At 74.3% G+C, this 94,576-nt stretch carries 78 protein-coding genes and 3 pseudogenes (1 of these 81 running past the window's edge); 36 read left to right on the forward strand and 45 right to left on the reverse strand.

Features of this window, described 5'->3' with window-relative positions:
* From AB0O19_RS26120 to AB0O19_RS26130, 3 genes are all read left to right on the forward strand, one after another.
* Positions 1–9, forward strand: the 3' portion of a protein-coding gene (locus tag AB0O19_RS26120; protein WP_363622855.1) for a phytanoyl-CoA dioxygenase family protein. It extends 780 nt beyond the left edge of the window; the window shows 9 of its 789 coding nt (coding positions 781–789); the start codon falls outside the window, past its left edge; the stop codon is at positions 7–9.
* Positions 6–965, forward strand: a complete 960-nt coding sequence (locus AB0O19_RS26125; RefSeq protein WP_363622857.1) for an AraC family transcriptional regulator — start codon at positions 6–8, stop codon at positions 963–965. Before AB0O19_RS26120 ends, AB0O19_RS26125 begins: the two co-directional genes overlap by 4 nt.
* A gap of 167 nt (positions 966–1,132) precedes the next feature.
* Positions 1,133–2,305 (forward strand): MFS transporter, encoded by a 1,173-nt coding sequence (locus AB0O19_RS26130; RefSeq protein WP_363622983.1) that lies wholly within the window; start codon positions 1,133–1,135, stop codon positions 2,303–2,305.
* Here the strand turns inward: AB0O19_RS26130 and AB0O19_RS26135 are convergent.
* The 4 genes from AB0O19_RS26135 to AB0O19_RS26150 form a co-directional block, all read right to left on the reverse strand.
* The gene (locus tag AB0O19_RS26135) at positions 2,272–4,311 is read right to left on the reverse strand and encodes a heavy metal translocating P-type ATPase (protein WP_363622859.1); all 2,040 of its coding nucleotides are present in this window, start codon (positions 4,309–4,311) and stop codon (positions 2,272–2,274) included. The two genes, AB0O19_RS26130 and AB0O19_RS26135, sit on opposite strands and share 34 nt — an antisense overlap.
* 134 nt (positions 4,312–4,445) lie before the next feature.
* Positions 4,446–5,807 carry an MFS transporter gene (locus AB0O19_RS26140; protein WP_363622861.1) on the reverse strand — a complete coding sequence of 454 codons (1,362 nt, stop codon included), beginning with the start codon at positions 5,805–5,807 and terminating at the stop codon, positions 4,446–4,448.
* Positions 5,808–5,944: 137 nt separating this feature from the next.
* Positions 5,945–6,313: a metalloregulator ArsR/SmtB family transcription factor gene (locus AB0O19_RS26145; protein WP_363622863.1), complete on the reverse strand. Its 369-nt coding sequence runs from the start codon at positions 6,311–6,313 to the stop codon at positions 5,945–5,947.
* Between the two features lie 101 nt (positions 6,314–6,414).
* Entirely contained in the window at positions 6,415–6,696 is a 282-nt protein-coding gene (locus tag AB0O19_RS26150) for a hypothetical protein (protein WP_363622865.1), read from the reverse strand.
* Positions 6,697–7,202: 506 nt separating this feature from the next.
* On the opposite strand from AB0O19_RS26150, the gene AB0O19_RS26155 reads away from it, so the two are divergent.
* Positions 7,203–7,820, forward strand: coding sequence for a TetR/AcrR family transcriptional regulator C-terminal ligand-binding domain-containing protein (locus tag AB0O19_RS26155; RefSeq protein WP_363589205.1), 618 nt, complete (start codon positions 7,203–7,205; stop codon positions 7,818–7,820).
* A gap of 88 nt (positions 7,821–7,908) precedes the next feature.
* On the opposite strand, the gene AB0O19_RS26160 is transcribed toward AB0O19_RS26155, so the two are convergent.
* From AB0O19_RS26160 to AB0O19_RS26170, 3 genes are all read right to left on the reverse strand, one after another.
* Positions 7,909–8,721, reverse strand: a complete 813-nt coding sequence (locus AB0O19_RS26160) for a slipin family protein (RefSeq protein ID WP_363622866.1) — start codon at positions 8,719–8,721, stop codon at positions 7,909–7,911.
* A gap of 234 nt (positions 8,722–8,955) precedes the next feature.
* Complete coding sequence (locus AB0O19_RS26165; protein ID WP_363622868.1) at positions 8,956–10,404, reverse strand: SufS family cysteine desulfurase; 1,449 nt, start codon at positions 10,402–10,404, stop codon at positions 8,956–8,958.
* Entirely contained in the window at positions 10,391–11,809 is a 1,419-nt protein-coding gene (locus AB0O19_RS26170) for a family 2B encapsulin nanocompartment shell protein (protein WP_363622870.1), read from the reverse strand. Before AB0O19_RS26170 ends, AB0O19_RS26165 begins: the two co-directional genes overlap by 14 nt.
* A gap of 448 nt (positions 11,810–12,257) precedes the next feature.
* Here AB0O19_RS26170 and AB0O19_RS26175 point away from each other — a divergent pair, with 448 nt between their 5' ends.
* From AB0O19_RS26175 to lanL, 3 genes are all read left to right on the forward strand, one after another.
* A complete protein-coding gene (locus tag AB0O19_RS26175) occupies positions 12,258–12,920 on the forward strand; it encodes a pyridoxamine 5'-phosphate oxidase family protein (protein ID WP_363622872.1) in 663 nt (220 codons plus the stop codon).
* A gap of 223 nt (positions 12,921–13,143) precedes the next feature.
* Positions 13,144–13,311: an SflA family class IV lanthipeptide gene (locus AB0O19_RS26180; RefSeq protein WP_363622874.1), complete on the forward strand. Its 168-nt coding sequence runs from the start codon at positions 13,144–13,146 to the stop codon at positions 13,309–13,311.
* A 38-nt stretch (positions 13,312–13,349) separates the two neighbouring features.
* Complete coding sequence (gene lanL / locus AB0O19_RS26185; protein WP_363622876.1) at positions 13,350–15,890, forward strand: class IV lanthionine synthetase LanL; 2,541 nt, start codon at positions 13,350–13,352, stop codon at positions 15,888–15,890.
* 88 nt (positions 15,891–15,978) lie between these two features.
* Here lanL and AB0O19_RS26190 read toward each other — a convergent pair whose 3' ends face one another.
* Entirely contained in the window at positions 15,979–16,821 is an 843-nt protein-coding gene (locus tag AB0O19_RS26190) for an alpha/beta hydrolase (RefSeq protein ID WP_363622878.1), read from the reverse strand.
* Positions 16,822–16,914: 93 nt separating this feature from the next.
* Between AB0O19_RS26190 and AB0O19_RS26195 the strand changes: the two are divergent.
* Positions 16,915–17,079, forward strand: a pseudogene (locus tag AB0O19_RS26195) (helix-turn-helix domain-containing protein); the annotation flags it as partial.
* A gap of 402 nt (positions 17,080–17,481) precedes the next feature.
* On the opposite strand, the gene AB0O19_RS26200 reads toward AB0O19_RS26195, so the two are convergent.
* Positions 17,482–17,841 carry a zinc ribbon domain-containing protein YjdM gene (locus AB0O19_RS26200; RefSeq protein WP_063345891.1) on the reverse strand — a complete coding sequence of 120 codons (360 nt, stop codon included), beginning with the start codon at positions 17,839–17,841 and terminating at the stop codon, positions 17,482–17,484.
* 288 nt (positions 17,842–18,129) lie between these two features.
* Here AB0O19_RS26200 and AB0O19_RS26205 point away from each other — a divergent pair, with 288 nt between their 5' ends.
* Entirely contained in the window at positions 18,130–19,368 is a 1,239-nt protein-coding gene (locus AB0O19_RS26205) for a styrene monooxygenase/indole monooxygenase family protein (protein ID WP_363622880.1), read from the forward strand.
* Positions 19,369–19,443: 75 nt separating this feature from the next.
* Here AB0O19_RS26205 and AB0O19_RS26210 read toward each other — a convergent pair whose 3' ends face one another.
* From AB0O19_RS26210 to AB0O19_RS26220, 3 genes are read right to left on the reverse strand one after another with little or no spacing between them, the layout of a single operon-like run.
* Positions 19,444–20,472, reverse strand: coding sequence for a hypothetical protein (locus AB0O19_RS26210; RefSeq protein ID WP_363622882.1), 1,029 nt, complete (start codon positions 20,470–20,472; stop codon positions 19,444–19,446).
* Positions 20,469–21,725, reverse strand: coding sequence for a CHAT domain-containing protein (locus tag AB0O19_RS26215; protein ID WP_363622884.1), 1,257 nt, complete (start codon positions 21,723–21,725; stop codon positions 20,469–20,471). The genes AB0O19_RS26210 and AB0O19_RS26215 overlap by 4 nt, the downstream gene beginning before the upstream one ends.
* A 4-nt stretch (positions 21,726–21,729) precedes the next feature.
* Complete coding sequence (locus tag AB0O19_RS26220) at positions 21,730–28,455, reverse strand: tetratricopeptide repeat protein (RefSeq protein ID WP_363622885.1); 6,726 nt, start codon at positions 28,453–28,455, stop codon at positions 21,730–21,732.
* A 137-nt stretch (positions 28,456–28,592) separates the two neighbouring features.
* On the opposite strand from AB0O19_RS26220, the gene AB0O19_RS26225 reads away from it, so the two are divergent.
* Positions 28,593–29,153 (forward strand): putative glycolipid-binding domain-containing protein, encoded by a 561-nt coding sequence (locus AB0O19_RS26225; protein ID WP_363622887.1) that lies wholly within the window; start codon positions 28,593–28,595, stop codon positions 29,151–29,153.
* A 13-nt stretch (positions 29,154–29,166) separates the two neighbouring features.
* Here the strand turns inward: AB0O19_RS26225 and AB0O19_RS26230 are convergent, their stop codons facing one another.
* Positions 29,167–29,910: an SOS response-associated peptidase gene (locus AB0O19_RS26230; protein WP_363622889.1), complete on the reverse strand. Its 744-nt coding sequence runs from the start codon at positions 29,908–29,910 to the stop codon at positions 29,167–29,169.
* Between the two features lie 37 nt (positions 29,911–29,947).
* Complete coding sequence (locus AB0O19_RS26235) at positions 29,948–30,691, reverse strand: helix-turn-helix transcriptional regulator (protein WP_363622891.1); 744 nt, start codon at positions 30,689–30,691, stop codon at positions 29,948–29,950.
* Positions 30,692–30,720: 29 nt separating this feature from the next.
* On the opposite strand from AB0O19_RS26235, the gene AB0O19_RS26240 reads away from it, so the two are divergent.
* Positions 30,721–30,870 carry a hypothetical protein gene (locus AB0O19_RS26240; RefSeq protein ID WP_363622989.1) on the forward strand — a complete coding sequence of 50 codons (150 nt, stop codon included), beginning with the start codon at positions 30,721–30,723 and terminating at the stop codon, positions 30,868–30,870.
* Positions 30,871–30,907: 37 nt separating this feature from the next.
* Positions 30,908–32,080, forward strand: coding sequence for an MFS transporter (locus AB0O19_RS26245; protein WP_363622985.1), 1,173 nt, complete (start codon positions 30,908–30,910; stop codon positions 32,078–32,080).
* Here AB0O19_RS26245 and AB0O19_RS26250 read toward each other — a convergent pair.
* Positions 32,070–32,915, reverse strand: coding sequence for a PaaX family transcriptional regulator C-terminal domain-containing protein (locus tag AB0O19_RS26250; protein WP_363622893.1), 846 nt, complete (start codon positions 32,913–32,915; stop codon positions 32,070–32,072). The two genes, AB0O19_RS26245 and AB0O19_RS26250, sit on opposite strands and share 11 nt — an antisense overlap.
* 67 nt (positions 32,916–32,982) lie before the next feature.
* On the opposite strand from AB0O19_RS26250, the gene AB0O19_RS26255 reads away from it, so the two are divergent.
* Together AB0O19_RS26255 and AB0O19_RS26260 are read left to right on the forward strand one after the other, a co-directional pair.
* Positions 32,983–33,282, forward strand: coding sequence for a hypothetical protein (locus AB0O19_RS26255; RefSeq protein WP_363622895.1), 300 nt, complete (start codon positions 32,983–32,985; stop codon positions 33,280–33,282).
* A 51-nt stretch (positions 33,283–33,333) separates the two neighbouring features.
* Positions 33,334–34,545: a saccharopine dehydrogenase NADP-binding domain-containing protein gene (locus AB0O19_RS26260; protein WP_363622897.1), complete on the forward strand. Its 1,212-nt coding sequence runs from the start codon at positions 33,334–33,336 to the stop codon at positions 34,543–34,545.
* A 49-nt stretch (positions 34,546–34,594) separates the two neighbouring features.
* Here the strand turns inward: AB0O19_RS26260 and AB0O19_RS26265 are convergent, their stop codons facing one another.
* The 4 genes from AB0O19_RS26265 to AB0O19_RS26280 all read right to left on the reverse strand — a co-directional run bounded on the left by AB0O19_RS26265 (position 34,595) and on the right by AB0O19_RS26280 (position 40,609).
* Positions 34,595–36,670, reverse strand: coding sequence for a hypothetical protein (locus tag AB0O19_RS26265; RefSeq protein ID WP_363622899.1), 2,076 nt, complete (start codon positions 36,668–36,670; stop codon positions 34,595–34,597).
* A gap of 103 nt (positions 36,671–36,773) precedes the next feature.
* Positions 36,774–39,197, reverse strand: coding sequence for an RICIN domain-containing protein (locus tag AB0O19_RS26270; protein WP_363622901.1), 2,424 nt, complete (start codon positions 39,195–39,197; stop codon positions 36,774–36,776).
* A 237-nt stretch (positions 39,198–39,434) separates the two neighbouring features.
* Positions 39,435–40,184, reverse strand: coding sequence for a sulfite exporter TauE/SafE family protein (locus tag AB0O19_RS26275; RefSeq protein WP_363622903.1), 750 nt, complete (start codon positions 40,182–40,184; stop codon positions 39,435–39,437).
* Positions 40,181–40,609, reverse strand: a complete 429-nt coding sequence (locus AB0O19_RS26280) for a rhodanese-like domain-containing protein (RefSeq protein ID WP_363622905.1) — start codon at positions 40,607–40,609, stop codon at positions 40,181–40,183. Before AB0O19_RS26280 ends, AB0O19_RS26275 begins: the two co-directional genes overlap by 4 nt.
* 726 nt (positions 40,610–41,335) lie before the next feature.
* Here AB0O19_RS26280 and AB0O19_RS26285 point away from each other — a divergent pair.
* A complete protein-coding gene (locus tag AB0O19_RS26285) occupies positions 41,336–41,893 on the forward strand; it encodes a rhodanese-like domain-containing protein (protein WP_363622907.1) in 558 nt (185 codons plus the stop codon).
* Positions 41,894–41,945: 52 nt separating this feature from the next.
* On the opposite strand, the gene AB0O19_RS26290 is transcribed toward AB0O19_RS26285, so the two are convergent.
* The gene (locus AB0O19_RS26290; protein ID WP_363622909.1) at positions 41,946–42,575 is read right to left on the reverse strand and encodes an HNH endonuclease signature motif containing protein; all 630 of its coding nucleotides are present in this window, start codon (positions 42,573–42,575) and stop codon (positions 41,946–41,948) included.
* 233 nt (positions 42,576–42,808) lie between these two features.
* Between AB0O19_RS26290 and AB0O19_RS26295 the strand changes: the two genes are divergently transcribed.
* Positions 42,809–43,279, forward strand: coding sequence for a hypothetical protein (locus AB0O19_RS26295; RefSeq protein WP_363622911.1), 471 nt, complete (start codon positions 42,809–42,811; stop codon positions 43,277–43,279).
* Positions 43,280–44,459: 1,180 nt separating this feature from the next.
* Here AB0O19_RS26295 and AB0O19_RS26300 read toward each other — a convergent pair.
* The 3 genes and pseudogenes from AB0O19_RS26300 to AB0O19_RS26310 form a co-directional block, all read right to left on the reverse strand.
* Positions 44,460–44,770: pseudogene (locus AB0O19_RS26300) on the reverse strand (ribonuclease BN); the annotation flags it as partial.
* Between the two features lie 264 nt (positions 44,771–45,034).
* Positions 45,035–45,634 (reverse strand): cation transporter, encoded by a 600-nt coding sequence (locus AB0O19_RS26305; RefSeq protein ID WP_363622913.1) that lies wholly within the window; start codon positions 45,632–45,634, stop codon positions 45,035–45,037.
* Positions 45,635–45,761: 127 nt separating this feature from the next.
* Entirely contained in the window at positions 45,762–46,427 is a 666-nt protein-coding gene (locus tag AB0O19_RS26310; RefSeq protein WP_363622915.1) for a helix-turn-helix domain-containing protein, read from the reverse strand.
* A 110-nt stretch (positions 46,428–46,537) separates the two neighbouring features.
* On the opposite strand from AB0O19_RS26310, the gene AB0O19_RS26315 reads away from it, so the two are divergent.
* Positions 46,538–46,966 carry a nuclear transport factor 2 family protein gene (locus tag AB0O19_RS26315; protein WP_363622917.1) on the forward strand — a complete coding sequence of 143 codons (429 nt, stop codon included), beginning with the start codon at positions 46,538–46,540 and terminating at the stop codon, positions 46,964–46,966.
* Entirely contained in the window at positions 46,963–47,811 is an 849-nt protein-coding gene (locus tag AB0O19_RS26320) for an NAD(P)H-binding protein (RefSeq protein WP_363622919.1), read from the forward strand. The genes AB0O19_RS26315 and AB0O19_RS26320 overlap by 4 nt, the downstream gene beginning before the upstream one ends.
* Positions 47,812–48,001: 190 nt before the next feature.
* Here AB0O19_RS26320 and AB0O19_RS26325 read toward each other — a convergent pair whose 3' ends face one another.
* Entirely contained in the window at positions 48,002–48,649 is a 648-nt protein-coding gene (locus tag AB0O19_RS26325) for a TetR family transcriptional regulator (protein WP_363622921.1), read from the reverse strand.
* Positions 48,650–48,758: 109 nt separating this feature from the next.
* Here AB0O19_RS26325 and AB0O19_RS26330 point away from each other — a divergent pair, with 109 nt between their 5' ends.
* The 4 genes from AB0O19_RS26330 to AB0O19_RS26345 all read left to right on the forward strand — a co-directional run bounded on the left by AB0O19_RS26330 (position 48,759) and on the right by AB0O19_RS26345 (position 53,160).
* A complete protein-coding gene (locus tag AB0O19_RS26330) occupies positions 48,759–49,286 on the forward strand; it encodes an HXXEE domain-containing protein (RefSeq protein WP_363622923.1) in 528 nt (175 codons plus the stop codon).
* Positions 49,287–49,491: 205 nt separating this feature from the next.
* Positions 49,492–51,273, forward strand: a complete 1,782-nt coding sequence (locus AB0O19_RS26335) for an endo-1,4-beta-xylanase (RefSeq protein ID WP_363622925.1) — start codon at positions 49,492–49,494, stop codon at positions 51,271–51,273.
* 37 nt (positions 51,274–51,310) lie between these two features.
* Positions 51,311–52,495, forward strand: coding sequence for a histidine kinase (locus AB0O19_RS26340; RefSeq protein ID WP_363622926.1), 1,185 nt, complete (start codon positions 51,311–51,313; stop codon positions 52,493–52,495).
* Complete coding sequence (locus AB0O19_RS26345) at positions 52,492–53,160, forward strand: response regulator transcription factor (protein WP_363622928.1); 669 nt, start codon at positions 52,492–52,494, stop codon at positions 53,158–53,160. Before AB0O19_RS26340 ends, AB0O19_RS26345 begins: the two co-directional genes overlap by 4 nt.
* Positions 53,161–53,287: 127 nt before the next feature.
* Here the strand turns inward: AB0O19_RS26345 and AB0O19_RS26350 are convergent, their stop codons facing one another.
* Positions 53,288–53,725 (reverse strand): aquaporin, encoded by a 438-nt coding sequence (locus AB0O19_RS26350; RefSeq protein WP_363622930.1) that lies wholly within the window; start codon positions 53,723–53,725, stop codon positions 53,288–53,290.
* A gap of 390 nt (positions 53,726–54,115) precedes the next feature.
* Between AB0O19_RS26350 and AB0O19_RS26355 the strand changes: the two genes are divergently transcribed.
* On the forward strand, positions 54,116–54,319 hold the full coding sequence (locus AB0O19_RS26355) for a cold-shock protein (protein WP_363622932.1): 204 nt from the start codon (positions 54,116–54,118) through the stop codon (positions 54,317–54,319).
* Between the two features lie 426 nt (positions 54,320–54,745).
* Here the strand turns inward: AB0O19_RS26355 and AB0O19_RS26360 are convergent, their stop codons facing one another.
* On the reverse strand, positions 54,746–55,288 hold the full coding sequence (locus tag AB0O19_RS26360; protein WP_363622934.1) for a CGNR zinc finger domain-containing protein: 543 nt from the start codon (positions 55,286–55,288) through the stop codon (positions 54,746–54,748).
* Positions 55,289–55,364: 76 nt separating this feature from the next.
* Between AB0O19_RS26360 and AB0O19_RS26365 the strand changes: the two genes are divergently transcribed.
* Positions 55,365–56,960, forward strand: coding sequence for an FAD-dependent monooxygenase (locus AB0O19_RS26365; RefSeq protein ID WP_363622936.1), 1,596 nt, complete (start codon positions 55,365–55,367; stop codon positions 56,958–56,960).
* A 138-nt stretch (positions 56,961–57,098) separates the two neighbouring features.
* On the opposite strand, the gene AB0O19_RS26370 is transcribed toward AB0O19_RS26365, so the two are convergent.
* From AB0O19_RS26370 to AB0O19_RS26385, 4 genes are all read right to left on the reverse strand, one after another.
* Positions 57,099–57,575: an SRPBCC family protein gene (locus AB0O19_RS26370; RefSeq protein ID WP_363622938.1), complete on the reverse strand. Its 477-nt coding sequence runs from the start codon at positions 57,573–57,575 to the stop codon at positions 57,099–57,101.
* Between the two features lie 28 nt (positions 57,576–57,603).
* Positions 57,604–59,910 carry a condensation domain-containing protein gene (locus AB0O19_RS26375; protein ID WP_363622940.1) on the reverse strand — a complete coding sequence of 769 codons (2,307 nt, stop codon included), beginning with the start codon at positions 59,908–59,910 and terminating at the stop codon, positions 57,604–57,606.
* 62 nt (positions 59,911–59,972) lie between these two features.
* Positions 59,973–60,761 carry an SDR family NAD(P)-dependent oxidoreductase gene (locus tag AB0O19_RS26380; RefSeq protein WP_363586376.1) on the reverse strand — a complete coding sequence of 263 codons (789 nt, stop codon included), beginning with the start codon at positions 60,759–60,761 and terminating at the stop codon, positions 59,973–59,975.
* A gap of 91 nt (positions 60,762–60,852) precedes the next feature.
* On the reverse strand, positions 60,853–61,671 hold the full coding sequence (locus AB0O19_RS26385) for an AfsR/SARP family transcriptional regulator (RefSeq protein ID WP_363586377.1): 819 nt from the start codon (positions 61,669–61,671) through the stop codon (positions 60,853–60,855).
* A gap of 286 nt (positions 61,672–61,957) precedes the next feature.
* On the opposite strand from AB0O19_RS26385, the gene AB0O19_RS26390 reads away from it, so the two are divergent.
* Positions 61,958–62,485: an NUDIX hydrolase family protein gene (locus AB0O19_RS26390; protein ID WP_350884975.1), complete on the forward strand. Its 528-nt coding sequence runs from the start codon at positions 61,958–61,960 to the stop codon at positions 62,483–62,485.
* Positions 62,486–62,551: 66 nt separating this feature from the next.
* Here AB0O19_RS26390 and AB0O19_RS26395 read toward each other — a convergent pair whose 3' ends face one another.
* From AB0O19_RS26395 to AB0O19_RS26415, 5 genes are all read right to left on the reverse strand, one after another.
* The gene (locus AB0O19_RS26395; protein ID WP_363622987.1) at positions 62,552–64,261 is read right to left on the reverse strand and encodes an ABC transporter ATP-binding protein; all 1,710 of its coding nucleotides are present in this window, start codon (positions 64,259–64,261) and stop codon (positions 62,552–62,554) included.
* 11 nt (positions 64,262–64,272) lie between these two features.
* Positions 64,273–65,262, reverse strand: a complete 990-nt coding sequence (locus tag AB0O19_RS26400; RefSeq protein ID WP_363622942.1) for an ABC transporter permease — start codon at positions 65,260–65,262, stop codon at positions 64,273–64,275.
* Positions 65,259–66,332 (reverse strand): ABC transporter permease, encoded by a 1,074-nt coding sequence (locus tag AB0O19_RS26405; RefSeq protein WP_363622944.1) that lies wholly within the window; start codon positions 66,330–66,332, stop codon positions 65,259–65,261. The genes AB0O19_RS26400 and AB0O19_RS26405 overlap by 4 nt, the downstream gene beginning before the upstream one ends.
* A 32-nt stretch (positions 66,333–66,364) precedes the next feature.
* Positions 66,365–68,083, reverse strand: a complete 1,719-nt coding sequence (locus AB0O19_RS26410) for an ABC transporter substrate-binding protein (RefSeq protein WP_363622946.1) — start codon at positions 68,081–68,083, stop codon at positions 66,365–66,367.
* A 144-nt stretch (positions 68,084–68,227) separates the two neighbouring features.
* Complete coding sequence (locus AB0O19_RS26415) at positions 68,228–68,320, reverse strand: Ms4533A family Cys-rich leader peptide (RefSeq protein ID WP_317620150.1); 93 nt, start codon at positions 68,318–68,320, stop codon at positions 68,228–68,230.
* 350 nt (positions 68,321–68,670) lie between these two features.
* Here AB0O19_RS26415 and AB0O19_RS26420 point away from each other — a divergent pair, with 350 nt between their 5' ends.
* Together AB0O19_RS26420 and dhaL are read left to right on the forward strand one after the other, a co-directional pair.
* Positions 68,671–69,708 (forward strand): dihydroxyacetone kinase subunit DhaK, encoded by a 1,038-nt coding sequence (locus AB0O19_RS26420; protein WP_063345848.1) that lies wholly within the window; start codon positions 68,671–68,673, stop codon positions 69,706–69,708.
* Positions 69,705–70,328 (forward strand): annotated as a pseudogene (gene dhaL / locus AB0O19_RS26425) (dihydroxyacetone kinase subunit DhaL); the annotation flags it as partial. The gene AB0O19_RS26420 and the pseudogene dhaL, both read left to right, overlap by 4 nt.
* Before the next feature lie 250 nt (positions 70,329–70,578).
* Here the strand turns inward: dhaL and AB0O19_RS26430 are convergent.
* Both AB0O19_RS26430 and AB0O19_RS26435 read right to left on the reverse strand, forming a co-directional pair.
* A complete protein-coding gene (locus AB0O19_RS26430; RefSeq protein ID WP_363622948.1) occupies positions 70,579–71,271 on the reverse strand; it encodes an HAD family phosphatase in 693 nt (230 codons plus the stop codon).
* A 249-nt stretch (positions 71,272–71,520) separates the two neighbouring features.
* Positions 71,521–72,462, reverse strand: a complete 942-nt coding sequence (locus AB0O19_RS26435) for a ScbA/BarX family gamma-butyrolactone biosynthesis protein (protein WP_363622949.1) — start codon at positions 72,460–72,462, stop codon at positions 71,521–71,523.
* Between the two features lie 114 nt (positions 72,463–72,576).
* Between AB0O19_RS26435 and AB0O19_RS26440 the strand changes: the two genes are divergently transcribed.
* Both AB0O19_RS26440 and AB0O19_RS26445 read left to right on the forward strand, forming a co-directional pair.
* Complete coding sequence (locus tag AB0O19_RS26440; RefSeq protein ID WP_363586384.1) at positions 72,577–73,236, forward strand: ScbR family autoregulator-binding transcription factor; 660 nt, start codon at positions 72,577–72,579, stop codon at positions 73,234–73,236.
* Between the two features lie 113 nt (positions 73,237–73,349).
* Complete coding sequence (locus AB0O19_RS26445; protein ID WP_363622951.1) at positions 73,350–74,087, forward strand: MgtC/SapB family protein; 738 nt, start codon at positions 73,350–73,352, stop codon at positions 74,085–74,087.
* A 25-nt stretch (positions 74,088–74,112) separates the two neighbouring features.
* Here AB0O19_RS26445 and AB0O19_RS26450 read toward each other — a convergent pair whose 3' ends face one another.
* The 5 genes from AB0O19_RS26450 to gcvPA form a co-directional block, all read right to left on the reverse strand.
* Entirely contained in the window at positions 74,113–74,766 is a 654-nt protein-coding gene (locus tag AB0O19_RS26450; RefSeq protein WP_350884929.1) for a GntR family transcriptional regulator, read from the reverse strand.
* Positions 74,767–74,815: 49 nt separating this feature from the next.
* Complete coding sequence (locus tag AB0O19_RS26455; protein WP_363622953.1) at positions 74,816–75,562, reverse strand: glucose 1-dehydrogenase; 747 nt, start codon at positions 75,560–75,562, stop codon at positions 74,816–74,818.
* A gap of 59 nt (positions 75,563–75,621) precedes the next feature.
* A complete protein-coding gene (locus AB0O19_RS26460) occupies positions 75,622–76,770 on the reverse strand; it encodes an NAD(+)/NADH kinase (RefSeq protein WP_363622955.1) in 1,149 nt (382 codons plus the stop codon).
* A gap of 83 nt (positions 76,771–76,853) precedes the next feature.
* Positions 76,854–78,452 (reverse strand): aminomethyl-transferring glycine dehydrogenase subunit GcvPB, encoded by a 1,599-nt coding sequence (gcvPB, locus tag AB0O19_RS26465; RefSeq protein WP_363622957.1) that lies wholly within the window; start codon positions 78,450–78,452, stop codon positions 76,854–76,856.
* Positions 78,449–79,807 carry an aminomethyl-transferring glycine dehydrogenase subunit GcvPA gene (gene gcvPA / locus AB0O19_RS26470; RefSeq protein WP_363622959.1) on the reverse strand — a complete coding sequence of 453 codons (1,359 nt, stop codon included), beginning with the start codon at positions 79,805–79,807 and terminating at the stop codon, positions 78,449–78,451. The genes gcvPB and gcvPA overlap by 4 nt, the downstream gene beginning before the upstream one ends.
* Before the next feature lie 96 nt (positions 79,808–79,903).
* On the opposite strand from gcvPA, the gene AB0O19_RS26475 reads away from it, so the two are divergent.
* From AB0O19_RS26475 to AB0O19_RS26505, 7 genes are all read left to right on the forward strand, one after another.
* Positions 79,904–81,310 (forward strand): sugar ABC transporter substrate-binding protein, encoded by a 1,407-nt coding sequence (locus AB0O19_RS26475; RefSeq protein ID WP_363622961.1) that lies wholly within the window; start codon positions 79,904–79,906, stop codon positions 81,308–81,310.
* Positions 81,311–81,321: 11 nt separating this feature from the next.
* Complete coding sequence (locus AB0O19_RS26480) at positions 81,322–82,254, forward strand: sugar ABC transporter permease (RefSeq protein ID WP_363622963.1); 933 nt, start codon at positions 81,322–81,324, stop codon at positions 82,252–82,254.
* Positions 82,251–83,141 (forward strand): carbohydrate ABC transporter permease, encoded by an 891-nt coding sequence (locus AB0O19_RS26485; RefSeq protein WP_363622965.1) that lies wholly within the window; start codon positions 82,251–82,253, stop codon positions 83,139–83,141. Before AB0O19_RS26480 ends, AB0O19_RS26485 begins: the two co-directional genes overlap by 4 nt.
* An 8-nt stretch (positions 83,142–83,149) precedes the next feature.
* A complete protein-coding gene (locus tag AB0O19_RS26490; RefSeq protein ID WP_363622967.1) occupies positions 83,150–85,264 on the forward strand; it encodes a beta-galactosidase in 2,115 nt (704 codons plus the stop codon).
* A complete protein-coding gene (locus tag AB0O19_RS26495; RefSeq protein WP_363622969.1) occupies positions 85,261–87,468 on the forward strand; it encodes a trehalase family glycosidase in 2,208 nt (735 codons plus the stop codon). Before AB0O19_RS26490 ends, AB0O19_RS26495 begins: the two co-directional genes overlap by 4 nt.
* Before the next feature lie 42 nt (positions 87,469–87,510).
* Positions 87,511–88,221: a ribonuclease H gene (locus AB0O19_RS26500; RefSeq protein ID WP_363622971.1), complete on the forward strand. Its 711-nt coding sequence runs from the start codon at positions 87,511–87,513 to the stop codon at positions 88,219–88,221.
* A 165-nt stretch (positions 88,222–88,386) separates the two neighbouring features.
* Complete coding sequence (locus AB0O19_RS26505; RefSeq protein WP_363622973.1) at positions 88,387–89,940, forward strand: alpha/beta fold hydrolase; 1,554 nt, start codon at positions 88,387–88,389, stop codon at positions 89,938–89,940.
* A 52-nt stretch (positions 89,941–89,992) separates the two neighbouring features.
* Here AB0O19_RS26505 and AB0O19_RS26510 read toward each other — a convergent pair whose 3' ends face one another.
* The 3 genes from AB0O19_RS26510 to AB0O19_RS26520 all read right to left on the reverse strand — a co-directional run bounded on the left by AB0O19_RS26510 (position 89,993) and on the right by AB0O19_RS26520 (position 93,927).
* On the reverse strand, positions 89,993–91,102 hold the full coding sequence (locus tag AB0O19_RS26510; protein ID WP_363622975.1) for a Rieske 2Fe-2S domain-containing protein: 1,110 nt from the start codon (positions 91,100–91,102) through the stop codon (positions 89,993–89,995).
* Between the two features lie 355 nt (positions 91,103–91,457).
* Complete coding sequence (locus tag AB0O19_RS26515; protein ID WP_363622977.1) at positions 91,458–92,987, reverse strand: MFS transporter; 1,530 nt, start codon at positions 92,985–92,987, stop codon at positions 91,458–91,460.
* Between the two features lie 163 nt (positions 92,988–93,150).
* Complete coding sequence (locus tag AB0O19_RS26520) at positions 93,151–93,927, reverse strand: hypothetical protein (RefSeq protein WP_363622979.1); 777 nt, start codon at positions 93,925–93,927, stop codon at positions 93,151–93,153.
* Positions 93,928–94,576 lie beyond the last annotated feature (649 nt).

Genomic DNA, 94,576 nt, shown 5'->3' on the forward strand with positions numbered 1-94,576 from the left:
CCGAGATGACCGAACTGGCCCGGGCGGGCGCCGCCCTGCCCCTGCTCAACTCCGTGCGGCTGGGCACCACCCTCGCCGGACGACGGGTCGAGTTCGTGGACTGGGGGTTCTACCCGCCCGAGCCATGGCGCAACTACTGGCACAGCCACTCCTACTTCGAGTTCTGCTACGCCTACGCCGGGCGCGGGACGTTCCGGCTCGGCGCGCTGGAGCACCCGGTCGGAGCCGGCGAGCTGTTCCTGGCCCGCCCCGGCGAGGTCCACGAGATCACCACCGACGCCCGGGACCCGCTCGGCATCGTCTTCTGGTCCTGGACGATGGTCCCCGAACGCGGTCCGCGCGGGGCCGCCGGGCCCGGCTCCCCGGAGACCGCCGCCCTGCTCGACGCCGTCGCGGCCGGCCCGCGCCAGGTCGTCCCGGCCGCCGGAACCCCGCTTCCCCGGCTGTTGGCGACACTCGCCGAAGAGGCCGCGGCTCCGGGGCCGGCCAGCCCCGACCTGCTGGCCGCCCTCGGCCCCGCACTGGTCCTCACCTGCGCCCGCGTCGTCGCCGGCCTGCCCGACGCCCCGCGCCCGACGCCCGTGCCGGGTGGGCGCGCGGCGGCGGTCGCCGCGCGGATGACCCGCTACCTGGACGACAACTTCGACCGCCCGGTACGGGTACGGGACGTCGCCACCCAGGTCCACCTGAGCGAGCGCCACGCAGCACGGCTCTTCCAGCAGGAGACCGGGTGCACGATCATCGCCTACCTGACCCGCCGACGGCTGGACGTCGCCGCGCAGCGCCTGGCCGATCCCGCGCTGCGCCCGCTGTCCGTCGCGGCCGTCGCCCGCTCCTGCGGCTATGCGGACACCCGGCACTTCAGCACCGCGTTCCGGCGCCACTGGGGAGCGCTCCCGACGCAGGTGCGGGCCGGGGGCGGCACCACCCACGGCCTGTCCGCGGACCGCGGCGCGATCCGGTAGCCGGTAGCCGACCACGCCGGGGCCGACCACGCCGGGGCCGGGCGTGGCCGGGGCCGGGCGTCGGTTCTTGGGCGGATCGGCCTAGTCGGCCCCGCGAGCCGTGGCTGCGACGGCGACGGCCGCCCTACCGTGGGCGAATGACCGATCATCAGACCGCGCGGCCCGCGATGGGCCGGGCGGGCTACCTCGGGGCGGCCGCCGGCTTCGCCGTCTGCATGGCGGGCACCACCCTGCCCACCCCGCTGTACGGGCTGTACCAGGAGCAGATCGGCTTCTCCGAACTGATGGTGACGGTCGTCTTCGCCATCTACGCCTTCGGCGTCATCGGCGTCCTGCTGCTCGTCGGCAACGTCTCCGACTCCGTCGGACGCCGGCCCGTCCTGCTCTGCGGACTGGCGCTCGCGGCGTGCAGCGCCGTCGCCTTCCTGGCCGAAGGCGGCCTCCCGCTGCTGGCCCTGGGCCGCCTGCTGTCCGGCCTGTCCGCAGGCCTGTTCACCGGCACCGCCACCGCGTACGTCCTGGAGCTCGCCCCACCCGGACACCAGGCCCGCGCGGGCTTCGTCGCGACCGCCGCCAACATCGGCGGCCTGGGCTGCGGACCGGTGCTGTCGGGACTGCTCGCCGAGTACACGCCCCACCCCCTGACCCTGCCGTTCGCCGTGCACCTGGTGCTGCTCGCCGCCTCCTTCACCGTCACGTGGCTCCTGCCGGAGACCGTCACCGGAGCCCGCCCGCTGCGCACCGCCCGGCCGCGCCGGCCGTCCCTGCCGCCGGAGGTCCGCGGGGTGTTCGTCCCGGCCGGCCTCGCCGCGTTCGCGGGCTTCTCCCTGCTGGGCGTCTTCACCTCCGTCAGCCCGGCCTTCCTCGCCCAGCGGCTGGGCGTCCACAGCCCGGCCGTCGTCGGTCTGATCGTCTGCACGGCCTTCTTCGCCTCCACCCTCGGCCAGCTCGTGGTGCCCCGGCTCGGCACCGCCCGGGCGATCCCGATCGGCTGCCTGGTGCTCATCGCCGGGCTGGCCCTGATGGCGGGCTCCCTCGCCTGGACGGCCCTGCCCCTGCTGGTGCTCAGCGCCCTGGTGGGCGGCGCCGGCCAGGGCATGGGCCTGCGCGGAGCCGTCGGCGAGATCGCCGCCGCGGCTCCCGCCGAGCACCGCGGCGGCGCCCTGTCGGCGCTCTTCGTGGTCGCCTACTTCGGCATCTCGATCCCGGTGATCGGCATCGGCCTGCTCACCGCACCGATCGGCCTGGCCCGCGCCGGCCTGGTCTTCACCGCCTGCATGGCCCTGCTCGCCGCCGCCTCCGGCGCCTACCTGCTGCGTCGGGCCCGCGCCGGCTCCTGAACCGGCCGCGGCCCGGTGGCGCCCGCGCGCTTCCACGCGCTCTCGCGCAGCAGCCGCAGGCCGTTGAGGCCGACGATGACGGTCGAGCCCTCGTGGCCGAGGACGCCGAGCGGCAGGGGCAGGGTGGCGACCAGGTCCCACACGACCAGCCCGGAGATGAACACCGAGGCGATCACCAGGTTCTGGACGACCAGCCGCCGGGCCGCCCGGGACAGCGCGATCACCGTGGGGACGGTCGCGAGTTCGTCGCGGACGACGACCGCGTCGGCGGTCTCCAGCGCCAGGTCGGAGCCCGCCCGGCCCATCGCGATGCCGGTGTGGGCGGCGGCGAGGGCGGGGGCGTCGTTGACGCCGTCGCCGATCACCAGGACCTTGCGCCCGGCCCGCTCCTGCTCCTGGACGGCGGCGACCTTGTCCTGGGGGAGCAGCCCGGCGCGGACGTCGGTGATGCCGACCTCGGCGGCGAGGCGGGCGGCGGCGCGCGGGTTGTCGCCGGTCACCAGCACCGGGGCGGCGCCGGTCAGGGCCGCCAGGGCGGTGACGGTGGCGGCGGCGTCGGGGCGCAGGCGGTCGGCGATGCCGAGCACGCCGACCGGGACGCCGTCGCGCTGGACCAGGACGGCGGTGCGCCCGTCGCGCTCCAGCTCCTCGGCGACGGCAGCGGCGGTGGCGGTGGCCTCCGCCTCGGCGGAGGGCGCGTCGGCGGCGCCGTCGAGGAGCCGGGCGGGGGCGCCGACCGCGATGACGGCGCCGGAGACGGTGGCGGTCACCCCGATGCCGGGGGTGGAGGCGAAGCCCTCGGCGACCGGCAGGTCGAGGCCGCGTCGGCGGGCGGCGTCGACCACCGCGCGGGCCAGCGGGTGCTCGCTGGGGTGCTCGGCGGCGCCCGCCAGGGCCAGCAGTTCGTCCTCGTCCAGGCCGCTGCCGGTGAGGGGGAGCAGGTCGGTGATCCGGGGGGTGCCCTCGGTGAGGGTGCCGGTCTTGTCCAGAGCCACCGCGTCGACCTGCCCGAGCCGCTCCATCACGACGGCGGACTTCACCAGGACGCCGTGGCGGCCGGCGTTGGCGATCGCGGACAGCAGCGGCGGCATGGTGGCCAGCACCACCGCGCAGGGCGAGGCGACGATCATGAAGGTCATCGCCCGCAGCAGCGAGCCGGTCACGGCGGCCCCGAAGGCCAGCGGGACCAGGAAGACGGCGAGGGTCGCGAAGACCATGCCCAGGGAGTAGCGCTGCTCGACCCTCTCGATGAACAGCTGGGTGGGGGCCTTGGTCTCCGAGGCCTCCTCGACCATGGCGACGATCCGGGCGATCACCGAATCGGAGGCGTCGCGCTCGACCTTCACGCGCAGGGCGCCGGTGCCGTTCAGGGTGCCGGCGAAGACCTCGTCGCCCTGCTGCTTGGCGGCCGGCAGCGGCTCGCCGGTGATGGTGGCCTGGTCGATCTCGCTCGCGCCGTCCAGGACGCGGCCGTCGGCGCCGACGCGCTCGCCGGGGCGGATCAGGATGGTGTCGCCGACCACCAGGTCCTCGGTGGCGACGGTCTCCTCGCCGCCGTCGTCCAGCAGGCGGGTGGCGGTGGTGGGGGCGAGGTCGAGCAGGCCGCGTACCGAGTCCTGGGTGCGGGCGGTGGCCAGCGCCTCCAGCGCGCCCGAGGTGGCGAAGATGACGATCAGCAGCGCGCCGTCCATCACCTGCCCGATCGAGGCCGCGCCGATCGCGGCGACGATCATCAGCAGGTCGACGTCGAGGGTCTTCTCGCGCAGCGCCCGGAGGCCGGCCCAGCCGGGCTCCCAGCCGCCGGTGACGTAGGCGATCGCGTACAGCGGCCCCCAGGCCCAGGCCGGGGCGCCGGTCAGCTGGAGCGGCAGGGCGGTCAGGAAGGCGACGGTCGCGGCGGCGGCCCAGCGGGCCTCGGCCAGCGCGAAGACGCGCGTACGGCGCTTGGGAGCGGCGCCGCCGCGCGGGGCTGCGGCGGCTGGGCGCTCGGTGAGGGTTGCGGACATGGCTGTGGTGTTCCTCCACGCGGGCAGGACGGGGCGACGCGTCGACCATACAGGAATACATGAACAGCTCTTCATTTATTCCCGCTGGATTGACCCTCCCGGGTGATGCGGCTGGCGCCCCCGCCGGGCACGCCCTAGTTGGCCCGCGCGGCGAGGCCCTGCGGCCAGTGGCGGTGGTACTGGTCGATGACGTAGTCGTGGCCGTGGAGCCAGCCGTCCGCGGCCGGGTGGGCGTCGGTGAGGTGGGGGTGGCCCGGGGGCAGGTCGGCGTGGACGTGGTCGAGCCTGGCGGGGTCGCGGGCGGGCCAGATCGCGGTGGCGGCGGTGGCGGCGAGCAGGGCGATGGCGCCGAGGGCGACGGCCGTCACCGGGAGGCCGGCGCCGGCGGCGAGCCAGCCGGCGAGGGGGTAGGTGAGCAGCCAGCAGCTGTGCGAGAGGGAGAACTGCGCGGCGAAGGCGGCGGGCAGGTCCGCGTCGGCGGCGGAGCGGCGGATCAGGCGCCCGCCCGGCGTGAGGACGGCGGAACAGGCGGCGCCGATCGCGGCCCAGGACGCCAGCAGCGCGGCCCAGGACCAGCCGCCCGGGGCCGCGGCGGTGACGGCGGCGACGGCGGCCAGGACGGCGGGGAGAGCGAAGGCGGCCGGGAGCATGACGGCGCGGTCGGAGAGCCGTCGCAGGAGCCGGGGCAGGAGCAGGGCGGTCAGCATGGAGCCGGCACCGTAGGCGCCCAGGGCGAGCGAGACCGCGCCCGCCGGGCGGTGGAAGTGCTCGCGGACCGCGACGACGGTGTCGACGAAGACGATCGCCCCGGCGGCGGCGACCGCGAGGTCGAGGGCGAGCAGGGCCCGCAGGCGCGGGGTGGCCCAGAACAGGCGGGCGCCGAAGGCGGCCTTGGCGTGGACGCCGCCGGTCCGCTCGACGGGGGCGGGCTTGGGCAGGGCGACGAAGACGACCAGGGTGGCGGAGGCGAGGAAGCCGGCGGTGGTGCCGGTGAACAGCCAGGTGTACGGGACCAGGGCGAGCAGGCCCGCGGCGAGCGCGGGGCTGAACAGGGACTCCAGGTCGTAGGCGAGGCGGGACATCGACAGTGCCTGGGTGTAGTCCCGTTCGGCCGGCAGGACCTCGGGGATGGTGGCCTGGAAGGCCGGCGTGAAGGCGGCCGAGGCGGCCTGGAGCAGGAAGACCAGGACGTAGATCTGCCAGGCCTGGCTGACGAACGGCAGGGCGAGCGCGACGGCGGCGCGGGTGAGGTCCATCGCCACCAGCAGCGTTCGGCGCGGAACGCGGTCGGCGAGGGCTCCGACCGCCGGTGCGACGGCCACGTAGGCGACCATCTTGACGGCCAGCGCGGTGCCGAGGACCGCCGAGGCGTCGACGCCGGCGATGTCGTAGGCGAGCAGGCTCAGCGCCACGGTGGCCAGGCCCGTGCCCACCAGGGCGATGACCTGGGCTGCGAACAGGTGGCGGTAGGTGCGGTTGCGCAGGGTGGACAGCATCGGCCCCGTCCCGGTCGGCGGCGTGGTGAGGCGGCACTATCGTAGCCAACACGTGCATACGTGTGCACGTGTTGGCTACGATAGTGCGGCTCTCGCCGCCGTTACGGGCTGCGGGGGTGGGTCGGTCGTGCGGCGGGTCAGTCGTGCGGCGGCAGGGAGCCGATCTGGTGGTCGGCGACGTTCAGCGCCTCGTCGACCAGCCGCCGGAGGTGCCCGTGGCGCAGCGAGTAGACGACGCGGCGCCCGTCCCTGCGCGTGGTGACCAGGCCCGCGAGGCGGAGTTTCGCGAGGTGCTGGCTGACGGAGGTGCGCGGGGCTCCGCACGCCTCGATGAGGGAGGTGACGTCGGCCTCGCCCGCGCCGAGCCGGTGCAGCAGCGCGAGCCGGGTGCGGTCCGCGAGCAGGGCGAGGACGGACGCGGCGACGTCCAGCCGCTCGCTGCTGCCCTGCCCCTGCCCCTGTTCCTGCGAGCCGTGTGCAGCTGCCAGGTCGGTGCTTGTGCTCATGGGCTCATCGTAGATCGGCGTGCGTCCGATGCGTGCACGCGTGCGCACGTGACGGCTCCGCGCTGTCGGGGCCGCCGGGGCGGGCCCGGCTCCCGGGGTGTTCAGCGACCGGGGCCCCAGCGGGCTTCGAGCCGGCGGGCGCCGTCGGGGGTGGTGACGGCCCGCCAGCTGGCCCGCATCCGCACCGTGCGGCGGGCGGCGCCGGCGCCCCTGGAGGCGGTCGGGGCGCCCACGGCCTGGAGCACGGAATTGTCCAGGGGGCTGTCGGCGAGCCTGCGCACGATCGCGGACAGGGTCGCGGCGACCGAGCCGCGCGCCGGTGCGGATGCGGGCCAGCTGGCGGGGAGGGGCTGGCGGCGGTGGAAGGCGCCGAGAACGGCCACGGGGACCTCACCTTCGTTGACGTATCGTCCGACGCGGCGGATCGATCGGGTGTGGGCGGCTGACGGCGTGTCTTGCGGATGCTCCGGAGGGAGGTGACGGGGCACCGGGCCCGCGTCAGCCGGGCGGGGGCGAGTCCGAGCCTAGGCCGCGGACCCCCGGGGGGCGGGCGATCCTGACGCCCCCTTGACTGCGCGGGCGTCGTCACTGACGGTGTCCTGACGGCGGCCCCGCGTATCGACGGCCTCCGGCCCGGACGCGATCGCGCTCCGGCGGGCGGCGCGTCGGGCAGGCGGCAGCGTCGCGCGGGCGAGGGGAGGGAGAGCCATGGCAGGCCGGTCAGACGGCGCCGGCGCGGTCCGCGACGGCCGGGGGGCGAACGATTGGGACGGGACGGGTTCGTTCACTAACATCGACAGTGGCCCTGGATATAGGGAACACATCCGTTCATTGCGGACAGCCGGTGAACGGGCGTGTCGAGAGGTGGAACCGAAGAAGGTGCGCAGCCATGCCCGCTGAACCCGCAGTCGCGCGCGGACCGGCGACGGGCGCCCCGCTCCGCAGGCGCGGCGAGGCGCTGGAGAACGCCATCTTCGAGGCCGCCCTCCAGCAGCTCACCGCCGACGGCTACGCCCGGCTCACCATGGAGGGCGTCGCCGCGGCCGCGCAGACCGGCAAGGCCGCGCTCTACCGGCGCTGGCCCTCCAAGGAGGAACTGGTCAAGGACGCGCTGCGCGCCTGCCTGCCCCCGGCCGGCCCGCCGCCCGACACCGGCGGCCTGCGCGGGGACCTGCTGGAGGTGGTGACCAGGCTGCGCGCGGCGATGCTGAGCGAACCCGGGGCCGCCGTGCGGGCCATCATGGGCGAGCTGGACCGGCACCGGGCCCACACCTTCCTGGCGATCGTGCTGGAGCGGGTGGTGGAGCCCACCGCCGCGCTGATCGCCGAGGTGCTCGCCCGCGGCGCCACCCGGGGCGAGGTCCGCCCCGGGTCCGTCACCCCCCTGGTCACCGACGTCGTCCCGGCGCTGATGCTGTACCGGATCAAGATGTGCGGCGGCGCGCCGGCGCAGCTCGACCCGGCGGAGATCGTCGACGAGGTGCTGCTGCCGATCGTCCGTCCGTGACGGACGGTCAGGCCGATGGCTGATGGCTGATGGCCGACGGCCGGTCCGGGGTGGGCCCCGGACCGGCCGTGGTCGTACGGGCGGGCCGTCAGCCGGCGTCGGACGGCGCCTGGGCCGGGACGGCGGGCGCCGGCGCGGAGCCCGCCTCGGCGGCCCGGGCGGCGGAGGCCTCGAAGAAGCGCAGCAGCTCCACCGGGAACGGAAGCACCAGCGTCGAGTTCTTCTCCGCCGCGACCTCGACCACCGTCTGCAGCAGCCGCAGCTGCATCGCCGCCGGGGTCTCGGACATCGTGACGGCGGCCTCGGCGAGCTTGGCGGCGGCCTGGAACTCGCCGTCCGCGGTGATGATCCGGGCCCGGCGCTCGCGGTCGGCCTCCGCCTGGCGGGCCATCGAGCGCTTCATCGAGTCGGGCAGGCTGACGTCCTTGATCTCCACCCGGTCGATGTGCACGCCCCACCCGGTGGCCGGGCTCTCCAGCATGACCTCCAGCCCCTGGTGCAGGTTCTCCCGGCCGGAGAGCAGGTCGTCCAGCTCGCTCTTGCCGATGATCGAGCGCAGCGAGGTCTGGGCGACCTGAAGCATCGCGAAGGAGTAGTTCTGGACGTCCACCGTGGCCTTGACCGGCTCGACGACGCGGAAGTACAGCACGGCGTCGACGCTGACGGAGACGTTGTCCTTGGTGATGCCCTCCTGGGCGGGCACCGGCATGGTGACGACCTGGACGTTGACCTTGCGCATCCGGTCGACCACCGGCACCAGCAGGGTGAGGCCCGGCTGGCGGACCTGCTCGCGCACCCGGCCGAGCCGGAACACCACGCCGCGCTCGTACTGCTGCACCACCCGCACGCCGGTGATCAGCCAGAACAGCGCCAGCACGACGACGAGAACGACAATTGCCACGTTCGTCCGACCTTCCCCGTAGCGGCGCAGCCCGGGCCGGGTCCGGAACGGGCCCTGTCGCGCGGGTGCGAGCCGCGCAGGACAGTATGCGCCCCGGCCGCGGGGATCGACAGCCGCGTGCACCGGGGATCCTGACGGACCGTCCGCTCCGCCGGTCGGGCCGTTCGGCGACGCCGCGGACGGCGGGCGGGTGGGCACCCTTCTCGGTGCCCACCCGCCCGCCGCCGCCCCGGCCTACCCCGCCGAGGCCGCCTGGACGCCCTGGAGGGCGGACACCAGGGCGTCGACGTCCTGCACGGTGTTGTACAGGGCCAGCGAGGCCCGCACCGCGCTCTGCAGGCCGAAGGCGGCGAGCGCCGGCTGCGCGCAGTGGTGCCCGGCGCGCACCGCGATGCCCTGCTGGTCGAGCGCCCCGGCCAGGGCCATCGGGTCGGTGCCGGCGAGCAGGAAGGTCAGCACCCCGATCTTCCCCGGCGCGTCGCCGATCAGGCGCAGCCCGGGGACGCTCGCCAGCGCGCCCATGGCGTACGCGGTGAGCTGCTCCTCGTACGCGGTGGCGGCCTGGCGGTCCAGCCCGGCCAGGTACCGCAGCGCCGCCCGCAGGCCGGCCACCCCGCCGATGTGGCCGGTGCCCGCCTCCAGCCGGTGCGGTACGGGCGCGTAGGAGGTCTCCTCGAAACCCACCGAGTCGATCATGTTGCCGCCGCCCTGCCACGGGGGCATGGCCTCCAGCAGCTCGCGCTTGCCGAAGAGCACGCCGATGCCGGTCGGGGCGAAGATCTTGTGCCCCGAGAAGGCGTAGAAGTCGGCGTCCAGCGCGGTGACGTCCACCGGGAAGTGGCTCACCGCCTGTGCGCCGTCCACCAGGACCTTGGCGCCGTACCGGTGCGCCAGCGCGGTCATCTCGGCCACCGGCGGGACCGTCCCCAGCACGTTCGAGGCGTGTGTGAGCGCGACGAGCTTCGTCCGCGACCCGAGCAGGTCCCGGTAGGCGTCCTGGTCGAGCTGCCCGTCGGGGAGCAGCGGGATCGGCCGGATCCGGGCCCGGCGCTCCTTGGCGATCAGCTGCCAGGGCACCAGGTTGGAGTGGTGCTCGGCCGCCGAGACCAGGATCTCGTCGCCCACGCCGAGGTTGGCGCGGCCCCAGGACTGTGCCACCAGGTTGACGGCCTCGGTGGTGCCCCGGACGAAGACGATCTCGCCGGCGTCCTGGGTGCCGAGCAGCTTGGCGGCCTCCTCGCGGCCCTCCTCGTAGACCTGGGTCGCCTGCTTGGCGAGGGTGTGTGCACCGCGGTGGACGTTGGAGGTGCCCATCGAGTAGTGCTCGGCGACCGCCTCGGCCACCTGGCGCGGCTTGAGGGTGGTGGCCCCGTTGTCGAGCCAGACCAGCGGGTGGCCGTTCACCTCCCGGTGCAGCTGGGGGAAGTCCCGCCGGACGGCCTCGACGTCGAACCCGCCCGGCGGTGCGGAGGGCGGGGTGGCGGGGTCGGCCTGGGCCGCCCGGGCCGGCTGCTGCGGCAGCCAGTACCGCGGACCGCCCGCCGCGTGGGCGAGCGCTGCGGGCAGCGGGACCGGGCCGGGTACCAGGCCGCTTCCCGGGCCCGTCGAGGAGCCGGTGTCGAGCGGCGGTCGGCCCATTCCGGTGACCCCGGTGCCGCGCCCGAATCCGTCAGGAGTAGTCATGGTAGTTCGACACCTCGACGTTCTGGAGCACCGCGATGGCGTCGTCCACCAGCGCGGCGGCCGAGAAGTAGCTGGTGACCAGGTACGAGGTGATGGCCTGCCGGTCCACGCCCATCGCCCGCACCGAGAGGCCCGGCTCCACCTCGTCCGGGACCTTCGACGGGCGCAGGCCCACCACGCCCTGACGGTCCTCGCCGACCCGCATCAGCAGGATGTTCGTGGTGCCGGGCGCCGAGGTGGCCGAGCCCTTCAGGTCGAGCTTGTCGGAGGGCAGCAGCGGGACGCCGCGCCAGGTCAGGAACGGACTGCCGAAGAGTTCCACGATCTGCGGCGGCACCCCGCGCCGGGTGCACTCGCGCCCGAACGCGGCGATCGCCCGCGGGTGGGCGAGGAAGAACGCCGGCTGCTTCCAGACCCGGGCCAGCAGCTCGTCCATGTCGTCCGGGGTCGGCGCGCCCTTGCGGGTGCGCACGCGCTGGTTGGGCGCGACGCTGTTGAGCAGCCCGTACTCGGGGTGGTTGAGCATCTCCCACTCCTGGCGCTCGCGCAGCGCCTCGGTGGTCAGCCGCAGTTGGGCCTGGACCTGGTCGATCGAGGAGTTGTAGACGTCCGCGACCCGGGTGTGCACCTTGAGGACGGTTTGCGCGATGCTCAACTCGTACTCGCGGGGGGCCTCTTCGTAGTCCACGAAGGTCTCCGGCAGGTACGGCTCGCCGGAGTGGCCCGAGGTGAGGTCGATCGGGTGCTCGCGGTCGGCGGGCTCCCGGCGGTCGTTGCCGAAGGCGTCCAGCTGAGCGCGCAACGACGGCTCACGGTCGGCGAGTTCGAGGAGCATCCGGCGGTCGAGGGAGAGCACGGTACACGCGCTGACCGCCTTGACCCGGTAGGGCATCGGGGTGCCGTCGACCCAGGCGGTGGCGTCGAAGAAGTCGCCGTCGCCGAGGACGGCGATCAGGGCGTCCGAACCGTACTCCCCGGTGGCGCGCTGCTCGGCTCGCCCGAACGCGATGAGGTGCAGCTGCTCGGCGGGGGCACCGGCGTCGACGATCAGCTCGCCGGGCGCCACCTCGCGCTCGACGAAGCCGTTGGCGAGGGCGGTGAGCAGCGGGCTGTCCACCTGGCTGAGGAAGGGCAGCTCGCGCAGGTCCTCGGCGATCACCCGGGAGGCGCCGTCGCCGTTGACGTAGGTGCTGATCTGCCCGTCGCCGAGGATGAAGCCCCGGCGGCGGTTGACCCGGTAGACCCCGGCCTCCAGGTCCACCCAGGGCAGGGCGCGCAGCAGGTAGCGGGGGGTGATCCCGAGCATCTGCGGTGCGGTCTTGGTGGTGGTGGCCAGGTTCCGGGCGGCTGAGGTGCTGAGACTCTGCCTGCTCTGCTGACTCTGCTGGACGGTCTCGGTCGTCATGGCTGGCCCCTGTTCTGGTCGGGAGAACTGAGTTGGCGTCAAGTTCGTTGCGGAGGCGGGGATTCGGCCTCGGCCGACCCGCCGCGACGATTGTTCCGGCCGCACCGAGGGGGCGTGAGCGTGTTCGATGAGGGGCCGTGAGGACCGGTGCACACCATCGGGTGGGTACCGTCGCCAAACTCACCCGATCGTATGAATTTATCTATAAGCAGATGTGAGATGTTCGAAAGTTGATCTTGGAGCTGGCCGGGTCGGGGCCCGTGTCCTCGGCCCGCCACCGGTCCCGGCCCGCGTCGAACATCCCGGCCGGGGCCGACACGCACGGCGCCCCGCCGTTCCTCGACTTGGCGCACGCCGGGCGCTTGGATGGATCCGGCCTGGTCACCGCCCGGACACGACCCCGGGACACGACCCCGGGCACCCGCCGGCAAGCCGAGGAGCCACCACCGTGAACGACACCCCTGACGCCGTCGACCGGGCCGAACCCGCCGCCGTGGCCGGCCGGATCGCCGAGCGGCGCGAACAACTCGGCCTCAGCGAGGACGACCTCGCCCACCAGGCGGCCATGGCCCCCCGCTACCTCCACTACCTGCTCGAAGCCGGACCGGCCTTCGACCCCGGCGGCTTCGTCCGGATCGCCGCCGCACTCGGCCTCAGCCGCGGCGAACTGCTCGAAGGCCGCGCCGACGCCCCGCCCGGCCAGGGCGGCCCCGGCCCGCACCCGCGGCTGCTCGGCCTCACCGAACCCGAGTGCTGGGAGCTGATCGGCACCCACGGCGTCGGCCGCATCGCCCTGCCGCTCCAGCCGGGCCCGGTCGTCGTCCCCGTCAACTACGTCGTCGACGACGCCGCCATCGCCTACCGCACCACCGGGCGCGGCGCCCCGGCCGAGGGCACCGCGCTCTCCTTCCAGATCGACCACATCGACGAATACCTCGGCCGGGGCTGGAGCGTCCTCCTCCTCGGTACCGCGCACCACGTGCACGACCCCGCCGCCCTGCACCACCTGGCCGGCCTCCCCGGCGCCATCCCCTGGGCCGGCGGCGACCGGACCTGCTGGATCCGGATCAGCCCGGACGAGATCACCGGCCGCCGCCTGGTGAGCGACTGAACGGTCCGTTCCGGTCGCCGGGAATCGCGGTGCTGAGCGGCCGAGTTGGCGGTGTCGTACCCCTGTCGCGGACCGGTCGGCGTGGCTAGCATGAGGCGCCAACCGCAAGGAACACCGGCCCAGGCCCCCTCTTGCGGGTCACGTCGGATCAGCGTGCCCAGGTGTCCCGCGCGCCCGGCGTGACCCGAGAGAGCAGGTCCAACCCCCAAGGGAGGAACCACCCATGAGCGCAGTGGTGACCGAGATCCGCGACGCAGGCCTGCTGGACATCGACGAGGACGCCATCGTCTTCGAGGACGAGCACGACGCGGACCTCACCCCGGTCGCGTGTCTCGCCGACCCGTGGGTCACCTACGTTCCGACGCGCTTCGACTGCGCCGTGGACTGCTGACCCGTACCGAGGAAGCGGACCGGGGGAGGGGCGGAGCGATGACCACACCACCCGACCCCGGCTCCGCCGAGGCACTGCGGCGCCGGGTCGCCGACCTGGCGGCCGCCGCGCCCGGCCCGCGCCGCCCGTTGCACACCGACGGGCAGTGGTGGTACCTCCAGGACCCGCGGATGCCGGCGCGCGCCCACGGCTGGAAGCTCCACCTGTCCGCCCGGCAGGGCCAACTCCCGCAGCTGCTGGACGCGGTGGTCCCGATCCTGCTGCGCCGCACCTGCGACGCGAAGTTCGCGGCGGGTGCGGCCGTGCTGCGGGAGCTCAACAGCGGGCTGCGCGGCCCCGCGGCCGTGGGCAAGGCCGTCACGGTCTACCCGGACGAGGCGGATCTCGTCGCGCTGGGAACGGAGTTGGCCCGGGCGCTGGCCGGCTGGGCCGGGCCCCGGGTGGTGAGCGACCGCCGGCTCCGGCCGGACGCGCCGGTCTACTACCGCTACGGACTGTTCCGGGTCACGGACGACGGCGCCGACTACGGCATGACCGGCCCGGACGGGTCGGTCTTCCCCGGCCTGGCCGAAGCCCGCTACCGCCAACCGCCCTGGGCGAGCGACCCGTTCACGCCCGTCGCCGCCGCCCGGCCGCCGACCACCCGGGTCGGCGAGGGCCGGTACCGGATCACCGCCGGGATCACCCGCTCGCCGAACGGCCACGTCTACCGCGCGGTCGAACTCGCCACCGGGCACGAGGTGGTGGTCAAACAGGCCCGTGCCCACGTCGGCGAGGACGGCGCGGGCACCGACGCGCGCGGCCGGCTCCGGCACGAACGCCGGGTGCTCACCGCCCTGGCCGGGGTGCCCGGGGTGCCGCCGCTGGTCGACTACTTCCGGCACGGCGCCGACGAGTACCTGGTCAGCGGCGCGTGCGGGCCGCGCGACCTGCGGCGCGACGTCCTCGCCGCGGGCCCGTACGACCCCGGGCCGGGCACCGGCGGGCGCGACTGGTGGGGCCTGGCGTGCGGACTGCTGCGGATCCTGGACGCGGTGCACGCGCGCGGCGTGGTGGTCTGCGACCTGAAACCCGCGAACGTGGTGCTCGACGCCGCCGGCCGCTGCTCGCTGGTCGACTTCGGCGTCAGCGCCCTCGACGGCGCCCGACCGCCCGGGGCCACGGCGGGCTACGGGCTGCCCGGCGCCACCGGGACCGACCCCACCGAGGACTACTACGCGCTGGGCACCACGCTGCACCACGCCCTCACCGGCCTCGACCCGGTGGTGATCGACCCCGACCCGGCGACCAACCGCGACCGCACCCTGGCCTGTCTGCGCGCGGCCCTCCCCGGCCCTTCGGACTCGGCGGATTCCGCGGTGGCCCTGGTCGCGGGCCTGGTGAGCCCGGACGGGGACCGGCGCTCGGCCGCCGCCGCCGGCCTGCGGGAGGGGAGGCCGCCCGGCCGCCCCCCGGCACGGCGCTCGGCCGGGCCGCGCCGGGCCCCGCTCGACGAGGCCGTCGACCACACCGTCGGCACCTGCGTGCGGATGGCCCGCGAGCTGGTCGCCACCGACCCGCGCGCCGGCGAACCCCGCACCCTGCTGTCGCTCTACGACGGGGCCGCGGGCCTCGGCCTCGAACTGCTGGAGCACGCGGACCGCCCCGACGCCCGGGCCGCCGCCACCGCCCTGGCCGACTGGACGGCCGGCCACCCGGCGCTGGAACGCCTCGACGGCTCGCTCTACCAGGGCCGGGCGGGCGCCGACCTGTTCCTCGCACGGGCCGCCGCCACCCTCGGTACGGAGCCGCCCGGCACGAAGTCCCCGTACCACCGCCACCACGAGCCCGCCGGGGACGACCAGATCGCCGGGGCGGCCGGGATCGGCACCGCCCACCTGCTGCGCGCCGCCCTCGGCCGGGACACCGACCGGCACCTCGCGGCGGCCGCCGCGTGCGCCACGGCACTGACCGCCCGGCCCCTCGACGATCCCGGCGAGGAGCCCAACCCCGGCACCGCCGCCCTCGCCGAGGGTTTCGCGCACGGCCGCGCGGGCATCGCCCACTTCCTCCTCGCCCGGCCCGACGAGGCGTCCCGCCGGACCGCCCGCCGCATCGTCGACGGACTCGCCGCCGACCTCCCCCGCCTCAGCGCGGCCGCCCTGCGGCCCGGGGCGACCCGCCGCTACCTCTCCTGGTGCCGGGGCCTGGCCGGCCTCGGCACGGTCCTCGTCCAGGCCGGAATCCGGTACGGCGACGACGCCCTCCTCGCCCTGGCCGCCGACGCGGCCGACACCTGCCGGACGCTCGCCCCGCGCACCGCCCTGGTGGTCCGCTGCTGCGGCCTGGCCGGAGTCGGCGACCTCCTCGTGGACCTCGCCGCGGCCACCGGCGACCCCCGCCACTGGCACGCGGCGGAGCAACTGGCAGCCCTGCTCCTCACCCGCGCCGGCGGGCCGGCGGGCCGCCCGGTCTTCCCCGGCGGCGACCCGACCGCCGAGTCCCGCGCCTGGGCGGTCGGGACACCCGGAGTGCTGACGTTCCTGCGCCGGCTGTCCCGTCGCGGCGGCCCGGTGCCCGGACTGCTGCCGCCGGGGTGAACCGGCCGAGGTCGGCGATCGGGCCGGCGATCGGGTCGGACGGGCGGACGCTCTGCGGCCGGTCGACCGAGGCCCGGTGGCCCACCGCTCAGCCGCGGTCGAGGAGTTCGCGGATCCGGGCGGCGACCACGTCGGGCCGCTCGCCCTGGATGAAGTGGCCGGCGGCGACGGTCTCGTAGCGGCCGTCGGGGAGGGTTTCGGTCCAGCGGCGCTGGTGTTCCTGGAGGGCGGGGTGGGTGCGTTCGCCGCCTCGGCGGGGGCGGTCGGCGGACAGCAGGACGGTCGGGCAGACGGGGGGTGCCGGGGGATCGGCGCGCAGCCGGGGGACGGCGGCCGCGACGGCGCGGAACTCGCGGCGGGTCTGGGCGAGGCCGGCCGGGACGAAGTCCTCGGCGAGCATGGTCTCGTAGGTGTCGGTGGGGAAGACCCGGCGGGCGGTGCCGCTGAGCAGACGGGCCACCAGGCGGCTGCGGACCAGGGGTTGGCCGATGGCGAGTGTGCGGTCGACGCGGCGGGCGATCTGGTCGATGGTGTCGAAGGCGGGCGCGGTCTCCGGTGTGGTGTCGACCATCAGGATGCCGCGCAGCCGGGGCGCGAGGCGCTGGTACGCGAGGCGGGCGACCAGGCCGCCCATGCTGTGGGCGACCAGGACGAACCGGCCGGGGGCGACGGCCTCGGCGAGGGCGACCAGGTCGGCCGCCAAGTCGTCGAGGTCGAGGGGGGCGTCGGTGCGGGCGCTGCGGCCGAAGCCGGCGCGGTCGTAGGCGACCAGCCGGGCACGGTCCGCGAGCAGGGGCAGGACCGGGTCCCAGGAGACGCGGCCGAGGCCCTGGCCCGACTCGAAGAGCACGACGTCCGTGCCGTGTCCGGACTCCTCGACGTAGAGCGATCGCCCGTTGACGGTGATGGCCCGCCCGTTCGTCTGGCGCATGGTGCTTCCCCCCTGGGAACCGGCACCCGGGTCGTCTCCCGGGCGCACTGTTTTCATCTTTGATAATGATAGCGACTGTGAAATCGTGGGGCAATGGACCTCGACGCGGTAGACCTCCTCCTCCACCCGGTGCGCCTGCGCGTGGTGCACGCTCTCGCCGGCGGGCAGGTGCTCACCACGTCGCAGCTGTGCGAGCGGCTGTCCGGCGTGTCGAAGGTGACGGTGTACCGGCACGTCGCGCTGCTCGCCGAGGCCGGCTTCCTGGAGGTCGCCGAGGAGCGCCGGGTGCGCGGCGCCGTCGAGCGGCACTACCGGTTGCGCGAGGACCGACCGGTCGTGGACGCCGCCGCGGCCGCCACGATGACGCGGGAGGACCACCGCCGGGGCTTCGCCGCCGCGATGGCCGTCCTGATCGCCGAGTTCAACGCCTACCTCGACCGCGAGGACGCCGACCCGGCCGCCCAGGGAGTGGCCTACCGGCAGGGCACGTTCTGGCTCGACCCGGCGGAACTCGCGGAGTTCAGCGGCGAGTTGCGTGCCGTCCTGGAGCCCCGGCTGGCGAACGGGCCGGGGCCGGGCCGCGAGCCGTACCTGCTCAGCCCGATCCTCTTCCCCGCCGCGCCGCCGGCCGCCGCCGTTTCGCGCCGGGCGCGGGCCCGGTCAGGCCTTCTTGACCACGCTCGACTTGAGCTGCATCGCGCCGAACCCCTCGATCCGGCAGTCGATGTCGTGGCCGTCGACGCCGTCGACCAGACGGATGTTGCGGACCTTGGTGCCCGCCTTGATGCCGGAGACGCTGCCCTTGACCTTGAGCGCCTTGACGACGGTCACGGTGTCGCCGTCGCTGAGCACGTTGCCGACCGCGTCCCGGATCACCCGCTCGCCCGGACCGGCCGGTTCGGCGGCGCCGCCTGCCGCGGGCATCCACTCGTGGCCGCACTCCGGGCAGACCATGAGGGCGTTCATCTCATAGGTGTACTCGCTGGAGCACGACGGGCACGGGGGGAGGTGGTCGCTCATGCGCGCGGGCTGTCCTCTCGGGTCGGGCCGGGGGTCGGCGGCTCGCCAGCATGTATGAAGTTGAAGAATTTTTCAAATCGCTTGTTCGACGGCATCCGACCGCGGACGGTGACGTTCCCGGCCGGGCGTGCGCGGGCCGTGGACGCGGGTGCCCGATGACTGGTATCCAGGCCACTGGCAGCGCGACTGGCGGCCGACCGGTGCCCACCTCCCCCCGCGGGCTCACCAGCCCACGGACGGAAGGGTGTTGAGGCCGGGCCAGGACGTACAACCAGGAAAGCGGAGACGATGCGCAGAGTTCTGATCGTCGGCGCGGGGCAGGCCGGCCTCCAGCTGGCCCTGGGGCTCCAGGCCCACGGCTACGACGTGACGGTGATGACCGACCGCGACGCGGACGCGGTCAGGAGCGGCCGGGTGCTGTCCACCCAGTGCATGTTCGACGCCGCGCTGCGGACCGAACGCGACCTCGGCCTGGACCTCTGGGCGGACACCGCACCCCGGATCGAGGGCGTCGGAGTCTCCGTCGCCGGGCCGGAGTCCGCGCGGTTGATCGACTGGGTCGGGCGCCTGGACGCGCCCGCGCAGTCCGTCGACCAGCGGCTGAAGATGCCCGTCTGGCTGGAGACCTTCGCCGGGCGCGGCGGCCGGGTCGTGGTCCGCCCGGTGACCGTCGGCGACCTCGAACACCTCTCCGGCTCCTACGACCTGGTCCTGGTCGCGGCCGGAAAGGGCGACCTGGCCGCGATGTTCGAGCGCGACCACGAGCGCTCCCGCTACGACCGGCCGCAGCGCGCGCTGGCCGCCAGCTACGTGTACGGGCTCGGCCCGCGCCCCGAGCACGACTTCCCCGCCGTCCGCTGCAACGTGGTGCCCGGCGTCGGCGAACTGTTCGTCATGCCGGCGCTGACCGCGGCCGGCCCGTGCGACATCCTGCTCTGGGAGGCCGCCCCGGGCGGCCCGGCGGACGCCTTCGACGGGGTCCGCGACCCGGCCGAACACCTGCGGGTGACGCTCGACCTGATGAAGGCCTTCACTCCTTGGGAGTATGACCGCGCCCGGGCCGGAATCGAACTCACCGACACCGGCGCCACCCTAGCCGGGCGCTTCACCCCCGCCGTCCGCCACCCGGTCGGCGAACTGCCCGGCGGCGGAGCGGCGCTGGGCGTCGCGGACGTCGTCGTCCTCAACGACCCGATCACCGGCCAGGGCTCCAACAACGCCGCCCGGTGCGCGGCCGGCTACCTCGACGCGATCCTCGCGCACGGCGACAAGCCGTTCGACCGCGACTTCATGCGGGCCGCCTTCGACCGCTTCTGGCAGACCGTCCGCCCCGGCACCGTCTGGAGCAACGCGATGCTCGCGCCGCCGCCCGAGCACGTCCTGCACCTGCTCGGCGCCGCCGGTCAACTCCCGCCCGTCGCAGACCGGTTCGCCAACGCCTTCAACGACCCGGCCGACCTGGAGCAGTGGTTCCTCGACCCCGCGAAGGCGGCCGCCTACCTGGAGTCGTTCACCCCGCGGGACTGACCGGCGCGGACTGACCCGCGCGGTGGCTGGCGTGGATCGGCCGGGGTACCCGAGCGGGACGACGGGCCCGTCCGGTCAGCGTGAGTGGGCGGCGAGGCTGAGCAGCAGGTGGGCGGATTCGGGGTGGTGGAAGTCGGAGTGGGCGCCCGCCGGGTTGAGGCGGGTGGCCAGGCCGCCGCGGTAGACCCGGGCGGCGTCGATGTTGACGATCGGGTGGTCCAACTCGGCGTGCGGGTACGGGGAGGCGGTCGGGCGCAGCCGGGTGCTGAACTGGGGGACGGGGGCGACGCCGGTGCCGGAGTGGCCGATGCCCGGGCGGCCCTCGGCGCGCAGGTGCCAGAAGCCGGTGGCGCGGTCCCAGCGGGAGTGGGTGAGCACCAGCGGGCCGCGCAGCGGGGCGCCGGGCCGGCCGGGGCCGAGGAACAGCCGGGGGAAGAGGTGGGTGAAGGCGTCGCGGGGCGCGGCCATCTGGAAGATCAGCGCGCTGTCGACGGTGAACGGCCGGGTGGGGTCGCCCGGCCGGCTCCAGCCCAGCACCGGTGGCCCGGCGGGCCGGTCGGCCGCGTACTGGACGGCCTCGCAGAGGAAGCGGCCGCCGAAGGAGTGGCCGACCAGGTGCAGGTACTGGCCGTTGCGGTTGGCCAGGACGCGGGGCGCGGCCGGGTCGCCGCGGTCGGCGTCCAGGTAACCGAGCAGGTGGCCCAGGACGCGCCCGGCCTGCCCCTGGGCGCTCATGGCGTGCGCCCGGGCCCGGATCCGGCGGTACCCGGCCGGCGACGGCAGGCTGGAGGACGGCCAGCGCACCACCACGCACCACGGGCGGAACCCCCTGGTCAGCCCGGGGTAGGAGGTCGGCGCGGACCGGTGCAGGGCGGCGGCCTCGGTGAGCAGGGCGGCGGCCGAGCGGTCGGCGGCGGCGGGGCTGGTCTGCCAACCGTGGACGTAGACGTAGACGTCGGTCGCCCGCGGGGGGATGCGCAGGTGCCGGGCGAGGTGTTGGGCGATCCGGGCCTCGGGCACCGGCGTGCGGGTGCCGGGGACGAGCAGCCGGCCCTCCTCGTCCAGGTCGACGGTGGCGGTGGCGATGGGCGGGGGCGCCGTCACGGGGTCAGCTCCAGGATGCTGTCGAGGCCGCAGTGCAGGGAGTAGGTGAGCGCCAGCGGGTTGCGGTACTCGCGGGCGAACCACCGGACCAACTGCTGGGTGATCTCGCCCGCCGTGGACTCCCCGGTCAGGTAGAGGTCGAGGAAGGCGAAGGCGTACTCGGCGGCGAAGACCTGCGGGATCTCGATCTGCGGGCCGAGCACGCCGTTGGCGCCGAGGTCGACCAGTGCCCGGCCGAGGTGCTCCAGTTCGGCGGCCGTGGACTGCCCGGTGTGGCAGGCGTTCAGCAGCACGAACGGCCGGAACATGGCGTCCGGCGCCTCGGCGTGCCGGCGGCGGTGGCGGCGCACCAGGTCGGCGTCGATCTGGCGGTCGTCGGAGAGCCGGACGGCGAGCTGCTCGTACGGGGAGTCGCCGGCGACGAACTGGCCGTGGCACCAGAAGTACATGACGTCCTCGTCCAACACGGCGGAGGACAGCGCCTTGAGCAGCGGTTCGGACTCGGTGCGCACGGTCAGCTGGGAGCGGTCCTCCAGCAGTTTGCGGACCTCGGGGGCCCGGCCGACGTCGGTGAGCTGGTCGTCGGTGTTGAGGCTGGTGACGGGCCTGGTGCGGGCCGGGTACGGCGGCTGGATCGGCGGGTAGCCGGCGCCGGTCTGCTCGACCTGGTGGCGGTGGCCGAGGAAGTCCGCCCACGGGTCGGCGTGGCCGCCGTCGACGGCGAGCATCGGCCAGGGCAGGTGGAGGTCGGAGTCGAAGCTGATCCGCAGCGAGCCGCTCTCGGTGAGCGTCCGGGTGAGGTAGTCGCGGAAGACGGTGAGTTCGCGGTCCGGCCCGTCGAGCATCACCTCCAGGAAGTACCGTCCCTCCTCGGCCAGTTCGGCGACCTGCCGCTCGGCGACGCCGGCCAGCCGATTGAAGTCGACGGCCTGGGCGAAGGGGTAGACGCCGATCGGCTCCGGGTCGTACTGGACCAGGCGGTCGCGCCAGATGGTCCGCAGTCGGGAGGCCCGGGCGAGCAGGGCGGGGGCGGACACCTTCAGCTCCGCGCGGTGGGGGCGGGACCAGGGCGTGCGCTCGCCGGGCCGGAAGGCGGAGACGAGCAGGTCGTCGCGGTGGCGGCGCAGCGAGACCACGAGGTCCAGCGGGGCCGGCTCCTTGGCCTGCGGGGCGTCCGGCGCCTGTTGCCGGGGGAGCCGGGTGAAGTCGGCGGAGGGGTTCTGGCGGATCTCGACGAGGAGGTCCCGGGCCACGCGATTACTCCTCGTCCTGGGCGATGTGGGTGACGGTGGGGACTTGGGTGATGGTGGGGACTTTGCCGACTTGGCCGACTTGGGGGACGTGCGTGACGTGCGTGACGTGCGTGACGTGCGGGACGTGCGGGACGTGCGGGACGTGCGGGACGTCGACGACGGTGGACAGGTCCTGGAGCACGGAGCCGTGCCCCCGGTCGTAGACGGTGATCCGGACGGTGTGCGGCCCCGGCACGGACGGGGTCAGCGCGAAGCGGGCGGGCTCCCCGGCCGGGCTGTAGTCGGCGACGGGTGGATCGAGCACGGCGTCCGAGGCGGCGACGGCCACCAGGCGCAGGCCCGGCAGCTCGCCGGGGTCGGCCCGCGGCACCTCGGGTTCCAACCGCAGCTCCAGCCGCACGGTGGCCCCCACCGCCGGCTCGTCGAGCAGGGTGAGCCGGGGCCGCCAGGCCGTCCTCGGTACCGCGGGCGCCGGGGAGCGGCGCCGCGACCCGCGCGAGCACCGGATCAGCGCGGCCGGCTCGGACGGTTCCGGCCCGAGCTCCGCGCGGACGGGTGCGGCCGGCAGCGACTCCGGCCCGCCGCCGTCGAGTGGGGCGGGCGACTGCGCTGCGCCGCCGTCGAGTCGGGCCAGGGCCGTCCGGCTCTCCACCGCCAGCGGATGGCCGGGGCCCATCAGGGTCCGGCGCGCGGTGTGGACGGCCACCAGCAGGTCCCGGGCGGCGTCCCGGCGCCCGCTCGCGGCGAGCGCGGCGGCCAGGCCGACGGCCAGGGTGGGGAACACCGGGAGCAGCCCGGGGCGCAGGGTGCCGAGGCTGACGGCGACGTCGTCGGCGTGCCGGTGTCCGGTCACCAGTGCCCCGGTCGGGAGCCGGTCGGCGACGATGCCCTCGTACACCCGCACCGCCCCGACGGCGTCTCCGGCCCGCAGCCGCGCGTGGGCGAGGCTCTGGCGGATGCTCAGGGTGAGGGAGTTGCGCGGGCCGTGGCTCGCGGCGCACTCCTCGGCGAGTTCCTCCAGCCGGACGACGGCGCGCAGCGGCCGCGGGCCGCAGGCCAGCAGCAGCGCGTGGGCCTCGCGGGCGGCGAGGGTGGCGTCGTCGGTGCTGCCGAGGGCGTCGTCCGCGCAGGCGGCGAGGGTGGCGGCCAGGCGCACCGCCGCCTCGTGCTCCCCGTTGAGGTGGCGGGCGACGGCGAGGACGCACCCGGAGCGGACGAGGCCGGGCAGGGCGGGGCCGGCGGGTCGGGTCCAGTCCGCCGTCAGGGGTGACAGTTCGGCGATCGCGCCCTCGTGGTCCCCGGCGAGCAGCAGGGCCTGGGCGAGGCCGTACCGCACGGCGTGGGCGAGCAGGTGTTCCGGGCCGAGGGCCGATTCGGCGGCGGCCAGCGCCTTCCGGTAGCAGTCGGCGCCCTCCGCGTACCGGCCGGCCTCGACGAGGTTGAGCGCGATGCTGTCCCGGTCGTCGAGGGAGTCGAGGGCATCGATGGTGTCGAGGGCGCCGGGGTGTTCGGCACCGAGGATCCGGGTGCGGTCGGCCAGCAGGGCGCGGTAGAGCGCGTCGGCGCGGTCGTGCTCCCAGCGGCGGCGGTGGGCGTGGGCGAGGTCGGTGCACGCGGTGAGGGTGTCGGGGTGGTCCTGGCCGTGTACGCGCTCGTGGTCGGCGAGCAGCATCAGCCGTTCGACGATCTCCTGCCGCTGCCGGCCGGCGCGGGCGTGGACGGAGGCGAGGCCGGAGCGCTCGCCGAGGGTGTCCGGGTGGTCCGCGCCCTGGACCCGGGTCCGGTGGGCGATCAGCTCGGTGAACAGGGCTGTGGCGCGGTCGAGTTCGCCGGTGGCGAGGACGGCCTCGGCGAGTTGGGAGAGCTGGAGGAGGGTGTCCGGGTGGTCGGGGCCGTGGATGCGCGCACGGTCGGCGGCCAGCGCCTCCCGTTCGGCCTCGGCCTGGTGCAGGAGGCCCGCGAGCCGGCGGTCCTGGGCGAGGCTGCCGCGACAGGCGAGGGTGTCGGGGTGGTCCGGGCCCTGGAGCCGGATCCGGTCCCGCAGCAGCGCCTCGTCGAGTTCCGTCGCGGGGCGGTGGTCGCCGCCCGACCGGTACGTCCAGGCCAGCAGGAACCGGGCGCCGAGGGCGTCGGGGTGGTCGGGCCCGAGCACCCGCTCGGTGTCGGCGACCAGGGGCACGGCGAGGTCGAGCGCGCGTTGGAGGTCGTAGCCCGCGCGGTACGAGGAGGCCTGCCACCAGCGGGCATTGAGGGTGTCGGGGTGGTCGGCGCCGAGCACCCGGGCCCGGTCGGCGGCGACGGCGCCGAAGGCCTCGGCCGCGCGGCGCTGGTCGTCCGCGTCGCGGTGGGCGGCGGCCTGCCACCACCGGGTGGTGAGCGTGTCCGGGTGGTCCGGGCCCTGCGCCCGCTCCTGGTCGGCCAGCAGCGCCGTGTACAGCTCGGCGGCGGCGGGGTGGTCGCCCGCCGCCACCACCGACCGCGCGAGGCCGAGCCGCGCGTCGAGGGTGTCGGGGTGGTCCGGTCCGAGCGCCCGCTCGTAGTCGGCGACCAGGGCCCGGAACAGGTCCACCGAGCGGTCGTGCTCGGCCGTCTCGCGGCAGGTCCGGGCCAGGCCGAGCCGGGTGTCCAGGGTGTCGGGGTGGTCGGCGCCCAGGACCCGGGCCAGGTCCGCGACCAGTGCCTCGTACAGCTCCAGGGCGCGGTCGAGTTCGCCGACCTCGTGGTGGCCCGCCGCCTGCGAGCGCCGGGTGCCGAGGGTGTCGGGGTGGTCGGGGCCCTGGATCCGGGTGCGGTCGGCCACCAGCGCGGAGTGCAGCTCTGCGGCGCGGCGGTGGTCGCCCGCCTCGGCGTGCGCCCAGGCCAGGGAGCCGCGGGCGTCCAGGGCCAGCGGGTGGTCGGCGCCGTGGATCCGGGTGCGGTCGGCGGCCAGGGCCTCGTAGCGGGCGATGGCGTGGCGGTGGTCGTTCGCGGTGGAGGTGGCCCAGGCCAGTCCGGCGCGCGTGGCCAGCGTCTCGGGGTGGTCGGCACCGCGGATCCGGGTGTCGTCGGCCACCAGCGCGTCGAACAGTTCCACCGCACGGCGGTGGTGGCCGGCCCGCTGGTGACCGTTCGCCTGCCACCAGCGGGCGGTGAGGGTCTGGGGGTGGTCGGCGCCCAGGATCCGGCCGCGATCGGCCGCCAGTGCTTCGTACAGCTCCACCGCGCGGCGGTGCTCGCCGGCCCGCTGGCAGTCGTGTGCCAGCCACCAGCGGGCATTGAGGGTGTCCGGGTGGTCGGGGCCCTGGATCCGGGCCCGGTCCGCGACGAGCTCCTGGTGGAGCTCCAGCGCCCGGCGGTGCCGGCCGGCGGCGGTGAGCGCCTGCGCCAGCACCAGACGGGTGCCCAGGGTGTCGGGGTGTTCCGGTCCGTGGACGCGGGCTTGGTCGGCCACCAGGGTTTCGGACAGCGTGACGGCCCGCCGGTGGTCGCCCGCCTCCCGGCAGCTGTCGGCGTGCCACCGGCGGGTGTTGAGCGTCTCCGGGTGGTCGGGGCCCTGGAGCCGGGCGCGGTCGGCCGCCAGTGCTTCGTACAGTTCCGCCGCGTGCCGGTGCTCCCCGGCGTCCCCGTGCGCGGAGGCGAGCCACCACCGGGTGCTGAGGGTGCGGGGGTGCTCCTCGCCGTACAGCCGGACGCAGTCGGCGACCAGTTCCGCGTACAGCTCCATGGCGCGCGGGTGGTCGCCGCTCTCGTCGTGGGTCCGCGCCAGCTGGAGGCGGGCGCTGAGGGTGGTGGGATGCCCGGCGCCGAGCACCAGGGTCAGGTCGGCCAGCACCCGTTCGCGCTCGACGAGCGCCTCCCGGATCCGTCCCGCGCTCTGGAGGGCGTAGGCCAGGCCGGTGCGGGCGTTGAGGGTCTGCGGGTGGTCGGGGCCGTGGACCCGGTCGTAGTCGGCCACCAGCTGTTCGCGCAGCTCCACGGCCCGCCGGTGGTGCTCCGCCGCGCCGTGCAGCCAGGCCTGCCAGCCGCGGGTGTGGAGGACGGCGGGGTGGTCGGCGCCGAGCACCCGCAGCCGGTCGGCGACGAGTCGGTCGCACAGCTCCGCCGCGTGTCGGTGGTCGCCGGCGTCGCCGAAGGCCCGGGCCAGGCTCAGCCGAGCCTCGAAGGTCTCGTAGTGGTCGGGGCCGTGGACCCGCTCGCGGTCGGCGAGGAGCCGCTGGCATTCGGCGAGCGCCGTGCGGGGGCGCCCGGCGAGCAGCAGGGTGCGGGTGAGGTTGGACCGTTCGTCCAGGGTGTCCGGGTGGTCCGGGCCCTGGACGCGGGCGCGGTGGGTCACCAGGTCCTCGAACTCGGCCAGTTCACGGCCGGTCCGGCCCGCGACGCGCAGCGCGTAGGCGAGGTCGCTGCGCTCCTCCAGCGTGCCGGGGTGGTCCGGCCCCTGGGCGCGGGCGCGGTCGCGGACCAGCGCCCGGTGTTCGTCCACCGCCGTCCGGAGCTGGCCCGCCTCGCGGTGGGCGTGGGCGAGACCGCTGCGCGCGTCCAGCGTGTGGGGGTGGTCGGGCCCGAGGACGCGGGTGTAGTCGCCGACCAGATCGGTGAACCGGGTGACCGCCGAGGTCGGGTGCCCGGCCTCGCAGTGGGCCGTCGCCAGCCGGCCGCGCGCGAAGAGGGTCTGCGGGTGGTCCGGCCCCTGGACCCGGACGTGGTCGGCGACCAGCGCCTCGTACCCGGCGACCGCGGCCCGGTGGTCTCCCGCGACGACGTGGGCGGCCGCGAGCCAGTCGCGGCTGGTGAGGGTGTCGGGGTGGTCGGCGCCGAGCACCCGGGCCCGGTCGGCCACCGCCTGCTCGTACAGGGTGATGGCCAACCGGTGCTGACCGGCGGTGAGTTGGGCGTACGCGAGCCCGTTGCGGTGGGCCAGGATGTCCGGGTGGTCGGGGTCGTCCAGGACCCGGCCGGCGTCGGCCAGCAGCCGCTCGAACTCCGCCACCGCCGCCTGGTGTTGACCGGCCACCTGGAGGGCGTAGGCCAGGCCCGCGCGGCTGGTGAGGGTCTCCCGGCTGTCGGCGCCGAGCACCCGGGCCCGGTCGGCCACCACCGCGCGGAACTCCTCGACGGCGCACCGGTGTTCACCCGCCTTGCGGTAGGCGTGGGCGAGGGTGCTGCGGTCGGCGAGGGTGGCCGGGTGGTCGTGGCCCTGGAGGCGGGTGCGGTCGGCCACCACCGCCCGGCAGAGCGCGACGGCGCGGGCCGGGTCGCCGGCCCGGGTGTGGAGTTCGGCGAGCCGGCCCCGGGTGGCCAGGGTGTCGGGGTGGTCGGAGCCCAGCAGGCGGGTCTGGCCGTCGGCCATCGCGGTGACCAGCGGGATGGCGAACACCCGCTGGGCCCGGTCGGTCAGCTCGCCGGCGGCCAGCCGGTACAGCGCGACGGTCTGCGGGGTGGGCTGCTCGGACGGGCCGCCGGCGGCCAGCTCGCGGATGTGCGGCAGCAGCGCCCGGCGCAGCCGGGGCCCGGCGGTCGGCCAGAGCCGGGCGGCGGCCTCGGCGAGCTGCTGTTCGGCGCGCCGGCGCAGCGGGCGGGCGCCGTCGGAACGGCGCAGCACGCCCTGGAGCAGGCGGTGCACGGTGACGGTCTCGCCGAGGGTGATCAGGTTGTAGTCGGCGAGCAGCCGCAGAGCGGAGTCGACCTCGGCCGGGCGGCGCGCGCCGAAGGGCGTCAGGGTTTCGCGCGGCAGTGCCTCGGGGGCGTACCAGGCGAGCGTGCGCAGCAGCTCGACGGCGAACGGGGCGGTGGCCTGGACGGCGCGCAGGGTGGTGTGCCAGAGCCGGGAGACGGTGGCCACCGCGCCGGAGCCAGTACCGGAGTCGGAGCCGGAGCCGGCGTCAGGGCGGTCCCGGCTGCTGGTGCGCAGCAGCTCGCGGTAGGCGGCGAAGGTCGTGCCGGTCTGCTGCACGTAGGCGCCGGCCTGGGCGAGGGCGAGCGGCAGGTGGCCGAGTTCGTCGGCGAGGGCGAGCACCTCGGCCTGTTCGGCCCGCGCCCCGGGGTGGGCGGCGCCGCAGAGCAGCCGGGTGGCCTCGGGGGCGTCGAGGACGTCGATCCGCACCGGGCGGATGCCGGGGTGCCAGCCGCCGGCGCGGCGGCTGGTGACCAACTGGTGGCCGCAGCCGAGCAGCCGGCCGAGATAGGGGGTGAGGTGGACCGGGTCCTCGGCGTTGTCGTAGACGAGCAGCCAGCGGTCGTGGGCGCGCAGCCACGCGAGCGCCCACTCGACCTGCTGGCCGGGCGGGGCGGTGAGGGCCCAGGTGGGGTGGAGGTGGACGGCGAGGTCGGCGAAGGCCTCGGCGAGCTGCTCCTCGGACTCGGCGGTGATCCACCAGATCAGCCGGTAGTGCGCGGCCTCGGCGTAGGCGTAGTGCAGCGCGACGGTGGTCTTGCCGACCCCGCCGAGGCCGTGCAGTGTGGTGGCCTGGGTGACCAGCCCGCTGCCGTCGCCGTCCGACAGCGCCTCGGCGATCGCCCGCAACGCGCCGTCGCGGCCCACGAGCCGGTCCGCGGCGCGGGGCGGCAGGTTGGGAGCGGGGGCGCTCGCCTCGACGGTCAGCGCGGCCCGCGCCGCCTCGGGCGGCAGTACGGCCGCCCGCTGCTCGGCGTGCGGGTTCCCGGCGGTGGCGGGCGAGACCGGGCGGCGCCGCTGGTCGAAGGCCTCGTGGTCGGGCAGGCCGCCCTCGGGCCGGACATGCGTCGTCCTGGACATCAACACTTCGGCGCCCTCACCCCCACGTACGGTTCCGCCCGCCCACCGTAGTCGCGGGCGGGCGCCGTGTCACCGGATCCCGCCGGCTGCCCGGAGCCGGGCGCGCGCCTGTCGGTACCGGACGGTAGCGTACGCGGATGATCACGCACACCGTTCCCACCTGGCAGGTCGCCGAGACGGGCGGCCTGGAGACGTCCTGGGTCGAGCTCGGTGCCGCCGCCCTGCACGCCCGCGGCCGGGTCGCCGCCGCGCGGCCCGCGCCGTACTGGCTGACGTACGAACTGGAGACCGGTGAGGGCTTCGTCACCCGGCGGATGCGGGTCCGGGCCGAGACCGCCGACGGCGTCCGCGAGCTGGAACTGCGTCAGGACGGCGGCCGCTGGAGCGTCGACGGCGTGGAACGGCCCGACCTGGCCGGCGCGCTGGACTGCGACCTCGGGCTCTCCCCGGTGACCAACACCCCGCCGGTGCTGCGCCACGGCCTCCACCGGGGCCCGGGCGAGCGGCACTTCCTGATGGCGTGGATCCGGGTGCCCGACCTGACGGTGCACCCCTCCCGCCAGACCTACACCCACCTCGGCCTGGACGGCGGGCGGGCCACCGTCCGCTACGCCTCCGGGGACTTCCGCAGCGACCTCGTGCTGGACCGGGACGGCCTGGTCCTCGACTACCCCGGGCTGGCCGGCCGGATCGCCTGACGGCCGGGCGGCGTCAGTCCGCCAGTCCCAGCGGGTCCGGGGCGGGGTCGAGCAGTTCCGGCCCGTTGGCGCGGACGCTGTTGACGGCGGGGGAGACGGCCCGCACCCGCAGGGCGCCGTCGGCGGGGCGGCGCAGCAGGTGGTGGAGTTCGTCGGAGTCCGTGAGATCGGGGGCGAGCCAGGCGGCCAGGTCGGCGGGGGCGATGGTGAGCGGCATCCGGTCGTGGACGCGCCCGGCGCTGTCGGTGGCGTCGGTGGTGATGACGGTGGCGGTGGCGAGCCAGGCCACCGGGTCGTCCTCGGGCCGGGTCTGGTCGCGCCAGAACTCGTACAGGCCGGCCATCAGCATGACCGAGCCGGTGCTGAGGAAGTACGGCTGCTTGTACTTCTTCCGGCCGGCGGCGGCGGGCACCTCGCGCCACTCGAAGTAGCCGTCGGCGGGGATGACGCAGCGCCGGGTGGTGAAGGCCTTGCGGAAGGCGGGCTTGAGGTGGACGGTCTCAGAGCGGGCGTTGATCATGCGGGCGCCGCCGGAGGGATCCTTGGACCAGGACGGCACCAGGCCCCAGCGCAGCGGGCGCAGCAGCCGCAGCAGCTCGCCGCTCTCCCGGTCGACGCGTTCCAGGACGGCGGGCACCGGGTCGGTGGGCGCCACGTTCCAGCTCGGCGCGAACGACTCGGCCGGATCCCAGCGCAGTTCCCCGAGCAGGGCGACGAGGTCCTGGGGCGTGGTGGTGGAGACGAAACGACCGCACATGCTCCCCACCCTGCCACCAGCGGCGGACGATTCGGGGTCAGTACGCGGGGTGGCGGCCCGGGGTGTGGCCGAAGGTGCGGCGGAAGACGTCGATGAAGGCGCTCGCGGAGGACCAGCCGCAGCGGTGCGCGACCGTGGTGACGGGCAGGCCCTCGGCGAGCAGCACCAGTGCGTGGTGCAGCCGCAGCTGGGTGCGCCACTGCGGGAAGGTCATGCCGAGGTCGGCCCGGAAGAGCCGGGAGAGCGTGCGGTCGCTGGCGCCGACCGCCCGGCCCAGTTCGGTGAGGGTGCGCTGGTCGGCCGGATCGGCGCGGAGCCGGTCGCAGACCGCGCGCAGCAGCGGTGTGGCGGGGGCGGGCAGGTGCAGCGGCTGCTGCGGGGAGGCGCGCAGCTGGTCGAGCAGGACGGCGCGCAGCCGGGCCCGTTCGGGGCTGTCGTCCTCGGGGGTGCGGGTGTAGGCGACGATCAGCTCGCGCAGCAGCGGCCCGACGGCGAGCACGGTCGGCCGGTCCAGGCCGAGCGGGTTCTCGGTGGCGGGCAGCCCGACCAGGTGGAGGTCCAGTTCGCCGTGGGCCTGGTGGGCGTGCACGGTGCCGGCCGGGACCCAGATGGCGCGGGTTCCGGGGGCGACCCAGGAGCCGGCGTCGGTGGTGATGGCGAGCACGCCGCTGGCCGCGTAGGCGATCTGGTGGTCGTCGTGGCGGTGGGCGTCGATCCCGGCGCCGGACGCCAGCCGCTGGACGCGGGTCGGGGCGACGGGGTCGTGGCGGATGTCCGGCATCACCTGGCAGATTATCGGAAGCCCGACAGGTGCCGCTGCGCCGAGCATGTCGGCATGCCGAAGACAACGCCGGACAACCCGCCGATCACTACGCCCAGTGCGTCCAACACCTCCAGTACGCCGAATACACCGAGTACGCCGAGTACGCCGAGTACGCCGAGTACGCCGAGTACGCCTGACCATCCGAAGAGCACACCCGGCAAGCGGGACTCCTCGATCACCCTGCTGTCCCTCGGACACGCCTGCGTGGACGTCTACCAGGGCGCGGTGGCCGCCCTGGTCCCGTTCTTCGTGGCCGAGCGCGGCTACGGCTACGCCGCCGTCTCGGGCGTGGTGCTCGCCGCCTCCCTGCTCTCCTCGGTGGCGCAGCCGCTGTTCGGCGCGATCACCGACCGCCGCCCGCTGCCCTGGCTGCTGCCGGTCAGCACCCTGGTGGGCGGCGTGGGCATCGCGCTCAGCGGGGTGAGCGGCTCGTACCCGCTGACCCTGGCGTTCGTGGCGCTGTCCGGGGTCGGGGTGGCCGCGTACCACCCGGAGTCCGCCCGGGTCGCCCGGCTGGCCGCGCGGGACGGCCACCGGGGGATGGCCTGGTTCTCGCTGGGCGGCAACCTGGGCTTCGCGGCGGCCCCGCTGCTGGTGTCCGTGGTGGTCTCGGGCGGCGGCCTGCGGCTGACCCCGCTGCTGGTGCTGCCGGCGCTCGCGGGCGCCGTCCTGTGCCTGCCGGTGCTGCGCGAACTGGAGCGCCGGCGGGCCGCCGGGACGGCTCCGGCGCCGGTGGCCGGGGCCGACGACCGGGCCTCGTTCGTGCGGCTGTCGCTGGCCGTGGTGTGCCGCTCGATCGCTTTCACCGGCCTGAGCACCTTCCTCGCGCTGTTCGCCACCCAGCGGGTCGGCGGCGGTACGGCGGCGGGCACCGCGGCGCTGGTGGTGCTGTACGCGGGCGGCGCGGTGGGTTCGGTGCTGGGCGGCGCGCTGGCGGACCGCTGGGGCCGGGTCGCGGTGGCGCGCTGGTCGTACCTGGTGGCGGCGGTGGCCGTGGCGGGCGTGGTGCTGGTGCCGGGCCCGGCGCTGTACGTCTTCGTGGCGCTGACCTCGGCGGGCCTGTACGTGCCGTTCTCGTTGCAGGTCACGCTGGGGCAGGACTACCTGCCTTCGCGGATCGGCACCGCCAGCGGGATCACGCTGGGCCTGACCGTCAGCATCGGCGGCCTGGCGAGCCCGGTGATCGGCGGTCTCGCCGACGCGACCTCGCTGCGCACCGCCCTGCTGCCGTTGGTGCTGATGCCGGTGCTGAGCTGGCTGCTGTTCCGCACCCTGCCGGAGCCGGTCGCGCCCGCAGCCCCGGCCGCGACGGAGGCGACCGAGCCGGGTCCGGCGGCTACGCGGTGACGGCCGCGACGACCTCGGCGTAGGCGTCGAACAGCCGGGGTGCGCCCGGCCCGGGGTCGGCGAGCAGCAGCGCCCAGCAGCGGGCGACGAGTTCGCGGGCCGCGGTGCCGGGCCAGGGCTGTGGCAGGAGCTCCGGCGGCAGCAGCGGGTCGGGCTCCATGGCCTCGGTGAAGGCGGCGGCCAACTCCAGGGCGACGGTGAGCAGTTCGGGGCCGGTGAGGCCCTTCTCCAGCCGGTCGAGGCGGTCGGACGCGACCTCGGCGAGCCGCTGGTGGCCCTCGGCGACCTGGTCCAGCGGCCACCAGCGCCGGGCGAGCGCGCGGGGGTCGTCGGTCTCGCCGGCGCGCAGGTCGCGGCTGGTGAGGAGGGTGAGGTGGCCGCGCACGTCCAGGGCGGCGGCCTCGGCCAGGACGTCCTCCTCCCAGGGGTGCGGCGAGACGTAGAGGCCGTTCTGCACCGGGGCGCCGCCGAGCCGGAGGATCGCCTCGCGCAGCGCGTCCCGGGCGGGCCGGGCGTGCTCGGGGACGGCGAATCCCGCGAGGTGCCAGACGCCGTCCCAGGGGGCCCGGCCGCGGTCCTGGGCGTACATCAGCGCCACGTGCTCGACGTCGGGGTCGATCGAGCGCCGGGTCTCGGCGGTGGCCCGCAGCAGGGCCCGGCGGCCGCGCCCCTCCTGGACGAACCGCCCGTCGCCGGTGAGGCGCTTGACGGTCAGCCGGACCTGCTGGTCGGTCATCCCGAGCAGGCCGGCCACGGTGTACAGGTCGCCGCAGTCGACCGTGCCGTCCGTGCGGACCATCGCCTCGACCAGCACCCGGGTCGGAATCTCCACCATGGCGACCATCCTAATGCGTTCAGATCTGATACGTTCGTTTTTAGAACGATAGGTTAGCGGAACGAAGATGCGCGGGCGATGGCTGCTCTGGGGATCACTGCTGTCCGTGGTGGTGCTCCTGCTCCTGCTCGGCGCGGGCGGCTGGGTGGTGTACCGGAACGAGTACGACCTCAGGGAGGAACGCGTCACCACCACCGGCGGTAGACAGGCGCTGTACGGCGTCCTCGCCCGCCCGACCGGCGGCCGCACCCCCGCCGGCCTGGTCGTCCTCGTCCACGGGGACGGCCCCACCGCACCCCGCTCGCTGTTCAGCCCCGGCTACCTCGACGAGCACCGCGGCTTCCTGAACTCGCTCGGGCACCGCTGACGGCCCAGCCGCACAGCCGGTGGACACAGACCGGCGAAAGGAGAAACGACGATGAGAGTGCTCGCCCTCGGCGGAGCGGGAGCGATGGGCCGCGTCGCCGCCCGGGTCGCCGCCCGACTGCCCGGCGTCCACGAACTCGTGATCGCCGACCGCGACCCGGGCGCCGCCCGCCGCACCGCCGCCGCCCTCGACGGCGGCCCGGTACCGGTCCGGGCCCGCCAGGTCGACGTCACCGACGGGGTGCAACTGCACGCCGCCCTCGCGAAGGCCGACGCCGTCCTCAACACCGTCGGCCCGTACTACCGCTTCGGCCTCGGCGTGCTGCGCGCGGCGATCCGCACCGGCACCCACTACCTGGACATCTGCGACGACTGGGAACCCACCGTCGCCATGCTGGAACTCGACGACGCGGCCCGCGCCGCCGGCGTCCGCGCCGTGATCGGCATGGGCGCCAGCCCCGGCGTCAGCAACCTGCTCGCCGCCCGGGCCGCCGCCCGCCTCGACACCCTGACCGACCTCTACACCGCCTGGCCCGTCGACGCGGGCGCCGAACCCGACGACACCTCCCTGCTCGGACCGGACGGTGCCCCGCTGGCGGCCGCCGTGCACTGGATGCAGCAGATCAGCGGGACGGTCGCGGTGGTCGACGGCGGCCGGATCGTCCGGCGGCCCCCGCTGCGGCCGGTCGCCCTCGACCTGCCCGGCGGCCACCGCGGCACCGCGTACACCGTCGGCCACCCCGAACCGGTCACCCTGCACCGCAGCCTGCGACCCGGCGGCACGGCCGCCAACCTCATGGTCGTCACCACCAGGACGGCCGCCTACCTGGACGTCCTGCGGGACGACCTCGACGCCGGGCGTCTCGGCAACGAGACCGCCGCCGTCGACCTCGACCGCCCCACGCTGCGCCGCACCCTGCGGGCCGCCGCCCGCGCGGCCCGCTTCCCCGGCCCCGGCAGCCTCCCCGGCTTCTTCGCCGCCGCCACCGGCAGCCGCGACGGCCGGCCGGTCACCGTCCTCGCCCGGCTCACCGGCGCCGAGGCCCTGCTCGGCGACATGGCCGAGAGCACCGGCGTGCCGGCGGCCCTCGGCCTCGCCCAGCTCCTGGACGGCGGCGTCCGCGCCCCGGGCGTCCACCCGCCCGAGGCGGCGATCGACGCCGGGCGCTTCTTCGCCGACCTGGCGCGCCACTGGCCGGGCGTCGGCGTCGTGGTGGAGGAGCGCTCAGGAGGCGTGATCAGGAGACGCGCTCAGGAGGCGTGATCAGGGGACGTGGTCAGGGGACGTGGTCAGGGCGCGGGCGCCGGTGAGGTCAGGACACGACGCTCCAGCCCTGTCCGGGGGCGGCGCCGTCGGCCGCGTCCGTGGTCACGGTCGAACCCGCCGTGCCGGTGCGGGCGTTGAGGACCAGGCCGGTGGCGACGTTGGTGACGGTGAGCGTGCCGGTGGCGCCGTCCTGGGTGACCCGCCACTCCTGCCAGCGGTTGCCGGGCGAGTAGTCGAGCAGGTAGGCGCTGTTGCCGGGGTCGGTGCCGGCGGCGAGCACGGTGTGCGCGTGGGTGGCGGTGGCGCAGTTGTCGGCGATCCGCACGGTGCCGTCCGGGTTGCTGGTGAAGGTCCACTGCTCGGAGGTGTGCGTGGGCCACCAGGTGTTGACGTCGGCGACGGCGCCGAGCGGCGAGCTACAGGTCCCCGCCACTTCGAGGACCAGCCCGCCGCTGCCGCCGGCGCCGATCGCGTGGTAGCGACCGTCGTCGACCACCGCGGCCGGCCCGGTGGCCGGCCGGGCGCTGAGCCGGTACAGCGCCACGCCGTGCGGGGCCACCGAGGCGCCGAGCGTGCCGGTGACGGTCGAACTCGCGCCCGTCCACAGCTCCTTGGCGGTGTAGCCGGGCCCGGTGAGGCCGAGTTCGCTCAGGCTGGTGCTCACCGTGCGGCTCGCGGCCGGGTCCTGGTTGACGAGCAGCACGGCGGTGTCGCCGTTCGCCAGCCGCCGCTGGAGGACGACCGGCGCGGTGGCGTTCGCGGGTTTGGCGCCGACCAGGGTGGCGGGCTTGGCCAGGGCGTCCTGGTCGATGGCTATGACGTCGCGGTTCTTCAGGATCGCCAGGCTCGCGGCGTCGATCCCGGTGGACCAGGTGTGGCCGTCCGCGCTGTGCTGGGACTGCGCGGCGGTGCGCAGGTCTGCGCCGGAGACCAGCGGGGCGGCGAGCATCGCGAGGACGGAGGTCTCGGTGCGGGACTCGTCGTCGGTGAACGGCTTGTGGCAGGTGCAGGTGTCGGTGGTGCCCCAGGCGCCGTAGACGTCCTGCCAGCCGGTGAACATCATGTCGAGGTCGTTCCAGCTGCCCGGGCGCACGTTGCCGGGGTACTGCAGCGCGGTCTGCAACTGCCCGTTCCAGAGCACCCCGTCGAGCTCGCTGTCGCGGTCGCCGCCGATCCGGCAGAGGTTGGCGACCTGGCCGCACCAGACGCCGGTCGGCGCGTAGCCGGGCGCCTGGAACGGCGCGGTGCCGGCGGCCTGCACCACCGGGTCGGTGCGCGCCGGGTCGTCGGCCGCGAGCAGGTACGGGACGCCGGTGTGGGCGGGCTGGGCGGAGACGCTGAGGGTGACCTTGGGCCGGCCCTGCGCGGCGGAGGCGGCGTCGAGGGCGTGCTGGAAGGTCTGGACGCGGGCGTAGACCGAGCGGGTGAGTTCCTTTCCCTCGCCCTGGGTGTAGTAGTTGTGGCCGTCCGGGCCGGTGATCTGTGGGCCGTAGGGGCAGTCGTCGTACTTGACGTAGTCGACGCCCCAGGAGACGAAGTCGCCCGCGTCGGTGCTCTCGTGGCCGAGGCTGCCGGGGTGCATCTGGCAGGTGAGGTAGGTGTCGGTGGCGTAGAGGCCGAACTTCACGCCCTTGCTGTGCGCGTACTGGGCGAGGTACTCGATGCCGTTGACGGTCCGCCCGTTGACGGTCTGTGACGGGAAGTGGTCCGGGCGGGGGATGAGGTGGCCGGAGGTGGGGTCGGTGCCGGTGCCGTCGGTGCCGGCGACGGGGTTTCCGGCGGTGTCGTAGAGCTGCATGGCGCCGTCGGCGTTGCGGACGAGGTCGGTGGTCTGGCCGTCGCGGTGCCAGAGCGACCAGCCGTCGTCGATGGTGACGGTGTCGTAGCCGGCCGCGACCAGGCCGTTGGCGGCCATGAAGTCGATGGTCTGGACGACCTGGTCCTCGGTGACCTCGGTGCCGAGGGAGTTCCAGGAGTTCCACCCCATGGGCGGGGTGAGGGCGTTGCCGTTGCCCAGGGCGGCGGCGGGGGCGGCCGTGCCGAGGGTGAGGGCGCCGAGGCCGGTGGCGGCGAGGGCCAGCGCGAGCACGGGTGCCGCGAGGCGGTGGGGGATGTGGCGCATGCGCACTCCTGCGGGCGTGGGGGAGGTGATGGTGCGTCGGGTGGTTCGGGGTGCGCGGCCGGCCGGTTGGGGGCCGGCCGGCCGCGGTACTGCGGTGTGGGGGTCAGTCGGTGACGGCGGCGCTCGCGGTGTGCCCGGGGGCGAGGGTGACGGTGGCGTAGGTGTAGGTCACGCCGTCGACGGTCCTGGTCCGGGTGGGCCGGGCCTTGCCGTCGACGGTGATCCCGCCGTGCGGGCCGGTGAAGCGGGCCTCCCAGGTGAGCGGCGCGCCGCCGGTGTTGGTGACGGTGCTGCTGCGGTGGCCGTCGTGCCGGACGGTGACCGAGCCGGCGCCGACCGGGATGTCGGCGACCTCCAGCCAGCCCATCGAGGCGGGCAGCCGGGAGGCGGTCACGAGGGTGTGCGCGGCGGCGTCGGGCTCGACGCCGAGCAGGCCCTGCACGGTCTGGCCGAGCAGGGTGAACGGGACCTCGGGGTAGTCGCCGTTGAGCATCCGGCCGCTCGCGTGGAGCTGGTCGACGCCCTGGTAGATCTGCCGCATCCACTTCCAGGCGGTGTCGCCGTCGTGGTTGGCGAAGAAGGCGTCCGGCAGGTAGGTGTAGGCCTCCAGGTTGGTCGAGCGCTGCGGGCCGGAGTCGGCGGCGTCGATGGCGGCGAGGAGGGCGTCCCGGCGCGGGCCGGGGTCGAGCAACTGCTTGACCGGCATCAGCACGCTGGACTCGTAGCCCCAGCCGGTCACCGGCTTGCCGGTGGTGTCGTAGCCGTGCACGACCTCGCCGGGCTGCTGCCGGTCCACGCTCCAGGTGGTGTTGACGTAGTCGCGCAGCGCGGTGGCGGCCTGCCGGTAGCCGGTGGCGGCGGCGGTGTCGCCCTTGGCGGTGGCCAGGGTCGCGGCGGCGAGGTACGCCTGGTACTGGGCGCCGATCGCGTCGCCGGCCTCGGCGTAGGTGCTGGTGGCGTTCTCGGCGTAGCTCGCGGTGCCGGCGAAGATGCTGCGGCTGGTGGCCTGCGGGATGGGGAGGCCGCCGTTGTCGACCGGGCCGGGGTGCTGGGCGATGAAGGGGCCGAGGGTGTTGCGGACGTAGCCGCTCAGCGCGGGGTCGTCGGCGTAGTCGCGGTCCCCCGTCCACCGGTAGGCCTCGCCGGCCTTCTCGACCAGCTCGAACGGCGCGGGCAGCTCGCGCACGAAGCGGTCGGGGCTCCGGTAGTCGATGCTGCCGTACGTCCTGGCGTCGAAGTTGAGCGCCCAGACCGGGTAGAGCTTGTTGGTCTCGGTGGCGGAGCCGGCGAAGCCGCGCAGCATGGTCTTGTTCTCGGCGTCCAGGCCGAGCAGGTGGGCGCCGACCAGTTGGTGGGCGAAGTCGCGGCTGTAGAAGTCGGAGCGGAACGGGTAGCCGGCCCAGTAGGTGGTGTCGTAGGTGGTGGTGCCGGTGCCGCCGGGGTTGTTCTCGTCCTGGTTGAGCACGCCGGTGGTGCCGGCCTGCTGCACCCAGCTGTTGGCCTTGGTCTTGGCCCAGTCGAACAGGGCGACGACCTCCGGGTCCGAGGAGCTGATCCTCGGGTCGCCGGGGGCGGACGGGGCGACGGAGGCGTCGTCCGCGTTGACCCAGCCGGTGGGGGAGGAGCCGATTCCGAGGGTGAGCCGGTCGCCGGCCGCGACGTGCACCCGGGGCAGGGTGTACTTCGCGTAGACGGGCTGCTCGGGCAGGGTCAGCGAGCGGACCACGGTGCCGTTGACGCTGACGGAGAAGGTGCCGCCGGCGCCGCCGGTGGCGATCCAGGCGGACAGGTCGTAGCTGCCGGCGGTGACGGCGGTGACCTGCTGGGCGATCCGGTGGCCGGAGCCGGCGTCCAGGTAGGCGAGGCGGGTGCCGCCGTGCGGGTTGTTGGTGGCGACGCCGGTGTGCTCGGTGAACGTCCAGCCGTCCGTGCCCTGTTCGAAGCCGGGGTCGGTGAGGGTGAGCGGTTCGCTGCGGGTGAGGGTCCAGCGGTGGGCGGGCCGGGCGTCGCAACGGCGGCGGTCGGCTGCGCTGCTCTGCTCGTGGTCGGCGGCGCCGTCCTGCTCGCGGTCGGCCGCCGTGGTGAGGCAGGCGCCGTGTGCGGTCAGGGTGTGACTCCCGCCCGGTGCCGGGGAGATGGCGAAGGTCTCGGCGGCGGGGTCGGTGCCGCAGTCGGCCGTGCCGGGGTGCCGCCCGGTGCCGTCGAGGGTCAGGCAACGTCCGCTCGCGGCGTTGACCAGCCGGTAGCCGTCGGTGGTGCGGTGCAGTTGCCAGCGCTGGCTGAGCAGTCCCTGGCAGGCCGCGCCGACGACGGGCGTGCCGGCCGCCGGCTGCGCGTACTGCGGGCCGAGGCAGCCGCCGTCCAGGACGGAGCCGAGGACGTAGCCGCCGCCGTCGACCAGCGGGGCCGGGCCGTCGGCTCGGGCCGGTCCCGCGCCGACGGCTTGGACGGCGAGGACGGCCAGGACGGCCAAGCCCGAGGGCAGGGCGCGGACCGGTCGGCGGCGCGGGGCGCGGGTGGGGGGCATCGGGGCTCTCCTGTCGGACGGGTGGCGGTGCGTCAGGGGGCGGGGCGGCGTGCGCGGGCAGGGGTTTGAACGTTCAAATCGACGGAGCGGCGCTGGGTGACATGTGCAATGTCACATGACCATCCGAGTCGCGTCAACGGTCGGCGCACGGTCGGCTGCCGCCCTCCGGACTCGTCCCCCGGTTCGCGCGCCGGGAGCCGGGGCCCGCCCGGCATCAGCGCAGCGCGGCGACCGGCGTCAGCGCAGGGCGGTGACCAGCATCAGCGCGGCCACGCCGAGCAGGGCGAACGCGAAGGCCCGCTGGAGGGTGCGCCCGCTGAGCCGGTCGGCGAGCCGCTTTCCGTCCCAGGCGCCGAGGATCGCGGCCCCGGTGAAGGGTGCGGCCACGGCCCAGTCGATGGCGCCGGTCGCGCCGAGGCGGGGCAGCAGCGCGGCCAGCGCGTTGGCGGTGATCACCAGCAGACTGGTGCCCACCGCCTCGGCCATGGTGAAGGCGAGCACCGAGACCAGCGCGGGGACGGCGAGGAACCCGCCCCCGACACCCAGCAGCCCGGTGACCGCGCCGAGCCCGGCGCCGGTCGCCGTCGAGCGGCCCCACCCGGCGGCGGAACGTTCCTGCGGGGCGGCCTTCGGCGGCACCAGCATCCGCCAGGCGGCCAGCCCGGCCAGCGCCGCGAACGCGCCGGTCAGCAGCGCTCCGGGCAGGTGCGCCGAGAGCGCCCCGGCGGCCGTGGCGGCGGGCAGCCCGGCGGCGGCGAACAGCGCGCCGGTGCGCCAGCGGACCCGGCCCGCCCGGGCGTGCGCGAGCAGGCCGGTCAGCGAGGTCGCGGCGACGATCACCAGGGCGGCGGTGGTGGCCAGGGCCGGGCTGAAGCCGAGCAGGTAGACCAGCGCGGGGACGGCGAGCATGCTGCCGCCCCCGCCGAGGCCGCCGAGGGCGAGGCCGACCACGGCCCCGGCGGCCAGCGCCAGGAGCAACGCGGTCATATCGCGTCCCCGGCGTCCCCGGCGCCCCTGGAGCTCCCGTCGCCGCCGCTGCCGCCGCTGCCGCCGCTCCCGTCGCCGCCGCTGCCGCCGCCCGGCGTGGTGACCGGCAGTCCGGCCCGCTCCCAGGCGGTCATGCCGCCGACGACGTTCAGCACCTCGACGCCGCGTTCGGCGAGCAGCTGCGCCGCCCGCGCGGAACGGTTGCCCGAGTGACAGATCGCCAGGACGAGCCGTCCGCCCGCCTCGGGCGGCAGCGGTTCGCGGGCGGCCAGGGCGATCAGCGGCAGGTGGAGGGCGCCGGGGGCGTGGCCGGCCGTGAACTCGCCGCGCTCCCGGACGTCGAGCAGGACGGCTGTGCCGGCGCGGGCGAGCCGGTGGGCCTGGGCAGGGGTGGTCTGCCCGGGGTCGGGCGGCAGCGGGGGCATGCGGTTCTCCGGTGGTCTGGTCTGGTGCGGGCCGGACGGCGTCGGTCGGGCCGCCGCGGGGCGGCGCGTCGGGCGGGCGCCCCAGGGGCGTGGGCGCCTCCTCGGTTCCGCCCGTCTCCGACGGCGACGGGCGGCCCCGCGCAATGTCCACCATAGTACCCCTGGGGGTATTATCGACCTCGTTCGGCGATACCCCGCCCCGTATCGACCGTGGGGTCGTATGCTGGCATATATACCAGTGGGGGTATTGAGATCACGCCGAGGCGCCCGACGCCGCCCAGGAGGTTCCCCGTGCACTTCGCCCAGCTATCACGAGTCTGACGTTTCTGCCCAGCTCAGGGGCATGATCGACCATCCGGGGTCGGCAAAAGGTCAGCAAGATTCCCGGAGGTACCAGTCAGATGGCGACCGCAGGCCTCACCTGCGGCATGGGCAGCTTCTTCAAGGAGTGCGAGCATCCGGAGTCCCGCTGGAGCAAGTGCCCGCACGAGTGCAAGATCAGGTACCGCAATGGGGCGGGACGGCAGACGGAGGAGTCCGGCTTCGGCAACCAGGAGAAGGCCAAGGCCCGCCTCGCCGAGGTCTACCACGCGCGGAAGAACTCCCCGCAGAGCCAGCGCAAGGCGGACCGCATCAAGAAGTACGGCGGTATGCGCGCTCGACCCGGCCGCCGTCCGCGCCCTGACCGGCACCGAGTTCCTGCGCCTTCGCGCCGAGTGCACCCTGGTGGTCGACGGCCGCGAGCCGGCCGCCTTCGCCGCCGGACACCTCGCGCAGTCGCTCAACGTCCCCGCTGATGGGCGTTTCGCCGAGCAGTCCGGCACCGTGCTCGCGCCGGAGCGCGAACTGCTGGTCATCGCCCCGGAGGAGCGCGGCGCGGAACTCGTCACCCGCCTGGCCCGGATCGGCTTCGACAAGGTGGCCGGCCACCTCGCCGACCCGGAGGAGGTCTTCCTCGCCCACCCCGAGCTGATGCGCCAGGGCGCCCGGCTCACCGTCCACACCCTGCGCGAGGAACTCGCCGGCCAGCAGCCCCCGCTGGTCGTCGACGTCCGCGGCGCCGGCGAACGCGAGGTCGGTGCCATCCCCGGCTCGCTCCACCTTCCGCTCGCCGAACTCCCGGCCCGCCACGGCGAACTGCCCACCGGCCGCCCCGTCGTCCTGCACTGTCCCGGCGGCTGCCGCTCCTCGATCGCCGCCAGCATGCTGCGCCACCAGGGCCACCAGCGCGTCTACGACCTCATCGGCGGATACGGCGCCTGGGACGCCGCCCCGACGGCGTGACCGCGCCCGCGCGACGGTGCGCCGGGCCGCCCGGCGCACCGTATGCGCGAATCTACTGTCGGCGCTGTTCGGGGATTCCCGCGCGCCGCAGGTGCTCACGGATGAGCGTCGCGACAAGATCTCCCTCGGACAGGCCGGCGGCGAAGGCGGCGCGTGTGAAGGAGCCACGCTGTTCCTGAGGGAGGATCACCGCCCCGATGGCGGTGGCATCGGGGTGCCGCCAGCCGCAGCACATGCGGCGATGGCACTGGTCGGCAGATTCTGATCCGACGTTCGGCGTGGTCCACGGTTTGAACGGATACCGGGCCAGCATCGCCTCGCACTCCGCGAACCACTCCCACATCTCCTCCTTGTTACGGTGCCGTGCCGTTCCGAAATGGTGCCGGAACCAGTCGCGGCGGTCGGTGTTCCGCAACTCGCGCCTGACTTTCTCCACTCGGGCCTCGAATCCGAGAGCCATCCGCGTCGGCATCATGCGGGTGTCGAAGCTGACCTCCGGCCGCTCGCGGTGGAGCTTCTGGTCGGTGAACCACCGCTTCGCCGTGCGCTTTCCCTTCCAGCCGTTGCAGGGTTTGCAGGCGGGGATGAAGTTCCACCAGACGTCCGCACCCTCGTCTGCGACCGGCGTCTCGTGATCCAACGTCGTCGCGCGCAGGTTGAGCAGGAACTGCAGCACGCTCACCGTGGCGAGTTGGGCCGGTGACAGTCCGGCCGTCCGTCGCGCGGGCACCAGGCGTCGAAGTCCTCGTCGGGCGACAGCCCGTCCAGCCGGTCCCGCACCCACATCGCTGTGGTTCCACGGGGGTTACTCGCCCGCGCCACCCGCGCGGTCGCGGAAGGAACAAGCTCGCCAGAACGCGGGCGGAGAGACACCGGCTCACCTCGGAGAAGACGAACGGCGACGTCCCGCAGGAAGTGGTCCGGGTCCTGCTCGACTACGAGTCGTCCCGGATGACGGCCCACTACGCGCGGATCACCGACCAGACGGTGCGTCGGCGCTGGGAGGAGGCGATGAAGGTCAACATCAAGGGCGAACGCGCCGCACTGGACACCGACGGGCTGCTCGGCCAGGCCCAGTGGGCCAAGGTCCGCTACGGCATCGCGACCCGGACGCTGCCCAACGGCCACTGCGGACTGCCCGTCCAGAAGACCTGCCCACACGCCAATGCCTGCCTGACCTGCCCGGTCTTCGTCACCGGCCCCGAGTTCCTGCCCGAACTCCGTGACCAGCGCACCAGGACCCTGACGCTGATCGACAATGCCACCAGCTGCGGACACACCCGCGTCGCGGAGATGAACCGGCAGGTCGCCGACAACCTCACTCGCATGATCGACCAGATGCAGGAGGACCCGGGCACGGGCGAGGAGAGCGCCGATGCGAGCTGACAACACCCACCTGATCACCGCCGCCGCAGCACGCCGAGCAGCAGCAACCCGGCAACACGCCACCAGGGCACTAGGGCGCATGGACGCCGCGGGTGCTGCGATCACCTTCGAGACTGTCGCCCGCGAGGCCAAGGTCTCCCGGTCCTGGCTCTACAACCAGCCGGACATCAGATCCGAGATCGAGCGCCTCCGAGCCCGGCACCGCACGTCCCCGCGGCCCGGCAGGTCCCTGACCGGCAACGGGCATCCGACGCCTCCATGCTTCGCCGTCTGGAAGCCGCCACCGCGCGAAACCAGCGATTGGAAGCGGAGAACCGCGAGCTCAGGGAGGCGTTGGCACTGGCGCTCGGCGAACGCCGCGTCGCCGACGTCCGAGGCACCGGAGTCAGCACAAGGGGCAGAACATCCACGACTGTCATCGGCCCGTGTTGACAGCTGGATATAGGAGGCACCGTCAATTCTTGTCGTTTGAGCGGGACTGCTGCCCCGTTCCTGCGGGAGAAGTGACCCCGAGCGTCTTGCCGTCCGCCCCGGCCCTCGCTACACCCTCGATCGCCAGACAAATTCCGAAAACACGGTCATGACTGGTCCAGCCGTTGACGCGTCCGCGATTGTTGCTGATCTGAACCCGCTTCCGGGCCTGGTCCACCGCTGACACCAAGTGCAAGTACACGGTCCCGGTGACCCGGGCGAGAACGATGTCTCCAACTTCCAGCTTCGACGGGTCAACCGGCGCGACGACCACCTGTTGCCGACTACGTATCAACGGAACCATCGAGGAGCCACTCGGTCGGAACTCCACGGTTGCCCCACCAGTGACTCTGCCTGCGACTGCATCCAACATGCCCATCCGCCGATAGTGCCCGACCAGGCCCCACCGCAGCGAAGCATTTCCGCTGCCGACGACAGCGCGGCACGTCGGCAGCAGGACCTCGGCGACACGCCGAGGTGCGTAATTTCACGGACGAGAACGCGGCACTGTCACCTGCGTCGAGGTAACTGACGGCATCCCCGACCTCCACCAGAGCGACGCCACGACACGTCACCACTCCCCGAGACCGCCGACCCCATGCCTGAACAGCGGAAACGCAGCCCTCAAGCCCGGAAAGACAACGGCCACTGACCCCCGCGGGTGCGGGGAGGACTCAGTGGGCCTCGACGAGCTCCGGCAGGCCGCCGCTCACCTTCGTCGTCTCAGCGCGGCTGTCGCGCGCGGGAGTTCTTCGTGGAGCAGTCGGCCGGCCAGTGCGCCGCCGTACACGATGGCGCCGACGCCGACGAGCCAGGACTGGACGACGAGGACGGCTTCGACGGGGCCGTAGGCGAGGGTGCTGGTGGCGATCAGCGGTGAGGCACGAGCCGGGAGAAGAGTCTCAGGCCGAGCAGCCCGACCGTGGTGGCCACCGCACCGGGCAGCAGGGCTCTCCAGCCAACCCGTCCGCCGAGTGGCAGGTGTTGCGACCACCAGGTGAACAGGGCTGCGGTCAGCACCGCGGCGAAACCGCCGACGGGGCTTCAGAGGGTGTCGTCACCGTTCGGGCGGGTCCGGATGCTCGGCGGCCGTGTGCTGGCGGGCTTCGCAGAACGGGCCTCACGACGTACTGCGGATCCCGGGGCCGCTGAAGCCGACCCCGCTCGCACCGGCACGGCAACCGGGTACCCGACTCGAACGTGGGTCACGAACCAACTCCTGCCGCAGGGAAGCGAAGCAGCCGCCGGACACACCGCAAACCGCAACGATGACGGCGGTGCGACTCAGTGCTCGCCGGAGAAGGTCTCCTTCGCCTCGCGGAGCGCGTAGTAGGCGAGTACGTAACCGGCCAGCGGGTCGGCCCACCACCAGCCGAGCGTGGTGTTCAGCAGGAGGCCCGCGAGGACCGCGACAGCGAGGAGGCCGTCGATCAGGGTCACCCGGCTCTCGGTCTTCAGCACCTGGTTGTCCAGCGCGGCGCCGGTTCGGGCCTTGCTGGCGGCCAGGGCGAACATCACGGCTGCCGTCACCGCGGTCCACCCGATGCCCAGTGACGAGTGGTGGGGGCGGAAGCCGGTGGCCAGCACGAAGGTGGACTGCACCAGCAGGTAGAGGGCCAGGAGCGTGAAGCCGCCGCCGATCAGGCGCAGCGCCCGTCGCTGCCGCGCCTCGCCGGTACCGCTCAGTTCCCAGACCACCACCGCCGAGGCGCCGATCTCGATCAGGGAGTCGAGGCCGAAGCCGGCCAGTGCCACGGAACGGGCGGAGATCGCGGCCACCGCGAGTACGACGAAGCCTGCCACGTTCCAGGCCAGGGTCGTGTACTCCAGGGCGAACCCGCGGCGGAGCAGGGCCGTGCGAGCGGCGTCGTTGGAGGTGGTCATGCGTCGAGTGTCGCAGGCAGTTCCGCACGTTCGCCCGGCCCGGATCGAACGACGCCCGACCAGGACGGGATGGTTCGATGAACGGGCCGGCCCGGCGCAATGGGACGGGTAGCCGGCTCCGGACGCCTCATCGTCTCGTTTCTTCGACCGGGAGCCGGGGATCCGCGTGCTGCGGGCCTTCGGGTGCGGGTGCGGGTGCAGGTGTCGGGCGTGCGGTGGCGTCGAGGCACCGGGCGGTGAAGGCCTCCAACTGTGCCCGCAGTTCCTCGCGGGGCACCTGCTTCTCGCCCGCGAGGTGTTCGACGAGGTCTGCGCGGGTCGCCGCGAGCAGGGCATGGGCGGTGAAGTCCGGGTCGGCCAGGCCCGGGAGTCCGTGGAGCAGGTCGCGGAGGAGGGTGTGCCAGTGCTCGTAGTGGTCCGTGTGGTACGGGCTGTCGGCTCCCGTGCCCTCCAGGGCCAGGGCGAGGTGGCGGTTGTCGAGCTTGAAGCACAGGAGTGCGTCGAGCAGGGCCGGTACGCGCTCGGTGGGCGGGGTGGCGGGGCCCAGTGGGGGTGGGCCGGATCCGACGGCGGTCGTGAGGGGTTCGAGGCGCGTGCCGTAGAGGGCCCGGATGAGTCCGGTGCGGTCGCCGAAGGCGCGGAAGAGCGTTCCCTTGCCGACGCCGGCCGCTTCCGCGATGTCGGCCATGGTGACGTCCTCGGGGCTGCGGCAGTCGGTGAAGAGGGTGTCGGCGGCGGCGAGGGCGGCTGCCCGGTTGCGGGCCGCGTCCTTGCGGGGCTTGCGCTCGGGCATGGTCGTCCTCCGGTGGGTGGCAAGGGTCGGTTGCAAAGCGGACCAGCGGTCCGTATCTTCAATGAAGCGGACCGCAGGTCCGTATCGTACGCGACCGAGGGACGGAAACCATGCTCGCGAACACCCGGCCGGCCGAGCTGTACCGCCACAGCCTGCGCCTGCTGCTGGACAAGGACATCGACGCCTGGGTCGGCCTGTGGGCCGAGGACGGCGTGATGGAGTTCCCCTTCGCCCCACCGGGTCGGCCGCGGCGACTGGAGGGGAAGGGCGCCGTCGCGGACTACATGCGCGACTACCCGGACCACATCGACCTGCATGGCTTCCCCGACCTGCGGATCCACGAGACCGCGGACGCCGCGACGATCGTCGCCGAGATGCGCGGCGTGGGCCGCGTCGTGAAGGGCGGCGGCCCCTTCGAGATGACGTACATCGCCGTCGTGACCGTCCGGGGAGGGCGGTTCGCCGTCTATCGCGACTACTGGAATCCGCTCGTCCTGCAGCAGCCGGGCCTGGACTTCGCAGGGAGCAGCGCCTCATGACCGCCACCGCCACCACCCTCGTCACCGGGGCGACCGGCACCACCGGCAGCCGGACCGTCAGGCGCCTGCTCGCCGCCGGACACCGCGTCAGGGCCGCGTCCCGGCGCGCGACCGCGCTGCCCGGTACGGATCCGGTGCGCTTCGACTGGTACGAGCCCGGCACCTTCGGGGACGCTCTCGCCGGAACGGACCGGGTCTACCTCGTGCCGCCCGTCGGCGAGCCGGACCCGGCGTCCGTCATGCTGCCGTTCCTCCGCAGGGCCCGCGCCGCGGGCGTGTGCCGGGCCGTGCTGCTCGGCTCGTCGGCCGTTCCGGTGGGCGGCCCTGCGGTGGGGCGGGTGCACCAGGCGCTGCCCGGCCTGTTCGACGAGTGGGCGGTGCTGCGGCCCTCGTGGTTCATGCAGAACTTCACGGGCGGGCACCTCCATGCTCGCAGCATCCGCGAGGACGGTGTCATCCGCACGGCGGCCGGGAGCGGGAGGGTCGGATTCGTCGACGCCGACGACATCGCCGCCGTGGCGGTCCACGCCCTCACCGACGACCGCGCACCGGACGGCGATCTCGTCCTGACCGGGCCGGAGGCGCTGAGTTACGACGATGCGGCCGCGATCGTCGGTGAGGTCATCGGACGTCCCGTGGTGCACCGCCACCTGACCTACGACGGCTTCCGGGACCACCTGGCCGCCGGGATGCCGCTCGGGTTCGCCGAACTCCTCGCGGGCCTGGACCGCGCGATCGCCGGGGGAGCGGAGGACCGCACCACCGACACCGTGCGGCGCCTCACCGGCCGCTCGCCGCACGGCTTCCGGCAGGTTGTGGAGCGGGAGTTGACGCGAGGGCGATGACCGGCCGGGGGGCGCGGGACCGCCGGGCCCGGCGGCCCCGCGCCTGGGCCCGGCGGTCCCGTTGTCGGCGCGGCGAAGGGGGCATGGCAATCGCTGTCATCGTCGGAGACCCGTAAGGCCGTGGGGTCGTAAGGCCATGGGGCCGTGGGACCGCCTGTCGCGGGATCGGCTGGTCCGTGGCAGGCGGTGCTCAGCCCTGCGTGTCGCCCTCCGGCCGTCGTTGCGGGGCGAGGAGTTCGTGGAGGGCGGGGGCGATGACGGCCGCGATGTGCTCGGGGGAGGCTTCCTCCAGGGGCGGGAAGCGGAGGACGTGGCGGCCGATGCCGATGCCGAGGGCGATCGAGCCGAGCAGGGCGGCCTTCAGCTGTGCTTCCTCGCCCGGGATCGCGACCACCATGGGGTCGCGATCCGGGTCGGCGAGGAAGGCGGCCCGCAGCGTGGACCAGGCCTGTTCGTGGGAGAGCATGGCGCGGACGACGTGGAGCGCGCTGCCGCCGGTGTCCTCCAGGGCGTGGAGGAAGTCGAGCAGCATCCGCTCCCCGAGTCCCTCGCCGGTGTCGCCGCCCGTGCCGCCCTCGTCCTGCCACTGGGCGCCGCGCAGTTGGAACTGCTCGATGACCGCGCGGGTGAACAGCGACTCCTTGGACGTGAACCAGCGCATCACCAGTGATGCGTCGACGCCCGCCCTTGTGGCGATGGCGCGCACGGTGGTCGCGTCGTAGCCGTCCCGGCGGAAGAGTTCCCGGGCGGCGGACAGTACCGCCTGCTCTCCGCGCTCGCGGCGCTCTGCTCTGGAGGAGGCGAGCGGTGCGTCGGGCGTTTCGGCTGATGTCGACATGGTCGAAGCCTACCCGACTTGATCAACGCCGTTGACCGAATCGGAGCCGGGAGCTAATTTGAGTCAACGCCGATGACCCAATCTTCAACCGATGTGTGAGCAGGGGAACATGACGATGGACCTGGTACGGGCACGAGTCGACGCCCGATGGTGGATCTGGGGGCTGCCGCTCTCCTTCGCGGTGCACGACGGGGAGGAGGCCGTCGCGATCGTGCTCGACGGCGGCCTGGACCAAGGCGGCATACGTTTCACCGTCGCGCAGTCCCTCACCGCGATCCTGGCGGAGTTCGCCGTGGTCTGGGCCCTCACCCTGTTCGCCGACCGCGCCCTGCGGGCCGGACACACCGGGCGTACCGGTCCCGGCGGTTGGGCGCTCGACGCCTACGCCGCCCTGCTGGGCGGCTGGACCCTGCACGGACTCCACCACGTCTATCTCGGGCTCAGCGGCAGCGGCTACCCGCTCGGAGTGATCACCGCCCTGCCCGCAGTGGTGCTCTACGGCGCACTGACCTACGCGGCACTGCTGCGCGCCGGGCTGCTCGACAGGCGGCGGACGGTGCTCAGTCTGATCGCCGGGGCGCCCGCCGCCGTCCTGCTCGTCGCCGCCGCCCTCACCTTCGGCCGCCTCACCTCCTGAGCGCGGACGGTCCTCGCGGGAGCCCCGCGAGGACCGCTCCGACCCGCCCGAGCAGTCGCCGAGAGCGACGCCCCAGGGTGGCGTGGGTGGCGCTGTGTCAACCAAGGGACCATCTCGATCTCCGCCTCCCGGCCGACCGAACCTCACCTTCCCCGTTCTTAGGGTTGGTGTGTACCCCGCCGAAGCCCCTGACAGGAGCCCACCCGTGCCTTCCGCACCTGCACCCGCCACCGTCCCGAGCAGGGCCGCCGCGCTCGCCTCCCTCGCTCTCGCCGGTGTCCTCGTCATCGCCGCCTGCGACGCGCCCGGTGGTGGGGGCGCGGCCCCGTCACCGACCGTCACTGCCCCCACCGGGGGCGCCGTCACCCCGGCCGACCCGGTCGGCGGTACGGACCTGCTGGGCGGCGGGCACGACTGGTCGCACTTCGCCGGCGCCACCGCCGGGCCGGACGGGCTCCGGATCCGCCCGCTCGGCCGGATGATCGTCCGGCAGGACGGCTCCGGCGGCCAGCCCAACCCCCCGGTCAACCTGCGCGGCCCGCACCTGGAGACCAGTGGCGACTTCGAGCTGACCGCAGACCTGCGCGGCACCTCGCACGCCGGCGCCTACCTCCAGCTCTACGGCGAGCTTCCGGTGGTCTACGACGAGTGGCGCCAGGAGCGGCGCAGCGTGCGGCTCGGCGTGGTGGACGGGCGGCTGGAGGTGGCACTCTTCGACGGGACGAAGGCGGACCCGGCGTTCGTCCGGACCTTCGGCTCGGGTCTGCCGGACGACGTCACGCTGACCGTGAGCCGTCACGGCGACGCCCTTCGGTTCGCGGTCGGCGGCGGGGTGCTCGGTGAGCTGCCGGCCGTCGGGGCGTTCGGCTCGACGCAGGTCTGGTTCGGGGCGGACGCCGCTGTCGGCGGCCAGGGCTGGCGGCTCGCCGCCCTGCGGGTGCGGCCGTTGGAGGGCGGGGCCGTCGCCGTGGTGGACGGTGCCCCGTCGGCCGAGCAGCGGCCCGAGGCGGACTCGCTGCGCGCGCTGGGCGCGGGCCGGCCCCGCCCGCTGGGCGTCGGTGCTGCCGCCGCGAGCGCGCCGCTGGCGACCGACCAGGCCTACCGGTCGCTGCTGGCCGGGCAGTTCTCCGTGCTGACGCCCGAGAACGACATGAAGCCGCAGTTCGTCCACCCGCAGAAGGACGTCTACGACTTCACCGAGGGCGACAGCCTGGTCGACTTCGCCGCCGCCAACGGCATGCAGGTGCACGCCCACACCCTGGTCTTCGGCGAGGCGCTTCCGCGCTGGATGCGCGAGACGCCGGCGGGTGGGCGCGAGAAGGTGATGCTGGATCACATCGCCGAGGTGGCAGGCCACTTCAAGGGGAAGGTCGCCGAGTGGGACGTGGTCAACGAGCCGATGTCCGTCGAGGAGGGGGACTACGGTCCGGGCCGGGACGGGCTGCGCCGGCACGTCTGGCAGCAGGCGATGGGCGAGCGCTACATCGACAAGGCGTTCCGGGCCGCCCGCGCGGCCGACCCGGATGCCAAGCTGTACCTCAACGAGTTCGGCCTGGAGGAGGACGGTGCCCGCTGGGACGCCTTCCTCGCGCTGGTGAAGCGGCTCAAGCAGCGTGGTGTGCCGGTGGACGGGGTCGGCTTCCAGTCGCACATCCACGCGTCCGGCGACCATGTGAAACCGGAGACGCTGGCCGACCACTTCAAGGACCTCGCCGAACTCGGGCTCGCGGTGCGGATCTCCGAGATCGACGTGCACGGCGAGGACCGGCAGGCGCAGGCCGGCCAGTTCGGTCTGGTCGCCGAGGTCTGCGCGCAGACGCCGGGTTGCACCTCCTTCGGTACCTGGGGCGTGGGCGACCGCTACGGCTCCACCGCCGCGCACGACAGCTACCCGCTCGCCCCGGGGGACGAGCTGATGTGGGACACCGAGCTGAGGCCGAAGCCGGCCGTGGCCGCCGTCCGGGACGCCCTGGGCGCGGGCAGGTGATCACCGGCAGGTCACCCGGGCATGATCCAATGCCCTCATGCAGCAGCCCGCCGACCAGCCGAAACCCGATCCCGCCACGACGGTGGCGGGCCCCTACCCGCGGCTGCCCCGGCCGGTCGTCGACCTCGTACCCCCGGTGCTGATCCTCCTGCTGCTCGTCCCGCTGGCCGCCGCCGACCCGGACGTCGGGCCGACCGGCTCGCCGGCCGTCAACGCGGCCCTGATGGCGGGCGGCGCGCTCGCCCTGGCCGCCCGGCGGCGGGCGCCGCTGGCGGTCACCGCGGTCACCTTGCTCAGTGGCCAGCTGCCGCTCGCCGTCGCCCTGTACGGGCTGGCCGCCCGGCGCGGCCCCACCCGTGCGCTCGCGGTGCTCGGCGTCCTCGCCGGACTGCGGCTGACGATCCCGTTCGACCTCGGCGACCTCACCACGCTCTCCACCCTCGCCACCGTGGTCGAGGACCCGCTGGTGTTCGGCGCGGTGCCGCTCGTCCTCGGCCTGGCCGCCCACCAGCGGGCCCGCGCCGTCACCGTGCTCGCCGAACGCAACCGGCTGCTGGAGGAGGCTCGCCGGTACGGCGAGGAGCGGGCCGCCGCCGCCGAACGCGCCCGGCTGGCCCGCGAGATGCACGACGTCGTCTCGAACCGGGTCTCACTGATCACCCTGCACGCCGGCGCCTGCTCGCACGCGGCCGCCGACGATCCGGTGACCGTCGGGGAGACCCTGGAACTGATCCGCGGCCTCGGACTCCAGGCGCTCACCGAACTGCGCGGACTGCTCGGGGTCCTCACCCCGGCCTCGGAGGACGCCCCGTCGCTGAGCGGCCTGCCCGCCCTGGTCGGGGAGTCCCGACAGGCCGGCCTCGCCGTGACACTCACCGTGGCGGGCGCGGGGGAGGGCGTGCCCGAGCCCGGCCCGGCCGTCCAGTACGCGGCGTACCGGATCGTCCAGGAGGCGCTGACCAACGTGCACAAGCACGCCCCGGCCTCCACCGCCACCGTCACCGTCGAGGTCCGCCCGGACGGGCTGCGGGTGGCCGTGGTCAACACCGGGGGCACGTCCGCCGAAGGCCCCGGGCTGCCCTCCGGCGGGCACGGTCTGGACGGCATGCGCGCCCGGGCCGGCGATCTCGGCGGCACCCTGGAGGTGGGGCCCACCCCCGGCGGCGGCTTCGCCGTCCGGGCCGGGCTGCCGCTCGCCGCGATCGCGGGAGCCGCCGCGTGATCAGCGTCGTCCTGGCCGACGACGAGACCATGGTCCGCGCCGGGCTGAAGCTGCTCCTGCGGGCGGAGAGCGACATCGCGATGGTCGCGGAGGCCGCCGACGGGGAACAGGCGCTGACCGCACTCGCCGAACACCGGCCCGACGTGCTGCTGCTCGACCTGCACATGCCCCGGCTCGACGGCCCGGGCGTGCTGCGGGCCCTGAGGGCCGTGCCCGAGGCGGCGGGCGGGACCCGCGTCCTGGTGCTGACCACCTTCGACGGTGACGAGCACCTCTTCCCCGCCCTGCACGCGGGCGCCGCCGGCTACCTGCTCAAGTCCTCACCGCCCGACGAACTGCTGCGCGGCATCCGGGCCTGCGCGGCCGGCGAGACGGTGCTCTCCCCCCGGGTCGCAGGGCGGGTGGTGGCCCGCATGCTCCAGCAGGACAGCGCGCTGGCCGGGCACACCCCCGCCTCCGCCGAGGCCGCGCTGGCCGGCCTCACCGACCAGGAGCGGGCGGTGCTCGACCTGTTGACCGAGGGCCTGCCCAACGCGGCGATCGGCGAGCGCCTCGGCCTGTCCGTCTCGACGGTCAAGACCTACGCGAGCCGGGTCAACGCCAAACTCGGTGTGACCAGCCGGTTGCAGGCGGCCCTGCTCCTGCAACGCCTGCGCTCGGGCTGACCGGTCGTCGGTCCGGCGGGCGGCGCACAGAACACCGGCCCCGGCCGCCGGGCCCGATGCCGGCACACCGGACGAGGGCGGGAGCCGCGTCGCCGCCCGCACCCGGCTCCTTCCGGAGCGGTGCCGGTCAACCGGACCGGTGGGAAGGCCGGCTACCCCCGTCGTCCTCCGTGCCCTGCGCGGCGCGGGTGGCCTCCGGGCTCGGCGGGCCCCGAAGGATCCGGGCCAGCGGCACCGCGAGGAGGGCCCCGGCGAGCGGCCCGACGAGGTAGATCCACACCGGACCGCCGTGACCGCCGACCACCACCGGCGCGAGGCTTCGCACCGGGTTCATCGAGGCGCCCGACGCCGGCCCCGCCCACAACCCGGCCAGCGCGATGTAGCCGCCGATGGCGATCGCCGCGTTGTGGCCGATGTTCCGCGCCCCCGAGGACGTACCGAGGATGACCGTCATGAGGCCGAAGGTCAGAAGGGCCTCCAGCGCCAGTCCGGCACCCCATCCGATACCCGGCCCGAGGCGGCTTGCTCCCACCTGGCCGCTGCCGCCGAAGAGCGCCCGCAACACGCCTGTGCACCATGGCGCTCGGCTCCCGTGAGCCGCTGCTACTGGTCATCGCTCTCCTCCGAGGTCGGTTCCTCTCCCCGGGTCTGCCGGTGCGAGGCCCCCCGCATCCGTTCGGCAGGGGAGTCCCGCCCGTGTTCGCCACCGCCGGCGGCTCGACACGGCCGGAGCGCGTACGGCGCCACAGCCTCGCCGCTCCGTGTCGGGTTCGACTCCCTGGCTGAGGAGTCCGCTGCGGTGTAGCGTTTTGATCAAGCTGTCGTGGTTCCGAAGTCATCGCCTGCGGTTACGTGCCGTGCGCGTTCTTGCTGTTCGACGCCTTTCCGGACCAGGGCGATCACCTTCGGGCCCGCACCGGTGGGATCCCGATCAGTTCCCATGAAGGACAAGCACATGGCTACCGGCACTGTGAAATGGTTCAACGCCGAAAAGGGCTTCGGCTTCATCGAGCAGGACGGCGGCGGCCCCGACGTGTTCGCCCACTACTCGAACATCGACGCCCAGGGCTTCCGTGAACTCCAGGAGGGCCAGAAGGTGGCCTTCGACGTCGTGCAGGGCCCGAAAGGCCCGCAGGCTGAGCACATCCGCCCCGCCTGACAGCAGCGCATGAGGGGGCGCCCCGCACGTACCCGCGTGCGGGGCGCCCCCGAGTCTCGGGGAACGGATCCCGTCGCACTGCTCGGTTCGGACGGACCGGCGAACGTTCGGGCCCCTCACGGCCGGGGGACTGCCCGCCACACCGCATGCACCTGTGGTCCGGGTCCACGCCGTCGCCCGCACGCCCACCCCGGCGGGGTCCATCATCTGCCCGACGAGACCCTGGTCTTCCCCGCCCACGGCGCAGGCTCCGCCTGCGGCCGGAGCCTGTCCGCCGACCGCCGCCTCGTCCTCCACTGCGCCGGCGGCCTCCGTTCGTCCGTCGCCGCGAGTGAGCCACCACGGCCACGCCGAGGCCTGCGACCTGCTCGGCGGCTACGCGGCCTGGGAGTCCGCCCCGGCCGGCCGAACGGTAGGGGCGGGCCGTCAGCCAGTGGCGCGCTGGGCCCGGTGGGCGGCGACCCGCACCCGGGTGGCGCAGCGCGGGGTGCAGAAGCGCTGCGGGGTGCGGCGGCCGGTGTCGATGAAGAACCGGTCGCAGTCGGGGGCGGCGCACTCGCCCCAGGCGCAGGTGCCGCGCTCGCTGAGCCACAGGCCGAGGGCCAGGGCGGAGGTGGAGAGCAGCCAGTGGGTGAGGCCGGCGGCCGGGGGCGCCTGGGTGTGCATCGACCAGGGGCGGCCGGGGAGGCGGACGAGGCGGGGGCGGGCCGGGTAGTGGTCGAGCAGGGTGTTGATCGCTTCGGCCGCCTCGTCCTCGTCGTGGAGGGCGAGGATGCCGATCAGCGGGGCGGCGGCTTCGCGCAGCTCCCTGGCGTCGGCGTCGGTGAGCCGGAAGGGCGGGCCTCCGTGGCGTTCCAGGAGGGCTTGCAGATCGGCGGCGCCCGCCTCGGGGTCGGCGCGGACGGTGTTCGCGAGCTCGGTGACGAAGTGGAGGCCGCGGGGGTTGCCGCCGTCGTGGTCCTGGGTCATGGGTGCGCCCCTTCCGATCGTTTGCGCACCCCATGGTAACGTCGAAATCAAAGATTAGGCGTTACGAAGGAGTGGCATGCGATTCCCGGCAACGACGTCCGTCCTGATCGTCGGCGCAGGCCCGGTCGGCCTGACCATGTCGCTCCTGCTCTCCGGGCACGGCGTGCCGCACCTGCTCGTCGAGGCACGCCAGGGCACCTCCCGCCACCCCAAGGCCCGTGGCGTGTCCGCGCGTTCGATGGAGATCTTTCGCAGGCTCGGCCTGGAAGCCGACATCCGGCAGGCCGGGCTCCCGGCCTCGCACGTCTTCTTCTACCGCGGCCGCGACCTCGTCGACCCGGACTTCGTACGCACCGGCGTGGCCGGCGCCCCGGACGGCGGCGCCGAGCGCACCCCGTCGCCGGGGCTCATCTGCTCGCAGGACGCCCTGGAGGCCGTGCTGCTGCGCCGGGCCCGTGAACTCGCGCCGGACGGCGTACGGTTCGCCACCCGGCTGCTCTCCTTCACCGAGTTCACCGAGTTCACCGAGCCCGCCGGTGTCGGCGCATCCGCAGGCGGCGGCGAGGGCGTGCACGCGGTGCTGGAGGACCGGGCCACCGGCGACCGGCACAGCGTGCGCGCCGACTGGCTGATCGGCTGCGACGGCGCAGCGAGCACCGTCCGCACCGGCGCCGGGATCGCCATGGCAGGGCCGACCGGCCTCGGCCACTTCCTCAGCATCCGCTTCGAGGCGCCGCTCGGCGAGGTCGTCGCCGACCGGGCCAGCGCGTCCTACTTCCTCACCGAGCCCGGCCGCGGCGGCTTCCTGGCCGTGGACAACGACCGGCACTGGATCTACCAGCACCCCTACGACCCCGGGCGCGGCGACCTCGCCGACCTCCTCGGCGACCACCGGCAGCTGGCCCGGCTGGTGCGCGACGCCGCCGGACTGCCCGACCTCGACGTCACCGTCCGGGACACCCAGACCTGGCGGCTGGACGCCCAACTCGCCGACACCTACCGCCGGTCACGGGTCCTGATCGCGGGCGACGCGGCCCATGTGACGCCCCCCACCGGCGGGCACGGCATGAACACCGGCATCGGCGACGCCGACAACCTGGCCTGGAAGCTCGCCGCGGTCGTGGCCGGGTCGGCCGGCGAAGCGCTGCTGGACACCTACCAGGCCGAGCGTCGCCCCGTCGCCCGCCAGGTCATCGACCTGTCCTTCGCCAACTCCCGCGCCCGCACCGGCTACCGGATCGACGACGAACTGCTGCTCACCGCGGCTTACCGCTCCACCGCCGTCCACGCCGACCCCGACGCGCCCGCCCGCCCGCCGCTGGATCCGGACGGCGAGCACCCCGACGGCGGGCCCGGCGGTCGCCTCCCGCACCTGCGCCCGGCCGGACTCCCCGGGGCGGCGTCGACGCTCGACCTCGTCGGCCCCGGCTTCACCCTGCTCACAGCCGCCGACGACCCCGCCTGGCAACGCCAGGCCGACACCGCCGCAGCGGCAGGCCTGCCCGTCGTGCTGCGGCCACTGCCCGCAGCCGACTGGCCCGGCCTCTCCGGCCTCCCCGCCACCGGCGCGCTCCTCACCCGCCCCGACGGCCACATCGCCTGGCAGGCGCCCCACCCGCCCGCCGGCGACGCCGAGTTGCGGGAAGTCCTGCGGCGGATCCTGTCGGCGTAGGCGGCCGACCCGACGCCACCGCCCGACCCGACGCCACTGGTCGGGACCGTCACCAGACGCCGGCGGAGGACGACCGCGTCACGGTCGACGACGACCCGCGCGGGTACGTCCGCCGGCAGTACCGGCTCTGGCGCGACGTCAGGCCGTACGGGGTCCCGCCTCCAGCAGCTGGTCCAGCACCCGGCCGAAGACCAGGCATCCGGCGCGGGCCACGAGCGGGTCGAGCGCCGCGGGCAGGCGCGCGACCCGGAGTTCCTCCGTCCAGGTCACCTCGGATCCGCCGGTCTCCCCGGCCTGCCCGGTGTCCTGGCCGGGGGCCCGTACGCGCAGTTCGGCCCAGCCGAGCACCAGCCGGCCCCGCTTCTCCAGCCGGCACAGCCCGTCGCGCCCGGGTGCGGGGGCGGCCAGGCCGACGATCTCCATCGGGTCGTCGAACCGGAACGGCCCGATGACCGTCCGGGCCAGGATGGCGTCCCCCGCCTGCCCGCCACCGCCCCGCACCACGGTGACCCGGGTGAACGGCACCCGGTCCCCGTGCCGGGGCCAGGCGGTCAGCCGCTCCCAGCAGACGGCCGGGGGCAGCGGCGAACGGCGGGTCAGGACGAAGCGGGCCATGCCTCAGGGTACGACTGCGGGCAGGGCGTCACGGCGGGGGCGTGCCGCCGAGGAGGGGGGCCAGGGCGAACAGGTCGGACGGGGCGGCGTCGTCGGGGAGCAGGACGACCAGCGGGGGGCGGGCCGGCGGGCCGAGCCGGGCGACCTCGTAGGCGGTGACGCCGCTGCCGGGCGCGGCGACCAGGGCGACCGGGGCCGGGGACTCCAGTAGCGGGGCGAGGACCGGGCGGTAGGCGGCCGGTGACGGCGGGCCGGCGGCCGGGCGGAGCACGCCGAGGGCCTGCGGCCCCGGCCAGCCGCGCGCGGTGCCGGGGTAGCGGGTGTGCGGGGCGTCGGGCGGGGGCAGCAGCAGCACCCAGCCCGCGCCCGGGCGGGCGGCCCGGCGCAGCACCTCCAGCCGGACGGCCGGGCCGTCCGTCGGCGCGTCCGGGGCCGGCGGGTGGTCGGCGGGCCCGCCGGGTCGGGGAGCGGGGTGTCCGGCGAGGGTGGAGCGCAGCACTTCCGAGGTGCTGAGGCCGCTCGGCAGGTCGGGGAAGGTGCGCAGCAGGTGGGCGCTCTGGCTGAGGAGTTCGACGGCGTCCCGGTCGGCCAGCAGGGCGCGGTCGTGGGTGGTGGTGAGGACGAGTCCGCCGGTGGCGTCGTAGTGGGCGGCGAGGGTGATCGGGTACGAGGTGAAGGTGCCGGCCGGTACGGGGTTCTCCACGTGGATGCCGTGCGCGGCCAGGTCGGTCTCCAGCCGCAGGTGGTGCGGGGCGGTCGGTTGGTGTTCCAGGACGACCAGGCTGTGCGGCCGCTGCCCGCGCGGGGTGGCGCTCCAGCGGTGGGCCTGTCCGGGCGAGACCCACTCGTAGGCGGCGAGGTCGAGCACGCCGTCGCGCAGGGCCGCGAGCAGTTGCGGCACCGTCGTGCCCGGGTGCACCCGGACGGAGATCGGCAGCGGGTTGCGCAGCGCGCCGGGCAGCCGGTCGATGCCGTCCAGCGGGATGCCCCGTCCGGAGACCGTCACCGCGAAGCCGACCCGCACCGCCCGGGCCGGTCGGCGCTGCTCGCGGGACTGCGCCGCGCGGTAGAGCAGCAGTGCCCAGGCGGCCTGGAGGGCGCTGCTCTCGCCCGCCCCCCAGGCGGCTGCCCAGCCGCGCAGCCGGACCGCCTCGTACGGGGTGAGCCGGCGCCGGGCGCGTCCGCTGCCGCGCCGGGTCGGGTCGGGGGCGAGCGGGAGGACGGCGCTGGCGGCGGTCCGGGTGGCCCAGAACTGCCGGGCGGCGTCGCTTCCCTGGGCGTCGAGCCAGCGGGCGTGGTCGCGGACGTCGGGGCGGCGCTCGCCGCCGGGCAGGACGCCGCCGGTCAGGTAGGCGCGGTAGAAGGCCTGGAGGAGCAGCCGCACGCTCCAGCCGTCGAGCATCGCGTGGTGGTAGGTGAGCAGGACCCGGGTGGCCGGCCCCTCGTCCTGGTCCTGCGGGCCGGAGTCGAGCAGGGTGGCGCGCAGCAGGGCGGGTCGGCGCAGGTCGAAGCCGCGGTGCCGGTCGGCTTCCAGCAGGTCGTCCCAGCCGACCGCGCCGTGCGGGTGCCGGGTGACTTCGGGGACGGCCCGTTCGTGCAGCACCATCCAGGGGTCGCCGGCGGTGTCGTCCCAGTCGAAGGCGGCGCGCAGCACCGTCTCGTGGTCGAACACGGACTGCCAGGCGGCGGTGAACCGGTCGGTGTCCAGCGGCCCGTGCCAGTTCCAGGACAGCTGTTCGACGTGCCGCCCGCCGTGGTCGGCGCGCCCGATGACCTGGCGCAGCATCTCCCGTTGCAGCGCGCTGGTCGGCACCGTGACGGGCGCCGGCGGGTGCGCCAGCGCCTCCCGCAGCCGCTCCACGAGTTCGGCGGCGCGCGCGGACGGTCCGGCGGCGATGCCGACGAACAGGCGCCGGAGGCCGTCCCGGCGGTCCTCGACCAGGACGGCGCGCAGCCGCGCTCCGGCGGCGAGGGCGCGTCCGAGGTCGGCCAGGACCCGGTCGAGCCCGTCGGGGCCGTCCACCGTGCGCTCCCAGAGCGCGTCCGCCCGGTCCTGGGGCGTGGGACTGGCCCCGTCGACGGCGCGCAGGGCGGCGCGCAGCACGTCGGCCTCGTACGTCTGTTGCAGCTCGACCAGCAGGAACTCCGGGGGCCGGCCGGCCCCGCGCGGCTGCGGCGGCCGCCACCGGCGGGTGGCGGTCCGGGCCAGCGCGGCGTTGACCGCCCCGGTGTCGAGCCGTCTCGGCGGACGGGCGGCGGGCAGGCAGGGCTCGGGCGACGGGGCGCCGGCCACCAGCAGGGTGACGGGTGCGCTGGAGAAGTGACGGTTCGTCATCGCTGATCAGCGGGCACCGGAGCCCGGTTCCTTCCCGTGGGCCGGCCAGGGTTGCGCCGGGGTTACTGGGTGGCGAGGCCGCCGCAGACGTTCAGCGCCTGGGCGGTGATGCTGGCGGCGGTCGGGGAGGTGAGGTAGCCGGCCAGCGAGGCGACCTCCTCCGGGGTGGTGTAGCGGCCGAGCGGGATGTGCGTCTGGAAGTGCTGGTGGATGGTCTCGGGGGTGGTGTTGTAGGCGGTGGCGTACTCGTGGTGGATCCGGGTGGTGTGCGGGGTGTGCACGTAGCCCGGGCAGATGGCGTTGACGGTGGTGCCGGTCGGGGCCAGTTCCTTGGCGAGTGCCCGGGTGAAGCCGATCACGGCGTGCTTGCTCGCGGTGTACGGGGCGCCGAGGGTGACGGCCTGCTTCCCGGCGGTGGAGGCGATGTTGATGATCCGCGGGTGCGCGGTGCCGGTGAGGTGGCCGTGCTTGAGGGTCTCCCGGGTGACCAGGAAGACGGCGTTCAGGTTGGTGTCGATGACGTCGTACCAGAGGTCGTCCGTGGTGGTGGCGATCGGCCCGCCGCCGGTGCGGCCGGCGTTGTTGACCAGCACGGTGATCGGGCCGTGCTCGGCCACCACGTGCCGGATCAGCGCGCTGACCTGGGTGGGGTCGCGCACGTCGCAGGTGGTGCCGTCGGCCTGGTGGCCCTCGCCGCGCAGGGTGGCCAGCGCGTCGGTGATGTGCGGGCCGGTGCGGGCGCAGATGAAGAGACGGTGGCCGCGGCTGCCGAGCTCGCGGGCGATGGCGAGGCCGATCCCGCGGGTGCCGCCGGTGATCAGGGCGAGGGGTTGCTCGGGTGCGGTGGTCATGGCGGGTCCTGGGGGTGAGGGCGGGCTGGGAGCTCGGGCCGGTGGTGGGTGGTCGGTGGTCGGGGGTCGGTGGGGTGGTCGGGGCGGGAGCTCAGGCCGGGTAGAGGTTGTAGGTGGTCGGGTGGGCCGTGGTCGGGGTGTTGAGGGTGGGGTCGAGGGTGAGGATCGCGTGGTGCAGGTGTTGCAGGTGCGGGGAGGGCTGGATGCCGAGCTCGGTGGTGAGGCGGTGCCGCAGGTGGTGGTAGGTGGCGAGGGCGGTGGTCTGCCGGCCGGCCCGGTAGAGCGCGACCATGGCCTGGGCGTGCAGGCCCTCGTGGTGCGGGTGCTGGTGGGTGAGGTGGGTGAGTTCGGGGATGAGCTCGTTGTGCCGGCCGAGCCGCAGGTCGGTGTCGATGCGGCGTTCCAGGGTGATCAGGCGGCTCTCCTCCAGGCGCATGATCTCGATGGCCAGGATCGGCCCGGGCCGCACGTCGACCAGGGCCGGGCCGTGCCAGAGCGCGAGGGCCTGCCGGAAGTGGGTGGCGGCCTGGTGGTCGTGGCCGTGGTTGAAGGCGTGCTGCCCCTGGGTGGTGAGCAGGCTGTAGGTGTGGACGTCGAGGTTGTCCGGGTGGGTGGTGAGCTGGTAGCCGCCGTGCCGGGTGGTCAGGATGTCCTTGGCGGTGATGTGCGGGGTCGGCCCGAGGCCGTGGGTGATCCGGCGGCGCAGTTGCAGGATGTACGTCTGCATGGTGGTGAGCGCCTGTCTGGGCGGGTCGTCGCCCCAGATCTCCTCGATCAGGGTGGCGGTGGGCAGGATGCGGTTCGGGTAGAGCGCGAGGAGGGCCAGGATCTGGCGCTGCTTGGCGGCGGTGGGGACGACGGAGATGCCGTTGAGGTCGGCGGTGAGGGGGCCGAGGACCTTGAGGTGCATGGCGGTTCTCCTCTCGGGCGCGGGGCGTCCGCTCGGGTGGGCGTCATTCGGCTGCTTGTTCGGGTCGACGGAATGGTGGGGCGGACGCGTCGCACCCTAGTTGGGCCGGGGGGTGGGGGCCGGATTCCTCAAGTGCCCGTCGAGCGCGGTTCCGGGCGCTCTGGTGGGGCGCCTCCGGGCGGAGCGGTGCGGCGGGCCGGTGCGGCGGGTCGGTGCTCGACGGTGTGACGGGCGGGGCGCCCGGCGCGGACGGGGCCCGGGAACGTACGATCGGCGAATGGCTGACATGACGGAAACCACGCCAGGCTGGCTCGCCCCCGAGGAACTAGAGACCACCCGCGCCAAGATGCCGATCCTGTACGTCGAGGCCGTGCCGGTCCGCGTCGACGACGCCGGCGAGGTCACCCAGATCGGCCTCCTGCTGCGGATCGGACCGGACGGGACGGTCAGCCGCACGCTGGTCTCCGGCCGGGTGCTGCACCACGAGCGGATCCGCGACGCCCTGCTGCGGCACCTGGAGAAGGACCTCGGCCCGGTGGCGCTGCCCCGGATCCCGGCCTCGCTGCAACCGTTCACGGTCGCCGAGTACTTCCCGACCCTGGGGATCACCGAGTTCCACGACCCGCGCCAGCACGCGGTGTCGCTGGCGTACGTCGTGCCGGTGGCCGGCGACTGCCGGCCGCGCCAGGACGCGCTCGACCTGGTCTGGTTCAGCCCGCAGGAGGCCGCATCCCCGCTGGTGCAGCAGGACATGCCCGGCGGTCAGGGGGCGCTGCTCAAGCGGGCCCTGGCGCACGTCGGCTGCCTGAGCTGAGCACTCCGGCCGGGGCCCGCACCGGGTGAGGTGCGGGCCCCGGCCGGGAGCTGGTCAGGGCGTCGGTCAGGCTCCGGCGGATGCCAGGCGCGCGTTGCGCCGGGCGGTCGCCTCGACCGGGTCCAGCACCGGCACGGCCGCCAGCAGGCCCTTGGTGTACGCGTGCTGGGGGGAGTCGTACACGGCGTCGGCGTCGCCCTGCTCCACGATCCGCCCGGCCCGCATCACCGCGACCCGGTCGCTCACCTGCCGGACCACGGCGAGGTCGTGGGCGATGAAGACCAGCGCGAGGCCGAGGTCGCGCTGCAACTCGCCGAGCAACGCGACCACCTGGGCCTGGGTGGTGACGTCCAGTGCGGAGACCGGCTCGTCGCAGACGATCAGTCGCGGCTGCGGTGCGAGCGCCCGCGCGATGCCGACCCGCTGGCGCTGCCCGCCGGAGAACTCGTGCGGATAGCGGTGGTACCAGTCGGCGTCGAGGCCCACCCGTTCGAGGAGCTCGCCGACCCGGGCGCGGATGCGGCGCTCGTCGCTCCCACCGGCGATGCGCAGCGGGTCGGCGATGGACTCCCCGATGCTGCGGCGCGGGTTGAGCGAGGACACCGGGTCCTGGAAGACCATCTGCAACTCCCGCCGGAGCGGGCGCAGTTCCTTCTCCCCGAGCGCTCCGATGTCCCGGCCGCGGTAGTGGAGCCGGCCGCCGGTCGGCTCCAGCAGCCGGACCAGCATCCGCCCGAGCGTGGTCTTGCCGGAGCCGGACTCGCCGACGATGCCCAGCGTCTCGCCCGCGCGCACGGTGAGCGAGACGCCGTCCACGGCGGCCACGGGGGCCGCGCGCCGGGTGAGGCCGCCGCGGGTGGCGAACTCACGGCGCAGGTCGGTGGCTTCGAGCAGGACGTCGCCGTCGGTGCGCCCGGCGGCTCCGTCGGCGGCGGTGCCTGCGGCAGGCCCGGCAGGCCCGGCGGGCCCGGTCGGTGCGCCCGGAGCGTGGACCCGGGGCACCGCCGACAGCAGCGCGCGGGTGTACGGTTCGCGCGGCGCGCCCAGCACCTCGGTGACCGGGCCGTGTTCCACCGCCCGGCCGTCCTTCATCACCAGCACCCGGTCGACGCTCCCGGCGACCACCCCCAGGTCGTGGGTGACCAGGACCAGCCCGGCCCCGGTCTCGGCCCGCAACTCGTGCAGCAGGTCGAGGATCTGGGCCTGGACGGTGACGTCCAGCGCGGTCGTGGGCTCGTCGGCGACCAGCAGCCGCGGCTCGCAGGCCAGGGCCATCGCGATCAGCACCCGCTGGCGCATGCCGCCGCTGAACTCGTGCGGGCGCGACCGCGAGCGCCGTGCCGGGTCGGGGATGCCGACGCGGCCGAGCACCTCGACGGCGCGGGCCCTGGCGGCCCGGCGGGAGACGGCCCGGTGGACCCGTACGACCTCGGCGATCTGGTCGCCCACGGCGTAGTACGGGTCGAGGGCGGAGAGCGGGTCCTGGAACACCATGGCCGCCAACCCGCCGCGCAGCCGCCGCAGTTCGTCACCCTCGGCGGTGACGGCGTCGACGCCGGCGACCCGGACGGAGCCGCCGACCCGGGCGCCGGTGCCGCGGTGCAGGCCGAGCAGTCCGTAGGCGACGGTGCTCTTGCCCGACCCGGACTCGCCGACGATGCCGAGCGCCTGCCCGGCCTCCAGGGTGAAGCCCACGCCGTCGACGGCGCGTACGTGCCCGTCCCCGACCGGGAAGTCGACGACGAGATCCCGGACGTCGACCAGGGGAGGAGCCAGGGGTTCGGCGCTCACGTCAGGACCACCCTTCGATCGGTCACCGCGTAGAGCACGTCCGCGACGACGTTGGCGAGGACCACGGCGAACCCGGTGACGAGGGTGAGGCCGACGACGGTCGGCAGGTCGATCAGGCTGACCGAGCTGACCAGCAGCTTGCCGAGCCCCGGGAGCCCGAACAGCGACTCCGTCAGCACGGCGGACCCGAACATCGTCCCGAGGTCCATGGCGGTGAGCGCGATCACCGGGGTGAGCGCGCCGCGCAGCGCGTGCCTGGTCACCAGGCGCCGCTCGCTGACGCCGTACGCCCGGAAGGTCCGGATGTGGTCGTCGGCGAGGGTCTCCAGCATGGACGAGCGGGTCAGCCGGGCGTACTTGGCGGACTCGATGAGCGCGAGCGAGACCCAGGGCAGCAGCAGGCCCCAGAACCACTGCTGCGGGTCCTCGGTGAGCGGTACGTAGCTCGGGAACGGCAGCCACTGGAGCTGGGCGCACAGGACGATGAGCAGCACCAGGCCGATGACGAAGACCGGGATGGAGTTGCCGGCCAGCGTCAGCGCGGTCAGCAGCCGCTCGCTGAGCCGGCCCCGGCGCAGCGCGGAGAGCAGCCCGGTACCGACCCCGAGGGCCAGCCAGAGCACCATCGCGCCGAGTGCCAGCGAGGCCGTCACCGGGAGCCGGGCGGCGATCATGTCGGTGACCTGCTCGCCGCTGCGGTAGGAGACGCCCAGGCACGGCGCCGGGCAGTGCAGCAGGCCCGTCCCGGCGCTGAAGTCGCGGCCGGCGACGACGCCCTGGAGGAAGTGGGCGTACTGGAGGTAGACCGGTGCGTCGAGGCCGAGGCGTTCGCGCACCTGGAGGACCTGGGCGGGGCTGCACTTCTCGCCGCAGGCCAGCTGGGCGGGGTCGCCGGGGGCGATGTAGAAGACCGCGTAGACGATCAGCGAGATGGCGAGCAGGACGCCGACCATGCCGATGGCCCTGCGGAGCAGGAAGCGGGTCATGCGGTGGCCTCCTCGGTGGCGGCCGACGGGCCGGGGCTGGCGGGGTCCGGCGTGCCGCTGCCCGGCGATGCGGTGCCCGACGGTCCGTTGCCCGACGAGCCGGCGCCGCGCGCCGTTCCGACCCGCAGCCGGGAGGCCGCGCGGGGGTCGAGCTCGGTGCGGACGGCGTCGCCGAGCACGGTGAAGGCGAGCACCGTGGCGAACAGCAGGGCGGACGGGAGCAGCACGTACATCGGGTCGGCGCGGAACCAGGTGGTCGCGCCGGAGAGCATCTGGCCCCACGACGAGGTCGGCGGCTTGACGCCCACGCCGAGGAAGGACAGCCCGGCCTCGGCGATCACGTTGGACGGCAGCAGCACCGCGGCGTAGGTGATGACCGGCGCGGCCAGGGACGGCAGCAGCTCCCGGCGGGCGATCCGCCACCGGGTGGCGCCGGCGAGCCGGGCCGCGGCCACGTAGTCGAGCTGGCGGAGGCTGAGCGTCTGCGCCCGGACCAGCCGGGCGGTGCCGGCCCAGCCGAGCAGCCCGATGACCAGGGTCAGCAGGAGCGGGCGGGGGAAGTCGGAGGGCACGACGGCCATCAGCGAGATGGCGAAGACCAGCGAGGGCAGCGCGAGCATCACCTCGGTGGTGTTGCCGATCAGCTGGTCGAGCAGCCGGCTGCCGAGGCCCGCGGCGAGGCCGAGCAGGACGCCGATGGCGACCTGGACGAGGGTGGCGCCGACGGCGACGAGCAGCGAGATCCGGGCGCCGTGGACCAGTCGGGCGAACACGTCGCGCCCGGTGCCGGGTTCGACGCCGAGCCAGTGCTCGGCGCTGACGCCGCCGAAGGAGCCGGTGGGCACCCCGCCGGCCGCCGAGTCGAGCAGGTCGTTGTGGTAGCTGGTGGGGTCCTGGCCCTCGATCGCGCTGAGCAGCGGTGCCGCTGCCGCGATCAGGGCGAGCAGGGCGATGACGAGGCCGGCGGCGAGGACGGCGCGCCGCGCGAGCAGCCGCCGCCACACCGTCCGGCCCCCGGCGGCCGGGGAGGCCGCGAGGGCCTCCCCGGCCTGGGGTTCCTGTGGAGCCATGGTTGTCCGACCGATCCGTCCGATCCCGTCCGCTACTTGACCGCGACCTGGGAGATGTCGAGCACGCCGGTCCAGTCGCTGATGACGATGTTGCGGACGTCCTTGCCCGACAGCCGCTTGTAGACGGGGTGGAACAGCGGGACGGTCAGGGCCTGGTCGCCGATCCGCTTGTCCAGGGCACCCCAGCGCTTGGCCGCCTCGGCGTGGTCGGTGATCTTGTTGATCTGGTCGATCTCGTCGTTCACCGACGGGTCGTCCAGCTGCGCGGAGTTGAAGTTGTAGCCGTCGGTGACGATCTGCCGGCCGTCGAAGATCGGCGCGAGGAACGGGCCGCCGGAGGGCCAGTCGGCGCCCCAGCCGGAGAGGAAGAGGCCGGGTTCGGTGCTCACGGTGTGGATCGTCTTGGAGTACCTGGTGGAGTCCAGGGCGTCGAGCTGGACGGTGATCCCGGCCGCCTTCAGGCCGTCCTGGACGGCGGTGGCCAGGTTCGGGCCGTAGCCCTTGCCCGATTCGGTGGAGTGGGTGAGCGTGATGGTCAGGCCGTCCGGGTAGCCGGCCTCCTTCAGCAGCTCCTTGGCCTTCTCCGGGTTGCCGGTGGCGCCGGCCGGGAACGGGTCGTAGGGCGTGTACCCGAAGGTCTCCTGGGCGGGCAGGTAGGTGGTGGCGGCCTCGGCGAGCGAGGAGCCGCCGGCGGCGTTGACGACCGAGGTGCGGTTGAGCGCGTAGGCGACGGCCTGCCGGACCTTGGGGTTGTCGAAGGGCTTGACCTTGGGGTTGAACGCCAGGTAGTTGACGTAGCCGAAGTGGCCGGTGCCGACGCGGGCGGCGAGCGCCTTGTCGTCCTTCACCTGGGCGAGCTCGGAGGGGCCGAGGTTGGTGTCGGTGGTGACGGCGGCCGCGTCGGCGCCGGTGCCGGCGGAGAGCCGCTGGTTGATCACCGCCGGGTCGAGCCCGGACTGCACGTCGACGGTGTCCGGGTACGCCTTGCGCTGGTCGTCGTTGGCCGCGGACCAGTTGGGGTTGCGCTTGAGGACGAGGTGTGCGCCGTCGTTCTCGTTCTTGACGACCTGGTAGGGGCCGGAGGAGACGGGGTGCTCCTGGTACTTCGTCCCGGTGTCCTTGGCCTTCGGGACGGGGGCGAACTGCGTCTGGGTGGCCAGGTACGGGAAGTCGCCCTCGGGCTTGTTGAGACGGAAGGTGATGGTCTTCTCGTCCGGCGTCTCGATCGCGTCCAGACCGCGGCCGTCCTTGTACGGGCCCTGGTAGTCGGCGGCGCCGACCAGCCAGTCCCTCAGGAATGGTGCCCCGCCGGAGAGTTCGGGGGCGAATGACCTTTCGATGCCGTACTTGATATCGGCGGTGGTGATCGCCGAGCCGTCCTCGTACTTCAGGCCGTCCTTGAGGTGGTACGTCCACACCGTCGCGCCCTCCGAGGGGGTGCCGGTGTCGGTGGCGAGGTCGGGGACGACCTTGGTGCCGGCCGCGCCGTCGGCCCGGTTGCGGGTGGTGAGGGTGCGGAAGACCAGGGAGGGCACGTTGCCGCCGCCGGAGGTGTAGAGCCGTGCGGGGTCGAACTGGTCCTGCGGGTTCTGGTTGAGGACGGTGAGGGTGCCGCCCTGCTGCGGCGCGGCGTCCTTGCCGGTGCTTCCACCGCCGTCGCCCTTCGGTCCGCACGCCGCCACTCCGACGGCCAGGGCGACGGTGACGGTCGCCGCGGCGAGGCGGCGGGGGGTGAAGGTGGTTCGAGACATCGGAAAGGGGGCCTTTCGCTACCGATGGTGTACGGAGGAAGGCGGGCGACAGTGAGGCCGTGAGGAGAGTGAGCGGCACCGCGCCCGCAGGAAGGGGCGACGTCCCGGGGCGGCGATCACCGCTACGCGTCGGGACAGGCGGATTCAGCGACAGAGATTGTCGGAAACGCAGTGCGCGGCCACGCCGATCAGCGCCAGCTCAATGGCGGCGCACTCGATCGGGTGACGGTCAGACATGCCGAGAAGACTGTATGACTTTAAGCGGAATGTCAAAACTCCGGATAGCATCCGGCCGCCACGGGAACGCCGGGAACGGATTACGGCCCGGGCGCCGGGAGATCGTGCGGAAGCGGGGGGAAACCGGGGCCCGTGCCCGCCGGACCGGCGGGCACGACATCACCCGAGTGGGTGCCGCGGGCCTTCGGGGCGCCGGCGCCCCGAAGGCCCGCAACCGCCCGCCGGGCGGCCGTTCCGGGCCCTCGCGCACTTCCGTCTGCGGGTTGCCGCGCGCGGGCGCCTGCCCAAGCATGGGTGAACGTGATCGGCGATCGCGCGCAGCGCGGCCGCCCTACCGAGCGGAGCCGGACGTGGCCCCTTACCTCGAAACCGATCAGGACGCCCTGGTGGCGAGCGCACTCGCCGGATTCGCCCGGGCCCACCCATCGCTCGTCGTCCACGACCCCGACCTCGGATTCGTCCGCGCCCGTGACCGGGCCCCCGGGCGCCGGGTCGGACTGCTCTCCGGCGGCGGCTCCGGGCACGAGCCCCTGCACGTCGGATTCGTCGGCCGGGGCATGCTCGACGCCGCCTGCCCGGGCCGGATCTTCGCCTCACCGCACAACCGGCAGATCTTCGAGGCCTCGCGCGCGGTCGCCGGGGAGGACGGCGTCCTGCACATCGTGAAGAACTACACCGGCGACCGGATCAACTTCGGCATCGCGGCCGAACGGCTGCACCGCCAGGGCATACCGTGCGCCAGGGTCCTGGTGGACGACGACCTCGCCTCCGAGTCCGAGTCCGTCGCCGCCGGCCGGCGCGGGACGGCGGCCACCGTCCTGGTGCAGAAGATCCTCGGAGCAGCCGCCGACCTCGGGCTCGGACTGGCGGAACTCTCCCTGCTGGGAGCAGAGTTGGCCGGGCGCTGCCGCAGCATCGCGGTGGCCGGTGCCGCACACACCTCCCCGGCCACCGGCCGGCCGGCCTTCGAGGTGTCGGACCGGACGGTCGAGTTCGGCGTCGGCATCCACGGCGAACGGGCCGAACTCTCCCTGGAGTGCGAACCGCTGGCCGTCCTGGTGGGCCGGATGGCGCTGCGCCTGCTGGAGGCGCTGCGCCCGGCCCGCGCCCCCCTGGTCGCGCTGGTCAACGGGCTGGGCGCGACCACCGGCCTGGAGCTGTACGCGGTCCTGTACGAACTGGCCGCCGTCCTGGACGCCGGCGGGCGCCGCCTGGCGCGCAGCCTGGTCGGCGACTACGTCACCGCCCTCGACATGCGGGGGTTCTCGATCACCCTGCTCGCCGCCGACGAACAGACGCTCGCGCTGCTCGACGCCCCCGCGTACACGGCGGCCTGGCCGGTCGCGCAATCGGCGCCGGCCCCCGGTCACCAGGAGGTCAGGAGATGACGGGCACGAAGGCCTTCGACGGCCTCTTCACGGCGGGCTGGATGCGGCGGTTCGCCGAGACCGTCGCGGTCACCGAGGAGGAGCTCACCCGGCTCGACCAGGCCGCCGGGGACGGCGACTTCGGCGTCAACCTGCTCACCGGCGTGCGGTGCGCCCTGGCCGCGCTGGACCGGCTGCCACCGGGGCGCCAGGCCGCGGCGGTACCGCTGGGCGCGGCGGCGGGCGCGTTCCTGGACGAGGTCGGCGGGACGAGCGGGCCGCTGTTCGGCCTGGTGCTCCAGGAGCTGGCGGCGGCCGTCGGCACCGGCCCGCTGACCGGCCCGGCCCTCGCCCGGGGAGCGACGGCGGCGCTGGAGGCCGTCCAGCGGGTGGGGGAGGCGCGGCCGGGTGACAAGACGCTCGTCGACGCCCTGCACCCGGCCGCACTGGCCCTGCGCGGCTGCACTCCCGATGCCCGCCCGGACGACTGCCTCGCGGCGGCCGCCGCCGCCGCGGCGGCGGGCGTCCGCCGGACCAGGGCCCTGCGGGCCCGCCGCGGCCGGGCCAGCTATCTCGGCGAACGGGCCTCGGGAGTGCCCGACCCGGGCGCCGTGGGCATCGCGCTGCTGTTCGCCTCGGCGCACGCGGTGCCGCGGACGCTGGGCGGCGTGCTGCGCGAGGACAGCGCTGCTGACAGCGCGTCCACCGGCAGCGCGTCCACCGACACCGCGCCGACCGACACCGCGTCCACCGACACCGCGTTCGGCGGGCCCGATCCGCTGTGCGGCCCCGAGCCGGCCCCCGCCGGACCGTGAGCGCCTGGCCGGTTCCCCGGCCGGCTTGCGCTCCGCCGGGCGCTTCTCGGCCAGGGGCTGCTCGGCCGGGGGCCGCTCAGCTGGTGAGGGCGAGAGCGCTCCGGCGCCGGACCCAGTCGAGCAGTCCCGGCTCGCCCAGGGTGGCGACCCACAGGTCGACCGCGTCCCGCGCCTCGGCCGACGGGTGCGGTCCGACACCGATCACCCGCAGCCCCGCCAGGACGGCCGAGCGGATGCCGCAGAAGGTGTCCTCCACGGCGAGGCAGTCGGTGGGCTCGGCGCCGCAGAGCCGGGCGGCGGTCAGGTAGACGTCCGGCGCCGGCTTGGGCCCGATCCCCTCGGCCGGGACCACGATGTGCTCGAAGTGTTCGAGCAGTCCGGCGCCGCCGAGTCCGGCCTCGATCACGTCGCGCGGGCAGTTGCTGGCGACCGCCAGCGGGACGAACCCGCTGAGCCGGCCGACCAGTTCGGTCGCGCCCGGCATCGGGACCGGGTCGGCGTCGACGAGCGCCCGGAAGCTCGCCAGCAGCCGGTCGGTCAGCTCCGGCGCCAGCGAGGGGTCGCCGGCGGTCTCGGCCATCAGCCGCCCGCAGTCCGAGTAGTGCAGCCCGGCCGCGCGCGCCGTGAACTCCGGTCCGGCCGTGAGTCCGTAGCCCCGCAGCACCTCCGCACGGGCCTCGTGCCAGTGCGACTCGGTGTCCATCAGCGTGCCGTCGCAGTCGAAGACGACGGCTGCAGGGGTCCAGTCGTTGATTCTCTCCACGGTCATGCCTACGCCCTTCAGGTGGGATTGGCTCTGTGGGATTCGCCGGGGTGCGCGTCGGGACGAGGGGGGCGGTCACGGCCTGGGGCCGTCGCCGCTTGCCGACCTGTCCGGGGCCGGAATCTGGAGCGCGGCAAAACGACGCGCATCGGCGTCCGGGCCGGAGAAAACGACCCGGAACATAACGATCGCAACGTTACGATCGATATGTTTCGCGGTCAAACTTGGCGGCCCTAGATTTGCCGGGTCTTTACTTCAATAGCCCAACGACCCCACGGCGGTGATATGACCGTTCTGACGAATATGAAAAACACACAAATGCTCGTACTCGGTGATGCCGACTTCCGGGAGGGGGGCGAACTCGGTGAACCGCACGGCCTTCATCCGGTAGTCGACGGGGTGCGACAGCCGCCCCGCGCTCCGCAGTGCCGCGGCCTGCCGGGCCGCCTCCAGCAGCACCATGCCGGGCATGTGGTCGGACGGGTGGTCGAAGAAGAACGGGTGCGCCGGATCGGCCGGGCAGATCAGGAGGGGGCCGTCCGCCCACGAACGACCGGCCGCGCGCGTCACCAGCACGTCGGAGGGCAGGGCGACGCCGACCTCCGCCGGTGACGGGGGGTCGGGGGGCGGGCCGGAGTCCGCGGGGTCCCCGGCCAGCGCGGTGCCGCGCAGGGCCGGGTAGGCGGGCCGTTCGACGAAGCGCGTGCCGCCCTCGATCCGGGCGAACACCACTCCCCGCGCGGAGCAGTCGACCCGCAGCCGCATGCCGGTGGGCCGGCGGTTTCCGGCCGAGGTCCGCAGGTCGTGCACCTGGGCCCGGCAGAGGACCGCCGCCGGGCCGTCGCCGCGCGGCTCGGCCGCCGGGTCGACCCGGCAGGACACGTCGGTGATCAGCAGGTGCGTGTCGGCCGGCACGCCGTAGTGGCGCAGCGGCAGGTAGATGCCCAGCTGACGGGCGGTCTCCACGGCGAGCAGCGGGTCGTGCCGGTCCCCGCGTCCGCGCGGGAAGGTGGGGTGGGAGCGGGGCCACTGGGCCGCCGCCTCGAAGCGGTCGCCGCCTCGGGCCCGGACGTCGGTCAGCAGCACCTCCGCCACGGCGGCGCGGTGGACCAGTTCACGGGGAACCGTGCGGGACCAGCTGAGCGGTCGGGCAGGATGCCGGGCCGCCGAGGAGGGGAGGAAATCCAGCATCTTCATATTTACAGAAAATATCAATCTCCTTGGTTTCGCATGTCGTCAGTTGGCGCTCCGGCCCGCGGATCACTACAGTGCGTGCGAAAAGCCGGGGTGATCTTGAAAAGGCAGAGGCGCGTGCAGAATCGGGCGGAGACGACACGGAGGTCAGTCCTCGAATCAGCTGCGCGATTGTTCGACGAACGCGGGTACGCGGGCACGAGCATCAGCGACATCAGCGCGGCCTCCGGTAGGACGAGCGGGGCCATCTACTTCCACTACACCAGCAAGGAGAACCTGGCCCGCGCCGTGATCGAAGCGCACTTCGCCACCTGGCCGGAGCTGGTCGCGCGCCACACCCGCACGCCGGTGCCGGCGCTGGAGCAACTCGTCCGGCTGAGCTTCGCGGTGGCGCGGGCCTTCCGCGACGACGTCGTGGTCAGGGCCGGCGCCCGGCTCTGGTCCGAGCGCGCGGCCATCGACGCAGACCTCCCGGTGCCGTTCGTGGGGTGGATCGACACCGTCCGCGTCCTGCTCGAACGGGCGGGCAGCGAGGGCGAGCTCGCCGCCCGGGTCGACCCGTCGACCGCGGCCCACGGCGTGATCTGCGCGTTCTTCGGGCTGCACACCGTCTCCGACGCGATCGACGGACGGCGCACCATCGAGGAGCGCCTGTGCGACCTGTGGGAACTGCTGCTGCCGGGCCTCCAGAAGAACCCCGACCCGGCCGCCCTGCTCGCCTCGGTCCGGCCCAGGCCGTCCGTGCGCGCCGACGGGTGGGGACTCGCCGGGAATTGACGCGGAATCGACCCCCGGCCTGCCGGGAGGAGGCCACGCCGCCGGGCACCGGGCCCTAGCATGAATCACCACGTCCGGGGCCGGCGGTGCGGCGGAGAAGAGGCGTCAGGGCTATGGCAGCGGTTCAATGGGCGGCCGGGCCGTCCGGTCAGGGGTCGGTCCAGGTACTGGAGTTCCTGTTCGCCTTCCTGCTCTCCGGCCTGATCGGGGTCGAGCGGCAGATCCGCCAGAAGTCCGCTGGCCTGCGGACGTACACGACGGTGGGCAGCGGCGCGGCGCTGTTCACCCTGGTGAGCAAGTACGGTTTCGCCGACGTGGTGCGCGCGGGCACCGTCGAGCTGGACCCGTCGCGGATGGCCGCGCAGATCGTGTCGGGGCTGGGCTTCATCGGCGCCGGGGTGATCTTCGTGCACCGGGGCTGGGTGCAGGGCCTGACGACGGCGGCCACGATCTGGCTCACCGCGGCGGTGGGCTCCGCCGCGGCCGCGGGCCTGCCGCTGCTCGCGGCGCTGACCGTCGCGGCGTACTTCCTCGCGTCCTACGCGATCAGGCCGTTGCTCAACCGCCTGCCCGCGCTGCACCGGCCGCCGGTCTCGTACCGCATCGTCTACCGTCCGGGCAGGGGGGTGCTGCGGGACGTGCTGGACCAGTGCACCCGGGCCGGGTTCGCCGTCTTCGAGCTGCGCACGCTGTCCGGCACGGACGGGGAACTCCCCGGCGAGGCCTCCGAGAAGCCCGTCGAGATCGCCCTGTCGGTGCAGGGGCAGGGCGACGCCGGCGGGCTCACCGCGCAGATCGCGGCCGTGGCCGGAGTGCTGACCTGCGTCCGCGGCCGGTCCGACGAGGAGTGACGTCCCGGCCGCGGGGGAGGGCGCGTCAGCGGACGCCGAGGGCCGGCAGGCGCTCCATGATCCGTTCCATGCCGCTGGTCCAGTTCGCCTCCAGGGCGGCGACGGCCTGTTCCACGTCGTCGTCGAGGAGGCACTGGGCGATCCGCTCGTGCTCCTCGGCGGCGCGTTCGAGGATCTCGTGGTCGCCGACGACCACCCGCTCGTAGCGGTGGAGGGTGAGTTTGAGCGAGTCGATCAGCTCGCGCAGCCGGGTGTTGGAGCAGCCGGAGAGCAACAGCGCGTGCCAGGCGTCGTCGTAGCGCTCTATGGTGCCGTGCGGGGCCTGGGGCGCGGAGAAGGCGCGGGCCTCCGCCAGCAGCCGGGGCGCGATGGCCGAGAGGTGCGCGCGGTCGGAGGTCCGCAGCGCCAGCGACTCCAGGGCGATCAGGATGGCCGTGAGGTCGAGGAACTCCTGCCGGCCGGTGGGTGCGAAGCGAAAGCCCTTGCCGCGCTCGCTGGTGATGATGCCTTCGCGCTCCAGGCTGATCAGCGCCTCGCGCAACGGGGTGCGGCTGACGCCCAGTTCCTCCGCGAGGTGGACCTCGTTGATCGACTCGCCGGGGGTGAACCGGCCGTGGCCCAGCCGCTCCAGGAGTTCGTCCTTCACCTGTTCGCGCAGCGGACGCCGCTCGATCGCCATCGGGCTTTCCCTTCTTCCTCGGTCCGTAGCGTACCGGCCGGGCGACTGGTCAGGCGGTCCCGGCGCCGTCCACGGCGATGATCGCGCCGCTGACGAACGTGGAGGCGTCACTGGCGAGGAAGGCGACGGTCTGGGCGATGTCCCGAGGCTGGCCGATGCGGCCGAGCGGTCGGTCGGCGGCGTCGGCGTAGAAGGCGTCCGGGCTCTCGCCGAGCTGGCGGGCCTCCTCGGCGAGCATACCGGTGTTGGTGTCGCCGGGGCACACGCAGTTGACGCGGATGTTGTCGGGGCCGTGGTCGATGGCCATGGCCCGGGTCATGTTGACGACGGCGCCCTTGGAGGCGCAGTAGGAGACGGCCCGGCCGCCGCCCCGGATGCCCCAGCCGGAGCCGGTGTTGATGATGCTGCCGCCGCCGTTCGCGGCCATCAGCGGCACGACCAGCCCGCTGAGCAGCATGACGGAGCGGACGTTGACGGCCATCACCAGGTCCCAGTCGTCGTCGGTGATGTCGCGGACGGTGGACCGGCGGATGATCCCGGCGTTGTTGAACAGCACGTCGACGCCGCCGTGCAGGTCGACGGCGGTGCGTACGGCCCGTTCGCAGTCGGCGCGTCGGGAGACGTCGCAGCGGACGAAGGTGCCGCCGGTCTCCTTGGCGGCCTGTTCGCCGCGGTCGGTGTCGAGGTCGGCGAGGACGACGGCCGCGCCGAGTTCGGCGAGTAGCGCGGCGGTGGCCCGGCCGATGCCGGAGGCGGCGCCGGTGACGATGGCGCGCTTGCCGTGGAGGTCGATCACTGGGGGCTCCTCTTCAGGGGGTCTCAGGAGGTCTCAGGGGGGGGCGGGTCTCGGGCCGGTCAGGCGGTCAGGCGGTAGACGGCGCTGGCGTGGCGGCCGGTGATCACTCGGACGTGCCCGGACAGGGCGTCGTCCAGCTCCGGGTCGCCGGTGTCCAGCAGCAGCGGGCGGCCCGCGAGGGCGGCGAGCTTCGCCTCGGTGGCGAGGACGAGCAGCCGCTCGCGGCCGGTGGCGCGCAGCAGTTCGGGGGTGAACTGCTGGTTGCCGCGGCCGAGCAGGAAGCCCTGGCCGCCGATCGGCGAGAGCGCGATCCACGGGGCGGCGGGCAGGGCCAGCAGCTGGTCGGCCCGGGCATCGCGGATCACGACCCGGGCGGCGCCGCCCGGTTGGAGGCGGAGCACGTCGACGCCGGTCAGGCAGGCGTCCGCCACGCCGAGCGCGGTGGCGACGGCGTGCGTGGTGCCGCCCGGGCCGAGGGCGAGCAGCCCGCCGGGGCCGACGCGTTCGGCGACCTCGGCGGCGATGCCGCCCAGCGCCTCGGGGTCGGCGGCGGAACTGCCGGTCTTGCGCTGCTGGACCCGGGCGGGCAGGACCGGGACGGTCAGCCACCCGTGCAGGCGGGCGGACACCCGGCCCTCCCGTAGCGCCGCCTCGTCGCGGTCCACGACCTCGGCGGACGCCAGCCGGACGCCGCCGCCCACCCAGGCCGCGGCGACCTCGGCGGCGGCGCGGGGGTGGACGGCGAAGACGGCGGAGTGCATCTTGACCCCGGCCGGGATGCCGAGGACGGGCGGTCCTGGCTCCGGACCGAGCGGGCCGAGCGGGCCGAGCGATCCGAGCGATCCGAGCGCGTCGAGGACGTCGCGGGCCGTGCCGTCGCCGCCGCAGAACAGCAGCAGGCCGGCGCCGGCCGCGACGAGGGCGCGGACGGCCGCGCGGGTGTCCGCCGCCGTGGTGCCCGGGCCGGTGGGTCGGTGGACCACCGTCGCGTCGAGGCCGGCCGCCCGCGCCGCGTCCGCACCCATCGGCCCGGCCGCCGTGAGCAAGGCCGAGTGCGGTGCGAGCGCGGCGAACTGACGGAGCATCAGCTCCGTGCGGGAGGTCGCGGACGGCCGGGCGCCGAGGGTGCGGGCCCGCTGCTGGACCTCGGCGCCGTCGCTGCCCTTGAGGCCGACCCGGCCGCCGAGTCCGGCGACCGGGTTGACCACGAGCCCGATGGTGGGGCCGGTCGCCGGGTTCCCGCCCGCCGGGCGGACGGCGGGAGTCGGACGACCGGCCCCGGGGCCCGCCGTCACGGCCGCTCGCCGAGGACCTTGCGGCGGTAGGCGCGCCAGCTGACGGCCCAGACCGCCGGGTCGTCCAGCGGTTCGTGCCGGATGCGGTGCACGGTGGAGTTGTGCGGGGCCGTGCGGACGGTCTCCGGGTCCTCGTAGGCCTCGCGGGCGACCTCGGCGAGGATCGCGGCGTACTCGTCGAGGTCGGCGCGGGAGTAGGACTCGGTCGGCTCCAGCGTCATCGGCTCGGGGACGACGTACGGGTGGTGGCTGGTCCAGTAGTGGGTGCCGAAGTCGGCGGCACGGTACCCGAGGTCCTCGCTGTGCAGGCCGGTGTCCTCGTTGAGCTGCTGCCAGCTGTAGCGGACCTGCTCGACGCGCGGGCGCCCCTTGGCGTAGGGCACGGAGACGCCGCGGATCCGCTGGACCTGGTGCATCAGGTAGTTGTTGTTGAGCACGGCGGTCTCGGCGGCCTCGCGCAGCCCCGCGGCGCCCATCGACATGATCCAGGCGTAGGCGCGGACCAGGTTCGGGACGACGCCCAGGTAGGGGCGGATCTTGCCGATGGACTCCGGCCGGTCGTGGTCCAGGACGTACCGCTCGCCGTCGAACTCGACGGTGGGGCTGGGCAGGTGGGGCGCGAGCTCGGCGGTGACGCCGCAGGCGCCGGCGGCGGGGCCGCCGCAGGCGTGCGGGGTGGAGAAGGTCTTGTGCAGGTTGAAGTGGCACAGGTCGAAGCCGGCCTCGCGGGCCCGGGTGATGCCGAGGACGCCGTTGGCGTTGGCCTGGTCGTAGGCGCACAGGCCGCCGGCGGCGTGCACGATGCGGACGAACTCGGCGATCCGGGGGTTGTAGATCCCGGTGTCCTCGGGGTTGGTGATGAGCAGCGCGGCGGTGCGCGGGCCGACGGCGGCGCGCAGCGCCTCGATGTCGGGGTAGCCGTCCGCGTCCGGGTGCAGGGTGATCACCTTGAAGCCGGCGGTCTTGGCGCAGGCGGCGTTGGAGGGGTGCGAGAAGGCGGTGGTGATGACCTCGTCGCGCTGCTCCGCCTCGCCGCGGGCGGCGAAGTGGGCGCGGATGACGGAGACGTTGGTCCAGATCGCGGCGGAGCCGGCGCCGGGTTGCAGCGAGACCCGGTCCATGCCGGAGACCTCCTTGAGCAACTGCTCAAGCCGGTGGACGAGTTCGAGCACCCCTTGGACGGTCGAGGGGTCCTGGGCCGGGTGCAGGGCGGCGATGCGCGGGTCGCGGACGAAGGCGTCGTTGACCTTGGGGCTGTACTTCATGGTGCAGGTGCCCTGGCCGACGTCGACGTTGAGGTCGGCGCCGAGGTTCTCCTGGGAGAGCCGCAGGTAGTGGCGGAGCACCTGCTGCTGGCCGAGTTCGGGCAGCGCGGCCGGGGTGGTGCGGCGCAGCGCGGCGGGCAGGCGGTCGGCGGGGCTGCCGACGGCGGCGGTGACGCCGGGTCCGGGGGTCGGCGGCAGGACGCCGCGCTCGCCGGGCGCGCCCAGTTCGAAGATCAGCTTCTCGTCCCAGCGGGCCTGGTGGAAGCGGCGCAGGGCGGGTTTGGGGGCGATCCGCGGGTCGGTCCCGCCGCTGTTCTGACGGTCCGTCACTTGACGATCTCCTCAAGGGCGGTGGCGAGGCGGTCGATGTCGGCCTGGGTGTGGAGCTCGGTCACGCAGTAGCGGCCCTCGTGTTCCCCGGCCGGGGTGCCGGCGTGCAGGCCGCGGGCGAGCAGCGCTGCGGCGACCTCGGCGGCGGTGCGCCCGCCGGTGTAGCGGAGGGTGAAGTCGGCGAAGTGGACGGCCTCGGGGTCGGCGAGTTCCACGCCGGGGGCCTGGGCGAGGCGCCGGCGGGCGTAGGCGGTGTTGGCGAGGATGGTCTCGCCGATCTCGCGCATGCCGTGCGGCCCCATCAGCGAGAGGTAGACCCCGGCGGCGATGCCGTGCAGGGCGGCGGCGGTGCCGACCCACTCCTTGCCCTCCTCGCGCAGGGCGAAGGAGGTGCGCTCGTAGGCGACGTCGCCGAAGCCGTACTCGCCCGGCACGTCGGTGGGGGTGAGGCCGAAGAGGCGGCTGGGGTACTCGGCCACCAGGCGTTCGTCGTCGGCGCTGGCGATGAAGCCCGCATTGCCGCCGCCGAAGCTGGGGTGGATGCCGAGCGGCTGGAGGTCGCCGCAGGTGAGGTCGGCGCCGAAGGAGGCGGGCGGGGCGAGCACGCCGAGGCTCAGCGGGTTGGCGCCGATGACGGCCAGCGCGCCTGCCTGGTGGGCGAGTTCGACGTACTGCGGCAGTTCGGGGTCGACCCGGCCGCAGTGGTCGGTCAGTTCGGCGAAGACGGCGGCGGCGTCGCCGGCGGCGAGGGCGGCGCGGACGGCCCCGGGCTCGGCCGGGACGAGCACGAGGTCGTGGACGCCGCGCACGTAGTCGCGGATCCGGGAGAGCTTGTCCGGGTCGAGGTCGCCGACCAGGAGGAGGCGGCGGCGCCCGGTGGCCCGGCCGGCCATCCGCAGTGCGGTCGCGGCGGCCTGGAAGCCGTCGTAGGTCGGCACGTTGACGACGTCGACGGCCAGCAGCTCGGCCATCAGCGACTGGTACTCCCACAGGGCCTGGAACCGGCCGTGGTCCTCGTAGGGCTCGCCGGCGTAGGCGGTGAGGAACTCGCTGCGGTTGACGACCTCGTCGACCACGGCGGGCACGTGGTGGCGGTAGCAGCCGGCGCCGAGGAAGCTGCGGCCGGGCGGGACGGCGGTGTTGCGGGCGAGCAACTCCTCCATGTGGGCGACCAGTTGCGCCTCGGAACCGAGCGGCTCGGGCAGTCGCAGCGGGCGGTCCAGGCGGAGCTCGGCGGGGATGTCGGCGTAGAACTCCTCGACGCTGTGCGCGCCGATCGCCGCCAGCATGGCCTTCTTCACGTCGGGGGCGGAGTTGGGGATGTACGGGTGGGTCCGGGGGGCGCGTGCGGTCATCCTGGCACCTTCCGCGATTTCGGTCACAGGCCTTGACGGCACTGTGTGTGCTGAGTTCTGTATACAGCATTCGGCATTCACTCTTCAGGAGGCAAGATGTCGGGAGGAAAGAACTCAACCGGCACCCGGCACAGACGCCTTGACGCTCCGCCGGGCAGCCGGGCCGGATCCGGACCGGGCCCCACCCGGCGCCGGGTCCTCGGCGCCGGGCTCGCGGGCGGCGCGCTGCTGCTGACCGGGGCGACGGGCTGCGCCACCGGCGGCGCCGGCGCTCCGGACGCCAGACGGCTGGACGCGAGTTCGGGCGGCAAGGTCGCGGGGAAGATCACCATCTGGTCCTGGGACGTCGCAGCCAAAGCCATGCAACGGCTCGGCAAGGCCTTCGAACAGGCACACCCCGGCACCACCGTCGACGTCGTCGACATCGGCTACGACAACGCCTACGACAAGATCACCGTCGGGCTCGGAGCCGGCAGCGGACTCCCCGACGTGCTGACCGTCGAGGGCCACAGGATGCCCACCTACATCGGCAACTTCCCCCACGCGCTGGTGGACCTGACCAGCCGGGCCGGCGGCCTCGCGAAGGACTTCGCACCGTCCGCCTGGCGCACCGTCACCGACGCGGGCGGCCGTGTCCTCGCACTGCCCTGGGACAGCGGCCCGTGCGCCCTCTTCTACCGCCGTGACCACTTCCAGCAGGCCGGAATCGACCCCGCCACCCTCACCACCTGGGACGACTACCTCGCCGCCGGGACCACCCTCAAGGACCGCACCGGCAAGAAACTGCTCATCCTGGACGCCAAGCAGGACAGCATGTTCGCCCTGCTGCTCCAACAACAGGGCCAGGGCTGGTTCGTCGACGGCAAGGTCGCCGTCGCCTCACCCGCCGCCGAACGGGCGCTCACCCTGATGAAGCAACTGGTCGACCGGGGCCTGGTCGACTTCGAGAACGGCTGGGACGGCCTGGTCTCCGGCACCCACGACGGCAAGGCCGCCACCACCCCCACCGCCGCCTGGTGGGACGGCACCCTCACCGGCGACATGGCCGACCTGAACGGCAGGTTCGGCGTCGTCCCCCTGCCCGCGTTCGACCCCGGCGGCTGCCGCACCTCCAACAGCGGCGGCTCCACCCTCTGCGTCACCGCCCAGAGCAAGAACCCCGAACTGGCCTGGGAATTCCTCTCCTTCCTGCTCGCCGGCCGGGCCAACCAGGCCTCGATGATGGAGCACGAAGGCCTCTTCCCCGCCTACCTCCCGGCCCTGGACGACCCGTACTTCCAGCAGCCGGACCCGTACTACGCGAACCAGCCCGCCATGCGGCTCTTCGCCGACCTCGCCCGGTCCATCCCCACCGTCGAGACCACCGCCGACGACGCCAAGGCCGGCGACATCGTCAACACCGCCGTCAACCAGGTGCTGCACAACGGAGCCGACCCCGGCACCGTGCTGCGCTCCGCCGCCCGCCAGATCGCCACCGCGACCAGTCGCCAGCCGGCCCCGTAGGGACACGCGCCATGACCAGTCTCCAGGCCCCCGCCCCCCGGGTGGCCGCCGCACCCGCGCGCACCGCGCCCACCCGGCGACGACTGCTGCCACGCTCCGCGGCCTGGCTCTTCGCCGGGCCCACGGCCGTGCTCTTCATCCTCTTCTTCGCCTATCCGCTCGGCGCCAGCCTCTACCAGAGCTTCACCGCCCGCCGGGACGGCGCCACCGTCTGGGTCGGCCTGGACCAGTACCGGCGGATGCTGGACGACCCGGCCTTCCTGCACTCCCTGGTCAACACCGGGATGATCCTGGCCGTCCAGGTGCCCGTGATGATCGGCCTGGCGCTGGTGCTGGCCGTCCTGCTGAACCAGTCCTGGCTGCGCTTCCGGGCCGGCTGGCGGGCCGTCTTCTTCCTGCCCGCCGTCACCACGCTGGTCGCCTACGCCGTCGTCTTCCAGGTGCTGCTGCGCACCGACGGCGGCCTGGCCAACCAACTCCTGCACGCCCTGGGCGCCGGCCCCGTCGACTGGCTCAACTCGCCCACCTGGGCCCGGATCTCCCTGATCGGCTCGGTCACCTGGCGCTGGACCGGCTACAACGCCGTCATCCTGCTCGCCGGCCTGCACGCCATCGGCCGGGACCAGTACGAGGCCGCCGCCCTCGACGGCGCGGGCACGCTGCGCACCTACACCAGCGTGATCCTGCCGCAGCTGCGGCCGGTGGTGCTGTTCTGCGTCATCACCTCCACCATCGGCACGCTCCAACTCTTCGACGAGAACTACGTGCTGACGCGCGGCGGCCCCGGCGACGCGACCCTCACCCCGGTGGTCTACCTGTACAAGGTCGGCTTCCAGCAGCTCGACTTCGGGTACGCGGCCGCGATCGCCTGGGTCGTGGTGCTGGTCATCGCCGCCGTCTCCCTCCTCCAGTTCCGGTTCTACGGAAGGGACCGCCGCCGATGAGCGCCACCTCCACCCGCCCCCGGCCCGCCCGACCGGCGACCGTCCGCCCACCGGTGGCCCGCCCGCCGGCCGCCCGGCTCGGCCGCGGCGCCGTCCTGGCCGTGCTCGCCCTCGGCGCCGTCGTCAGCCTGGTGCCGTTCGCCTGGATGCTGATCGCCAGCACCCACAGCAGCTCCGAACTCTTCCACTCCCCACCGCCGTTCCTGCCCGGCGGGGAACTGCTGCGCAACCTGGCACACCTCCAGCAGAGCATCGGCTTCGGCCGGGTGCTGCTCAACAGCCTCGGCGTGGCCGTCGTCTACACCGCGCTGAGCTCCCTGCTGTCGGCCATGTGCGGCTACGGGCTGGCCAAGTACCGGTTCCGGGGTCGCGGGCTGCTGCTCGGGCTGGTGCTGGCGACCATGATGATCCCGCTCCAGGTGCTGCTCGTCCCGCTGTTCCAGATGATGGCCAGCGTCGGCTGGATCGACAGCTACCAGGCCGTCATCCTGCCCTTCCTGGCCAACTCCTTCGGCATCCTGCTGATGCGCCAGGGCTTCCTGGACTTCCCCGACGAACTCCTGGAGTCGGCGCGCATCGACGGCTCCGGCGAACTGCGCACCTTCTACCAGGTCGTCCTGCCGTGCGTGCGGCCGCAGTTGGGCGCGCTCGTGATCTTCACCTTCATGGGCCAGTGGAACAGCTTCATCTGGCCGCTGCTGATGCTCAACACCGAGGACAAGTACACCGTGCCGGTGGCGCTCAACACGCTGACCGGGCTGACCCACGTCGACTACTCCGGCCTCATGCTCGGCTCCCTGCTGGCCACCCTCCCGCTGGTGCTGCTCTTCCTGGTGTTCCAGCGGCAGTTCGTGGCCGGCCTGCTCGGCGGAGCGCTGAAAGGATGACCCCCCGTATGACCTCCCGTACTCCTTCCCGCGCGGTCGCGCTGACCCGCGTGCCCGGCCTCCTCTACGGCGGGGACTGGAACCCCGAGCAGTGGTCCGAGGAGGTGTGGGCCGAGGACGTGAAGCTGATGGCCGAGGCCGGGGTCAACCTGGTCACCGTCGGGGTCTTCTCCTGGGCGCGGCTCCAACCAGCGGCCGACAGCTGGGACTTCGGCTGGCTGGACCGCCTCCTCGACCTCGTCCACGGCCACGGCATCGCCGTCGACCTGGCCACCGCCACCGCCTCGCCACCCGCCTGGCTGGTCCGCGCCCACCCCGAGCTGCTGCCCGTCACCGCCGACGGCGTCCGGCTGGAGTTCGGCTCGCGCCAGCACTACTGCCCCTCCTCCGCCGCCTACCGGGCCGCCGCCGCCCGGCTCACCCGGGCCCTCGCCGAGCGCTACCACGACCACCCCGCACTCGCCCTGTGGCACATCCACAACGAGTACGGCGACCACGTCCAGGAGTGCTTCTGCCCCGCGTCCGCCGCCGACTTCCGGCGCTGGCTGCGCGAGCGGCACGGCGACGTCGACGAGCTCAACCGGTCCTGGGGGACGGCGTTCTGGTCGCAGCGCTACGGCTCGTTCGACGAGATCGAACCGCCGCGCGCCGCGCCGGGGCCGGTCAACCCGACCCAACTGCTGGACTGGCGCCGGTTCTGCTCCGACGCGCTGCTGGCCCTGCACCGCACCGAGAAGGCCGTCCTCGACGAGGTCTCACCGGGCGTGCCCGTCACCACCAACTTCATGTCGATGCTCAAGTCGCTGGACTACTGGGAGTGGAGCCGCCACGAGGACCTCGTCTCCGACGACGCCTACCCCGACCCGGCCGACCCCCGCGCACACGTCAACGCGGCCATGAACTACGACCTGATGCGCTCCCTCAAGGGCGGCAAGCCGTGGCTGCTGATGGAACAGGCCCCCTCGGCCGTCAGCTGGCGGCCCGTCAACCTGCCCAAACGGCCCGGCCTGTACCGGCTCTGGTCGCTCCAGGCGCTGGCCCGGGGCGCGGACGGCGTACTGCACTTCCAGTGGCGCGCCTCCGTCGCCGGGGCCGAGAAGTTCCACAGCGCGATGCTCCCGCACCGCGGCACCTCCTCGCGCGGCTGGCGGGAGACCGTCAGGTTCGGGGCCGAGCTGCGCCGGCTCGGCGAGATCGCGGGCAGCCGGATCCGCGGGCGGGCGGCCGTCCTGCTCGACTGGGACAGCTGGTGGGCGCTGGAGCTGGACGACCACCCCTCCGCGCGGATGCGCTGGCTCGACCTGCTCCGGCCCTGGTACGCGGCCCTCCACGACCGCGGCGTGACCGTCGACTTCGTCCCGCCCACCGGCGACCTCGACGGCTACCAACTGCTGCTCGCCCCCAACCTGTACCTGCTCGACACCGCCACCGCCGACCGGCTCACCGCCTTCGTCCAGGCGGGCGGCCACCTGGTCTGCGGCCCGTTCAGCGGCATCAGCGACCGGCACGACCACCTCCACCCCGGCGGCCACCCCGGGCCGCTGCGGCCGCTGTTCGGCCTCGTCGTGGACGAGCACTGGCCGATCCCCGACGGGGCCGCCACCACCGTCCGGCTCGACGGCGGCGGGCCGGAGCTGCGGGCCGAGCACTGGAGCGAATGGATCGACACCGAGGGCGCCGAGACCGTCGCCCGCTACGCCTCCGGCGAGCTGGCGGGCCTGCCCGCCGTCACCCGGCACCGCCACGGCACCGGCAGCGCCTGGTACCTCGGCTGCCACCTCGGCGCGGACGTCGGCCGGGTGCTCGACCTGCCGCTCGCCGAAGCCGGGGTCGGCGCCGAACTGCCCGGCCTTCCGACCGGTGTCGAGGCCACCCGCCGCCGCGCCGCCGACGGCACCGACTACCTGTTCCTGCTCAACCACGGCCCCGCCGCTTGCCGGGTGGCGCTGGACCGGCCCGGCACCGACCTGCTCACCGGCGCCGACACCGGCCGGGGCGTCACCCTCGCACCGCTCGGCGCCGCCGTCGTCCGCGTCCCCGCGGCCGGCCCCGATCCGGCCTCCCCGTCCACGCCCACGTCTCCGTCTCCGTCTCCGTCCACGCCCGCCGAGGAGCGCACATGACGCCGCTGTCCCGCCGCCGACTCCTGGCCGCCACCGCCGCCACCGGCACCGCCCTCGCCGTGGCGGGCGGCGTCGCACCGGCCGCCCACGCCGACGACCGGCAGGCCGCCCCGTCCGACCTGTCCGACCTGTCCGACCTGTCCGACCGCTACGCCGACATCCTCGACCTGCACGGCACCCCCGCGCAGGCCTACCCCGGGGACGCCACCGGCAACAACCCGATCAACGTCTTCGCCGACCTCGGCGCCTGGCACGCCTACGCCCTGCCGCGCCCGCAGGACCCGCTCGGCGGCTTCACCGGCCCCCTCCACCTCGCCCAGGAATACCCGTGGTGGCTCAGCGACGGCCTCAACCGCCTCCAACTGGCCGAGCAGGGAAGGATCCTGGACCTCGCCGCCGCCGGCGCCCCCCGGCTCACCTCGCTGCCCGGGCTGCTGCGCCAGTCCTACGACCTCGGCGGCCGCCTGGCGCTCACCCTGGAACTGCGCTTCGCCGGCAACCGCACCGCCCTGGTCAGGGCCCGGCTGGCCAACGGCGGCCCGGCCGAACGGACCCTCCAGGTCGCCTGGACCGGGACACTGCTGCGCCCGGCCACCGGCCCCCAGCGCGACGCCCCCGCCCTGGTCGCCGCCGAGCGCGGCGTCGCCGTCCGGTTCGCCCGGGTACGGCAGACCTGGGACTACCTCACCGACGGCACCGAGCGCTTCGAAGTCCGCCACGCGGCGCCGGTCCGCACCACCGTCAGCGGCGACGGCCACCGCACCGAACTGGCCGGGCCTGTCCGGCTGGCCCCGGGCGCGGCCCGCACCCTGGACTGGGCCGAGAGCTACACCTTCACCGACGCCGAGCACTCCCGCGCCGTCGCCGAGGCGGACGCCGCGCTGCGCGCCCCCGACCGGGTCGCCGCGGCGGGCGCCGCCCGCTGGGCCGGGTACGTCAGCCGGGCGACCGAGGGCGTCCCCGCCGCGCGCCGCCGGACGGCCGTCAAGTGCGTGCAGACCCTGGTCACCAACTGGCGCAGCCCGGCCGGGCGGATCCGGCACGACGCGGTCACGCCCACGCTCTCGTACAAGTGGTTCAGCGGGGTCTGGGCCTGGGACACCTGGAAGCAGGCCGCCGGCACCGCCGTCTTCGCCCCCGACCTGGCCGCCGACCAGATCCGGGCGATGTTCGACCACCAGATCCGGCCCGACTCCGCCGACCGCCCGCAGGACGCCGGGATGATCCCGGACTGCGTCTTCTACAACGACCCGAGCACCGGCGGCGGCAACTGGAACGAGCGCAACTCCAAGCCCCCGCTGGCCTCCTGGGCGGTCTGGGAGGTCTACCGGCGCGGCGGCGACCGGGCGTTCCTGCGCGAGCTGCTGCCCAAACTGACCGCCTACCAGGACTGGTGGTATCGCACCCGGGACCACGACGGCGAAGGCCTGTGCGAGTACGGCGCCACCGTCGACCCGGGCAACGCCGCCCCGGCGGACTGCCTGGCGGCGGCGGCCTGGGAGTCCGGCATGGACAACGCGCCGCGCTTCGACGCCGCCCTCGGCACCGCCGTCGTCGCCAACCGCAACGCGCAGGGTGCCCTGCTGGGCTGGTCGCTCACCCAGCGCTCCGTCGACCTGAACGCCTACCTGGCCGCCGACCACCGCGCCCTGGCCGCCATCGCCGCCGAACTCGGCGACCGCACCGCCGCCCAGCGGCTGCGCCGACGGGCCGAGGTGATCGACCGGGCCGTGCGCGACACCATGTTCGACCCGGCCACGGGCTGGTTCCACGACACCGACCTGGCCACCGGCGCCCGCCTCACCGTGCGCGGGCGCGGCATCGAGGGCGCGATCCCGCTCTGGTCCGGCACCGCCTCACCCGCCCAGGCCCGCGCGGTCCGCGGGCTCCTGCTCGACCCGGCCGAGTTCGGCACCGCGCTGCCGTTCCCGACCGTCGCCCGCAGCTCGCCCTCGTTCGACCCGGCCGGGTACTGGCGCGGGCTGGCCTGGATCGACCAGACCTACTTCGCCATCGAAGGCCTGCGCCGGTACGGCTGGAACCAGGACGCCCGCCGGGTGACGGACCGGCTGCTGGCGACGGCGGCCGGGCTCGGCGGCGACGGTCCGCTGCGGGAGAACTACGACCCGCTGACGGGGGAGGGGCGGAACTCGACCAACTTCAGCTGGTCCGCGGCCCTGCTCCTGCTGCTGCTCCGGGTCTGACCGATTTGGCCCGGGCCTGCCACGTCCTGGCATGATCGGGGCATGGTCGAACGAGTCATTGCAGCGTGTGACGGAGCAGCCAAGGGCAACCCCGGTCCGGCGGCCTGGGCCTACGTGGTGGCGGACGCCGCCGGGGTGCCCCAGCGCTGGCAGGCCGGTCCGCTCGGGCACAGCACCAACAACGTGGGCGAGCTGACGGCGCTGGAGCAGCTGCTGGCGTCGACGGATCCGGCCGTCCCGCTGGAGGTCCGGCTCGACAGCACGTACACCCGCGACGCGGTGACCAAGTGGCTGGTCGGCTGGAAGCGCAACGGGTGGAAGACCGCCGCCGGCAAGCCGGTCGCCAACCGCGAGCTGATCCAGCACATCGACGAGCTCCTGACCGGGCGGGACGTCACCTTCGTGTACGTCCCCGCCCACCAGGTGAACGGCGACCCGCTGAACGCCATCGCCGACAAGGCCGCCAGCGACGCCGCCCGCCGGCAGCAGGCCGCGGGCGGAACCGCCGCCGACCTCCCCGAGCCGGACCCGGCCCGGACCACCCCGGCGCGGGCCGCCCGCCCGGCCTCCTCGTCGGCCGGTTCGTCGGCGGGCTCGTCCACGGCGAAGAAGCGCTCCTCGGGCGGTTCGCGGACCCTGGCCGCCCGCTTCCCCGGCACCTGCCCCTGCACCCGCCCCTACGCCAAGGGCGACACCATCACCAAGGTGGGCAGCAGCTGGGGGCACCCGGAGTGCGCGGGCGCCCACGCGTAGGACCTGTCCGACGCCGGACGGGCCGACACCGGCCCGTCCGGCCCGCCCTGGTCGAACTCACCCCCGGGGTGGAGCCGGGTGGAGCCGGGTGGAGAAGCGCCCCGGGTGAATTCTCCACCCCCGCACCGAGGCTGACGGAACCTCACCAGTCCTAGCGTCGGACGCATGACCCGACCTACCGGCCGCACCACGGCCCGCGCCGGCGGCGCGCTGCTCACCGCCGCCCTCCTGCTCGCCGCACCACTCGCGCCGACCGCCGTCGCGGCCCCGGCGGCGCAACTCGCCTGGGGGTCCTGCCCCGCGCCGACCCCGAACGCCAACGGCGTGCCGTTCACCCGCGACCCGCGCCAGCAGTGCGCGACCCTGCGGGTGCCGCGGGACTACCACGACCCGGCCGAGGGCACGATCACCCTCACCGTCTCCCGGCTGCGCACCGCCGACCCCGCCCACCGGCGCGGCACCCTGGCCGTGGTGCCGGGCGGGCCGGGCGGCTCCGGACTCGACTACCCGGGCGAGATGGCGAAGCTGCTGCCGCCGGACGTCCTGCGCTCGTACGACCTGATCGGCTTCGACGAGCGGGGGGTGGGCAACAGCACCCCGGTCCACTGCGACCTGTCCGCCGCCGAGCGGGACGCCCAGCTCAACTACCCCTTCCCCGGCCCCGACGGCTCGATCACCGCCAACCTCGACCAGGCCCGGCGGGTGGCCGACGGCTGCGCGGCCGCGAGCGGCGGCTACCTGGCCGACGTGACCACCGCCAACTCGGCCCGCGACCTGGACCGGATCCGGGCCGCCCTGGGCCTGCCCCGGATCTCCTACCTGGGCAGCTCGTACGGCACCTACCTCGGACAGGTCTACGCCACCCTCTTCCCCTCGCACACCGACCGCGTGGTGCTGGACAGCACGGTGCCGCCGGGCGGGCTGGAGCAGGGGTTCAGGCTGTTCAGCGAAGGCTTCGCCGACTCCTTCCCGGCCCTGGCCCGCTTCGTCGCCGCCCAGGACGCCACCCTGCACCTCGGCGCCACCCCCGAGGCGGTCCGGGCGAGCTACCTCCGGCTGGCCGGCGAGGTCGACCGCGACCCGCTGCCGCTGTCGGGCGGCCGGCTGCTCACCGGCGGCGGCCTGCGCAGCGTCGTCTACGCCTCGCTGGTCAAGCCGAGCTACTACCCCCTCGGCGCGCGGGTCCTGCAACTGGCCGAGGAACGCGACACGACTCCGGCCCCGGCCCCGGCCCCGGCGTCGGAAGGCGCGACGGCCGCCGACGGGCCGACGGGCGCGGGCACCGGCGGATCGGGTGGCAACCCGCTGCCGCAGGTCATCCCCGACAACTTCCTCGCGGCCCAGTTCGCGGTGATCTGCGGCGACTCGGCCTGGCCCCGCGACCCGGCCGTCTACGCCGCCCGCACCGCCGCCGACCGGGCCCGCTACCCGCTCACCAACGGCATGAGCGGCAACGTCTGGCCGTGCGCCTTCTGGCACTACGGCCCGAAGGAACCGCCGGTCCGGGCCGACCCGGACGGTCCGCGCAACATCCTGATGCTGCAGAACCGGTACGACCCCGACACCACCTACAACGGCGCCCGGCAGACCCAGCGCGCCTTCGGGCACCGGGCGGCGATGGTCACCTTCGACACGACCGCGCACGGCGTCGACTTCACCGACCCCCGGGTGCTCGCGCCGTTCACCGCCTTCCTGCTCGGCGGCCGGCTCCCGAGCTGAGCAGACGGCCGGCCGGGGCCCCGACCCGGGCCCCGGCCGTACGTCCGTCCGCTCAGGGCTTGGCGAGCCCGCTGCGGGCACCGTTCTCGGTCCGGACCGTGAGGGCGGCCGGCGCGGGCAGGTGTTCCTGGTGGTCCGGCGGGTAGAACTGCCGGGCCCAGTGCCGCAGGGCGCCGATCGGCCCGTCGCCGGGGGCGAGCCGGGGCGGTGACAGGTACTTCTTGGTGGACCAGATCGGGAAGTCGGCCGCCGTGAACTCGCAGCTCCGCTTGAACATCGGGCCCGCCAGCAGGCTCGACAGCGACCGGCTGACCGCCCTGCCGACCACGGGCGGCAGCCGGGACGGCTCGTCGAAGGAGAACCGGCTCGCCTGCCGGAACTGCATCCGGCCGGGCGCGACCATGGTGGCCATCACCAGCGAGCACATCTTCAGGCCGAGGGCCGGGGTGTGCACGTCGGTGTGCAGGCAGGCGAGGCCGTAACCGTCGACCTCGATCTCGACCTGGCGCCGGCCCAGCAGCGGGAAGTCCTCCTGCACCCGCATCGAGACGTGGAAGCGCGTGCCGTCCCAGTCGATCGGGGCCGCCAACTCGCCGCTCGGCCAGCCGTGCAGGGTGACGAAGTGGCCCAGGTCCACCGCGTTCTCCATGACGTCCTGGGCGTAGCCGGCCATCTCCCAGGCGGCGTGCCGGGGCGGCTGGTGCCCGAGCGTGTGCCACGACGGGATCTCCCAGTCCGGCTGCCGGCCGTCGTGGTGGCGCCAGACGAAGACGGCGTCGTTCACCTCGCGGACCGGAAGCTGCGCCAGGGAGGCCTTCGGCGGCGCGGAGCCGTACCCGGTCCGCACGCACCGGCCGTCCGGGGCGAAGGCGAATCGGTGGAAGGGGCAGACCAGGTCGTCGCCCTCCACCTCGGCCAGGCCGAGGTGCGCCCCCAGGTGCGGGCAGTACGGGCGGATCGCGCGGATCCGCCCGCTCCGCAGCCGGTACAGCACGACGTCCTCCCCGGCCAGCCGCCGGGTGAGCACCGTGCCGGGCTTGAGCTCGTCGGAAAAGCCGACCGAGGCCCACCCGTCCGGGTACGGCAGGCCCGGCGGCAGCGCGACGTCGCCCGCGGTCGGGCCCTCACCGATGGGCTGGACGTGCTTTAAGGACTCGCGCATGAACTCTCCTCCTGGCCCGCCAGGCTCCGATCTCGGCAGCTCAGCCGGCCCTCCCGGGCGATTCGTCTCCGAACGGAACGCCCCGCATGTTAACCGCAGACCGATGGGGCCCGCACGAACAACATGGCTGATGCCAAAGAAGTCTGATGATTCATCAGAAAATCTCCGATGCGACCTTCGACGGCCGGACGGCTGAGCGATTCCCGGCCGGGCCGATCCACCGCACCGCCGTGCAGCCTGCCCGGCGTCGGCGCGCAGGCGGGGCTCGAAGACACGCCCTGGACTTCGGGACGGCGGCAAACGCGGTGAGGGATGGGCGAGTTGACGCGGATCCTGGTCATCGGCGGCGGCACCCCTAGCGATCCGCCGCTTCGACGGCGCTCAGCGGGGCCGCCAGGTCCTCCAGGCTGCGCCGTTCCGCCCGTACGCCGATCGCGGCCTCGACCAGCCCCGCGGCCGTCATCAGGGCCGCTCCGATGCAGAACGCGAGCGTGGTGTCGGAGACCTTCCCGCTGCTCACCAGGCCGTTGAAGAGCAGCGGGCCGCTGATGCCGCCGACCGCCGTGCCGACGGCGTAGAAGAAGGCGATGCACATCGCCCTGGTCTCCAGCGGGAAGATCTCGCTGACCGTCAGGTAGGCCGCACTCGCCCCCGCCGAGGCCAGGAACAGCACGGCCGTCCAGCAGGCCGTCATGCCGGCCGCGCTCAGCGCGCCCTGCTGGAACAGCGCGGCGGTGCCGAACAGCAGCAGGCCGGAGCCGATGTACGTGCCGGCGATCATCGGCACCCGCCCGACCGAGTCGAAGAGGTGGCCCAGCAGCAGCGGGCCGAGGAAGTTGCCGACCGCGATGACCGCGAAGTAGTAGCCGGTGTCGCCCTCCGGCACGTCGAAGTAGAGGGTCAGGATGACCGCGTAGCCGAAGGTCACGGCGTTGTACAGGAACGCCTGCCCGATGAAGAGCGCGAGGCCGAGCACCGTGCGGCGCGGGTAGCGGCTGATCACGGTGCGGGCGATCGTGACGAAGCCGAGCGGGGCGCGCTCGCGGATCAGGATCGGCCGGTCGGTGACGGCCGGAAGCGGTCGGCGGGTCTCCCGCTCCACGACCCGCTCGGCCTCGGCCACCACCTCCTCGGCCTCCGGGGCCCGCCCGTGGGTGAACAGCCAGCGCGGGCTCTCCGGGACGTGCCGGCGGACCAGCAGGATCACCAGGCCCAGCACGACACCGATCCCGAAGGCGAGCCGCCAGCCCACGTCGGTGGCGAACAGCGCGGTGTTCAGCAGTGCGACGGAGGCGAAGGCGCCGAGCGCGGCCCCGATCCAGAAGCTGCCGTTGATGATCAGGTCGACCCGGCCGCGCACCCGGGCAGGGATCAGCTCGTCGATGGCCGAGTTGATCGCCGCGTACTCGCCGCCGATGCCGAACCCGGTGAAGAAGCGGCAGAGGAAGAAGAACCAGGCCGTCCAGGACAGCGAGGTCACGGCGGTCGCCGCCAGGTAGACGGCGAGCGTCACCATGAACAGCTTCTTGCGCCCGAGCCGGTCGGTCAGCCAGCCGAAGAACAGCGCGCCGGAGCAGGCGCCCGCCACGTACACGGCGGCCGCGATCGTGGTCACCTGGGTCGTCGAGATGGCGATGCCGCTGCCGGGCTGCGCGAGCCTGGCCGCCATGTTGCCGACGATCGTCACCTCGAGGCCGTCCAGGATCCAGACGGTGCCCAGGCCGATCACGATCCGCCAGTGCCAGCGGGACCACGGCAGCCGGTCCAGCCGGGCCGGCACGTTGGTCTCGATGACCCCGGTTCCGGCGGACCCGGACCCGGACCCGGCCCCGGGGGCCGCACCGTCGTGCGGGTTCCGCGCGGATGACTTCGCCGGATCGGCCATGCGGGGCTCCTTCGCTCGCCGTATCGAGACGCCCCGTCTGCCCGCTTTCCGCGGGATCGAACGCGGGCGTCCTCTTCGCTACGCTCGGTGAGCTTCGACGCTCCCTCCGTCATCATCCCCCGGGGGCGGAGGAGCCGCCCGGGGAGGCGTTGCTCCTGGCGGGCTACTGCTCGACGTACTTGCGCAGTACCTGCTGGTAGTCCGCGAACTCTGGCTCGGTGTGCAGCTTGGAGACGTCCTTCTTCAGGTAGACCATGCTGGGGCAGCTGGGTTTGGCGCTGCCCAGCAGCTGCTCGGTGCCGACCTTCCTCCCCGTCCTGGCCTCGTACACGGTCACCTCGTACCTGCCGCGGTAGAGCTTGAGGGTGTCCGAGGTGAACTTGCAGTCGGTGAGGAACTCGCCCTCGTCGGGTGAGCCCAGGCAGGCGATCAGCTGGACGCGGTACGGGTCCAGGCGGGTCCCGCTCCAGTAGTCCGGCGAGCCGGCGGCGGGGGAGGCGGGGTGCGAGGAGCCGGACTCGCTGACGGTGAACATCGCGACCGGGTGCGGTCCGGCGCCGGTGAGCTCGGCGGTCTTGGGGAAGTACTTGCGCGCGATGTCGGAGGCGCAGCCGGCGTCGAGGTCGGAGATCCGGCTGAGTGCCTTGTCGCTCGCCTTCGGCTCGAAGATCACCCAGTACACGCCGTACCCGAGGACTCCGACCATCGCCAGCGCGACCACCCGTGCGGCGATCGTCCGGCCCCTGCGCCGACCGGGTGTCAACTGCCCTGCGGCGCCGTTGGCGGCGCGTTTCCTGGTCGCCACGGCGTAGGCGAGGAAGAGGACCGGGGACGCCGCCACCACGGCGAACAGCACGCCGATCGGGGCGTTTCCGCCGTTGAACGCGATCATCGAGAAGACCACCGAGATCGCGGCGAGCAGGACTATCAGCTTGGCCATGAACATGCCCTCCCAAGGGTCGACAGCAGCCGCGAGACTACCGCTGCCGGGGTGGGGCGCGGGCGCCCGTACCCGGCCCGGACGGGCTCCCGGGGCCCGCCGCCGTCGCCGCGCCGGTGTTCCGCCGGAATTCCACCCGCATTTCCGCACCAGCGGTGATTTTCTTCCCCGCCGCTTTCCGGAGCTCTTTCGAAGTCGATTTCCGGAGGTGGTGGAGACGGGGTCGAGAGGTGCTGGAAAGGGCTTTCCGGCGGGGGTGCGGTGTGTTGTGGTGGGTGGTGGTGGAGCCGGGCCGCACCCCCGTGGCGGCCCGGACCGGCCGGACAGCCGCTGGTGGGCGGCGTAGACGCTCGCGCATGGATGTGAGTGCGGTGGCTATGGTTCGCCGACTCGGGGTGGATTTGAATGGTGCCATGACGACGAACCGACCGGGCTCGCAGAGCGGTAGGGGCCCGCGGATCGCGTCGGACCTCCCGGGCGCCGCCGGCGCCTTCGGGACGTCGGTTCCGTCAGTTTCCTCCGTCTCTCCGAATGAGGTGCTCGTGATGGCTCGTAAGGGTGTTGTGGATCTTCCGGTCGGTGCTGGTGTGGTGCTGGTGGTGGGTGGGACGGGTAAGACCGGTCGGCGGGTGGCGGATCGGTTGGCGGG

It is taken from the genome of Kitasatospora sp. NPDC091276 (assembly GCF_040684355.1).
In the GTDB taxonomy this organism is placed as follows: domain Bacteria; phylum Actinomycetota; class Actinomycetes; order Streptomycetales; family Streptomycetaceae; genus Kitasatospora.

What these genes read in the sequence shown, in the direction of transcription:
- AB0O19_RS26125 (WP_363622857.1), top strand. Translation starts at nt 6, where the DNA reads ATGACCGAACTGGCCCGGGCGGGCGCCGCCCTGCCCCTGCTCAACTCC.
- AB0O19_RS26130 (WP_363622983.1), top strand. Translation starts at nt 1,133, where the DNA reads ATGGGCCGGGCGGGCTACCTCGGGGCGGCCGCCGGCTTCGCCGTCTGC.
- AB0O19_RS26135 (WP_363622859.1), bottom strand. Translation starts at nt 4,311, where the DNA reads ATGTCCGCAACCCTCACCGAGCGCCCAGCCGCCGCAGCCCCGCGCGGC.
- AB0O19_RS26140 (WP_363622861.1), bottom strand. Translation starts at nt 5,807, where the DNA reads ATGCTGTCCACCCTGCGCAACCGCACCTACCGCCACCTGTTCGCAGCC.
- AB0O19_RS26145 (WP_363622863.1), bottom strand. Translation starts at nt 6,313, where the DNA reads ATGAGCACAAGCACCGACCTGGCAGCTGCACACGGCTCGCAGGAACAG.
- AB0O19_RS26155 (WP_363589205.1), top strand. Translation starts at nt 7,203, where the DNA reads ATGCCCGCTGAACCCGCAGTCGCGCGCGGACCGGCGACGGGCGCCCCG.
- AB0O19_RS26165 (WP_363622868.1), bottom strand. Translation starts at nt 10,404, where the DNA reads ATGACTACTCCTGACGGATTCGGGCGCGGCACCGGGGTCACCGGAATG.
- AB0O19_RS26170 (WP_363622870.1), bottom strand. Translation starts at nt 11,809, where the DNA reads ATGACGACCGAGACCGTCCAGCAGAGTCAGCAGAGCAGGCAGAGTCTC.
- AB0O19_RS26180 (WP_363622874.1), top strand. Translation starts at nt 13,144, where the DNA reads ATGAGCGCAGTGGTGACCGAGATCCGCGACGCAGGCCTGCTGGACATC.
- lanL (WP_363622876.1), top strand. Translation starts at nt 13,350, where the DNA reads ATGACCACACCACCCGACCCCGGCTCCGCCGAGGCACTGCGGCGCCGG.
- AB0O19_RS26190 (WP_363622878.1), bottom strand. Translation starts at nt 16,821, where the DNA reads ATGCGCCAGACGAACGGGCGGGCCATCACCGTCAACGGGCGATCGCTC.
- AB0O19_RS26200 (WP_063345891.1), bottom strand. Translation starts at nt 17,841, where the DNA reads ATGAGCGACCACCTCCCCCCGTGCCCGTCGTGCTCCAGCGAGTACACC.
- AB0O19_RS26205 (WP_363622880.1), top strand. Translation starts at nt 18,130, where the DNA reads ATGCGCAGAGTTCTGATCGTCGGCGCGGGGCAGGCCGGCCTCCAGCTG.
- AB0O19_RS26220 (WP_363622885.1), bottom strand. Translation starts at nt 28,455, where the DNA reads ATGTCCAGGACGACGCATGTCCGGCCCGAGGGCGGCCTGCCCGACCAC.
- AB0O19_RS26225 (WP_363622887.1), top strand. Translation starts at nt 28,593, where the DNA reads ATGATCACGCACACCGTTCCCACCTGGCAGGTCGCCGAGACGGGCGGC.
- AB0O19_RS26230 (WP_363622889.1), bottom strand. Translation starts at nt 29,910, where the DNA reads ATGTGCGGTCGTTTCGTCTCCACCACCACGCCCCAGGACCTCGTCGCC.
- AB0O19_RS26235 (WP_363622891.1), bottom strand. Translation starts at nt 30,691, where the DNA reads ATGCCGGACATCCGCCACGACCCCGTCGCCCCGACCCGCGTCCAGCGG.
- AB0O19_RS26250 (WP_363622893.1), bottom strand. Translation starts at nt 32,915, where the DNA reads ATGGTGGAGATTCCGACCCGGGTGCTGGTCGAGGCGATGGTCCGCACG.
- AB0O19_RS26255 (WP_363622895.1), top strand. Translation starts at nt 32,983, where the DNA reads ATGCGCGGGCGATGGCTGCTCTGGGGATCACTGCTGTCCGTGGTGGTG.
- AB0O19_RS26260 (WP_363622897.1), top strand. Translation starts at nt 33,334, where the DNA reads ATGAGAGTGCTCGCCCTCGGCGGAGCGGGAGCGATGGGCCGCGTCGCC.
- AB0O19_RS26265 (WP_363622899.1), bottom strand. Translation starts at nt 36,670, where the DNA reads ATGCGCCACATCCCCCACCGCCTCGCGGCACCCGTGCTCGCGCTGGCC.
- AB0O19_RS26270 (WP_363622901.1), bottom strand. Translation starts at nt 39,197, where the DNA reads ATGCCCCCCACCCGCGCCCCGCGCCGCCGACCGGTCCGCGCCCTGCCC.
- AB0O19_RS26275 (WP_363622903.1), bottom strand. Translation starts at nt 40,184, where the DNA reads ATGACCGCGTTGCTCCTGGCGCTGGCCGCCGGGGCCGTGGTCGGCCTC.
- AB0O19_RS26280 (WP_363622905.1), bottom strand. Translation starts at nt 40,609, where the DNA reads ATGCCCCCGCTGCCGCCCGACCCCGGGCAGACCACCCCTGCCCAGGCC.
- AB0O19_RS26305 (WP_363622913.1), bottom strand. Translation starts at nt 45,634, where the DNA reads ATGACCACCTCCAACGACGCCGCTCGCACGGCCCTGCTCCGCCGCGGG.
- AB0O19_RS26310 (WP_363622915.1), bottom strand. Translation starts at nt 46,427, where the DNA reads ATGCCCGAGCGCAAGCCCCGCAAGGACGCGGCCCGCAACCGGGCAGCC.
- AB0O19_RS26315 (WP_363622917.1), top strand. Translation starts at nt 46,538, where the DNA reads ATGCTCGCGAACACCCGGCCGGCCGAGCTGTACCGCCACAGCCTGCGC.
- AB0O19_RS26320 (WP_363622919.1), top strand. Translation starts at nt 46,963, where the DNA reads ATGACCGCCACCGCCACCACCCTCGTCACCGGGGCGACCGGCACCACC.
- AB0O19_RS26325 (WP_363622921.1), bottom strand. Translation starts at nt 48,649, where the DNA reads ATGTCGACATCAGCCGAAACGCCCGACGCACCGCTCGCCTCCTCCAGA.
- AB0O19_RS26330 (WP_363622923.1), top strand. Translation starts at nt 48,759, where the DNA reads ATGACGATGGACCTGGTACGGGCACGAGTCGACGCCCGATGGTGGATC.
- AB0O19_RS26340 (WP_363622926.1), top strand. Translation starts at nt 51,311, where the DNA reads ATGCAGCAGCCCGCCGACCAGCCGAAACCCGATCCCGCCACGACGGTG.
- AB0O19_RS26355 (WP_363622932.1), top strand. Translation starts at nt 54,116, where the DNA reads ATGGCTACCGGCACTGTGAAATGGTTCAACGCCGAAAAGGGCTTCGGC.
- AB0O19_RS26360 (WP_363622934.1), bottom strand. Translation starts at nt 55,288, where the DNA reads ATGACCCAGGACCACGACGGCGGCAACCCCCGCGGCCTCCACTTCGTC.
- AB0O19_RS26365 (WP_363622936.1), top strand. Translation starts at nt 55,365, where the DNA reads ATGCGATTCCCGGCAACGACGTCCGTCCTGATCGTCGGCGCAGGCCCG.
- AB0O19_RS26370 (WP_363622938.1), bottom strand. Translation starts at nt 57,575, where the DNA reads ATGGCCCGCTTCGTCCTGACCCGCCGTTCGCCGCTGCCCCCGGCCGTC.
- AB0O19_RS26375 (WP_363622940.1), bottom strand. Translation starts at nt 59,910, where the DNA reads ATGACGAACCGTCACTTCTCCAGCGCACCCGTCACCCTGCTGGTGGCC.
- AB0O19_RS26380 (WP_363586376.1), bottom strand. Translation starts at nt 60,761, where the DNA reads ATGACCACCGCACCCGAGCAACCCCTCGCCCTGATCACCGGCGGCACC.
- AB0O19_RS26385 (WP_363586377.1), bottom strand. Translation starts at nt 61,671, where the DNA reads ATGCACCTCAAGGTCCTCGGCCCCCTCACCGCCGACCTCAACGGCATC.
- AB0O19_RS26390 (WP_350884975.1), top strand. Translation starts at nt 61,958, where the DNA reads ATGACGGAAACCACGCCAGGCTGGCTCGCCCCCGAGGAACTAGAGACC.
- AB0O19_RS26400 (WP_363622942.1), bottom strand. Translation starts at nt 65,262, where the DNA reads ATGACCCGCTTCCTGCTCCGCAGGGCCATCGGCATGGTCGGCGTCCTG.
- AB0O19_RS26405 (WP_363622944.1), bottom strand. Translation starts at nt 66,332, where the DNA reads ATGGCTCCACAGGAACCCCAGGCCGGGGAGGCCCTCGCGGCCTCCCCG.
- AB0O19_RS26410 (WP_363622946.1), bottom strand. Translation starts at nt 68,083, where the DNA reads ATGTCTCGAACCACCTTCACCCCCCGCCGCCTCGCCGCGGCGACCGTC.
- AB0O19_RS26415 (WP_317620150.1), bottom strand. Translation starts at nt 68,320, where the DNA reads ATGTCTGACCGTCACCCGATCGAGTGCGCCGCCATTGAGCTGGCGCTG.
- AB0O19_RS26430 (WP_363622948.1), bottom strand. Translation starts at nt 71,271, where the DNA reads ATGACCGTGGAGAGAATCAACGACTGGACCCCTGCAGCCGTCGTCTTC.
- AB0O19_RS26435 (WP_363622949.1), bottom strand. Translation starts at nt 72,462, where the DNA reads ATGAAGATGCTGGATTTCCTCCCCTCCTCGGCGGCCCGGCATCCTGCC.
- AB0O19_RS26445 (WP_363622951.1), top strand. Translation starts at nt 73,350, where the DNA reads ATGGCAGCGGTTCAATGGGCGGCCGGGCCGTCCGGTCAGGGGTCGGTC.
- AB0O19_RS26450 (WP_350884929.1), bottom strand. Translation starts at nt 74,766, where the DNA reads ATGGCGATCGAGCGGCGTCCGCTGCGCGAACAGGTGAAGGACGAACTC.
- gcvPA (WP_363622959.1), bottom strand. Translation starts at nt 79,807, where the DNA reads ATGACCGCACGCGCCCCCCGGACCCACCCGTACATCCCCAACTCCGCC.
- AB0O19_RS26475 (WP_363622961.1), top strand. Translation starts at nt 79,904, where the DNA reads ATGTCGGGAGGAAAGAACTCAACCGGCACCCGGCACAGACGCCTTGAC.
- AB0O19_RS26480 (WP_363622963.1), top strand. Translation starts at nt 81,322, where the DNA reads ATGACCAGTCTCCAGGCCCCCGCCCCCCGGGTGGCCGCCGCACCCGCG.
- AB0O19_RS26485 (WP_363622965.1), top strand. Translation starts at nt 82,251, where the DNA reads ATGAGCGCCACCTCCACCCGCCCCCGGCCCGCCCGACCGGCGACCGTC.
- AB0O19_RS26490 (WP_363622967.1), top strand. Translation starts at nt 83,150, where the DNA reads ATGACCTCCCGTACTCCTTCCCGCGCGGTCGCGCTGACCCGCGTGCCC.
- AB0O19_RS26495 (WP_363622969.1), top strand. Translation starts at nt 85,261, where the DNA reads ATGACGCCGCTGTCCCGCCGCCGACTCCTGGCCGCCACCGCCGCCACC.
- AB0O19_RS26500 (WP_363622971.1), top strand. Translation starts at nt 87,511, where the DNA reads ATGGTCGAACGAGTCATTGCAGCGTGTGACGGAGCAGCCAAGGGCAAC.
- AB0O19_RS26505 (WP_363622973.1), top strand. Translation starts at nt 88,387, where the DNA reads ATGACCCGACCTACCGGCCGCACCACGGCCCGCGCCGGCGGCGCGCTG.
- AB0O19_RS26510 (WP_363622975.1), bottom strand. Translation starts at nt 91,102, where the DNA reads ATGCGCGAGTCCTTAAAGCACGTCCAGCCCATCGGTGAGGGCCCGACC.
- AB0O19_RS26515 (WP_363622977.1), bottom strand. Translation starts at nt 92,987, where the DNA reads ATGGCCGATCCGGCGAAGTCATCCGCGCGGAACCCGCACGACGGTGCG.
- AB0O19_RS26520 (WP_363622979.1), bottom strand. Translation starts at nt 93,927, where the DNA reads ATGGCCAAGCTGATAGTCCTGCTCGCCGCGATCTCGGTGGTCTTCTCG.